This window comes from Croceivirga lutea (assembly GCF_014235875.1).
GTDB classification, from domain to species: domain Bacteria; phylum Bacteroidota; class Bacteroidia; order Flavobacteriales; family Flavobacteriaceae; genus Croceivirga; species Croceivirga lutea.
The window spans coordinates 1-115,343 of record NZ_JACJUK010000010.1 but is presented as its reverse complement, the minus strand read 5'-3'; the positions used below and the strand labels follow the sequence as shown (position 1 = coordinate 115,343).

Below are 115,343 nucleotides of genomic sequence, written 5' to 3'. Positions count from 1 at the left end.
ACGACTTTACAGATGTTATGAAAAAAGTTGTAGTTGGACTTTCTGGTGGTGTTGATTCTAGTGTGGCAGCTTATTTATTGTTGCAACAAGGTTATGAGGTTATTGGTCTTTTTATGAAAAATTGGCATGATGATTCTGTAACCATATCAGATGAATGTCCTTGGTTAGAAGATAGTAATGATGCGCTTTTAGTGGCTGAGAAATTAGGGATACCTTTTCAAACTGTTGATTTAAGTAAGCAATACAAAGAGCGTATTGTGGACTATATGTTTAATGAATATGAAAAAGGTAGAACTCCCAATCCTGATGTACTTTGCAATAGAGAAATAAAGTTTGATGTTTTTCTTAAAATAGCAATGGATTTAGGGGCAGACTATGTGGCTACGGGGCATTATTGCAGAAAAGGAATACTAGAAAATGCTGACGGAACTAAAACGTATCAATTACTGGCAGGAGTAGACGGTAATAAAGACCAGTCTTATTTTTTATGTCAAGTTTCACAAGAACAGCTTTCAAAAGCACTTTTTCCAGTTGGAGAACTCACCAAACCAGAGGTGCGAAAAATTGCTGCAGAACAAAATTTAATTACTGCCGAGAAAAGAGATTCTCAAGGCCTTTGTTTTATTGGTAAAGTTCGATTACCTGATTTTTTACAGCAAAAATTGAAACCTAAAAAGGGCGTTATTGTAGAAGTTGATAGTGATATTGCTCAATATCAAAATCAATCAAATTCTTATGATACAAAACTAGAAGAACTGGTTAATAACGCTGAAAAACCACACTATTCTTTAACAGATGGTAAGGTGGTTGGTGAGCATCAAGGTGCTCATTATTTTACAATAGGCCAACGTAAAGGTTTAGATGTTGGTGGAACTAAAGAACCTTTATTTGTTATTGAAACTAATGTTGATGAGAATATAATATACACAGGTCAAGGTAAAAACCATCCTGGATTATACAGAAAAACCTTGTTTGTAAATGATGATGAATTACATTGGATACGCACAGATTTAACCTTGGCAATTGATGAGCATATGCAGGTAATGGCGCGTATTCGGTATCGTCAACCTTTACAAAAAGCCACGCTATACAAAGTGTCTGGCGGGCTCTTTGTTGATTTTGAAGAAAAGCAGTCTGCAATTGCTGAAGGTCAATTTGTTGCCTGGTATAATGGTGATGAACTTTTGGGTTCTGGAGTAATTTCATAATATGACAACTAAGATTCAAGAACTTTTCAATATTAAATACCCTATTATTCAGGGAGGAATGATTTGGGCTAGCGGTTGGCGTTTAGCAGCTGCAGTATCTAATGCTGGAGGATTAGGCCTAATAGGGGCCGCAAGCATGTATCCAGAGGTGCTTAGAGAACATATTCAAAAATGTAAAAAAGCCACAGACAAACCTTTTGGTGTTAATGTACCTATGCTTTATCCTGATTTAGAAGAAATCATGAAGATTATTGTGGATGAAGGAGTAAAGATTGTATTCACTTCTGCGGGTAATCCAAAAGTATGGACACCTTATTTTAAAAAACATGGTATCACTGTAGTACATGTAGTAAGCAGTTTAAAATTTGCTTTAAAGGCACAAAATGCAGGAGTAGATGCAGTTGTTGCAGAAGGTTTTGAAGCTGGCGGACATAACGGTAGAGATGAAACCACAACCATGGTTCTTATTCCTTTAGTAAAAGAAAATATTCAAATACCCTTAATAGCTGCTGGTGGTATTGCCAACGGAAAACAAATGCTTGCAGCCATGGTATTAGGTGCAGACGGCGTTCAAGTGGGTAGTAGATTTGTTGCCACACCAGAGGCTTCATCACATTTATTATTTAAAGAAGCAGTATTGAATGCTAATGAAGGTGACACCCATCTTACGTTAAAAGAATTAGCTCCAGTTAGACTGCTAAAAAATAAGTTTTATACTGATGTTCAAGCGGCTTATGAGAAATGTGCTACGGTAGACGAGTTAAAAAAACTATTAGGGCGGGCACGTGCAAAAAGAGGAATGTTTGAGGGTGATATGGATGAAGGTGAATTAGAAATAGGTCAGGTTTCGGCTATGATTTCTGAAATTAAGCCTGCTGCAGCTGTTGTCTCAGAACTTATGGAGGAGTTTGAATCGTCAAAGGCAGTATTGAAATAGCTATAATTTTAAAACAAAATACCTGTTTTAATCGTTAGGTAATTGAAAGTGATTTTAATTTAGATAGATTGAAAAGATTTTTACCTCATATTTTTTTTCTACTAGTTGGTATTGTTTATGGGCAAACCAACAGATATACATTTTCACCTAGAGATGTAGAATTACATTCCGTTGCAGGTAATCTAGCTGCTGCAACTGGTAGTGAACTACTTTGTGAGTTTACAGGTAACCAAAGATTATATAGAATTTTAGGAGCAATAGGGGGTAGTGCAATTGCAGGATTAGGTAAAGAAGTTTTTGATAGCCGTGATGGGGGTACAGGTTGGAGTAATAATGATGTACTTACAACTGTCATAGGTGGGTTAAGTTTTACCGTAAATATTGAGTTATTTAATGCTGCTCACACAAAAAAAAGACCAAAACAGGAAGGTACTGCTTTGGTCGTTTTAGATGAAAATATGTATTCGTTTAGAAATTTATCTAATCAAGAATTACCAGCTTTGTCTTCTTTAGCCATTCCTGATTTATGGGATTAAGCCCCTTCTTTAGTTTTTAGACTACTTAAAAATTGAATTAAATCTCTAAGCTCTCTTTTAGTTATCATTTTACCCATAGGAGGCATACCAGATGGCATATTAGTTCTGTTCTGTATTCTAGAATGCGCAACTTTTAACGGTTCCGCTTCATTTGTTCTTAGAATCAATTCTTTGGCATTTTCTTCGATTAAAAGTCCATTTACCTCTTGCCCGTTGGTTAGTGTTAGTTTTACACTGCCGTAGCCAGGTGCTAAACGTTTAGATGGTTCTATTAGCGACTCTAAAATTTGTTCTCGGGTAAGTACATTTCCAATATTATCCATAGGTGGACCAACTTTACCGCCAGAACCTTTTAGTGCATGGCAACGCACACACTGAGCGGTGGAATTACTCACAAAAACTGATTGCCCTGCCCACCAGTTACCACCGTAAAGGGTTTCAGTATAACTCTCTGTTCCGTAGCCTTTGGCTTTTAATAGAGCTAATTTAGTGTTTAAAGCCTCTCCGCCATGTTGTTCGGCAGCTTCTATTAAATCGAGCATGGCCGCATCATTAACTTGCCCTCTGGCAGCTTTTGATAAAATACTACCCAATACTACTTCTGAATTTTCTTTTGGCATTTCGGCTAATACCGCCAAAATAGCTTGTTGTTCATTAGCACCACCTTTTTCAAAAATTGGATTTACTACTCCAGGTAAATCTTCTTTAGCAATATCTAATTCACTTAATAATCCAATAGCGGTTCTTCTAACTTGTTCATTTTTATCTGCCATGCCCGTTTTCATAACTTTAGCAAGATTTGGGTAGGCTAAGCTGCCCAAGGCTTTAAGCGCTTCAGATTTTGCACCAGAAGCTGTGTTGGCGTTTAGTATTTGAACTAATCTTGCCTCATGACCTTTTAATTGTAAAGCAGCCAACAGTTTAATAGCCCCTTCTAATACGTTAGAATCTTCTTCATTTAATAGCTCCTCAATATCAGCATTCACCATTTGCTGCACTGGTTCAATAGCTCTTTCAACTGCTCCGCGATATCTACCGTCAACGCGGTCCATTAAGGATGGTGCCATCCAGGTACTTAATGCGGCTAAAGCTTCTCCTCTTAAAACTGAAGGATTGTTGGTGTTTTTTGCAAAAGTGATTAACCCTTTCATTTGGTCTTCACCACCAACCCGTAAGGCAGCATTAATAGCTCTTCGGAGAATTGGTTCAGATTTAAATTTTGTAGTATTTAAGATGCTAGCAAGAGCTGGTAAGGCCTTTTCTATTGACGTATCATCATTTATTGCTCTAGCAGCGTCAGCAACAATTAATTCATCAGCATCATTTAAAAAGAGTGCTACCTTTTCACTTTTTAATCTTCTTAATGTGAGAACCGCAGCTATTCGTAAAGAACGATTATCAGCATTTGCCAATGCCATCAATGGCGCTTCTTTTCCTATTCTAGATAATGCTAAAACCGCTGCATGTCTTATGTATAAATCGTTATCCGCGTTTTGAGCAATTACATCTAAAAGTGGTTGAATTGCTTTTTCACTTTTTATTCTACCTAAGGCCTGTGCTGCAAAAAACTGAATTCTTGGCTCTTCTGATTTTAAGAGGGAAATCATTGTTTTTTCACCTACAGCGTTGCGAACGTCACCAAGAACTTTTAAACTTTGGGCTACGATTTCTTTGTCACTATCATTTAATAAATCAACCAAAACATCTGCCTTAGAATTAGCTTTAGCAGCAATTTGACCAATACCCCAAATAGCATGAATTCTTGGAATTGGGTTACGTTGATTTTTAGCCACTTCTTTAAGTTTGCGATACCCCCAAAAGGTGCTCTTGGCAAGTTCAAATTGTGCTTTTTGTCGTACACGCATATCTGGGTAAGACAAAAGTGAAATTAACTCATCATTATTTAAATCTTCAAAATTAGACTGTAGCCACTTTTTGGTTTCCTCACGCTCCGAACTTAAATCATTCTCAGCTTCGGTAACGTCTATTTTCCAAACTCTACCGGCATTTTTAGGTCCCCAGCCTGTTAACCAATCAGTTGCGTAAAGTGCACCATCTGGACCAAATTGCATACCCGTAGGTAAAATACCACTGACTAAATCTTCTTCTGAATTTAACTCAAAAGATGCCCCTTTTGGTTTTAAGTCAAAAGACCAGATATGAGATATAGAAGGGTCACCAACAAATTCTACTAAAAAGAATTTGTTGGTAAATCTTGAGCCTAAGGCTGTACCGGGATTAAATAACATTCCCGTTGGGCCATTATGGTAATTCATTATAGGCGGAATTATATGACTTGCTTGGCCTTGCCATCTTGGTATGTAGAGTTTCTCATCCATCCAAACATTATAGCCATTGTTTAAAGGGTCTGTGTATTTACCGTATTGCCAATTTGAACGCCATCCAGCATCTGAACCTTCAACTATATGTACTAAGCGTTCACTTTCACCTTGATGGTCACCATCATTATCAGATGAAATTAAATTACCGTAGGTGTCAAAAACAAACTCATGTGTGTTTCGTAATCCACTTGCGTAAACTTCAAAATCAGAACCATCTGGATTGCAACGAACAATAACGCCTTCGTTGGGGTAGGGGTAATTATTTCCGGCGTTATCTGTAATGTTAGCACCGATATCTCCAATACCCCAATATAGTTTGCCATCTGGACCCATTATTGCCCCAGACATGCCATGGCCGCCAAAACCAATGTGAACGCCAAACCCTGTTGCTAGAGATTTTTTAGTTTCAAAAACCTCATCACCATTCGTATCTTTTAATTGCCACATATCTGGTGCTATACCCACATACAAGTTCTCGCCATCAATTAATATAGCGTTAGCAACATCTGAAACTTCGGTATTAAAATCTTGGACCACTCGCGTTGCCTTTTCTGCGAGGCCGTCACCATCTTTATCTTCTAGTTTCCATACTTCATCTTTTTCTACCGCTAAATCTTTCCAATCATGACTGCCATCTTCATTTAAATCGGCTAACCAAGAATTTTCATCACTTAATTCTGGTGCAAATGTTTCATGTAGAAAAGCTCTACGTTCTTCAACATCTGTAAAACTTATAGAACTGGTCATCCAATGACGATAACCTCTAATATCAAACTCTGAATTTTTTGGCCGTACAGCCCTAGTAAAGTATAAATTTCCTTGGGCATCCATATCCATGGCAATAGGGTCTGGAGCTAAAGTATCTGGTGCCCATAGGTCTAATTTTAAACCTTCAGCAATTTTAATACTGCCAATGTTTTGGGCTTCAGTTACTTTTTGTTGCAAATACGCTTCGTCTAAATTTACCACCAGAGGAGTTTCTAATGGTTTTTCAGGATTTGATGAGCAAGAAGTGAGCACACCAAATAGTACGCTCAAAATAATGAGCAACGGTTTTTTAAGCATGATGGATTAGTTTGTCTTCAGTTACAAACAAGAAGATAAAAAAATTATAACAACCCGCGTGCTTTTATTTCGAGATACTTGTTAATTGTATTTATGGTAAGCTCTTCTGGTTTGGTAAGAATTGTTTGTATACCATATTGTTGTAACTCTTTCTGCATTACTCTTTTCTCTAAAATAAATTTTTCTGCAATGGTTTTATGATAGATACTTTGCAGGTCTTCTGCATTTTCTGTAACCAAAGTTTCTAATTCTGTATTTTCAAAAAAGATGACAACCAAAACGTGTTGTTTGGCCAACGCTAATAAATACGGTAGTTGCCGTTTTAAGGCAGATGGGTGTTCAAAATTGGTGTAGAGTAATAGTAGGCTTCTGTGATTAATTTTACGTTTGGCGTGTGCGTAAAGTTGCCCAAAATCGGCATCACTAAAATCTGTATCAATATTGTAGAGCGTTTCTAAAATGGTATTTAGATGGGTTAGTTTTTGAACGGCAGGAACAAAATTTGCTACTTTTTTTGAAAAAGTAAGCATACCTGTTTTATCATTTCGTTTTAAAGCTACATTAGAAAAAGCTAGCGTGGAATTTATAGCATAATCTAGTAATTTAAGACCATTAAAGGGCATTTTCATTACCCTTCCAATATCTATGATAGAATATATGGGTTGTGATTTTTCATCTTGATATTGGTTTACCATTAACTGGTTTTTCTTTGCGGTTGCTTTCCAGTTTATTGTTCTAAAATCATCACCAACTACATACTCTTTTATTTGTTCAAATTCTTGCGTATGACCAATACGCCTTATTTTTTTTAGCCCTAATTCGGTCAATTTGTTGCTTATGGCTAAAAAGTCGTACTGTTGCATTTGAATAATACTGGGGTAAACAGGAACCATAGTATCTTTTTCAAATTTGTATCTGCGCTTAACAAATTGTAAAGGGCTAGATGCGTAAACATTTAGGTTCCCAAACACATACTCACCCCGTTCTACAGGTCTTACAGCATATTCAAAAACGTGTTCTTGATTTCTTAAAACTTTGGCTTTATGGTAAAAATCTCTTTTTTGAAATTGTTCTGGTAGTTCATCTATCAGCTCAATTTCTGTCTTAAATGGATATTTAGATTTAAAAAGAATACGTAGTGTATTATAGTCACTATTAGATAATTTTTGAGGTAAATCTCTAGTTGCTGAAATTGCGTTTTTATACCGATATAAAAAGTATATATCTAAGAAAAATAAAGTCAGTAATACAAAAGTTAAAATCCAGCAAAACGGATACAACCATTTTAACCAGTACGAAAGCACGAAGCCACTTGCCAATATGGCAATGTACCAGAAAAAACGATTGTGTATGTAAAGCGACTTTAAAAATTGCATTAACGTGGTATTTCTACTGATTCTACTATCATTGCTATTACAGTTTCAGTGGTCATACCTTCCATCTCTCTTTCTGGAGTGAGAATTATTCTATGATTTAAGATTGGTGTTAACGCCTTTTTTACATCTTCTGGTATTACAAAATCTCTACCGCTAATTGCTGCAAAAGCCTTAGCTGCTTGTAAGGTTGCAATAGAAGCTCTAGGCGAAGCACCTAAATATAAATGCGGATGATTTCTTGTTTTGGCAATAATTTCAGCTATGTACTTAACAATTTTTTCTTCAACCAAAACATCATGAACATTGTTTTTAAACTCTTGTAATTTTTTTGGTTGCAAAATAGCTTTGATGAGTTCTTGTGGTTTAGTAGCCTTACGGTCGTGGTGAGATTGTATAATCAGAACTTCTTCTTCAACACTTGGGTAGCCTACTTTTATTTTAAATAAAAAACGGTCTAGTTGTGCTTCAGGCAATGCATAGGTGCCTTCTTGTTCAATTGGGTTCTGCGTGGCTAAAACCATAAATGGTGCAGCCATTTTATAGGTATGCCCGTCAATGGTTGCTTGGCGTTCTTCCATAGTTTCAAAAAGTGCTGCTTGGGTTTTTGCTGGCGCTCTGTTTATCTCGTCAATCAAAATAATATTGGAGAAAATAGGCCCTTTTTTAAACTCAAAATCAGAATCTTTTACATTGAAAATAGAAGTTCCTAAAATATCACTTGGCATTAAATCTGGTGTAAACTGTATGCGACTAAAGTTTGTTTTAAGTGTTTTTGCAAAGAGTTTTGCAGTTATAGTTTTAGCAATTCCGGGAACACCTTCAATTAAAACATGACCATCAACTAATAGCGAAACAATTAATAGTTCTACAAAATTTTGTTGCCCAATAATCACCTTAGCAAGTTCACTTTTTAGTTGTTCAACAGCTTCATTTAGTTCCTGTAAGGGTATGCGGCTATCAAAGTTTAAATCATTGTTTTCCATTTACTTTGTCTTTAAAATTTTGAATTTTTTTATCGAGTTGTTCCAATTGATTATTGGTAACATGTGTGGTTTTTTGAATGCTTTCAAAGGTTTTAAATAAACCCTTTATCTGGTCTACGTTATGGTTAGTTCTAGCAGCTAAATTTTCATAAAAAGTTTCATCAATAATTTCTGTAGACAGGTAAAACTTAGTACGTATGTAATCTAGAAAATATTGAATTTTATGCTTGGCGATATCTCCTTGTCGATTGTTCTCAAAATACATATCGGCAATGGTTTTGGTAAACGTTAGTGTTTGATTTTTTAAAGGCTGAACCACTTTAATAGCTCTTTGTTTACGTTTGCCTTCAAAAACGATGTACACTAAAACACCTATTAAAACTATGTAATACGCCCATTTTAGTTCTTTGGTATTTAAAAATAAATACATAGGTGAGGTATGAAAGGTTTTACCAGATTTGTAGTGGTTGTCTATAAATACCGTTCCCGAATTTTTTGCATAGGCCAACACCCCAGAAGTAAGGTGCCTATTGTCATCTTTCAACATAAAATAGTTAGTAAAGGCTTTAGGAAAGGTAGATAAAGTGATTTTTCCTGAACCAAATTCTTGTTGAATAATATTGATGCTTTTTTCTTTAATTTTAGTACTGTCGTTTGTTACAGAAACTTCACCTAGTACCACTGTTTTTAAGGTATCTATAGATGAAAAAGTAGTTGCATAATAGTCTTTCTCAAAAGTAACTGGCTTTATTTCTAGTGAAGAATTTACCAACTTATGTGTAAACTTAGGATTTATGGAATAGGGGTCGTAGGTAGATGAGGTTTGTAGGTTTAACGTATCTAAAAACTTATAATCGAAGTATTCTGAAGCTATAAATAAGTGATTACCATTTTCTACCCATTGTAACAATTCATTAGTATCTGTTTCAGAGAAACTTACTTCTTCATTAATAAAAATATAGGTGCCTTTGGCATCTGAGTTATTAGATAAATACTCATAAGGAGTTTTGTAAACTTGGGTAATCTCTTTAAAGTATTTTGAACTTAAATCATTAAAAACTTTTGTGCCATAAGGTATTTTGTGGGTAGATACATAAGATGGAAACCAATTTATATTTTTTGGTTTGTTACTTTCAAAAACAACTAAAAGTCCCAACGCAAGAATGCCGATTATTAGATATGCTTTACCCTTTTTAAACATCTGTTCTTATAGCGTTTTTAAGTTTGTCAAAATTGGATTTTGCACTTTTATATGCAGCTTCATCTATAGTAAATTCACCATACCAGATATAATCATATAATAAGGTTACCTTTTTAAATTGAGGGAGTAAGTTGCTTTTGGCTAATTCAATAATGTAATCATCATTAGTTTTTTGAAGTTGCCAATCTATCAATTCTCTTTCAGTTAGCAATTTTAGCAAGAAAAGGTAGTAATAACGAATTGCCAATCTATAATTTTTGTCGTCAAAAGCTTGCTTTATTAGACTCTGAATATCTTCAGTTTTAATAAGTCTTTCTTCTTCTGATAGTGAAACTAAATTCTGGTTTTCTTTAGAAAAAATGATGTTTTTAGTACTAGCATTAATAAAAAACCGAATTAATAAATAAAGAAGTAATGCTAATAGTAAATAAGGAACTATTTCTAGAAACCCTGATAAATAGCTCGGGGCATTATACTCACCAAATACAAATTCAAAAAAGCTTCGTAAAATATTGTAAAGCCAGTTTTTAATTCCTTCCCACCATGAATTATCTATTTTTTCAACTTCATAATCAAACTTATCGTCCGCAAAATAAGCTGCCAAGTCATCTTTAGTAATTTCAACAGGAGAAACCAAGCTAGAATCATACTGTATTCTAGTGGAATCTTGTTGCGCGTTACTAGAAAATACTAGAGTTAGGAAAAGAATTATAAACGGTAATCTTAGCATTTAATCTTCTTGTGTATTGCCTATATTTTGTATTCGTTCCATTGTACCGGTAAAGTTTTTCTTTTCGTTTAGATTAAAGAAAATTAATGCAGATGCTACCACAGTTACGGTTTGTAGTGTAAACTGAACTAAATAAGAAATTAGGTTAAATAAAATATAGATAGGGTCAAATATATTACCCATGCTTTCAGCATCCATCTCTCCAGAAAATATACCCATTTTGGCATACATGTAAATTATGCCTGGTAGCTGTACTATGTAACCAATTACTGCTGTAATAATACCTATTACAAAAAGAGTTGCGAAGGTAATCCACCAATTATCTTTTATTAAGGTAAACGCGTAAGAAAAAGAGTCGCTCACACTTTTGTTCATAAACACCATTATGCTAAAAGCTAGCATTAAAGGTGGATACAAATAAATACCCGGAATTATACAAAACATAAAACCAACAACTATAGCTAACCCCACTAAAATGGCCAAACCCACAAAACGCCAGAAGTTCTTGTACGATTCTTTTTTTATTAAGTCAAAGTCAATTTTACCTTGATTATCGGTGTAAGATTTTACATAGTATAAAATTGAAGCTTGTAATAAAGCAACTGTTGCAATGGCTGTAACAAAAAGACCTAGAGCAGCAATAATAATTAGGATAGGGCTAGCACCAAAAGCATCAACATTACTGTTAACACTATACAATGCACTGTTAAATGCTCCATTAAAGGAATACAAGTAAAACGCCATGCAGATTAAAAAAGCAAATAAAAACGGACCAACTATTTTTAAAATTGTTCCAAAAAATGGTTTGAACTCAAATTTTATAAAGTTGAATGTATCTGTTAAAATATCACTTAACTCTCGTTGTTTTTTAAATTCAATGAATGGTTTCTGTTGCATTGATTTTCTTTTTATTTAGTTTGATTGGGTAAATAATGTAATAGTAAATTATCAGGCTTAAAGAACTTAAAATAATTAATATTGCGAGCCAGTCTGGCATCTCAGTATGTCTAGTTACAAAACCCTCTAAAAAGCCTGCTATTATAAAAAATGGTATAGTGCTAATTACTATTTTTAATCCGTTTTTTACTCCTCTTTTAAAAGCTTCGAGTCGAGAATAGGTTCCAGGAAAAAACATACCATTGGCCATTACTAAACCAGCACAGCCAGCAATAATAATAACTGAGATTTCTATAGTACCATGAATCCAAATTGTTCTGGCAGACTCCCAAAGCAATCCCTTTTCATAAAAAAAGTATTGAAAACTTCCGAGCATAATGCCATTGCTCATTAAGATATAAAGTGTTCCAACGCCAAGTAAAATGCCGTAAGCAAAGGCCATTAGCGCAACTCTTATGTTATTTATGGTAATACCTAAAAACATATTCATTTCGCCCATTTGTTTATAGACAGCCATAGGATCACCATTTTCAATATTTTCTAAAGTCATATTTACATAGCTATCACCTAAAATAGACCTTACAAAATCGCCTTCATTTGCTGCCGAAAAAGCGCCAACACAGCAGAAGAAAGTAAAAACTAAGAAAGCAATCAAAAGCTCTCTATGATGTTGTGCAAAAAGTAATGGGAATTCAGTTTTCCAAAAACTTACAATACGATTCTTGGATTCGCGTTTGGTCTTATATATTTTTTGATGTGCTTGAGCGGCAATAGCATTTAAATACAATTGTGTATTGCTATTAGGATAGAATGTTTTAGCGTAGCTTAGATGGTCTGTAATTTCAATGTAAAGGTCAGAAAGATGGTCTGGAGAAAGTTCTCTTTTGCTATTAAGAGCCTCTTCAAAGGCAATCCATTTGTCTTTATTTTGCTTTACGAATGCTGCTTCTCGCATTAAATTTGTGCCTTTATTTGTAAAGAAACCAAAAAATGAACCAATTTCAAATAGAAACTGCCCAAAACGTAGCCATTGCCCAAAACAGTTCTAATTTGGGTGAACGTATGCTCGCGTACATTATAGATAGTATAGTTATTACCATTTACATTATACTGGTTTTTTTGCTTTTGATTTCTTTGGAAGTTGATTTTAATGATGCTTGGGCTTTGTATTTAGTGTTAACGCTTCCTGCTTTTTTGTATTATGTTTTATTCGAAACTTTTACTGATGGAAAAACTATTGGAAAAGGTTTAATGAATTTAAGAGTAGTGAAATTAGATGGTTCCAAACCAAATTTTGGTAACTATTTTGTGCGCTGGATTCTACGCATTGTAGATGTTTCTTTAACCTCTGGTGCTGCTGCAGTTTTGACCATACTAATTAGAGGTAATGGTCAACGTATTGGAGATGTTGCCGCAGGTACAACTGTAATTAGCGAACGTAAACGGGTTTCACTAAAAGATACGCTACTTAAAGAACTACCTACTGATTATCAACCACAATTTCCGCAGGTAACAGTTTTTAAAGATGCTGAAATACAAACTATTAAAGAGTTGTTTGAAAAATCTAAACGAAATGGTAATCACAATGTGATTCTTGAACTAGATAAACGCTTAAAAGAAGTTATGGATGTAACCACTACATTGCATCCCGTAGAATTTGTAGACATTGTTATAAAAGACTACAATTACTACACCCAAAAAGCGTAAGCATGTTTTTTCAAGTCATAGATATTTTAGGTACCATTGCTTTTGCTATTTCTGGGGTACTCATTGCCATGGAAAAAAAACTAGACCTGTTTGGTGTTTTTATTATTGCTTTTGTGACTTCAATTGGTGGTGGTACTTTACGTGATTTGCTTATTGGTAACAATCCAGTGGGGTGGATGCAGGATCTAACCTACATAATAGTTATTTCATCTTCGGTAGTATTTGCTATTCTATTTGTAAAATACCTCAAATACCTAAGAAAATCGTTGTTTTTATTTGATACCATTGGTATTGGGTTGTATACTGTTGTTGGTATTGAAAAAGGAATGCAGGCAGAATTAATGCCAGTTATCTGTATTGCTTTAGGAACAATGACGGCCAGTTTTGGAGGGGTAATTAGAGATATTTTATGTAATGAAATACCGGTAATCTTTAGAAAAGAAATTTATGCTACTGCATGTATCTTGGGGGGAATGTCTTTCTACCTGTTTGATTTACTCCCCATTGTTGATGCCTATGCTAATATTGGAGCTATTTTGGTGGTAATTATCGTGCGTTTATTAGCAGTTAAGTATAACATTACCTTGCCTAGCTTGTATACAAACCAAGAAAAATCTTAAAAAGCCTCTGCTTTTAGAATGTAAATATTCTTTACGGGCCATTCTCCGGTATCAATGGGAGATTGATTTATTTTATCAACTACATCCATACCTTCAATAACTCTACCAAATGGAGTATAACCACTATCTAAGTGATACGAACCTGGGTTGGTTACTACAATAAAAAACTCAAACGGAGAGGCTAACTTATGCGGGTTGTCTCGTTCGCTACTTGGCATAGATATAGTGCCTCTATGGTGTTTATGTCCTTTTTTAGTGTCTGGTGGCAACAGATATCTGCCTATATTACCCCGTTTTCTTGCTGTTTCTACATCATCAGAGTTACCCCCTTGTATGATAAAGTTGGGTACTACTCTGTGGAATTGAGTATTGTTGAAATACCCTTTTTTGGTAAGATAAATAAAGTTAGCTCTATGATAGGGTACATTGTTATATAATTCAACTGTAAAACTGCCTAGGCTTGTGGTTAATTTAACCTTGTTTTCTTTTAAATCTTTTTCATAGGCTCTGAAAAAATCTAATGCATTTTCATCTGTTAATTCAAAAGTATCTTTTTCTATTTCCTCAATTTCAGAAGTAATCGATGAATCTTTTAGAGCAACTTGTTCTTTAATTTTTGTTGTATTGTTTTTTTGAGTTTTGTGATTCTGGTTGCAGGCACTCACAAAAATTAATAGTATACTTGTGAAAATTGCTAGGAATATATTTCGCATGAATTATATTGATTTTTATAATCGAATTTCAAAAATAAAAAATCTGCCTTTGCCTGGTTCTAAAGCTCACTTTTTAATGGAACCGCCAGAGCGAAGAAAATACCAAGACCTTAGAAAAATAGAAGAACGCAACCCTAGAAGAGCTGGGGTAATGGCATTATTTTATCCTAAAGCTGATGAAACCCATTTGCTATTTATTCTTAGAAAATCTTATAAAGGTGTACATTCTAATCAAATAGCATTTCCTGGAGGTAAAGAGGAAAAGGTAGATAATAGCATGTTAGAAACTGCACTTAGAGAAACTGAGGAAGAAGTTGGGGTACCTGTTCATAAGGTTGAAGTTGTTAAAGAATTATCTAAATTATACATACCGCCAAGCAATTTTTGGGTTCAACCCTATTTAGGCCTATATACAGAGATTGAGCCTTTTCAAAAACAAGAGAGTGAAGTAGAAGATATTCTTGAAATACCTATGCGTTATGTTTTAAACGAAGACAACTTAACATCATTAAAACTAAACACCTCTTACGCTCAAGGTGTTGAGGTTCCAGCGTTTAACTTTGAAGGGCGTGTGGTTTGGGGTGCTACAGCTATGATGTTGAACGAAATCAAATTACTTTTAAAACAGGTGCTGTAGCTGTTTTTGTAAATTTGCTAATTAAATTAAACTATGGGGTTATTTAAAAAAAATCCTTTCGGACATAATCTTTTTTTAAAGAAATGGCTCATTAGAATAATGGGCCTAATTACACATTCTAGATACAAGCAGTTTAATAAACTTGCTATAGAGGGTTCAGATATAATTAGAGATTTGCCAGATACTAATGTATTATTTGTTAGTAATCATCAAACCTATTTTGCTGATGTGGTTGCCATGTTTCATGTGTTTAACGCAGCTTTAAGTGGAAGAGATGATAATATCAAAAATGTATTCTACTTGTGGAATCCAAAACTGAATATTTACTACGTTGCCGCTAAAGAAACCATGAAAAAAAGTGTGCTTACTAAATTACTAGCATACGCTGGTTCTATTAGTATTGAACGTACTTGGCGTTCTGAGGGTAAAGATGTGCAACGACAAGTAAAAATGAGTGATATAACTAATATTGGAACCGCTTTAGATGATGGTTGGGTTATTACTTTTCCTCAGGGCACTACTACCCCTTGGAAACCATTACGTAAAGGAACCGCACATATTATTAAAAGATACAAACCAATAGTTGTACCAGTTGTAATTGATGGGTTTAGACGTTCTTTTGATAAAAAAGGATTGTACATAAAGAAGAAAGGTATTTTGCAATCAATGCAAATAAAAGAACCTTTGAATATTGACTACGATAACGAAACTGTGGAGCAGATAATTGAAAAATTAGAATACGCTATCGAGCAGCATCCTTCTTTTTTAAGAGTAATACCTGAGGAACAAATTGCTGCATACGAAGCTGACCACCAAAAAAGACGCTATAGTTATAAAGGTGAATAAGTTATACTTCTAATTTTTTAAGCTCTTTGTAGTTCTGTTTTAATCGTTTTAAAAGAATACCATATAGCAAACGATAAAACAACCAAAGTATACCACAGGTTACACCTATTAACGCTAAGAATACTAAGGCTGACATAAGATAGATTAACCATGGCTGATTAGCCCCTTCAGCTTTAGTTGCCAAGTCTGATAACTCTGGTTCTATAATCACCATATCTACAAAAAATAGCAATAACGCTACTATAAATAGACCAATACTAAACCACACATAGGTTTTTACGGTTTTATGCACTTTTAAAATATTCTCCATCAACTTTTTCGAAGAATCTGTAGCGTTAATCTTTTTAAAATTGATATAGAATTTAATGATGAAGAATATCATTATGGCATAAGAAACAATCTCTAAACCAAGGTCTATCTGATTTAAGTATTTTGATTGGTCAAATACATCATCACTACTTTGTGGAATTCTATTTAAAGCAAACCAAAAAACAAACTCTGCAATACTTATGTAGAAAATCCACTTCACAAAAGAGGAAGATTTTTTCCAAATCATTTTGTAGATATCTTCATAAGAAAGCTTGGGAAGCTCTTGCTCCTTCTTTTGCCAATCTTTCTTTAATAGTTCTAATTCGTCCATCATAACACTTACGGATTTATAATGGTTCTTAGTTTCTTTTTTACTCTGTTCATCTTTACACGTGCATTAACTTCAGTAATACCTAAGGTTTCAGCTATTTCTGAATAGTCTTTATCCTCTAGGTATAAAAAGATGAGTGCTTTATCAATATCACCCAGTTGCTTTACAGCATCATACATTAATTTGAGTTGGCGTTCTTGGGTGTCGTCATAATCATCGGCTTTTATTTTAAAATTTACCGATTCATAATCCTGGGTCTTTACCCGTTTTTTTGATTTTCGATATAGGGTAATTGCAGTATTTAGTGCAACCCTATACATCCAAGTACTTAGTTTTGAATCTCCCCTGAATTTTGGGTAGGCTTTCCAGAGCTGAATTGTAATTTCTTGAAACAAATCATTGTGTGAATCTCTGTCATTGGTATATAGCCTACACACCTTGTGAACAATATTCTGATTGTTCTCGAGTTCTGTCACAAATTTATGCTCAAGCTCTTTTTTCACTAAGTTTTGGTCGATTACAATAGATTAGTAAGCAATAGTAGAAAAATGTTACAAACTAACTTTATTTATTTTCTGTAATCTAAAGCTGGAGCTCTGTTACCAAGTAAAGGTTCGTAGGTAAAGTCTGCCCCTCTACGTTCTTCAAATTCTTTTTTAGCCCGTTGTATGAGCTCTTCATTAGTGTATAAATCTATTACAGAAGCTGTTATAGTCTTTGCCGCTAACAACATGCCTTTGTGACCAATTGATGTGCCACCAGCCGCTACAGCTTGCCAACTATGAGCAGGAGTGCCAGGTACCCAAGTCGCGGTACTAAAACCAACTGTGGGCACAACAAAGCTAACATCACCAACATCTGTTGAACCATAAGCTCTGGCTGTTTCTTTATAGGGTTGTACCTCTAGGGCTATTTGCTCATTTAAAGATTTTTGCCCTAGACTAGTAGCAATTTTTTCTCCAAAGCTTTTTTCTTCATCAGTATAAGTAAATCCGCCTATTTCAGCTAAATTATCATGGACAAGTTTTTGTAAAACTAAGTTTGGTAATAATTCGTGCACCCCATTTACAATTTCATATTCCATAGTGGTTCCAGTTCCTAAGGCAGCACCTTCTCCTGCTTTTACTATTCGGTTAAAAACATCTCTAACCACATCTCGTCTATTATGACGAGCGTAATAATAAACTTCGGCAAAATCGGGAACTACATTCGGGGCTTTACCGCCATCAGTGATAACATAATGTATTCTAGTTTCTTGTAATACGTGTTCACGCATCATATTAACCATTGCATTCATGGCTTCAACACCATCTAAAGCAGAGCGTCCCATATGAGGTGCTCCTGCTGCATGTGCAGAAACGCCGTGAAATCTAAACTTACCAGAAATATTGGCTAAAGCCGCAGCAGCACTAGCTGCATTTTGAGAACCTGGGTGCCAGTGTACTACCACATCAACATCATTAAATAGGCCTTCTCTAGACATGTAAACCTTTGCACCACCACCTTCTTCTGCCGGGCAACCATAAAAGCGTATGGTTCCTTTTTGCCCAGTTTTTTTCATCCAATTTTTTACGGCTATTGCTGCCGCTGACGATGCTGTGCCAAATAGATGATGGCCACAAGCATGGCCTGCCACTCCGCCTGCAGACTCTTTTTCTGGAACTGCTTTTTGAGAAAGACCTGGTAAAGCATCGAATTCTCCGAGTATCCCAATTATTGGATATCCAGAACCGTATTCTGCAATAAATGCAGTAGGAATGTCAGCCACATCAGAAGTAATTTTAAAACCTTCATCTTTAAGCGTTTTCTGCAATAATGCACTACTTTTTTCTTCTTGATAACCCATTTCGGCTAAATTCCAGATTTTGTCAGCGATGGTTGTGTATTTTTCTTTTTGGTTATCAATAGATTTTAAGGCATCAGATTTTGAATTCTGCGCAAATGTTGCTGTTATCAAAAAAAGGCCTAAAAGTAGTGGTAGAATAACTTTTTTCATCATCATTAGTTAGATTTCGTAAGGCCTAAAAATACTAAAATAGAAGGTTTCAACGGCTTTCTTTTTTTAAATTTGCGTTTTCTTTCTATATGAATATTCCACAATCAAGTTACCCTAGAGTTGTTATTATAGGTGGTGGGTTTGCAGGTATTGCGCTAGCCAAAAAATTAAGTAGAAAAGAGTTTCAAGTAGTTTTATTGGATAAGCACAATTATCACACTTTTCAACCCCTACTTTATCAAGTATCTACTGGTGGCTTGGAGCCAGATTCAATTGCATACCCCATTAGAAAGGTACTACAAGGATATTCTAATTTTCATTTTAGACTTGCAGAAGTCGCTAAGGTTGATACTGATAATAATCTAGTCGAAACTAATATTGGAACCTTAAAATTTAATTATTTGGTAGTGGCTGTGGGGTCAGAAACAAATTTTTTCGGGAATACAAATCTTGAAGAAAATTGTATGGCAATGAAGTCTATACCACAATCTTTAAATCTCAGAAGTTTAATTCTTGAAAATTTTGAACAAGCACTGCTTACAGATGACTACCATGAGAGAGAGGCTTTAATGAACTTTGTAATAGTAGGTGGTGGACCAACTGGGGTTGAGTTAGCAGGAGCTTTAGCTGAGATTAAAAAAGGAATTTTACCTAAAGATTATCCAGATTTAGATACTAGGGTAGCGCAAATAAACTTAGTTCAGGGTGGTGAAAGAATTTTACCAGCAATGAGTGAGAAAGCTTCTAAAAAGGCGGAAGACTTTCTAGAAAATTTAGGAGTTCATGTTTGGAAAGGGATGCGAGTTCAAAACTATGATGGTAAAGTTGCCACTACCAATACAGACATTGAATTTAAAACCCAGACACTTATTTGGGCGGCAGGCGTAAAGGCTGTAAGATTAAATGGGTTAGATGCTAAAGATGTGTTGTGTAGAGGTGAACGTTTAAAAGTAAATGAGTTTCATCAAGTAAATGGTTTTGAAAACATATTTGCTATCGGTGACGTAGCTCAAATGGAGTCTGAAGAATGGCCTAAAGGTCATCCTATGATGGCACAACCGGCATTGCAACAAGGAAGTAATTTAGGCGATAATTTGGTAAGACTTTCTGAGGGCAAATCTTTAAAGCCATTTCAATATAAAGACAAAGGTAGTATGGCTACCATTGGCAGAAATAAAGCCGTTGCCGACTTACCTAGTTTTAAATTTCAAGGCGTTTTTGCATGGTTTGTATGGATGTTTGTACACCTTTATTTTTTAATTGGTTTTAGAAATAGGGTAGTGGTTTTTATCAATTGGGTATACAATTATATTAAGTTCGATAGAGAGGCCAGATTAATTATTAGGCCGTTTAAAAAAACCTATCAAACAGACTAAATTTCTTGTTTACCTCTTGGATGAAAGTCTTTCAGAACCTTGGTGAGATGTGAACGGTCAACATGTACATAAACTTCTGTGGTTGTTATACTTTCATGACCTAACATTTGTTGAATAGCTCTTAAATCTGCGCCTCCTTCTAACAAATGAGTAGCAAATGAATGCCTAAAAGTGTGCGGACCAATCTTTTTATTCAAACCAATTTTTTCTGCAAGTCTCTTTATAATTTCAAAAATCATTGCTCTTGTCAACCCTTTACCATTTCTATTCAAAAACAAAATATCTTCGCTCCCAGAGGCAATTTTTTGGTGATTTCTAATATGCTTGTGATATAGGTTAATGTATTTTTTGGTGAGATTTCCAATGGGTACTAGCCTATGTTTATTTCCTTTTCCTGAAACTTTAATAAAATCTTCTTCAAAATATAAATCAGATAATCGTAAATTAATGAGTTCAGAAACTCTTAGACCACATCCATACAATGTTTCTAAGATAGCCCTATTTCGCTCTCCTTGTGGATGAGATAAGTCTATGGCAGAAATAAGTTGATTAATTTCTTTTTCTGAAAGCGTATCTGGTAGCTTTCTGCCAATTTTTGGGGTTTCTAATAAATCTGTTGGATTGTCTTTTCTATAATCTTCAAAAACCAAATAATTAAAAAAGCCTTTTAAACCTGAAATTATTCTTGCTTGTGTTCGAGGTTTTACCTCGGTGGCAATTTCATAAACAAATTGCTGAATTTCTGAAAGGTCTATGGTAATTGGTGTTGCTGTACTTTTTTTATCTTCTAAAAAGTCTAGCAGCTTTTTTAAATCAAATAAGTAGTTTTTTATGGTGTTTTCTGATAAACCGCGTTCAATCTTTAAATAGTTACTATAATCTTTTACAGCTGCATTCCATTTCATGCTACAAAAATACATTTCAAATTAACTCAGGTAAAACCATACCCAATTTGCCAATACAACTTTAATTTAAAACCAACGTTAGATAAGCATAATTAACAAACCAATTAACAATGAAAAAACTAGTTTTTGCCCTATTCTTTTTAAGTTTTTATTGCCTAAGTGCTCAATATGTGGACCGTTCTTTTTTCAAAGCTGGTTTTCATGGAGCCATTCCCGTAGGTGAAACAGCAGATATTGCAAGTTTTAGTTTAGGAGTAGATTTATTTCAACACTGGGGGGTGTCTAAAGAGATTGATTTAGGTATTGCAACTGGCTTTACCAATGCCTTTTTAAAAGATGAAATAGAAATAAATGGTATCACCTTTGAAACAGATTTTGATAATGTTCAATTTTTACCTGTAGCTGGTTTAGTTCGAATCTACCCTACAAGTAGTTTCAATTTAGGTGCCGATGTAGGTTATGCCATTGGAATAAATGAAGGCAATGATGGAGGGTTTTATTACCGCCCCTGTTTAAGTCTAAAAATAAATAGTAACACAGAATTGCATTTTTCTTACACTGGTGTTTCTCAGGATGGTAGCACTTGGTCTACTGTTACTGGTGGTATTGCCTTTTTATTTTAACTAATTATTTTGTATTAAGGTTACACTAATTTTACTATGTGTTCACTTAGCTCGAGTTTACATTCATATATTTGAGTAATAAAACACAAAAACACATTAAAATGAAAAAATTAGTTGTAACCTTTATTGCGCTTTTTGCATTTGCGTTTGCTGTTAATGCACAGTCAAATTACACCGCAGCTGTTGGTCTTGGATTAGACCTTGGTGACGGATTTACATTTGTAGGACCAAGTGGTAAATATTTTTTTAACGAAAACAATGCCGCTCAATTTGATTTAGGTTTTGAAGATAGCGTAACTTCTTTAACCTTTTTATACTCCTACCATGGCCAATTTAGTGGTGCTGAAGGTTTACAATGGTTTGCAGGTGCTGGACCAAGCATTTGGTTAATTAAAGATTTTGATAGTCAAATATTGTTAAGACCGCATGCAGGACTAGACTATAAGATTGCGGATGTGCCTCTTGCATTTTCTGCTAGCTGGAGACCAGGTATAGGTTTAAGTAGCGGTTTTGAAGGTGACCGATTTGAAGCTGGTATTTTTGCACTAGGGTTTAGATACGCTTTTGATTAATTAATAACACATCCTAAAAAAAATTAAAAACGGCCTTTGAGCCGTTTTTTTTGTTTGGCATGTAGTTTGTTATATGATAATTACATTTATTTATCTTTAACGAAACACTAAACACATTGATTATGAGAAATTTACTTGTTCTTATTTTATTGCTAACCGGCTTGCAACTAGCTGCGCAAGGCAATGTTAAATTTGGTATTACTGGCGGATTACTTAACGCAGATGCTGACGTAAACCTTTCTGTAGGAGATATTATTGATATTGCCTCTATTGATGCCATAAATAATACTGGTTTTTATATTGGAGTTATTTCTGATATTGAAGTTGCCGATAGTTTTCATGTACAACCAGAGTTAACTTATGGTAGTGCCGGTGACCTTTCTTTTGTCTATTTACCAATTATGGCTAAATATTATTTGATTCCTAATAAACTAAATGTTCAATTAGGACCTCAATTTAATTTTTCATCCAATTTAGATGATATTAAAAATACCATTCAAGATATAGAAGGAGTGTTAGGAAGCAATACTAATATTGATGATGTGTTAAATACCATTGGGGTAGAAATTGGTTTTGGAGCAGGTTTTGACATTACTGAAAATGTATCTGTACAGGCTAGGTATGCACTAGAAATTACAGACCGTTATTCTGGCCCGTTAAATAATTCTTTAGATATTAAAGGTGCAACCCTTAATGTAGGTTTAGCCTATTTCTTTTAGAAATTTATGCTAAAAAATAAGATTAGGATTGTTTGAACATACATACTTTATATTAGTTAGCGGTTGTTAGAAGTCTTTTAAGAATTCTTTTCAATGACTATTCTTATAGCTTTAAAATATGATTATTTTTGAGCTATGAAGCTAATCATCATCAACGGTCCTAATCTTAATCTTTTGGGTAAGCGCGAACCAGAAATCTACGGTTCTCAAACTTTTGAAGACTATTTTTCTTCGTTACAGTTTAAATTTAAAGATATTCAATTAGAATATTTGCAATCTAATATTGAAGGCGAGCTCATCGATAAAATTCAAGAAGTTGGGTTTGATTATGATGGTATAATTTTAAATGCTGCTGCATACACCCATACTTCTGTAGGTATAGGTGATGCTATTAAAGCTGTTACCACGCCAGTAATTGAGGTGCATATTTCAAATACATTTTCAAGAGAAGATTTTAGACATCAATCTTACATTTCACCAGTAGCAAAGGGTGTTATTTTGGGCTTTGGATTACAGAGCTATGACCTTGCCATAGAAAGCTTTAGAAAACTTTAAGATTCTTAATACATCCAATACTTGTTAAGTTTTCGTATCAATTAGATAAACCCCATTTGATATGAAAACGAAACCTTTAATGCTGCTAGCTTTTACGCTAGCAATTGCCTTGGCTTGCCAAACGGAAGACGCCGAAGTTAGTAACTCTGATGATGATTCTAGTGCTGAAGAAGAACTAGTATTAGTAAATGCCTTTGAAAATTTATCTTTTACACAACCTTTAGATTTACAGTCACCTAATGATGATACCAATCGTATTTTTGTGGTTGAAAAACAGGGCGCTATAAAAGTTTTTCTTAATGAAAACAATGTATCTGAAACAAGTACATTTTTAGACCTTAGTGGAAACCTTGTTACCGATAGCGAACAAGGATTATTGGGTTTAGCTTTTCATCCAAATTATGCGGTTAACGGATATTTTTATGTGTATTATAATCCAACAAATTCTATTTCAAGAATATCTCGTTTTACAGCTTCTTCAGCTGCTAATGTAGCAGATGTTGACAGTGAAGTTGTGATTTTAGAAATACCGCAAACGGCTACCAATCATAACGGAGGTCAGTTAGTTTTTGGTGCTGACGGATATTTATATATTTCTTCAGGAGATGGCGGAGGTAATGCTGCTGACGCTCAAAACCTATCAAATTTGTTAGGTACAATTCTTAGAATTGATGTCGATAATACCTCTAACGGATTTAATTACTCCATTCCTGGTGATAATCCTTTTACAAACAATACCGAAGTTAGAAATGAAATTTTTGCCTATGGTCTTCGAAATCCATGGCGAATGAGTTTTGATACGCAAACCAATGCACTGTGGACAGGTGATGTTGGGCAAAATGCCATTGAAGAAATTGATATCATAGTCTCAGGCGGAAATTACGGTTGGAATACCCTCGAAGGTTCTTCTTGTTATTCTGGTGATTGTAGTGATATTTCTGATTTTATAGCACCCGTTTTTGAATATAATCAAAGTAATGGTGACCGTTCAATCACAGGTGGTTTTGTATACAGAGGAACTACAATACCAGCCCTACAAGGTAAATATGTTTATGGTGATTTTGTGAGCGGAAGAGTGTGGATGATGAATTTAGATGGAACTTCTAACGAACTTATTGAAGACACGGGTTACAATATTGCGGCCTTTGGAACTGATTTAAACCAGGAACTTTACCTACTTGACTTAAGCGGTGGCATCTATAAGTTTACGCAATCCCAAGCAAACTAATTAGAACCGCTTAAATACTTTTTATCTGCATAAAAAGTTCCGAAGGGGAGTAGGGAAGCTATGAATAAAATCAAGAACTTCTTTACTCCCCATTTTTTTTCAAACATCAGAACTAATAATAAAAGTATGTAGAGTATAAATAGTACGCCATGAGCATAACCAACCCATTTATTGGGTTGCCCAATACCTGCCCAATACTTTAAGGGTATAGTAAATGCAAATAAGGCTAAGTAAGAAATACCTTCTAAAATTGCGGTAACTCTAAATACTTTGAACATAATGTTATAAGTGAATTACTTCATCATATGCCGCTGCAACTGCTTCCATTACAGCTTCACTCATAGTTGGGTGAGGGTGAACCGCTTTTAAAACTTCATGGCCAGTAGTTTCTAGCTTGCGCGCTACAACCGCCTCGGCAATCATATCTGTTACACCAGCACCTATCATATGGCAACCTAGCCATTCTCCATATTTAGCGTCGAAAATTACTTTTACAAATCCTTCAGAATTGCCAGATGCTTTTGCTTTACCACTTGCAGAGAATGGAAATTTACCCACTTTAATATCGTAACCTGCTTCTTTAGCTTGTTTCTCTGTTAAACCAACTGAGGCAATTTCTGGAGTACAATAGGTACAACCAGGAATATTACCATAGTCTAAGGGTTCAACGTGCAAACCTTTTATTTTTTCAACACATAAAATACCTTCAGCAGAAGCTACATGTGCTAAGGCAGGCCCCGCAGTTATATCTCCGATAGCATAATATCCTGGAATGTTAGTTTGGTAATAATCGTTAACTAAAATTTTATCGCGGTCTGTAGCAATACCTACATCTTCTAAACCAATGTTTTCGATGTTAGTCTTTATCCCAACAGCAGAAAGAACAATATCCGCTTCTAAAACTTCTTCTCCTTTTGCAGTTTTTACGGTAGCTTTTACGCCATCACCAGAAGTGTCTACTTTGGTAACTTCTGCTGAGGTTTTAATTTTAATTCCATTCTTTTTAAAACTTCTTTCTAATTGCTTAGAAACCTCTTCATCTTCTACAGGAACAATATTTGGTAAGTACTCTACAACGGTAACTTCTGTACCCATAGAATTGTAGAAGTAAGCAAACTCAATACCTATAGCACCACTACCAACAACAATCATTTTCTTAGGTTGCTTTTCAAGAGTCATAGCCTTTCGATAACCTATAACCTTTTTACCATCTTGGGGTAAGCTTGGTAACTCTCTACTGCGCGCACCGGTTGCAATTACAATGTGGTCAGCAGTATACTCTGCGGGATCACCGTGTTCACCTTTTACAACTACTTTTTTACCAGGTTGTACTTTACCATACCCATTTAGAACTTCAATTTTATTTTTTTTCATCAGAAATTGAACTCCTTTACTCATGCTTTCTGCAACACCTCTACTGCGCTTTACTACAGCATCAAAATCATGCTCCACTTTTTTAGCAGAAAGACCATAATCTTCTGCGTGTTTTAAATATTCAAAAACTTGAGCAGATTTTAAAAGTGCTTTGGTTGGTATACAGCCCCAGTTCAAACAAACTCCACCTAAGCTTTCTTTTTCAACTATAGCTGTTTTAAAACCTAACTGGGCTGCGCGAATTGCAGTTACATATCCACCAGGGCCACTGCCTAAAACAATCATATCAAAATGACTCATATTTCTGAATTTATTGGGTTATAACGCTTGTAATTTTCAAGCGGTGCAAATTTAGTGAACTCCAGCTAGTTTTTTTAATGAAAATGTTAATATGTGTTAGATCAACCGCCGATAAAAATGGGACCTAACATTTCATAGTAATTATGTAAAATATAGTCGTATTTCTATGATTAAAACACCACCAATATTTTTAGTATGAAATTTTACTCTTGTTCGGGATTAAAATCTAGGCTTAATGAGTTTATGCAATACCGTTGACCAGTAGTCTCTCTAGGTCCGTCATCAAATACATGCCCTAAATGACTTCCGCAATTGGCACATAGTGTTTCTGTGCGCATCATCCCATGAGAAGTATCTCTTATATATTCAATAGCACCAGGTATAGCTTGATCAAAAGAAGGCCAACCACATCCACTTTCAAATTTATTACCACTTTCAAATAATTGTGCGTTACAGGCTTTACAGTGATAAGCACCTTTTTTAAAATGTAAATTATATTCTCCTGTAAATGGTCTTTCTGTACCTTTTTGTCTTAAGACATAATAGGAGTCTGGAGAAAGTGTTTCTCTCCATTCTTGCTCTGATTTGTTTACACTATATTTTTTCATTTGCTGTCTGGAATAAAATCTAATGCTGCGCCATTTATACAATGTCTTTCGCCTGTTGGCTCAGGACCGTCTTTAAAAACATGCCCCAAATGCCCGCCACAAGTGGCACAATGCTCTTCTGTTCTGGCATAACCAATTTTATAATCAGTATCAAAAGCAACATTGCCTTCAATCTCTTGATAAAAACTTGGCCAACCTGTACCAGATTTAAATTTTGTATCACTCTTAAATACTGGGTTACCACAACCAGCACATACGTAAGTACCTTTTTCTTTGTTTTCTAATAAATCACTAGTGAACGCATATTCTGTTCCCGCTCTGCGCAATACATAATATTCCATATCATCTAGTTCAGCTCTCCATTCAGCATCAGATTTTTCAACCTTGTAAGCTATTTCTTTTACTTCTTTTTTCTTTTCTGTGTGCTGCTCTTGTGAATTGCCTTTACAGGCAACAACTAAAAGCATCATTAGTATTGCAATGTTTTTTACCATTAATTTTCTTTTTCTATTAGACGTAATAATCTTGGTTTCCTTTCAATAAAAAAACCCATCTCTAAAAATAAGAAATGGGTTGTTGGTATTTAGTTTACGAATTCTTAAAAAGAAGGCATTTTTTGAATATCGTTGATATTTAATTCAAGATTAGTCATTACATCATCTAAATTGGTTAAGTCAATTGTAGTGTCTTGAGCAAATTCTGCAGGTACAACTACAATTCTAAATACTTGGTCAACGGTGTCTCCAGGAAGTAATTCGGTAAGGTCAAAATCTGACTCTAAAAATATATTTACATCTAAAAATGTATGGTCATAATTATATTGTAAAAGCCCTTGGTCTAAAATTCTTGTTTGGGGTAGTAATCTCCATACATCTATTGGGTCTCCCCCATTAGCATCATCAACTTGGTCCCATAACAAATACACCAAAACGGCATCTGACTCAAATACTTCAACACTACTTGGAAACTCATAAAATATAGAGTAGTCGTTACTTTCTTCAAATGTTCCCTGAATTTCTAAAACGGTTCCTAAGATGTTTACCCCATCTTGGCCATTGACACCGTCAAAACCTGGAGGGCCAGGAGGGCCAGCCGGACCTTCACAAGAAAATAATACTAGCGATACTACTGCTGCAAAAAGTATTTTTAAGTCTTTCATAATATGGATTTTTATTGAATAGATTTGTTTTTTAAGTTTTAAAACAAAAAGCATTCCAAAAATTATGGATTCATAAAAATTAATTCTTAATAGGTATCTAACCTTTAGATAAGTTATCTTGCAATTAACTAATCTCAAAACATGGGTAACGTAATTTCGCATAGCTTTTTTACAGAATTTGATATTGATTTATTTAAAGGTGGTAAGCACTTTAGATTGTACAATAAATTAGGCTCTCATATTACTGAGGTAGATGGGCAAAAAGGAGTTTATTTTGCCGTTTGGGCACCATCTGCCAAATCAGTTTCAGTAATCGGTGATTTTAATAATTGGAAAGAAGGTGAACATCAACTAAATGTGCGGTGGGATTCAAGTGGAATTTGGGAAGGTTTTATACCCAACTTAGGTAAGGGTGAACATTACAAATACAAGATTACCTCTAACAATAATTCTATTAAAACCGAGAAAGCCGACCCTTTTGCAAGACTTTGTGAGCAGCCCCCTAAAACAGCTTCAATTGTATGGGATGCTCCTTACAATTGGAAAGATACTAACTGGATGAACACCAGAGAAAACCACAATGGTTTAGACAAACCCTACTCGGTTTATGAGGTTCATTTGGCTTCTTGGAAAAAGAAAAATGGTTGGGAAAGTCTTTCCTATCTTGAGTATGCTGATGAATTGGTAAGTTACGTTAAAGAAATGGGTTTTACTCATGTTGAGTTTATGCCCGTAATGGAATATCCTTATGACCCATCTTGGGGGTATCAACTAACAGGCTATTTTGCACCTACGTCAAGGTTCGGAAAACCAGAAGAATTTAAACATTTAGTTGACAGATTTCATCAAGAAGGTATTGGTGTAATCTTAGATTGGGTTCCTTCTCATTTTCCTGAAGATGCTCATGGTTTAGGCTTTTTTGATGGTTCTCATTTGTATGAACATCCAGATAGACGAAAAGGGTATCATCCTGATTGGAAAAGCCTAATTTTTAATTATGGTAGAAATGAGGTTAGGGCATTTTTAATTAGCAATGCTATTTTTTGGTTAGAACAATTTCACGTAGATGGTCTAAGAGTAGATGCCGTAGCTTCTATGCTTTACTTAGATTATTCTAGAGAAGATGGAGAATGGGAGCCAAATATGTATGGTAATAATGAAAATTTAGAAGCCTTATCTTTTTTAAGAGAATTAAATACAGAAATCTATGCAAGTTTTACAGGTGTACAAACCATTGCAGAAGAATCTACAGCATTTAACGGGGTTTCTAAGCCAGTACATTTTGGTGGTTTAGGATTTGGAATGAAATGGATGATGGGTTGGATGCATGATACCCTAGAATATTTTAAAAAAGAACCTATTCATAGAAGTCATCATCAAGGAGACATTTCTTTTAGTTTAACCTATGCTTTTACTGAGAATTTTATGTTACCATTTTCCCATGATGAGGTAGTCTATGGTAAAAAATCATTGGTGTATAGAATGCCAGGAGATGAGTGGCAGCGATTTGCAAATTTAAGATTGCTTTATGGCTATATGTTTACCCATCCAGGAACAAACTTGCTGTTTATGGGAGGTGAATTTGGCCAAACTTCTGAATGGAATTTTCAAGAAAGTCTAGAGTGGCATTTGTTAGATTATGACTTTCATAAAGGCGTACAAGCTGTTATTAAAGACCTCAATAAGCTTTACAAACAAGAACCAGCATTGTTTGAAAAGCAGTTTAGTCCTGATGGTTTCGAATGGATTGAATGGAATGACCATGCTAATTCAGTTTTAACCTACATCAGAAAAGGTAATGATGCTAAAAACGACTTAATTATAGCTTGTAATTTTACACCAATCGAAAGAAAAAATTATAGAGTAGGGGTGCCAAAATCTAAAGATTTGAAACTAGTTTTTAATAGCGATGATAAAAAATATGCAGGTAGGGGCACTGCCAAAAAGCAGGTAACAGTTCAAAAAATTAAAGCGCATGGTCGAGAACAATCTATTCAATTAAATTTACCACCATTAGGAGTTGTAATTTATAAATAAGAAAACAACCTTTATTACGTTAACTTTTGATGTTTGTCTAATCAATTAAACACTAACCCATATCTAGATGATAACCAATACAGAAATTGATAAAAAGGGAAATCAGTACCCAAATAGAATAGTTGAATATAAAGAAGACGGAGACAAATTTTATTTTACTACTCAAAATGGAGTAATCTTAGAAGTTACTGTTCTTAGAGGCAGCGCTTTTAGATTTAGATACGCTACAGAATATGTTTTTGAAGATGATTTTTCTTATGCTATTGATGACGATGTAAGTCTTGGGTACAACAAATTAGAATTTGTAGATGAAGTACCAGAGTATCTTATTAGAACATCCAAGCTTCAAGTGGCTATTAATAAAGACAATTTAAAAGTTAGAATTGAAGATTTAGACGGACTTGTTTTAAATGAGGATGAGTCTGGTTTTCATTGGGAAGAAAATTATGACTACGGTGGTAACATCGTTAAAATGAGTAAAATTACACAGCCCGGTGAAAACTATTATGGTATGGGTGATAAGGCTTCTCATATCAACCTCAAGGGTAAAAAAGTTTCTAATTGGGTAACAGACTCTTACGCTTATGGTAAAGACCAAGAGCCTTTGTACAAGTCTATTCCTTTTTACGTAGGTCTTCATAATAATGTAGCCTATGGTATTTTCTTTGATAATTCTTTTGGCTCGTATTTTGATTTTGCAAGAGAAAGACGCACTACCACAAGTTTTTGGGCAGACGGGGGAGAAATGAATTATTATTTCTTCTATGGTCCTAAGATGGAAGATGTTGTAGAAGCCTATACAGATTTAACAGGCAAACCAGAGCTTCCTCCAATGTGGGCTTTGGGTTTTCATCAGTCTAAATGGAGTTACTATCCAGAAAAACAAGTTAAAAAGATTACTTCAACATTTAGAAAACTTCAAATTCCCTGTGATGCTATTTATTTAGATATCGATTATATGGAAGGGTTTAGATGTTTTACTTGGGATAATCGCAAATTTCCTAACCCAAAGAAAATGGTAGAGGAATTAGCTCAAGATGGTTTTAAAACCGTAACCATGATTGACCCAGGAATTAAAATTGATAAAGATTATTGGGTTTATCAACAAGCAATGGATAACGATTTCTTTTGTAAAAGAGCTGATGGACCTCATTTTAAAGGTAAAGTTTGGCCTGGAGAGTGCAAATTTCCTGACTTTACCAATCCTGAAGTAAGAGAATGGTGGGCTGGGTTATATAAAGAAATGATTGCTGAGGTAGGCGTACATGGTGTATGGAATGATATGAATGAACCAGCAATTATGGAAGTTCCTACCAAAACAGCAAATTTAGATGTTCGTCATGATTATGATGGTCATCCGTGTAGCCATAGAAAAGCACACAATGTCTACGGTATGCAAATGGTAAGAGCAACCTTTGATGGTTTAAAAAAATATACTTTTCCTAAAAGGCCTTTTGTATTAACTAGAGCAGCCTATTCAGGAACACAACGATACTGTGCCACATGGACAGGGGATAATGTAGCCACTTGGGAACATCTTTGGATTGCCAACGTACAAATGCAACGTATGGCAATGAGTGGTTATTCTTTTGTTGGTTCAGATATTGGTGGATTTGCAGAACAACCAAACGGAGAATTATTTGCACGTTGGGTTCAAATGGCAATTTTTCATCCTTTCTGTAGAGTTCATTCTAGTGGAGATCATGGTAATCAAGAACCATGGTCGTTTGGAGACGAGATAACTAATATTGTTAGAAAGTATATAGAACTACGTTATGAGTTGTTACCCTATTTGTATACCTCGTTTTATAAGTATGTAAATGAAGGACAACCTATACTTAAGTCTTTAGTATATGTTGACCAAGAGGATGTGCAAACACATTTTAGAACAGACGAATTTATTTTCGGAAATCAAATACTAGTGTGTCCGGTTCAAGAGCCAAATGCAAAAGGCAGAAGAATGTATTTGCCTCACGGTAATTGGTATAATTTTTATACCGATGAATTATCTGAAGGTGGTGCAGAAAAATGGGTCGAAGCAGATATTGATAAAATACCAATGTTTATAAAGGCTGGCGCTATGATTCCAAAATATCCAGTGCAACAATATGTTGGTGAAAAAAAGATAGAACAACTTGTTGTTGATGTATACTTTACTGAAGGTACAGAAACCTCAGAAGTTTATGAAGACCATCAAGACGGGTATGATTACAAAAAAGGACGTTTTAGTTTAAGAAAGTTTAGATTAAAAGGTAAGAGTAATGAGCTAATTATACAGCAATACAAAGATGGTTCGTATATTACACCTTATGAAACCATTAAACTAAGATTCCATGGTTTACCATTTAAAATTGGCATTATCGAATTAGATAATGAGAAAGTTAATTATGATCAGGTAAATTATCATGGTAACGGTGAAATTGAAATTAGTAAAGATTTTACTGAGATTCACCTTATTGGAATTTAATTAGTGACCAATTGGTAAATTTGGTTTCCAATTACTAAGAATTTGTTCTTGCGTATGTAGTCGAAAGAACGTTTTAAATACCTATAAAAATGAAAAAAGTACTATTAACCATCACAGTGTTTCTTTCTGTAGTTGCTTGTAAAACCAACCCATTTACTGGTAAAAGCACCTTTAACATGTTTCCTAATAGTCAAATTTTCCCAATGGCATTTGCGGAATATGACCAATTTTTAACTGATAATAAAGTAGTTACAGGTACTAGTGAGGCGCAAATGATAACTAATGTTGGGCAAAAAATTGCATCTGCTGCTGAACGTTGGTTAAATGCGAATGGTTACCCAGGCTATCTAAAAGATTACAAATGGGAATATAATTTGGTTCAAGATGAAACCGTAAATGCATGGTGTATGCCAGGAGGTAAAATTGTTTTTTACACCGGTATTTTACCAATTTGCCAAGACGAAACTGGTATAGCTGTTGTTATGGGGCATGAGGTTGCTCACGCTTTAGCAGACCATGGTGCACAACGAATGAGTGCTGGTATGGCGCAACAAATTGGTGCTGTTGCAGGTAACGTAGCCATTAAAAATGAACAATGGTTAAACGTTTTTAATCAATCTTATGGTGTGGTATCTTCAGTAGGTGTGATGCTGCCATTTAACAGAAGTCATGAAACTGAAGCAGATAGAATTGGTTTACAAATAATGGCCATTGCTGGTTATAATCCTGATGAAGCTGCTGAACTATGGAAAAGAATGAAAGCTCGTGGCGGTCAAGCACCACCAGAATTTTTAAGCACACACCCTTCTAATGATACTAGAATTAACAATTTAACGGCATGGGCACCCGCAGCAAAACAAGAAGCTGCAAAATTTGGTGTAACCACCTTTAAATAATTTAAGCAAATAAAAATTTTAAGAAAAGCCATCTTATTCAGATGGCTTTTCTATTTTTAGCAAATGTCAAAGGCAGTTTTAGCTAAAGGTGAACCCAAGTTGTTGAACGCTTGGGCCTTTTATGATTGGGCAACTTCGGTATACAACCTAACCGTTTCAAGTGCTGTTTTTCCTTTATTCTTAGGTACCTTATTTAGAATTTCTGAGGTCGAAACTGTTGAGGTTTTTGGTAGAAACATAGAAAGGGTACCCTTAATAGGTTATGTAACCTCCATTTCATTTGTAATTATAGCATTAATTACACCTTTAATTTCTGGGGTTGCAGATTATTTGGGTAATAAAAAAGTGTTCCTCAGATTTTTTACTTACTTAGGCGCATTTGGCTGTATAGGTCTCTATTGGTTCTCTTTAGAACATATCTATTGGGGTTTGTTTAGTTATATGTGCGGTTTAATTGGGGCATGGGTTAGTTTTGCAGTATACAATTCATACTTACCAGATATTGCTTATCCTGAACAACAAGATAAGTTAAGTGCTAAGGGTTTTTCTATGGGCTATGTGGGTAGTGTTCTTCTGCTCATATTTAACTTAATTATGGTGCTTTTTCCACATTACTTTGGCTTAGAAGATTCTGAAGGTATGCCTGCGGCTGTAAAGGGTATGAAGATTTCCTTTGCAACTGTAGGAGTATGGTGGATAGCTTTTAGTCAGTATTCTTTTTACCATCTACCTAAAGGCTACAAAAGAGAAGGTAAAAGAAGAAATATAATTCTCAACGGTTTTAGAGAACTAAAAATGGTTTGGAATCAGTTACAAGAATTACTAACTCTTAAAAGGTATTTAAGAGCATTTTTTGTTTATGGTATGGCAGTGCAAACCATAATGCTTATTGCAGCTTACTTTGGCGAAAAAGAAATAGAGTGGGGAACAGATGAAAACCGGCAAGTTGGATTAATTTCTAGTATTCTTTTAATACAATTGGTAGCCATACTGGGTGCCTATGGTATGGCTTGGGCAGCTAAAAAATTTGGAAATATTAAAACACTTGTTGTTGTTAATGTTTTTTGGATTCTATTATGTATCTATGCCTTTACCATGGTCACTCCCATAGATTTTTATATAGGTGCCACTATGGTAGGTTTGGTTATGGGTGGTATACAAGCATTGTCTAGATCTACGTATTCAAAATACCTACCAGAAACTACAGACACTACTTCTTTCTTTAGTTTTTATGATGTCACTGAAAAAATCGGAATTATAATAGGAACCTTTGTTTTTGGCTATATTTCTGAATTTGAAGGAGGCACAAGAAATGCAGCTTTGTTTTTTACACTTTTCTTTCTTTTTGGTGCATTACTTTTAACAAAAGTGAACAAGGTAAAAGATTGATTATGCGAAATATAGCGAATTCACTTACAAAAAGTGATATCGTTTTTAACATTTTGGAGTTTAATCGATTTTTAACAAGATCATAACGATTGTTTTCACTTTTCCATAGGCCAAATGCTTCTTTTGTAGGCTAATTGGCCTAACTATGAGAAAACACTACAATTCTATATTCGCTTTTGTCTTATTGGTATCTGCAGTAATATCAATGTCTGCAGTATCTTATTTTGCGGGATCAGGACTTTCTAATGCCGAACCGGTTGGGGCATTTTTAAATGGTAATTTTCCTGATGTAAGTGCTTCATCAAATCCTTATAAAGAAGTATTTCCCAACATTACCTTTGATTCGCCTTTAACATTTACTCCGGTTCCAAATTCTGATATTTTAATCGTTGGTCAACGTAATGGAGAAATTTACTGGTTCGAAAACGAAAATAGTGCCACAAAGAATTTGTTAGTTGATATGTCTAATGAAGTTGGCGTTACATGGGATGGTGGCTTCTTAGGTCTAGCTATTCATCCACAATTTGGACAAGCTGGTAAAAATTACTTCTATTTATATTATACCACCAAAGATGCTCAAGGAAGAGATTATCCTAACGGTTTTATAACTGGGTTCGGGTGTGATAAGGAAGATTATTGGGGAAATTTCTTAATCTTAAAACGTATTGAAGTTAACCCAACAACGTTTACTAAAGTAGCCAATAGCGACCTTGAAATGATAAAGATGCGCATGTTTAGTTCTACGCACCGTGGTGGAGGCATAGCATTCGGTAATGATGGTTACTTATATATACCAACAGGCGACCAATCTGCTTATAATAAGCCGCAAAATTCAACCACCAATTTAGATGGTGGAGTACTGCGAATAGATGTGGACCAAAACCCTAACACAAGTCATCCTCCAACTAGAACATTACCAACAGGGGGGCGTTTTGCAGATGAGGTATCTGGCGTTGGTTATTATATACCAGATGATAATCCTTTTTTAACTGCAAGCGGTAGCAATTTTGAAGAATATTATACAATTGGGCATAGAAACCCACATCGTATGACAGTGGATAGACTTACAGGAACCTTTTATATTGGTGAGATAGGGGAGTCAACTCATGAAGAAATTAATGTAATCGAAAAGGGTAAAAACTATGGCTGGCCTGTATACGAGGGATATCAATTTAGAGGAACCTGTACTACAATGCAAGACGGCATGCCTCATCAAGGTCCATTAGTTGCCTTTCCTAGAAGCCAAGCAAATGCTCTCATTGGCGGTTATGTGTATAGGGGAGCAGCAATGCCAGATTTTTATGGAAAATATATTTGTGCTGATTATGGTACAGGTGAAGAAATTTGGGCTGTAGATATCAATACTGGTGAATATGAATTAATTACTCAATTTTCACCTACTAATATTATCTCTTTTGGTGAAGATAATAATGGCGAATTGTACTTACTAAGCCAAGGTAATAATGTAAAAATGTACAAGCTTGTACAGAATGGTGAGCTAGAAGGTACTGTTCCAGAATTATTATCAGAAACCGGTGCATTTAAAAATTTAGAAACTCTTGAACCTAATGATGGCGTTTTACCATACGATTTAATTGAGCCATTTTGGTCAGATGGAGCTGAAAAGAAAAGGTGGTTGGTTATTCCTAATGATGGTACCCACAACACACCCGCTGAGCAGATTTCATTTTCTGAGAATGGCGATTGGCAGTTTCCTACTGGTTCTGTCTTAATTAAGCATTTTGAACTTCCTGTTGATGAAAATAATCCGTCAGAGACGAAACGATTGGAAACAAGATTTTCAGTAAAAACAACAGAAGGCTCCTTTTATTATAAAACCTATAAATGGAATGCAGCTGGCACAGATGCGGTGTTATTGGAACAAGGTTTAGAAGAAGATATTCAAGTTCGATTACAAGATGGAACGGTTACCAACCAAACTTGGGTGTATCCTTCAAGTCAAGATTGTATTTCTTGTCATAACCCTGCTACGGGAGGTACTTTAGGTACAAGAACAAGATATCTGAATTCTGAAATAACATACGATAAAACAGGATTGACGGCGAATCAATTAGTAACATTAAGTCATTTGGGTATTTTAGATGAAGCTATTAACGATGCACAAGCAGCTCAATTTCAGACTTATAAAGCTTTAGAAGATGAAACGGCAAGTTTAGATGAAAGAGCACGTTCTTATATGGATTTAAATTGTGCGTATTGTCATAGACCTGGAGGTACAGGAGATAGAGCTCAGTTTGATTTGCGCCTATTTAATACGTTGCAACAAACGGGTTTATTAAGTTCTGGCACTAATACGCCCATAGGAATTCCTGGGGAGCGAATTTTAGTTCCAGGAAATGCGGACCAATCTATTCTTTATCATAGAACTGCCTCTACAGACCCGTCTATAATGATGCCTCCTATAGCAAAAAAGAAGGTAGACGATAAGGCTGTAGCTTTGTTAGAAGCATGGATAAATCAGTTAGATCCAGATTTAGAAGTACCAACTATAGAAGAGGCTAGATATGCCTTAATAAATGTTGGAAGCGGACTTTATGTGGATGTTGCCGGTGCTTCTCAAGCCGATCGTGCTGACATTATACAATGGAATCCAAACGGTGGAGCAAATCAAGAATATTATCTAGAATCTGTTGGTACTGGAGTTTACAGTTTCAGAGCATTACACAGTACTAAATATTTTGATGTTGAGTCGCAAGGCCAAACGCCTGGAACAAACCTTATCCAATATCAAGGTAACGGTACAATTGCTCAACAATTCACTTTAGAATATGTTGAAGAAGACCAGTGGTTAATTAAAAGTGTTGCTAACAATCTTTATTTAGGAATTGAAAACAATAGCGTTGATTTAGGTGCAAGTGTAAAAACCTATATAAATGATGGTAGTAATTTCTTTAAATGGAGATTAGTAAATCTTGATAGAAATCCCGTAACAGGTATCACAACCTCTTTATCAGAAGTTAGTTTAGTTGAAGGGGAAACTGTTACCGTTACAGCAACAGTGCAGCCAACAAATGCTACTGAACAAGGCATTGTATGGACTTCTAATGATGAGGCAATTGCAACAGTTGATAATCAAGGAACAATTACCGCTGTTTCTTCAGGCAGTACGGTATTGACTGCAACATCTATTGATGGTGATTTTACTGCAGAAGTTGCTGTAATTGTAGAAAGTAATTTCGATTGTTCTATAATTGAAACTGAATATCAGATTAACAATGGTCAATATATTACTGATGTAAGTTCTATCCAGATTAATGAGGGTAGTCGATTGGTGTTAAGTATAATTCCAAATCAATATCAATTTTCAATAAGTGGTCCTAATGGAAATGAAAAGGAACTAAGTTTACAAGACTTGGTAATAGAACAGATAACGTTACAAGATGCCGGAGTTTATACTATTGAAACGGAACAAGGTTGCTTGCTAGAAGTTAATGTTGAAGTTGCTGCTGTAGATTGTACAAATCTAGGTTTAGAGACTGAATATCAATTAAATCAGACGGGGCCTTACATTACAGGAGATGCAAACGTTTCTATTTTAGAAGGAGAAACTATTACTTTGAGTATTATACCTAATGCTGTTAGGTTCAGTGTTACAGGCCCTAATGATATTTTTAAGGAACTTAATTTCCAAGATTTAACCTTGTCAAATGTTACTTCTGCACAGTCTGGGATATATATATTTACCACAGATAGTGGTTGTGAAACAGAACTATTGTTAAACGTGGTTCCAGAACCTACAGCAGTAACAGGCGTAACATTAGCTGCTGAAAATTTAACTTTAACAGAAGGTGACACAACCCAATTAGTAGCAACTGTAAGTCCTACTGATGCTAGTGATAGTTCAGTATCTTGGGAGAGCAGTGATACTTCAATAATTACTGTTGATGAAAACGGTAATGTTATAGCAGTTTCTGAAGGAAATGCAACAGTTACTGTAACTACAACAGACGGAGGTTTTAAAGCTACCGCTTCAGTCGTGGTTGAGCCAATTGTTATTCCTGTAACAGGTATAACATTATCAGAAGATGAGATTACTTTAATAGCTGGTGAAACCGCCCAAATTATTGCAACTGTTAGTCCTTTAGATGCAAGTAATCGCACTGTATCCTGGGAAAGTAGTGATGAATTCGTAGCTACCGTTGATGCTAATGGTGCTATTACTGCAGTTGCTGAAGGTAGTGCCATTATAATTGCCACAACAAATGACGGCGGATTTATAGCCAATGCCAATGTAATCGTAGAGCCTATAACTATACCGGTAACTGGCATAACAATAAATCCAACTTCATCTAATCTTACGATAGGTGAATCAATACAACTGATAGCAACAGTAAATCCTAATGATGCCTCAAATACAACTGTAAATTGGACAGTTAGTGATCCGAGTGTGGTTTCTATTGATAATTCAGGCTTGGTAAATGCTTTAGCAGAAGGTATTGCCCGTATAACGGTTTCTACTGAGGATGGCGGTTTTTCGGCAACCTCTACAATAACAGTAACAGCACCAACTAGTCAAGATTTACCTTGGATTGAAGATTTTACTAACTTACAAAATGGGTCTACGGTTGATACAGGTGAAACCGCATGGTCAACAACAGGTAACTTTTCTGTTCTAAATGAACAATTGCGTTATCAAGTAGATTATACTACTGAGAATCCAGCAACTTTTGAAACTCAAGAAATCAATATTTCTGGTTATTCAGATGTAAGTATTTCGTTTACTGTTACCGATGAAAATTTAAATTCAAAAGAAGAAGTTGATTATTTAAGAGCATACTATAGATTAGATGGAGGTACTCGTGTATTGCTTGCAGAATTCATTGATGATATTGATTTAGAAAACTTTACCATCAGTGGAATTCAAGGTTCTTCTTTAGTTGTGGAATTTGAAGCTAAATCTTCAGCAGATAATGAGATTTTTATTGTTGATGATTTAAGAGTTGAAGAAACCAATACGAGCACAATTCCTGTGACAGGTGTAAGTTTAAATACCAGTGAGGTTAATCTAGTGCCAAACGCTACCTATACTTTAATTTCTACAATAACCCCTGTTAATGCAACAGATAAAACGGTTACTTGGCTCTCAAGCAACCCATCAATTGCTAGTGTAGATGCTGACGGTAAGATAATTGCCCTTAATCCTGGTAATGCAACGGTTACTGTAACAACGGTTGATGGTAATTATTCAGCTTCAGCAAATGTATTGGTAAGCGCAGTTCCAAATCAAGAACTACCATGGATAGAAACATTTAATGATTTGGTTAACGGAAGTAAACTAGATAATGGTGAAACTGCATGGATTGTAGACGGAAGTATTCAGGTTACTAACGGACAACTTAGATATCAAACAGATTACTCTTCTAATGACCCAGCAACCTTTACAACTGAACAGATAAATATAGCTGGTAACGCTAATGTTTCCATTTCGTTTATCATTGACGACGAAGATTTGGGAGCCAAAGAAGAAGTTGATTTCTTAAGAGCGTATTATACGGTTGATAATGGAGAACGTGTTTTAATTGGCGAATTTATTGATGATATAGAACGACAACTAATTACCGTTGAAGGTATAGAAGGAGATAATCTCGTAATTGAGTTTGAAGTTTGGTGCTCTGCAGATAATGAAATATTTGTGGTAGACGATTTAAAAGTTGAAGCCAATAATCCTTCAGAAATTTTGGTTACCGGTGTGAGCTTAAATCCACAAAAAGTTAATCTCACAGCAAATCAAACATTTCAATTAGCTGCTATAGTTTCACCCTCAAATGCAACAAATACAACAGTAAGTTGGTCATCAAGTGATGATAGCGTTGCAACAGTTAATTCTAATGGATTAGTTACCGCAAATGCTGTAGGTAACGCAATTATTACAGTTACTACAATCGATGGTGGTTATACGGCAATTTCTGAGATAGAAGTTGGAGAAGAGTATATACCGGTTAGAGGAGTTAGCTTAGATGTAACTGAAGGTGAGGTTCCAGTTGGTTTTTCAGGTACTGTTACGGCTACTATAAATCCAGAAAATGCAACAGATAAATCAGTTGTATGGAGCAGTAGTGATGAAAGTGTAGGGGTTGTTGACCAAAACGGAAATGTAACTGCCGTTGGTCCTGGAACAGTCATTATTACGGTTACCACAAATGATGGAGGTTATACTGCACAACTAACAGGTTTTGTGTCTAGAAGTGGAGCAACATCCACATTTAAAATATCTTTTGATGAATTAGAAAAATTAGGAAAATCAATTTCTGCATTAACAATTGCTCCTAATCCGGTGGAACAAGACTCAAATATGCAACTTCATTTTGCATCTTTTGTAAGTTCAAATGCCGAAATAAATATTTACGACTACTCTGGTAAGATAGTTCTAACAGTTTCAAGACCAGTGAATAAAGGTCAAAATAGTACTGAGGTAGCTATAAGACAACTAGCTTCGGGCAATTACTTTGTTTCTGTGCGGGTTGAAGATGAAATTTTAGTACAGAAGGTTTTAATTAAATAAATTCATAAAAAATCCCCAGTTGAAAAACTGGGGATTTCTTGTTTATTGATTGATGAAGGTATCCGAATAATCGGATGTTTAAATTCTATCTTAATAGCTAGAAATATCGCCAGACCCAGAACTTTTTGATTCAATCTTACTCGGGTTTCCTTTGTAAGTAATATCTCCTGAACCAGAAACTCTAGCACGCAGCATTTCATTTGCTGTTACTTTTAAATCTGCTGAACCAGAAACTTTTGCTTCTACATTATCAGCTTCTAAATCATATGCTTTAACATCACCAGAACCCGCAACAGCTACTTCGAAATTTTTTGTGCTGCCTTCTAAATTCATATCTCCAGAACCAGAAATAGATGCCTTAACGTTGGTAGCTTCTAATTCTAGTGTAACATCACCAGAACCTGCTATTGAAGCCTTAAAACTATCTGTTTTTAATACAGTTTTTGATACAACATCACCAGAACCAGATAAGCTGACACCACTAATTTCTTCAACTGGTACAGTTATTAATATTCCAGACTTCCAATTAGAGGATTTAAGATTTACTCCTTTTTCAGTTTTAATAACTAGGCGACCATCTTTAACCTCTGTTTTTATGTATTCTAAAAGATTTTCTTCTCCTTTAATTGTTAATTGCCCTTCAGCACCGCTTACCAGTTCAACATCGAACCAACCAGCTGAGCTTACTTCATCATAGCTACCTACATTACGTTCAATGGTTACTACATTACCATTACCTTGTATTCTTTTGCCCCATTGAGCTGATACACTTAGGCTCAATAGTGCTAAACTTAGGGTCAAAACTTTTTTCATGATTTGTTGTTTTTGATTGTTATTAATTTTCATAGAATGTTATTCCACCGTATTCACTGTTAATTGAAACTCTGTTGCCAGAATTTGATTTACCACGATAACCTTTGTAATATTTCTCGTGAGATTTTTCTTTGCTAATATTTATTTCAAACTCATCTTTTCCACTTACCCCTGCATATTCTGTTGAAATTTCAAAATCGAAATAATAGCTAGGAGCATAACCAAATTTAATTCCAGTATAATCAGACCTAATGTCTACATTACCATTAGTCATTTCTGATATTTTAATGGAACCGTAGTCTGATGTTATGCTTACGTTGCCATCTACTTTGCCTAATTTAATTCCAATGTAATCTCCAACTCCTTTTACATTTTTAACCTTATCTACTTCTAAAGACCCGTAATCAGATGAATACTGTAAGTTACCCATTTCTTTAATTACACTGTTCGTGTAGTCTGCGTTGATAACCAAATTACCTGCTTTTTCTATTGTAAAACTAGAGTAGTCAGCCATAATTTCAGCACTATTGATGTATTCGAAAGAGCTTCTAGAGGTATAATCAAAACGCAGTTCGTTATTTCGGCCTCGTAATTCACCTATTTCCATTTTACCATAATCACAGTTTATTTTGGCATGACCATCTATTCTATTTAAAAAGATATTACCATAATCATTATTTAAATGAACACTGTTTTTTACGGGTAATTTTATTGTGTAATTAACCTGAACATTTACATTATTACGTTTGCCCCAGTTCCAACCCCAACTTTTGCTTCTATCGCCAAAACGGGTAATTGCAGAAACTAATGAAGCACTGTTTTCAAAATCTACATCTATTTCTCTCAGACGCTCTTTTACCTTTTCTTCATTGTTGCCGTTTGTTTTAATGTGAACTTCTATTACTACTCTGTTTTCATTCCATGAAGTAATATTTAGATTGCCATAACTGTTTTTTACTTTAAAAAGGGCATCAGCGTTTACATCAAATTCTTTTTTAATGGTCTTTTCTTTTGTGTATTTACCACCCCACCTACCATCTAAAGGTTTGGCTTGCAATCTCGTAGTGGTAACGAGAAAGGTTAATAATAGTATGCTATATTGTAAAATTCTCATCATTCTGTAGATTTATGTTTTTAATATCTTCAATACTGGCTAAAACCTCTTTCAACAAATCAATTCTTGTTTGAAAGTTAATTATCATGGCGTTTAATATAATTTCAGAATTACCGCCATTTACCAGGTCTAATTCTAATTGTTTATAATCGTTTTCTAACTGTTTTAACTGTCCTAGTGTATCTTCAACTAACTTTGCGTTAGCTGGAGTTTTTTCCTCTTCTAATTTTCGAACTTGTTCTTCTACTAAGCTAGCAAAGTAAAATTCTGTGTTAGATATTTCAGGGGAAATTTCAACTACCCGTTCCTCAATACTATCTTGTTGGTTAAGACTAAATAGTCCAATACCAACCAAAAGCACAATTGAAGCTGCAATTGAGAGCGGTTTCCACCAATTTTTCTTTCTTTTTAAGGTTACTACACCATTTTGGCGTTCTATTTTTTCTAAGAATCTTTTTTGGTGTCCCTTGTTTGGGCTTTCAAAATCAAAATCTCCTGATAACCGCTCAAATAATTTTTCTAATTCATCTTTTTCTTTCATAACAATTAAGCGTTTAATGTCATTTTACTTCTCAAACTTTCCTTTGCTCTAGAAATCATGGTTCTGCAATTAGCATAACTAATATTCATAATTTCACTAACCTCTTCGTAATCATAGCCTTCAACCAAATGTAAGGTCAAAGAAACTCTGTAATTGTCTTTTAAACTGTTCATGGTCTCCATCACTTTTTGAGCCTTTAGTTCTGTATAACCATTGTTCTCTGAAACAACTGCATCATTATCTTCGACCTTGTATAACATTTCATCTAGACCAACGGCCATATTCTTTTGTTGTTTTCGGTAATGGTAGATACTGTTGTTTACCACAATTCTTTTTAACCATGCTCCGAAGGTTACTTCACCCTTAAATGTGTGCAATTTGGTGAACGCGTTCAAAAACGACTCTTGCATTACATCTTCAGCTTCAGCGGTGTGCTTTACTATTCTATACGCAGTATTGTACATGGCCTTGTAATACCTATTGTATATTTCTAATTGTGCACCTTGTTTACCTTCTTTACACCATTCTAGCAATTGGTCAGTATGTTCTTTTTTGTGGCTCAAAAAGATGATTGATTTGTTATAGAGATGAGAGCTCTTTTAAATTGTTACAGTTTTTTCAAAAAAAATTCAATTGTATTGGCATAACAATTGCAAACTAATACCGAAAAGTAGTTGATTTTGCACACAAACCAACCGAAGACTAATGTTTTAGCAGATTATTCGAAGTTGAAAGTAGTCGGTTTTACAAGTTTTGGTGTGACAAATTGACCGAATGTGAAGATATGAAAGATATAAAGTTTACTGATTTTGACAGTTTGTCTCTACAAGGTATAGATGAAGACGCAGAATTAATACCCCTATTAACACCGGAAGATGAAGAGGAAATGAATAATGAAGTGTTGCCAGAAACCCTTCCTATTTTACCTCTTAGAAATACAGTTTTGTTTCCTGGTGTGGTAATACCCATTACCGCAGGCAGAGATAAATCTATTAATTTAATTAAGGAAGCTAATAAAGGAGGTAAAGTAATTGGTGTGGTTTCTCAAAAAGATGAAACCGTTGAAAATCCGGGGGTTAGTGATATTAATACCTTAGGAACCGTTGCTAGAATTTTACGAGTTCTTAAAATGCCAGATGGTAATACTACGGTGATTATACAAGGTAAAAAACGCTTCGAAATTGCTGAGGTAATTACTGAAGAACCTTATATGACGGCAACTATAAGAGAAGCAAATGAAAAAAGACCTGACCCAGAAAGCAAAGAGTTCTTAGCTATAATTGAGTCTATTAAAGAATTGGCTTTTAGAATAATTAGAGATAATCCGAGTATACCAAGTGAAGCTTCTTTTGCCATTAAGAACATTCAAAGCAATAGCTTTTTAATCAACTTTGTCTCCTCTAATTTGAATTTAGAGGTTAAAGAAAAACAAAAGTTACTTGAGATTGCTGACTTACAAGAGCGTGCACTTACAACCTTAAAATACATGAATGTTGAACTTCAAAAATTGGAGTTGAAGAATGATATTCAATCAAAGGTTCGTAGTGATATGGACCAGCAACAACGTGAGTATTTTTTACATCAACAAATGAAAACTATTCAAGAAGAACTGGGTGGTATTTCTTATGAAGAAGAAGTTGATGAAATGGCAGAAAAGGCCAAAAAGAAAAAGTGGAGCAAAAAGGTAAATGAGCATTTTGATAAGGAGTTGGCAAAAATGCAACGCATGAATCCTCAAGTAGCTGAGTATTCTATTCAACGCAATTACCTAGACTTGTTTCTTGATTTACCTTGGAACGAATTTTCTAAAGATAAATTCGATTTAAAAAGGGCTCAAAAGATATTAGACAGAGACCACTATGGTCTAGAAGATGTTAAGCGAAGAATTATTGAATACCTAGCGGTTCTTAAACTAAGAAATGATATGAAATCTCCTATTCTTTGTCTTTATGGTCCTCCAGGAGTTGGTAAAACATCATTAGGTAAATCTGTAGCAGAGGCCTTGGGTAGAGAATATGTACGTATGTCTTTAGGTGGCCTTAGAGACGAGGCAGAAATTAGAGGCCATAGAAAAACATATATAGGGGCTATGCCTGGTAGGGTAATTCAGAGTATTAAAAAAGCTGGTACATCTAACCCTGTTTTTATCTTAGACGAAATTGATAAGTTGGCAAGCAGCCATCAAGGAGACCCTTCTTCTGCCATGTTAGAAGTATTAGACCCAGAACAAAACAGTGAGTTTTATGATAACTTCTTAGAAATGGGGTATGACCTTTCTAAAGTAATGTTTATTGCTACAGCAAATAATCTAAATACCATTCAACCAGCATTGAGAGACCGAATGGAGATTATTAACGTTACGGGGTACACTATTGAAGAAAAGGTTGAAATTGCTAAAAAACATTTGCTTCCAAAGCAACTAAAAGAACATGGTTTAACAGCTAACGATTTAAAGATAGGTAAACCACAATTAGAAAAAATTGTTGAAGGTTATACAAGAGAGTCAGGAGTTCGTTCTTTAGAAAAACAACTTGCTAAAATGGTGCGTTACGCAGCCAAAAATATAGCAATAGAAGAACCTTACGATATTAAGGTTTCTAATGAAATTATTGAAAAAGTATTAGGACCAGCTAGGCTAGAAAGAGATAAGTATGAGAATAATGATGTTGCTGGTGTAGTTACTGGTTTAGCATGGACAAGTGTAGGTGGTGATATTTTATTTATAGAATCTATACTTTCTAAAGGTAAAGGTGCATTAAATATCACAGGTAATTTGGGTAAGGTGATGAAAGAATCTGCTACCATTGCCATGGAATATATAAAATCTAATGCGGAGTCTTTTGGAATTTCACCTGAAGTTTTTGATAAGTACAATGTACATATTCATGTTCCTGAAGGTGCTACACCCAAAGATGGGCCAAGTGCAGGAATAACTATGTTAACCTCTCTGGTTTCTTTATTTACACAACGTAAGGTAAAAAAGAGTTTAGCCATGACTGGTGAAATTACCTTACGTGGTAAGGTGCTTCCCGTTGGTGGTATTAAAGAAAAAATTCTTGCTGCTAAAAGAGCTCGTATTAAAGAGATTATACTTTGTGAAGAAAACAGAAGAGACATTCAAGAAATAAAGCAAGAATATTTAAAAGGGCTTACTTTTCATTATGTTACAGATATGAGTGAAGTAATTGCCATAGCCATTACAAAGCAAAAAGTTAAAAACGCTAAAACGCTTTAGAGAACTTTTTGGATACTTTTGGGACAATGAAAAAAATTACTATTGCTCTAGACGGTTTTTCTTCAACAGGTAAAAGTACTGTTGCTAAGAAGTTAGCCAAACATTTAGGATACGTTTATGTGGATACAGGTGCCATGTATAGAGCAGTAACCCTATACGCCTTAGAAAAGGGTTATGTAGGAAACTCTGAAAGTAATTTCGATGCTCTAGTTGACGATTTGCCCAAATTAAAATTAGCCTTTAAAGTAAATGAGATATCTAATAACTCTGAGATTCATTTAAATGGAGAAAATGTTGAAGGTCAAATAAGAAACTTAACAGTTTCTGGTCAGGTAAGTAAGGTTGCAGCAATACCAGAAGTTCGTAAAAAGCTTGTTGAGCAACAACAACAAATGGGATTAGAGAAAGGTATTGTAATGGATGGTAGAGATATAGGTACTGTTGTTTTTCCCAATGCTGAACTTAAAATTTTTATGACAGCTTCTGCAGAACAACGTGCTCAACGTAGGTACAAAGAGTTGTTAGATAGGGGAGAAGAAATATCTTATGAAGCAGTATTAAAAAATGTAAAAGAAAGAGATTACATAGATTCTAACAGAGCAGCTTCACCATTGCGAAAAGCAGATGATGCTATTGCGTTTGATAATAGTGATTTAAGTTTTAACGAGCAATTTGAGTTGATTTTAGCAAAAGTTAAAGAGAAACTTCAAGCATAAAAAAAGCGCTCAATTGAGCGCTTTTTTATTAACCTTTACTATCAGTCAATTATAAGTTAGGAATAACCAATTCTTGGTCTGGATGAATAACATCTGGATTACTTAAAATACTAGTGTTAGCCTCGAATATTTTAGTGTACTTCATAGGGTCTCCATAGTAATGCTTAGCAATTAAGCTTAAAGATTCTCCGCTTTTAACAGTATGTCTGTGGTATACAGAATCATCAGTAACACTAATGTTTGCTTTGATGTCAGATGGGCTGTCACCTCCTATTTCTTTGATTTTATCCCAAAGTACGTTTTTTTCATACTGGGTGTTGGCCTCACCTTTAATTTTTAAAACGCCAGCTTCTTCTGAAACATCGCCGTTTTTAATATTTAATTTCTCTCCTAGGTCAAGTACTGGTTGATATTTTGCTTTTACGCTCATTGTTATTTAAGATTAATTGTTATTACACTTCTATGACACAAGATAGATATTAAAGTCACATTTTAGATTAATTATTCATTAATTATTGACACTTACTGTTTTAAATTCTTTAGGAGTTTGTTTATCAGACAATTAATTGTACTTTTGCACTCCTTTTTTGGCGTATACAAGAGCGAAAAAGGAAATTCAAAAAAGATAATCACTTCTGTACCAGCGTCTAACTCTTGTGAAAGTGCAGAATACAAATTTAAATCAGCAAATGGCTGAAGAAAAAAAAGCTGCAGATGTAGTTGAAGAAACTACACAAGCTACTACAGAAACCGTAGAAACGGTTAAAGAAGAGACTCCAAAACAAGACCCAAAAGAATTTTTAGAAAATTTTGATTGGGAAAAGTATGAAGAGGGTATTGAAAAAGTTGACGATACTAAATTAAACGAGTTTGAGAAACTTGTTGCAGAAAACTTTGTTGATACAGCTGATGAAGAGGTAGTTACTGGTAAAGTTGTACATATGACTGACCGTGAAGCTATCATCGATATTAATGCAAAATCTGAAGGGGTTATCTCTTTAAACGAATTTCGTTACAACCCAGATTTAAAAGTTGGTGATGAAGTAGAGGTGTTAATCGATATTCGTGAAGACAAAACCGGACAATTAGTTCTTTCTCACAGAAAGGCACGTACTATCATGGCATGGGATCGTGTAAACGAAGCTCATGATAAGGAAGAAATCGTAACAGGTTTTGTTAAATGCAGAACTAAAGGTGGTATGATTGTAGACGTATTTGGTATTGAAGCATTCTTGCCTGGTTCTCAAATAGATGTTAAGCCAATTAGAGATTACGATCAATATGTAGGTAAAACAATGGAATTTAAAGTGGTTAAAATTAATCACGAATTTAAAAACGTTGTTGTATCTCATAAAGCACTTATTGAGGCTGATATTGAAGAACAGAAAAAAGAAATTATTGGTCAATTAGAAAAAGGTCAAGTATTAGAAGGTGTTGTTAAGAACGTAACTTCTTACGGTGTATTTATTGACCTTGGTGGTGTTGATGGATTAATTCATATCACTGACCTTTCTTGGAGTAGAATTAATCACCCTAATGAAGTTGTTGAATTAGACCAAAAATTAAATGTGGTAATTCTTGATTTTGACGATAACAAATCAAGAATCCAATTAGGTCTTAAACAATTAGAAAAGCACCCATGGGATGCTTTAGGTGATGAGATAAGTGTTGGTGATAAAGTAAAAGGTAAAGTAGTTGTAATCGCAGATTACGGTGCATTTATTGAAGTTGCAGAAGGAGTTGAAGGTTTAATTCACGTTTCTGAAATGTCTTGGTCAACACACTTACGTTCCGCACAAGATTTCGTAAAAGTAGGTGATGAAGTTGAAGCTCAAGTTTTAACTTTAGATAGAGACGAACGCAAAATGTCTTTAGGAATGAAGCAATTGCGTCCTGATCCATGGACAGATATTACTACTAAATATCCTGTAGGTTCTCGCCACAAGGGTATTGTTAGAAACTTTACCAACTTTGGTGTGTTTGTTGAGTTAGAAGAAGGTATTGATGGATTGATTTACATTTCTGACCTTTCTTGGACTAAGAAAATAAAACACCCATCAGAGTTCGTAAATGTTGGTGATACTTTAGAAGTTGAAGTATTAGAACTAGATGTTGAAGGTAGAAAATTAAGTCTTGGTCACAAGCAAACTACTGAAAACCCATGGGATAAGTACGAAGCTGAGTTTGCCGAAGGTACTATCCATAAAGCTGCAGTTACAGACATCGTTGATAAAGGTGCTACTGTAGTATTTAATGATGATGTTACCGGTTTTGTTCCTTCTCGTCATATGGAGAAAGAAGATGGTAATAAAATTAAGAAGGGTGAAGAGGTTGAATTTAGAATCATTGAATTTAACAAAGACTTCAAGAGAGTTGTAGCAAGCCACACTGCTATCTTTAGAGAGCAAGAGGTTAAAAATGTTAAAGCAGCTCAGAAGAGACAAGCTACACAAGCGGAAGAAAATGCACCAACTTTAGGTGATGCTAATTCACAGCTACAAGCGCTAAAAGAGAAAATGGAAGCTGACGCTAAAAAGAAATAATAATTTCTTTTTTAATACATCAAAAGCCTCTTGTGAAAACAAGAGGCTTTTTCTTTGTGGTTAGTTTATAACTAAATCCTTATTTTTGTGACTCTAACGATTTTTGGATACCTGAATGAGCCAAAAAATACTTCTATCGGCAAAAGAAATCCACATTATTTTACATCGTTTAGCTTGTCAATTGCTAGAAAACCACTTAGATTTTTCAAATTCTGTTCTTATTGGTATTCAACCTAGAGGCATATTTCTTGCTGAACGTTTGTCTAAAATTCTGAAGGATGATTATAAAATTAAAAACATTAATCTTGGTTCTTTAGACATTACGTTCTATAGAGACGATTTTAGGCGAAGTGAAAAAATACTAAGTGCCAATAAAACTAAAATTGATTTTTTGGTCGAAGATAAAAATGTTGTTTTCGTAGATGATGTATTATACACAGGTCGCAGTATTAGAGCGGCTTTAACTGCAGTACAATCATTCGGAAGACCTCAAAATATTGAGTTGCTAACACTAATTGATAGAAGGTTCAGTAGACACTTACCTATTCAACCTAATTATCGAGGTAGACAGGTAGATGCCATCAATGACGAAAAAGTTAAAGTGATGTGGGCAGAAAATGATGGTGAAGACGCAGTGTATTTAATAAATAGGTAAAATGGCAGAATTAAGTACAAAACACCTTTTAGGAATTAAATACATTACCAAGCAGGATATTGACCTAATTTTTAAAACTGCTGATAACTTTAAAGAAGTTATTAATAGACCTATAAAAAAGGTTCCCACCCTTAGAGACATTACTATAGCTAATATCTTTTTTGAAAATAGTACTAGAACTAAGCTTTCTTTTGAACTAGCAGAAAAAAGACTTTCTGCTGATGTAGTTAACTTTTCTGCCGGACAATCTTCAGTTAAAAAAGGGGAAACATTGATAGATACCGTGAACAACATTTTATCTATGAAAGTTGATATGGTGGTAATGAGACACCCCAATCCCGGTGCAGGTATCTTTTTATCTAAACATGTAAACGCGGCAATCATCAATGCTGGTGATGGTGCACATGAGCATCCCACGCAGGCTCTTTTAGATTCCTATTCTATAAGAGAAAAACTAGGCGAAGTAAAAGGAAAAAATGTAGTAATTGTTGGAGATATTTTACATTCAAGAGTTGCTCTGTCCAATATTTTTGCATTAAAGCTACAAGGAGCAAATGTCAAAGTATGCGGCCCTCAGACACTAATTCCAAAACATATAGCGTCTTTAGGAGTTGAGGTAGAACTAGATTTAAGAAAAGCGTTAGAATGGTGTGATGTGGCAAATATGTTGAGAGTTCAAAATGAACGTATGGATGTTAGTTATTTTCCAACAACTAGAGAGTACGCACAACAATACGGGTTAACAAAAAATATTCTAGATAGTCTAGATAAAGAAATAGTTGTGATGCATCCCGGTCCCATAAATAGAGGTGTAGAGATAACTAGTGATGTGGCAGATTCAAAACAATCTATTATTTTAGGCCAGGTAGAAAACGGGGTTGCCATTAGAATGGCGGTTATTTACCTACTAGCTTCCAAACTGTAAGCATATGATTTTTGATAAAGACGGTAATACCACCATAATTTTTCAAGAGAAGGCCTCAATAACTGCCTTCATTAAAAGGGTACATGACTCTTATGAGAACATTAAAGACGATAATATAATTCTTAACTTATTTTCGTTCACCGAGTTAACAAAAAACGATGTTTTAGAGTTTTTAGAACTTTCTAATAAACATAGAGCTTCAAACAAATCTTTTGTAATTGTAACAGATAAAGTTTCTTATGATGAGGTTCCAGAAGAAATAAATTTGGTGCCAACATTACAAGAGGCAAAAGATATTGTTGAGATGGAAGAAATAGAAAGAGACTTGGGCATATGAAACTAACCATATTAGGTTGTTATTCTGCTACACCAAGGACATTTACAAATCCTACATCTCAAGTATTAGAAATAAAAAATCATGTTTTCTTAATTGATTGTGGTGAAGGAACCCAAGTTCAATTACGAAAAAATAAAATTAAGTTTTCTAGAATAAATCACGTTTTTATATCTCACTTACACGGTGACCATTTTTTTGGTTTACCAGGTTTAGTTTCTACATTTAGACTCTTAGGAAGAGATAAAGAATTACATATCTATGGGCCTAAAGGCATAAAAGAAGCTGTGACCTTGCTTCTTAAATTAGGAGACTCATGGACAAATTATCCACTTTTTTTTCATGAATTGGTTTCTAAAGAATCAGAATTGGTTTTTGAAGATGAAAAGGTTGAAGTTTATACAATACCTCTTAATCACAGAGTCTACACTAATGGTTTTCTTTTTAAAGAAAAATTGGCGCCTAGAAATTTAAACATAGAAGCGGTAGCTAAATTTAAAATAGACAAAAGTCAATTTAATAACATTAAAGCGGGTAAAGATGTAAAGCTAGAAAACGGGACTAGTGTAAAAAATGCACTCCTTACGTTCGACCCGCCAAAGCCAAAAAGCTATGCGTTTTGTAGTGATACTATGTATGAAGAAAGTATAATTCCGTTAATAAAAGATGTTGACTTGCTTTATCATGAATCTACCTTTTTAGAAACTGAAAAACACCTCACTAAAAAAACCAAACATTCTACAGCTTTAGAAGCAGCTACTATTGCAAAAAAAGCCAATGTATCTCAATTAATACTCGGGCATTACTCTACACGTTATAAAAGCATAGAATTATTTAAACAAGAAGCATTACATGCTTTTTCTAATGTTGAACTTTCTGATGATGGAAAAGTTTTTGAAGTGTAAATAAACCGTTTCAGTTTTAGAATCTGCATTCTTTTAGTGATCTTTGAAGTATGCAGAAAGATTTAGGAAATTACAGAAAATCATACGAAAAAAGTGAGCTAAATAAAGCTACTATTTCTGATAATCCTTTAGAAGTATTTCAAAAATGGTTTCATGAGGTTGAGGCTTCTGATGGTGTTGATGAACCTAACGCAATGACAGTTTCTACTATTGGGTTAGACGGTTTTCCAAAGAGCAGAGTGGTCTTGTTAAAAAAGCTTACCTATGAGGGTTTTATTTTTTACACAAACTACGAAAGTGAAAAGGGTAGAGCAATACAAGAAAATCCAAATGTTTGTATTTCTTTTTTTTGGCCAAATCTAGAAAGACAAGTAATAATAAAAGGAGAGGCAGAAAAAATCGCCGAAAATCTTTCTGATGGATATTTTGAATCTAGACCTAGGGGTAGTCAATTAGGTGCACTAGTTTCGGAGCAAAGTCAACCCGTTGCTTCAAGAGAAGTTTTAGAAACAAGACTTAAGATTCTAGAAAATAAGTTTGATGGAAAAGAAATTGAACGTCCTAAATTTTGGGGTGGTTTTCTTGTAAAGCCAGTTTCGATTGAGTTCTGGCAGGGTAGACCTAACAGATTGCATGATAGAATCTTATTCACCCTTACTCCAGAGTTAGATTGGGCCAAACAACGTTTACAACCTTAAAATTTATTAAGTGAAAACATTAATTTTTATAAGACACGGTAAATCTTCTTGGGATTATGATGTTGATGATAAAGATAGACCGTTAAAAGAAAGAGGTATCACAGATGCACATTTAATAGGTAGTGAGCTTTCTACTTTTAATTTAACTATAGATTACGCATACTCTAGCCCTGCCAATAGAGCCTTGCACACAGCTATGATTGTAATGAGAAATCTTGAATTTAATTTTGAACATTTTAAAGTATCAAATCAGTTATATGACTTCTCTGGTCAAAGTGTACTTAATTTTTGTAAAAATCTGCATGAAGATTTAAATACTGTTTTATTATTTGGTCACAATTATGCATTTACTTCACTTGTAAATAATCTAGGGGATAAGTATATTGAGAACTTGCCAACAGCTGGTATGGCACAACTTAATTTTGAAGTAAATTCTTGGTCAGAAATAACGTCGGGAAAAACACAAAAATTACGCATTCCTAAAACATTACGATAATTATGTCTAAACCTCAAAACGAGTACATTAATAGAGAAATAAGTTGGTTACATTTTAACGATCGCGTGCTTCAAGAGAGTGCTGACCCTAATGTGCCATTGATAGAAAGAATTCGTTTTATAGGTATATTCAGTAATAATCTTGATGAATTTTTTAAGGTTAGATATGCTACCGTTAAAAGAATTGTAGATGCTGGTAAAAGCGGTAAAAGTGTTTTAGGGGGTGAAACAGCTAAAGAATTATTAGAAGAAATTACTAAAAATGCTATTCAATTACAGGCAAAGAGTGGTCGAATTTTAGAAGGAATTTTTAAAGAACTCGCTACAGAGCAAATTTATATTCTTGATGAAACTCAATTAAATAGAGATCAAGAAGAATTTGTAATCGACTATTTTAATAGAAAAGTTAACCCTGAACTTATTGTTGTTATTCTTAATAATATAGCAGAGTTTCCTACCCTTAAAGATACTGCTGCATATTTAGCGGTAAGAATGATTTTAAAGGATCCTAAAGATATACCCATAGAACAATTAGGTATACAATATGCACTAATTGAAATACCTAGGCATCTACCAAGATTTTTGGTGCTACCAGAAAAAGATGGTGAAAACTTCATTATCATGGTTGATGATGTAATTAGATTTTGTCTGGAGAGAATTTTTACCATGTTCGATTGTGCTGAAATTTCTGCGCACATGATTAAAATAACGCGTGATGCGGAGTTAGATATAGATAATGACTTAAGCAAAAGTTTTATTGAGAAAATATCTAGCAGTGTAGAGCATAGAAAAATAAGTGACCCTGTTCGTTTTGTCTACGATAAACGTATTAAAATTGATACGCTTCGTTTTCTAAAAAATAAAATGAATATAGAAGAGACAGATAGCGTAATTCCTGGAGGCAGATATCATAACAGAAGAGATTATATGGGCTTTCCAAGTTTAGGAAGAGCAGATTTACAATATAAAAAAATACAACCACTACCGGTAAAAGGTGTGCGTTTAGAAGGAAGTCTTTTAGAGCAAATAGCAGCTAAAGATTTTATGATTTATACGCCATATCAGACCTATTCTTACGTAATTCGATTTTTAAGAGAAGCAGCTTTAGACCCAAAAGTAAAAGCCATTAAACTTACTATTTATAGGTTAGCTAACAATTCTCAAGTGGCGGCAGCACTTATTAATGCTGCAAGAAATGGTAAAGAAGTAACTGTTCAAATAGAGTTGCAAGCAAGGTTTGATGAGCAGGCAAATATTGTTTACGCTAACCAATTTCAAGAAGAAGGAATCAAACTAATATTTGGTATTCCAGGTCTTAAAGTTCATACCAAAATTTGTTTTATTGATAGAGAAGAAGGTAGGGCGTTAAAAAGATATGGTTTTATAAGTACAGGTAATTTCAATGAATCTACGGCAAAGATCTACACAGATTATACGTTGTTTACTGCACATGAGGGTATTTTAAAAGAAGTAAATAAAGTTTTCACCTTTTTTGAAGTGCCTTACAAGATTAATAAATACAAGCATTTAATTGTATCTCCTCATTATACACAAAATGTATTTACTAAACTTATAGATAACGAAATTGCAAATGCTTTAGTTGGTAAAGAAGCCTTTATAAGAATTAAAATGAACAGTTTTACCTCTTATAAAATGGTAGATAAACTTTATGAAGCCAGTAGAGCAGGTGTAAAAGTTCAATTAATAATACGCGGTATTTGCTGTCTAATACCTGGTGTAAAAGGAATGAGCGAAAATATTGAAGCAATTAGCATTGTAGACAAATTCTTAGAACATCCACGAGTTTTTATTTTTGCAAATGAAGGAGATACTAAGGTTTATATTTCTTCTGCAGATTGGATGACCCGTAATATTGACTACAGAGTTGAAGTAGGTTGTCCAATTTATGATGAAGATGTAAAACAAGAGCTGCTAGATACCTTTGAATTATCTTGGAAAGATAATGAAAAGGCAAGGGTCTTTTCTGCCAAGCATGATAATGCTTATAGAAACAATAATAACCCTAAATTACGTTCGCAATTTGCTATTTACGATTACTATAAAAAGAAATTAGAAAGCTAGCCATGCATAGTTTCTTTTTTACCTAGTTTTTTCATGATTTCAGCCTCGTAATTTAATAAATCTTGCCATTTTTTATCCACTTCTTCTCTGTTGCCATACTTTCTAGCAAATTGGAGAAACATGGTATAATGGTTGGCTTCACTAACCATAAGTTTTCTATAAAACTCACATAAATCTGGGTCAGACATTTCTTCTGATAACAATCTAAAACGTTCACAACTCCTTGCTTCAATCAATGCGGCATATAATAATTTATGAACCAAATGTGTAGTTCGGCTACCTCCCTTTGGAAAAAACTTCATCAATTCTAGAACGTATTCATCTTTTCGTTCTCTACCTAAGGTCCAACCTCTTTCTAAGATTTTTTCATGAACCATGTTAAAATGTCCCATTTCTTCTCTAGAAAGTGCTACCATTTCTTTCACCAATTCTGATTTCTCAGGAAATCCAATAATTAAAGAAATTGCGGTGCTTGCTGCTTTTTGTTCACAGTAAGCATGGTCTGTTAATATTTCTTCTACATTTTTCTCTACAATATTTACCCATCTTGGGTCTGTTGGTAACTTTAATCCTAACATAAAAATTATATTAACCTTTAATTGGCATAAAGATAGGGAGCTAAGGTTAAAAAATAAATTGAGGTACCTATCTTTGTTAGACATTCTAAAGAAAAATTTATAGATGTTTTCAAATCTATTTAGTGCAATAGAAACCTTACTGAGTAAAAACTTAATTGCTGAAGAATACAGATGGTTACAACAAGCAATTTCAGCTATTACTGAAGAAAAAACAGCACGAAAATTATATTTAAATTATAGTTTAAGCGGTGCTAAAATTCAAAAAGGTAAATTGGTAGATTTCACTGGAGCTAATGAGCAATTGCAAGACTACCTTAGTAAACAGCAGGCAAATACGGTAGAGTTAGCTCGAATTTATATGTTGTTGGCCGCTTTAGAAAGTGATGGTTCTTTTAAAGATGCGGTTAAGAATTTAATTCAGATTGCTGACAAATCTGAACTCGAAACTTTTCTTAAGTATTTAACGTTTTTACCTAACCCAAAGTATTATCAATTTGCTGCGGTTGAAGCGTTACGAACTAACATTAGTACGGTTTTTGAGGCTATAACTAAATACAATCCATATCCTGCTGCATTTTTCACAGACCAACAATGGAATCAAATGTACTTAAAGGCTGCTTTTATGCAGCTAGATTTAAGTACAATAGAAAAAATAGATGAACGTGCCAATGCCGATTTAGCACGGATAATTTCAGATTATGCCCATGAAAGATGGGCTGCTTCTAGAGAAATAGACCCGTATTTTTGGAGACCTATTTCAAATTTTATTGATGATAATTTAGCCGTAGATATTAAACGATTGTTCGAGAGTACTAATCGCTACGAAAATTATGCCGCGGCATTGGTTTGTTACTATTCAAAATTGCCAATTGCCAAAGAATTACTTACTAATTATCCAACTCTTAAAGTTCAAATTGAAGAAGGTACCTTAACTTGGAAAACCCTAAAAACCAGATAATGGAAGAAAATTTAAAATTTATAGACCCACACGTTCATATGTCAGCACGTACTACTGATGATTATGAAGCAATGGCTGCCGCAGGTGTGGTGGCTGTAATTGAGCCTTCTTTTTGGTTGGGTCAACCAAGAACTCAAGTTGGCTCTTTTCAAGATTATTTTAGTAGCCTTGTGGGATGGGAGCCTTTTAGAGCAAGTCAATTCGGCATTAAGCATTACTGTACAATTGGTCTTAACTCCAAAGAAGCCAATAATGAAGCTTTGGCAGAACAGGTAATGGATTTATTGCCTTTATACTTGCATAAAGAAAATGTCGTAGCCATTGGTGAAATTGGTTACGATGACCAAACTAAAGAAGAAGACAAGTTTTTTCGTCAACAATTAGAACTGGCCAAAGAATTTAATATGATGGTTCAGGTTCATACCCCACACAGAGATAAAAAAGCTGGTACTATAAAAAGTATGGAGGTTTGTTTGGAGCACGGGTTAGACCCAGGTATGGTTGTTATTGATCACAACAATGAGGAAACGGTTCAAGATGTTTTGGATAGAGGATTTATAGCAGCATTTACTATTTACCCTAAAACTAAAATGGGTAACCAAAGAATGGTTGAAGTAGTTCGCAAATTTGGTAGTACTAATATTATAGTGGATAGCTCGGCTGATTGGGGAGTTAGTGACCCACTAGCGGTGCCAAAAACAGCAGGTTTAATGTTAAGAAATGGCATTTCTAAAGAAGATGTACACAAAACCTGTTATCAGAATGCCTATGACTTTTTTGGACGTTCGGGTAAAATGAAAGATGAACATTGGTTAAATCCGGAAGCTATTGACCAAAGAAAGTTATTTAATGATAATAGTGTTTTAAGAGGTCAACAACCAAAAGTTGAAAACGATAAAATTGTTTAATGAATCCTGTTGTAAAAGGATATTTAAGACTTTGTCGCCCTCCTAATTTACCTACTGCAGCAGCTGATGTTTTAGCAGGTTTAGCTATTGCGGGTTATTACACAAGAAATATGCCTATTTATGGCAATGATTTCTTATTAATTTTTGCATCTGTTTTTCTTTATGCGGGCGGAGTGGTATTAAATGATGTTTTTGATGCTAAGTTAGATGCTGTAGAAAGACCAGAAAGACCTATTCCGAGTGGATTAATACCCTTACAAAACGCAAGAATATTTGGTTTTGCTTTGCTAGCCTTAGGTATACTTTTGGCTACATTAGTGAGTATGTTAAGTATGGTGGTTGCGTTATGTTTAGCATGTAGTATACTGGCTTATGATGCATATTCTAAGAATTTTTCTTTTTTGGGTCCCTTTAATATGGGCTTATGCAGGGCTTTAAATTTACTACTGGGTATAACGGTATTTCAAAGCTTTACAGGTGTAGCTTATACAGTAATTCCTTTACTATTTATTTTTGCGGTTACCTTGGTAAGTAGGGGTGAAGTTCATGGCAATAACAAGAAAAATATTGTAACAGCGGCTATTTTATATAGTTTGGTAATTGTTATAATAATTGTTTTGCATAAGGCCTATGGTGTAGGTTCTTTTGTTTATTTAATAATGTTGTTAGGCTTTGCTTTCATGGTTTTTAAACCGCTTAGAAAGGCGTATCTTAATAATGTTCCAAAAAACATAATGAAAGCGGTAAAGGCCGGGGTGCTATCTATAGTTTTAATAGATGCCGCAATAGCTGTAGCCCATTCTAATTGGCAGATAGGTATGCTAATTGTGCTATTTTTACCGTTATCAATACTATTGGCACGTTTATTTGCTGTTACCTAATTCATAACATGAAGAATTTACCTCCTATAAAACAAGATTTTGAAGTAAAGTTTACCTACAATCTACATTTTACTTCGAACATGTTTTCTTCAACCAATTTATTGTTGAAATCAATATTTGAAACTTATAAAAATACCGCTGTAAAATGTTTAGTGGTTATAGATGATGGGGTAGCGAATTCGCATCCAAATTTAGAGAATACCATTAATGCCTACTGTAATCATCACTCAAAACAAATAGCGTTACAAAAAATAGTTGTATTGCCAGGAGGTGAAAAAGCTAAAGTTGATAAAGATTCTGTAAATAAGGTTTTAGAGGCAATAGATAACTATAACATTTGTAGGCACTCTTTTGTAATTGTTATTGGTGGTGGTGCTCTAATAGATATGGTTGGTTTTGCAGCCGCCACTGCGCATAGAGGAGTAAAATTAATACGAATTCCAACCACGGTACTCTCTCAAAATGATGCCGCAGTTGGAGTTAAAAATGGAGTGAATTATTTTGGAAAAAAGAATTTCTTAGGAAGTTTTGCAACTCCTTATGCCATCATTAATGACTTTGATTTTCTGCAAACTTTAGAACAAAGAGATTGGATTGCAGGTATTGCCGAGGCCATTAAGGTTGCCCTAATAAAAGATGCTGATTTTTTTGACTTCTTAGAAGCCAATGCACTTCAAATGGCTGACAGGCAAATGGAACCCATGGCTCAACAAATTTATCGTTGTGCAGAATTGCATATGAATCATATTGCTAAAGGTGGTGATCCTTTCGAAAGTGGTTCTTCAAGACCTTTAGATTTTGGTCATTGGGCAGCTCATAAGCTAGAACAAATGACCAATTATAAGTTACGACATGGAGAAGCAGTAGCAATGGGTATAGCCTTAGATGTTACCTATGCTTTCTTATTGGGATTAATTTCAGAATCTATCTTAAATAGAATTTTAAATGTTCTTAGTCAAATAGGTTTTAATTTACAATTACCAATTACATCAAATACTGAAATTGAAGAACTAATTACAGGCATAGAAGAATTTAGAGAACACCTAGGTGGTCAATTAACCATAACACTTATTAATGCTATTGGTAGTAAATATGATGTAAACGAAATTGATATTTCTTTAATGAAAAAAGCTATTAAAATAAGACAACAAGCATTAGTTATTTCATAGACAACATGCAATTAAAAAATACTTTTCATTTATCATATTGTTCTAATATTCACCCAGGTGAGAATTGGGAGGTTACTTTTAATAGCTTAAAAGAAAATCTTTTAAAAATAAAATCAGAGCTTGTAGGTAATGAGAAGTTTGGTATTGGTTTGCGTTTATCAAATAAAGCTAGCGAAGAATTAAACGTTGGTAACAATCTAGAACAGTTTAAAAGATGGTTAGACCAAAATAATTGCTACGTTTTTACCATGAACGGTTTTCCTTACGGTAATTTTCATGGAGAACGAGTAAAAGACAATGTGCATGCTCCAGATTGGACCACAGAAGAGCGATTAGTATATACAGAAAGATTATTTAAACAATTAGCATTTTTAATGCCAGAAGGTATAGATGCTGGTATTTCAACATCACCAATATCCTATAAATATTGGCATGAATCTTTAACTGATGTTTTTGTGAAAGGTGCCCAAAACATGGTTACCATAGCACTATTGCTCTATAAAATTGAAGAAGAAACGGGTAAATATTTACATCTAGATATTGAACCAGAACCAGATGGGTTGTTAGAAAACACTGCAGAAGTTATTCTATTATTTCAAGATTACTTAGTTACTATTGGTAAAAAAGCGTTTGCTGAAATTGGTGTTGAAACCAGTAAAGCTGAAGCTTTATTAAAGCGATACATTACCGTTTGTTATGACGTTTGTCATTTTTCCTTAGCGTTTGAAGAGCCTACATTTACATTTCAAGAGTTTGAAAAACATAGTATTAAGGTGGGTAAAATTCAAATAAGTGCAGCCCTGAAAATAAAATCTAAGGGTGATAATGATGCTGTATGGAATGCGTTGGCAAAATTCAATGAACCTACGTATTTACATCAGGTAACCGAACTAAAAAATGGTAAAGTTAATACCTATGCAGATTTACCTGTTATTTTAGAAAGTAAAAAGCCTTTTGAAGAAATGAGAGCTCATTTTCATGTTCCAATTTTCTTAGAAAGTTTTGGCCTTTTGAATTCAACTCAAGACCATATCATCAAGACTTTTGAATACATAAAAGCAAATAGTAATCTAACCAATCATTTAGAAGTTGAAACCTATACTTGGGATGTGTTACCAGAAGATTTAAAAGCGCCACTTGTTAATTCTGTAGTTAGAGAATTAAATTGGGTGAAAGACAATTTATAATGAAAAAAACGGCTGTAATTAATGTTGTTGGTTTAACCAAAAGACTTATAGGTGAACATACGCCGTTTATAGCTTCGTTTTTAGAAAATGGTTCATTTAGTTATGTGAATCCAGTAATACCCGCAGTTACCTGCACAGCTCAGAGTACATATTTAACTGGTAAATTACCTTCAGAACATGGTATTGTTGGTAATGGATGGTATTTTAAGGATGAATGCGAAGTTAAGTTCTGGAGACAATCTAATAAATTGGTCGAAGCTCCAAAACTATGGGAAAAATTAAAAGCTCAAAACCCTGAGTTTACTTGTGCTAATATGTTTTGGTGGTATAATATGTACTCTAAAGTTGATTATAGTGTAACTCCAAGGCCCAACTATTTAGCAGATGGTAGAAAAATACCAGATTGTTATTCGCATCCAGCTTCATTACGAGATGAATTGCAAAATGAACTTGGAACTTTTCCTTTGTTTCAGTTTTGGGGTCCTAAGACCTCTATTAAATCCAGTAGATGGATTGCCGATGCGGCTATAAAAACAGATAAAAAATATAAGCCTACCTTAAATTTAATTTACTTACCACATCTCGATTATAATATACAACGGCACGGATTAAATTTGGATATTATTAAAACGGATTTAAAAGAGATTGATGACGAGGTAAAAAAGCTAGTAACCTATTTTAAATCGCAGAATGCTGAAATAGTATTGTTATCAGAGTATGGTATTACGAATGTTAGTAGACCAATTCACTTAAATAGAATTTTCAGAGAAAATAATCTTTTAGCTATTAGAATTGAGCGCGGACTAGAACTTTTAGATGCAGGTGCTAGCAAAGTATTCGCAGTAGCAGACCATCAAATTGCACATATTTATCTTAACGATTCTACCTTAAAAAATAAAGTTATTAGTCTATTAGAGCAAACTAAAGGTGTTGAAAAAATTTTGAGTGGAGAGGAATTAACCGGGTACGGATTGCAACACGATAGAAGCGGTGATATTATAGTTTTAGCAGACAAAGATTCTTGGTTTACTTATTATTTTTGGTTAGATGATGCTAAAGCCCCTGACTATGCTAGAATGGTAGATATTCACAAGAAACCAGGCTATGACCCAGTAGAAATGCTGACAGACCCAAATGATAGGTTGGTAACGCTTAAAGTAATTTGGAAGTTATTAAAAAAGAAACTAGGGTTCAGAACTGTTTTAAATATAATACCGTTAAAAGCTGAATTGGTGAAAGGCGCTCATGGCAGAAGACCAGAAGATATTGAAGATTGGCCAGTTGTAATTTCATCAAATAAAAACGCATTACAGCTCAATGAAATAAATGCCACTGACGTTTATACGGTATTAGAAAAGCACGTAACCAATAACTAAATATATCATGTTAACTAAAGTTTTAGGAGGAATTTTTACGCTCTTGTTCATTTATGCCGCCGTGGTACAATTTAATGATCCTGATTCATGGTTGTGGATAGGGCTTTATATCTTGGCCGCGATTGCGTCTGTGTTATTTATGTTGAAAAAACTATCTAAAGTTTTTTCATTGATTTTAGCTCTATTATTTGCAGTATTGGCCATTATGCACTGGCCACCAGAGTTTGAAGGTGTTGCTTTACAAGATGGTATGAAAACTTTGAATATTGAATTGGCTAGAGAATCTTTAGGTATGGGAATTGCCTGCGTAGTTATGGTAATTTATTCGCTTTTAGTGAAAAGAAATTAAATTAGAAATCTAAATCAAACTCTTTTCGTAGTAAATCTAAGGCAGGGTTTTTTTCTCTTAATTTTTCATATTTCTCCTCTGGAGTAAAGGCAAATTTTTTGGCCGTTGCCTCATTAACAGAAATTTTAAGTTCAATGGTGTAGTTCTGTAAATTTGACCTTAAGAATTCTAGTAACGGTCCTTGTTCCCGTTCTATTTCTTTCTTCATGGTATCATTAGGCAATTCTATCCAGATAACCGTTTCTTGTTTTAACCTAGGTACATCAGCATGAAGATTACTTGCCATAATCTTTTTGCCCTGCTGGTCTAATTTATCAACATATACATTCCAATATTTTTGCATTTCTGCCTCAGTAAACTTCTCTTTTGGCAAATCGTCTTTTGAAACTATTGGAGAAACTCTTGCCTGATGTTCTTTTTTGGTTTTTAAACTAGAAATAGATAGCCCAGAAACTCTTTTGGCTCGGTTTTCAATAACAGGTTTCTCTAGAACCGTTTTACTAGGTTTAGGTTCTGTTACCTTCTCAGATGCCGCATTACCCGTATTAGTAGAGTTAACTACTGTTGCTTCTTGTTGTGGCGTAGCAACCTCTGTGACTGAATAGTTTTTAGGAGCTGCAACGTAATCCTGTATTCTAAAATGTGAAGCTGGAATTATTTTATCAAGCTTTTTTTTTTCTGTTTCAAAAGTTAATGATGCCAACTTCATCAAAGTAAGTTCAACTAATAAACGCTGATTCTTACTAATTTTATAGTTTAAATCACAATCATTGGCTAAGTCTAGCGCTTTAATCAAAAACTCGTTAGAGGTTTTTTGAGCCTGCGAGCTGTATTTTGCTTTTGCATCTTCACTTACTTCCATAAGGGCTATGGTTTGTGGATGTTGGGCAACCAATAAATCTCTAAAATGCGATGCAAGTCCGACTATAAAATGATGACCATCAAAGCCAAGAGTCAGTGCTTTATTAAATAACACTAACAATTCTGGAATCTTATTTTCTAGAATTAGGTCGGTAGTTTCAAAATAGGTCTCATAATCCAAGACATTTAAGTTCTCAGCTACCGCTTTACGAGTAAGCTCTTTACCAGAAAAACTAACAACTCTATCAAATATAGACAGGGCATCTCTCATGGCACCATCAGCTTTTTGTGCAATTATGTGCAACGCATCGTCATCAGCTTGTATACCCTGTTCTTCAGCAATAAATTTTAAATATTCAACAGCATCTTTTACCGTAATTCTTTTAAAATCAAAAATTTGACATCTAGATAGAATAGTTGGTATAATCTTATGCTTTTCTGTAGTAGCTAAAATAAAAATAGCGTGTTTAGGGGGTTCTTCTAATGTTTTTAGAAACGCATTAAATGCAGATTGCGAGAGCATATGAACCTCATCAATAATATATACTTTATACTTACCTACCTGTGGTGGTATACGCACCTGCTCTATTAAATTTCTAATATCATCTACAGAGTTATTTGAAGCTGCATCTAATTCAAAAATGTTGAAGGCAAAATCTTCATCTTCTCGCTCTGTACCGTCCTGATTTATTTTCTTAGCAAGAATACGCGCACAAGTTGTTTTACCAACACCACGTGGTCCACAAAAAAGTAATGCTTGTGCTAAATGATTGTTAGCAATAGCATTTTCAAGAGTGTTTGTTATAGCCTGTTGGCCAACAACATCTTTAAATGTTTGTGGTCTATATTTTCTAGCAGAAACAATAAATGGTTCCAAGACGATGTTTTTTTGAGCCAATAACAAATATAAAAATAGCTATGCCTACACCCTAAATTGCAGGCTACTTACATAAAATAGTTATTAACAATTAACGTAAATTTGCATCGCAGGTCTCCTTATCGCTCCAAATTTTATTTGGGGAGGAAAGTCTGGACACCATAGTGCGGCGTAGCGGGTAACACCCGTCATCTCGTTTACTCGGGAGCGGACAAGTGCAACAGAAAGCAAGTACAGTTAGGCTGTAGTGAAATCAGGTAAACTCTATGCGGTGAAACGCCACGTAAACCAGTGTTTGAGGGCTGCACGCTCGAGCTGGAGGGTAGGCGGATTGAGATTTTAAGTAATTAAAGTCCTAGATAAATGATAAGGTGCCGTGTTAAAACGGTAAACAGAATCCGGCTTATGGCCTGCTTTTTTTGGTTTGAAATATTTCTAATTCTGAAAAAAACTAAAAACGCTACTACCGTATTTACGTTGTTCTTTAAAATTGGGTAAATCAGACAAGTTGGTTTGAGGAGAATGTTCTATAATTAACAACCCATCTTCTTGTAAAAGTGTATTGGTAAATACTAATGCCGGTATTTGCTGAAATTTTTCTAAATCTAAATTATAGGGTGGGTCAGCAAAAATTACATCAAATTTTTCTACGGTTCGTTTTAAATATTGAAAAACGTCTGATTTAATAATATCAATATTAAAATCTAACTCTTCATTAATTTTTGAAATATATTTTATACAACCCGCATGGGAATCAACTGCGGTAATTGAGTTTGCCCCTCTAGAAGCAAATTCAAAACTAATATTGCCGGTTCCAGCAAATAGGTCTAATACTTTAATATCTTCAATATAGAATTGATTATTCAATATATTAAACAGACTTTCTTTAGCCATGTCTGTAGTTGGTCTAACAGGTAATTTTTTAGGGGCAATTAGCCTTTTACCGCGATATCTACCAGAAATAATCCGCATTAAAATGTATTAAGAAGCGCAAATTCAAATGAGCCATCTACAGGTAATTCAAAATGGTGGCTTTTATGTAGCGTATTTATAATTTCTATATGTTCAAAATAGTCTTTTGCATAAAGATAGTTGGGGTTGTTCTCACTAATATCCCCTAAAATTTTAATAGTAACATTTTCTTGAGAAATACCTAGTTGTTCAAAGGTGAAAAGAAGGTAATATAGAAAATCTTCTTTGGTGGTAAAATCAAATTTATTATACAGCTCAAATTTCTTTTGAGATGTTACCATGAGTTCCATTTCTTTACTAGAAACGTTTACTATACAATTGTTTTCTAGGTTAATAGCGTTGGGTAGAAAGCGTTTTAAAAAAACAGTGGTATTGTGTGTAGCTTCAAATTCTCCGAATAGCTGCTCAATGTATTTGTTTATATTTTGAAATGGAACATAAACATTAATGATATCATGATTGTTTATTTCATCATAAACTACATCATCAGTAGCCGAAATTTTTGAATTAAATTTTAAATAATTAGCTAACTCTTCTTTGCTAAATAATGCTTTTGGAACAAGACTGAACTGCTTATTCTGGTGTACTAAGCATACTTTAGAGAAGTTTTGTCCAATAATTCTATGTTCTTCAAAGAGACTTTTTAATTCTTTGAGAATTAAATAAGGGGTTTGTTCTGATTTATATGAAATACGTTTATGGTCAACAATTCTATTATTGACTGTGTCTAAAACGCAAAAAGAAAGTCCATTCAAGTTAACTTGAATGGACAATTTTTTATAGGATTCCATTTGAATCCGAGATTTAATTAGTTATCGCTTTTTCTATCGTAAATAGGTGGCCAGTTACCGTTAGTGCTAACTTCTTCTAAAGAACCAACTTTAACGTATTCACCGTTCACCTCTTCCACGCTATTTCTAGTATTCTCTTGTTTTCTGAGGTCTGCAGGTTGATCAAATAGAACAACATCTTTTTTCACTTTAACCTCATAAACAGGAGCTTTATATCCATTTTTGTCAAGGATATCGGCTTTAATTTCAAATGTTTCACCGTTTTGCGCAAATGGAACTTCCATCATTGTTTTGTAACGGTCATCATTTTTAAATAAAGAATCTTTTACCTTAACTGTACCTAAAGTATCTATTACCACCGTATCTACTGGTAAATCAATTTGGTATTCTCTACTATAACGTGTGAATGAACTATCACGTTGTGTAGTAATGATATAATCGCCAGTGTCCACAAATTTGATTAGACTATTAAAGTTGTTGGCGTATTTGTTGTTAACAGACTTGTATGCTTCTTGAGCATCTCTAATGTCTTTTAGTTTGTTGATAACAGATTGAAATCTTTCTTGACGTACCTTTTTGAATTCAATTGGTCCGTTTACAGATTTGTAAATCATATACCCAAAAAATATGCTAAGTCCCCAAAGCACTATTTGTAAAATGGTCTTCATTTTCTAAAGCGTTAATTAGTAATAGTGGTTACCGAACAAATCTACAATTTTTTTTTAATGGCAAAAGTATTTCACCAATTTTCTACGCGTATATTTGAAGCTGATGCCAAGGTATGAATACTAGCGAGTTTTTAGTTCTTTTAAAGGAGAAGTTTCCACATAACCCTACTGAAATACAAGAGGTTGCTCTAAGAAATTTAGCCAATTTTCTACTTTCTAAAGAAAAAAATGACGTTTTTCTTTTAAAAGGCTTTGCCGGAACAGGAAAAACCACAATAATTGGAACTATCACTAAATATTTATGGCACATAAAAATGAAATATGTGCTAATGGCTCCTACTGGTAGGGCAGCAAAAGTTATGTCTAGTTATAGTGGTAAACAGGCTTTTACAATTCATCGTAAAATATATTTTCCAAAAAAACAATCAAATGGGGCTATGAAATTTGTTTTAGCTCCTAACAAACATAGAGATACCATTTTTGTGGTTGATGAGGCTTCTATGGTTCCAGATGCGCCCGCAGATTCAAAATTATTTGAAAATGGCTCTCTTTTAGATGATTTAATGTTTTTTGTGTATTCTGGCCATCGTTGTAAGTTGTTGTTAATTGGTGACACAGCACAGTTACCACCAGTTAAATTAGATTTAAGTCCGGCATTAGATGCAAGTAGGTTAGAATTAAATTATAACAAAAATGTGCATACTATTGAGTTAGATGAGGTAACTAGACAAACTACAGAATCATCAATTTTATTTAATGCTACCAATATAAGAGAACAACTAGCTTCTCATTTTTATGAAGAATTCAAGTTTGATTTAAATGCTGGTAAAGATGTGGTACGATTGCAAGAGGGAAATGAAATACAAGAAGCTATAGATACCGCCTACAATACCGTTGGTAGAGAAGATACCGCCTTAATTGTGAGGTCAAACAAAAGGGCTAATCTTTACAATCAAAACATAAGAGAACGCATACTTTTTTTAGAAAACGAAATTGCTGTTGGTGATTACATGATGGTAGTTAAGAACAATTACTTTTGGTTAAAAGCAAATTCTGAAGCTGGTTTTATAGCTAATGGCGATATCATTGAAATTCTAGAACTATTCAATATTATTGAACTATACGGCTTTAAATTTGCCGAAGTAAAGGTCAGAATGGTTGATTATCCTAATCAAAAACCGTTTGAGACTGCACTTATTTTAGACACTATAATGGCTGAAACGCCATCTCTTTCTTACGAAGATGGCAATAAACTTTACCAAGAAGTTGCTCAAGATTATGCTCATGAAAAGTCTAATTACAAACGTTTTTTGGGGGTAAAAAACAACAAATATTTTAATGCATTACAGGTTAAATTTTCTTATGCTATTACTTGTCATAAGTCTCAAGGCGGACAATGGGATACGGTTTTTGTTGAACAGCCCTATCTACCAAACGGTATTGATAGAGATTATTTAAGATGGTTGTATACAGCGGTAACTAGAGCTAAAAATAAATTGTACTTAATTGGCTTTAAAGACGATTTTTTTCTTGAACAGTAAAAACTTACTTTAGTAAAAATCAATAAAAGTGACACAAGAAACCATTATTAGTTTATTTCTAGGTGTTGGTCTGGCAGCGTCAGCAGGCTTTAGAGTTTTTTTGCCATTATTCGCTTTAAGTTTGGCCAATTATTTTGGAATATGGGAGCTCAATGATAGTTGGGCTTGGATAGGAAGTATACCCGCAGTGCTAACCCTTGGAATAGCAACAGTGGCTGAGATTTTCGCATATTTTATTCCCTGGGTGGATAATGCGTTGGATAGTATAGCCATACCTCTTGCTGGTATAGCAGGCACAGCTGTTATGGTATCAACAGTAGCAGATTTAGACCCTGTTATTACATGGTCTTTGGCAATAATTGCAGGTGGCGGTACAGCTGCTGCAATAAAAGGAGCAAATGCAACAGGTAGGCTAACTTCTACTGCAACAACAGGAGGATTAGCAAATCCAGTTGTTTCAACCGTAGAAACAGGTACTGCTGTTGTAGTGAGTACTGCTTCAATTTTTGCGCCATTTTTAGGGGCAATTTTAGTCGTAATAATATTAATTGTGATTTTTCGAATCTATAGAAAAATTAGACCTAAAAGAAGTTAGATTTTGAAGATAATTTCAATGATTCCGGCAAGGTATCAGGCATCAAGATTTCCTGCAAAGTTGATGCAAGACCTTCAAGGTAAACCCGTTATTGTTAGAACTTACGAAGCGGTTTTGGCAACTAAGTTATTTGATGACGTATACATTGTTACAGATAGTGAAGTTATTCAAAAAGCAATAGAAGAAATAGGGGGTAAGGTTATTAGAAGCAAGCAAGAACACCAAAGTGGCAGTGATAGAATTGCAGAGGCTGTAATTGATATGGATGTTGATATTGTAATTAATGTACAAGGAGATGAACCCTTTATTGAAAAAGATAGTTTAATAAAGGTTATTGATGTTTTTCATAAAGACAAATCAAAAGAAATTGATTTAGCATCCTTAATGACTCCTATAACTGATTGGGATGAAATAAAAAATCCTAATACGGTTAAGGTAATCGTTGATAACAATAATTTTGCACTGTATTTTTCTAGATCGCCAATACCATACCCAAGAGATGAAAATGTAGATGCTACGTATTACAAACACAAAGGTATTTATGCTTTTAGAAAACGCGCTTTAGTCGATTTTCAAAAACTACCTATGTTACCTCTAGAAGCAAAAGAAAAAATTGAAGCAATAAGATTTTTAGAGTATGGTAGAAAATTAAAAATGGTAGAAACAGAAGTTAGTGGAATAGAAATTGATACACCAGAAGACTTAGAACGCGCAATTAAAGCATGGAAGTAAATTTTGAAAATATAACAACTATTGGTTTTGATGCAGACGATACCTTATGGGTGAATGAAACTTATTTTCGAGATACTGAAGAAAAGTTTGCCGAGCTGTTAGAGAGTTATGAAACTAAAAACAAAATAGACCAAGAGCTTTTTAAAATGGAAATGAAAAACCTGGAACTATATGGTTACGGTATCAAAGGTTTTGTGCTTTCTATGATTGAATCAGCCCTAGATTTATCTAATAATAAAATTTCACAGTCTACAATTACTGAAATTCTAAAACTGGGCAAAAAAATGATTGATCACCCAGTGGAATTGTTAGAGGGTGTAGAAGAAACCTTAAGTCAATTACAAAATAGATTTCGGTTAATTGTGATGACAAAAGGAGATTTACTAGATCAAGAACGTAAATTAGAACGTTCGGGGTTGTCAAAATACTTCCATCATGTAGAAGTATTGAGCGATAAAAAAGAACACAATTATAAAGCTTTGCTAGACCATCTAAATATTAATGTGAATGAATTTTTAATGATAGGTAATTCGTTAAAGTCAGACGTTTTACCTATCTTAAATATTGGAGCAAAAGCTATACATATTCCTTTTCATACAACATGGGCCCATGAAATGGTGTCAAATGATGAGATTGACCAAAACGGTCACCTTAAACTAAATGAAATAAAGGAAATACTTAAGTATTTGAATTAATGAATATAAGCGAATTGAATAAACAAAAGGTTCAACATACAACTCTTACAAGTTTTAAAAATTTCCCGATGGTACCTAGAGTAGTTTTCGGTAGAGGTTGCTTTAATCAACTTTCCGAAATTTTAATGCCAAAAAGAAAAAGTACTGAGGCTCCATTTATTTTTTTAGTAGATGATTTCTTTGAAGGAACCGATTTAATTAAAAGAATTCCAGCAACTTTTAATGATAAAATAATCTTTATATCAGCAGAGGAAGAACCTAAAACTGAACAGGTAGATTCACTGGTTTCTAAAATAAAAGAGGACTATTTAGAGTTACCTTCTGGTATTGTAGGTATTGGTGGTGGAACTTTGTTAGATTTAGCTAAAGCAGTTTCATTGTTGGCCACAAATAAAGGTAAAGCAGAAGATTACCAAGGATGGGATTTAATTAAAAGACCTGCATTATACCACGTAGGCATCCCTACTATAAGTGGTACAGGTGCTGAGGTTTCTAGAACTGCGGTACTTCTAGGCCCAGAAAAAAAGTTAGGATTAAATTCTGACTTTACCACTTTTGACCAAGTAGTTTTGGACCCAGATTTGGTACGTACGGTTCCTAAAGACCAGTGGTTTTATACAGGAATGGACTGTTATATTCATTGTGTAGAGTCGCTACAAGGAACGTATTTAAACGCTTTTAGCCAGAGTTATGGTGAGAAAGCCTTTGATTTGTGTAAAGAGGTATTTCTTGAAGATATTCCGTTAGAAGAATCAGAAGATAAATTGGTGATGGCATCTTGGCATGGTGGTATGAGTATTGCCTACTCTCAAGTTGGAGTAGCCCATGCTATGAGTTATGGGTTATCATATGTGTTAGGTACCAAACACGGCATAGGCAACTGTATAGTGTTTAATCAACTAGAAGAGTACTATCCAGAAGGAGTTCGTTTGTTTAAGCAAATGAAACAAAAACATGGTATTGAGTTACCAACTGGATTATGTAAAGATTTACCACAATCAGATTTAGAAACCATGGCACAAATTTCCTTATCATTAGAACCACTTTGGGAAAATGCGCTTGGTAAAAACTGGCGAGAACTAGTAAATCAAGAAAAACTTATTTCAATTTACAAGAAACTTTAATTTGAGATTCTTAGCCAAATTCATCTATTTTAAACTTATGGGTTGGAAATTCGTTGGAGAATTTCCAGATGTTAAACAATGTGTGATTGTTGTAATTCCTCATACCCACTGGTTAGATTTTACTCTTGGGGTTTTAGTTCGTAAAATAGTTGGTAAAAAAATGCATTACGTAGGTAAGAAAAGTCTCTTTAAGCCACCATTTGGTTGGTTTTTTAAATGGATGGGCGGAACACCAGTAGACCGTTCTAAAAACCAGAATATGGTAGATGCCATAGTTGAAATATTTAATAAAAAAGAGGTTTTTAGGTTTGCAATGGCACCAGAAGGTACCCGGAAAAAAGTAGAGACTTTAAAATCAGGATTTTATTATATAGCTCAAAATGCAAAAGTACCTTTAGTGTTAGTAGCATTTGATTTTGGCCATAAACAAGTAAAATTTTCTGAACCCTTTTTTACTACTGGGGACTATGAGAAAGATATGGTAGAAATTAAGCTGTTTTTTGAAAATGTAATAGGTAAAGTTCCTAAATATAGTTTTTAAACACGCTAAGATTTTTTGAATCTAAAACTTACACTAGGAAAAATCCCCACTATTTTTAAGGTTTTTACTTAAATATCTTTAACAAAAACAATAGTCAATTTAACAAGCGGTTAAATTTTACCGTGCATTTCATCTATTAATCGAATATTTATAACTGTTCCTCGATAGTTAAGCCCCTTTAGACTAAAATTTGAGTTAAATTCATACCTATTCTTAGAAAGAAATAATCAACCATTTTTTTTAAAGAAATTACAAATTTCCCCCTTTTATAGAAGTTGTTTTCTAATACGAGCCCCACTTCGTATGCAACTTAAGTTTCCTTTTTGCTAATATAATTAGGCATTAATGGGAGAACGTTTGTTATATCAATATTTTAGAAAACTAATTGCGTATTATTCGCCTAGTTTTTATTCTTCTTTTTACATATTCTCTTATAAATTAAGGTCTTTACTTTGGGTATTGACACTATCAATTTTTTCAATTAAATCTTTTAACTAATCATCAAATTATGAGAAAACTATTACTCTTTTTTCTAGTGTTTGTATTTACTTCATTTACTAAAGAAATATACGCACAACAAATTGGACAAAGGCTGGATGGGATTACCGTTGTATGTCCTGCAGGTACTGAGGATATGAATTCACGTTCGCCATTACTTGCCAATGCTGCAATTAGGATGAATGTGGTAGCTCCAACTTCTGAAATTATTTTAGAATTTGGACCAGAGGCATCTGCTAACCCTGAAGTTCAAGCGGCTTTTCGTTTTGCTGCGGACATTATTGAACGTGAGCTGGTTGCAAATATTCCAATAGTTATTTTTGCGGAGTACGCTGATTTGGGTCCTGGAGTACTTGCCAGTGCTGGTCCTGAGGCACTTTATAGCCTCACTCCAATAAATAGAATTTATCCTGTGTCGTTGGCCAATCAGTTAGTGGGTGAAGATATAGAACCTGGTGTTCAAGATATTAATGTTAACATTGGCAATGGATTTAATTTTTATTTTGGTACTGATGGTAATACCCCACCGGGCCAATATGACTTTGTAACTATTGCGTTACATGAAATGTGCCATGGTTTAGGTTTCTCAACCTTTTCTCAAGTAGATGGTGCAGGTATAGGAAATAATGCCATAGGTGTTGGAGCAAATCCTTTACGTTATGATGATTTTTTAGAAAATGGGGCAGGTACAAATGTGCAACTTATACCCGCACCTTCTGAAGCTTTAGGCGATTTTTATACAAGTAATGATTTGTTTTTCAACGGACCTATAACAACAGGTAATTTTGGTGGTAATAGACCTCAAATTTATGCGCCAAATCCTTACCAAGGTGGTTCTAGTATTTCTCATTGGAATGAAGCTAGTTTTCCTGCAGGGGACCCAAATTCATTAATGTCACCACAAGTTGGAACCGCCGAGTCTCAACATGATTTAGGTGATATTACTAGAGGTTTATTTGCTGATTTGGGTTGGACATTAAATCCTAATTCTGGCACTCCAATACCACCTACCGCAATTTGTCAAGATATAACAGTTCAGTTAGATGCTAGCGGTAATGCTACTATTTTACCTAGCGACGTTGATAACGGTTCTGTTGATGCTATTGGCAATTCAGTAACTTTAAGTTTAGATATTGAAACGTTTACCTGTAATGATGTAGGCCCTAATACCGTAACCTTAACTGTTACTGATGTTGATGGCTTAAGTGCTACATGTACTGCAAATGTAACTGTAGAAGATAATATAGCACCTACAGCGGTATGTCAAGATATTACAATTACCCTAGATGAAACTGGTAATGCTACTATATTAAATTCTGATGTTGATGGTGGGTCTACAGATAATTGTGGTATTGCATCGTTAAGCATAGATAAATCTAGTTTTACCATAGCCGATTTAGGTGCTAATACGGTAACGCTTACGGTTACTGACGATAATGACAATTCTTCAACTTGTGAAGCAATTGTAACTGTTGAGCAGGAAGTTGTAGAACTCCCGAATATAGTAATTAATGAAATTGATGTTGATACGGAAGGAACCGATGCAGCGGAATTTATTGAATTGTATGATGGGGGTACAGGCAATACTTCTCTTGATGGATTATTACTAGTTTTATTTAATGGAGACGCAACGGATAATGCATCCTATAAAACTATCGATTTAACAGGATTATCTACAAATGCAAATGGTTTCTTCATTGTGGGAAGTTCATCTGTTCCAAATGTTGATTTGGCAGAATTCACCACTAATGGAATTCAAAATGGAGCGGATGCAATTGCGTTATATTTTACAGAATCTAGTAACTTTCCAAATGGTACAGCACCAACAATAAGTAACCTTGTTGATGCAATAGTATATGATACTAATGATGATGATGACGCTGATTTACTTGCAGCATTAGGTCAATCTGTACAATTTAATGAAGATGAGAATTCTAATAAAGATTTTGAATCATTAAGCAGAGTTGAAGACTTTTCAGGAGATTTTGTAGCTCAAGAACCAACTCCTGGTGAATTAAATATTATTTCAACGTGCGAAGTTGAAATAATAACTCAACCAGAAGATTTACAACTTTGTGTTGGTGAAAATGGTGGAAGCTTATCAGTAAGTGCTTCCGGAACAGGTTCTTTGAGTTATCAATGGCAAGTATCAACTGATGGTACAAATTTCAATGATTGGGCTAATGGAGGTGCCACTGGGCAAAATCCAACTTTAAATTTTGGAAGTCCTGGACTGATAGCCAATGGTAATAAATATAGAGTTATAGTTACCTCAGATAATAATACTTCTGAAGATGATTTAGATGATTGTACCGTTACGAGTAATGTGGTAACACTTACTGTTAATCCATTGCCTGAGGTAACATTCACTGCACCAGCTAATATGGCAATAGATGCAGGAGTACAAACAGGACTTGGAGGCGGTTCTCCTGCTCAAGGTTCAGCTACAGGAGATGTTGGTGTTTATAGTGGTCCAGGAGTTACTGATGATGGCAATGGAATGACCTACAGTTTCGACCCAGCAGCTGCTGGTCTAGGAGTACATACTATTACGTACACCTATACAAATGAAAATGGTTGTGCAGATGAAGCTAGTGATGAAGTCGAAGTATTTAATGCAGCACCTAAAACTGGTTCAATAACCGTTATTGTTGACAATGAACCAGATAGTCCTTTAGATATTAATTATACAATTTCAGGTTTAACGCCTAGTGCATTTACATTAGATGATGATACAGATGATACCCTATTAAATGGTATTGTGTTTTCTGATGTTCCAGCAGGTAGTTATACCTTAACTCAATTAGCGAATCAAGGCTTTTTCCCGGTACGTGTAGATTGGTTAGAAAATGAACCTGCAAACTCTACTGTAGACGCTACAACTTTGCCGGATATAATTTTTAATATTAATCTAGAAGCAGGTGAAGAATTAATTGTATTGTTTACTAATGCTGTGGATGATGCACCTCCAATTGTAGAATGTCCAGATGATATTGTTGTGAGTAATGACGCTGGAGTCTGTGGGGCAATTGTAGATTTTGAAGTAAATGCTGAGGATGTATTTGATGATAATCCATTTGATACCGAGCCACCAGTAATGGAAGGCAATATGCAAAGTGTGATATTAACAACAGAGGATAGGGTTATAGCAAGTATAACTTACAGTCAAGACCCAGGTACACTATTCCCAGTAGGTACTACAACTGTAACAGCAACTGTTGTTGATGGAGCAGGAAATACGGTAACATGTAGTTTTGATGTTACTGTTAATGATACCGAAGCACCAATAGCTTTGTGTAAAGACACTACTGTAGTCTTAGATGAAAGCGGATTGGCTTCAATTACTCCTGCAGATATAGATGGTGGTAGCACAGATAATTGTGAAATAGCTTCTTTAAGCATTGATAAAACTGATTTCACTTCAGCTGATGTAGGTGCTAATACGGTAACACTTACAGTTACAGATGTTAATGGTAACACGGCAACTTGTGAGGCTGTAGTAACAGTAGAACAAGGAGGGCCAATAGAATGTACAGATTATCTGCCAAATGAAGACCCAGCAATAAGTTTGCCAACAGGCTATTTAAGCGCTGGTGCAGATGAAGTTAACGGTACAACTGTAAATACATTTAACAGTCCGTGTGCTATTGAAGTAGTAAATTTTGACCCGAACCAACCATGGGCTCGTTATGTAATACCAATTAATTTGGCTGATTATGGTATTAATCCGGGAGATAGACTATTTATTGCTGTAGATGGTAATGATGGTTCAGGTAATGCACGTTTTGAAATAAATCAAAACAATTCGCCTAACACAGCTTTAGGATTTTCAAATTTCACAAGTTCTTGGTCACATTATGAGACAACGGTTGTTGTTCCTGAAGGTATTTCTTCCTTAGACTTATGGTTTCATAATAGCTATCCAGTATTTGGAGGTGATTCTTTATCCGCAGAATTAAATGGCGGTTCTTACACCTCTTACTTCGACAACCTAGTGGTAATTAATTTAGATGCAGAGCAAGGTGGTAATATTACCCCAATAGCCAATGCAGGTCCAGACCAAACTGTTGTTGGTTATGAAGATGAACAAATCTTAAATCAAAACTTGGTAGTTGCAAATGTACAATTAGATGGTAGTGCGAGTTCAGACCCTGATGGTACTATTGTGAGCTATGAGTGGTCTGAAAATGGTGCGGTTTTAGCAATGGGAGAAATGCCATCTGTTATTTTAGATGAAGGAATTCACACTATAATGTTAACTGTTACAGATGATGAAGGCGCTATAGCTACAGATGAAGTCATCATAACTGTAACCACCGGAGAGGAACCAGAATTGTGTGTTAATTATTTGCCTAATGAAAATGAAGCTATGATTTTACCCCAAGGAGGTTTAACAGCAGGTGCAGATGCAGTTGTCGGTACCGATATAAACACGAATAATAGTCCTTGTGCTATAGAGGTAATCAACAACGATTCTGGCCAACCATGGAGTAGGTACGTTATCAACATTAGTTTATCAGAATACGGTATAAACCCTGGAGATAGGTTATTAATTGGAGTAGATGGTAATAATGGTTCGGGTAATGCACGCTTTGAGATTAACCAAGATAATAGACCAAACACTTCTTTAGGGTATTCTAATTTTGGTGATGGATGGAGCAGATATGAAACTACCATAACCGTACCAGAAGGTATTAATTCAATTGATTTATGGTTTCATAGTAACTATACTTCTAGCGCTCCTGGAACCGCATATTATGATAATTTAATTGTTCAGACTCTAGATGATGAACCATTAGATAATATAATGCCAGTAGCTTCTGCAGGTACCGATCAACAAGTTGTAGATGTAGATGACAATGGCGCTGAGGATGTTGTTTTAGATGGTAGCGGAAGTTTCGACCCAGACGGTAGTATTGTTAGCTACTCTTGGACAGAGAACGGTACTGAAGTTGCAACGGGAGAATCACCAACAATAAGTCTTGCAGTGGGTACGCACATGCTTACGCTAACAGTTACCGATAATGAAGGTGCTACAGCTACAGATGAGGTTGTAGTAACAGTAGAGGCTTACGTTGTTCCTGGTAATTGTAATGATTATTTAGAAAATGATAATGTAGCCATGGAGTTACCTACTGGTGGCTTAACAGCCGGTGCAGATGCAGTTGTAGGTACTGATATAAACACAAATAACAGTTCGTGTGCTGTTGAAGTTACCAATACTGATGCTGGCCAACCATGGAGTAGATACTTTATTAGCATTAATTTATCAGAATACGGTATAAATGCTGGAGATAGGTTATTCATTGGAGTAGACGGAAATAATGGTACCGGTAATGCGCGTTTTGAAATCAACCAAAATAATAGGCCAAATACAGCCTTGGGCTATTCTAATTTTGGTGATGGATGGAGCAGGTATGAAACTACCATCGTAGTTCCTTCAGGCTTAACAACCATAGACCTTTGGTTCCACAGCAATTATACGCTAAATACTTCTGGTACCGCTTATTATGACAACTTAGAGGTTGTAAATCTTGATACTGAGGTTCCTTTATTGAGAGCTGATGTCAACAACATGTTTGTATCCCCAAACCCAGCTAGTATTAGCTCAAATGTATCTTTTGAGAAACCAGAAGATATCAAAGAGATTTTACTATTTGATATGTCTGGTAGAATGATACAACGTTTTGATGCCTCTGAGATAAGAAGAGGCGACCATTTTGAAATGAATATTTATGCAATACCAGTGGGTACTTACATAGTACGTTCAAAAACTTTAGATGGTATGGAATATAGTTCTCAAATGGTGATAGAAAGATAGTATTTAGAATAACCAGACTTAATAGTTACCAAATTAAAGCCGTCAGAAATGACGGCTTTTTTCATTTCTAGCAAATGAATTATAAAAAACATCGATAAAAGCACACTTTTAAACGTCCAAATGTTAGTTTTGCGCCGTAAATAGAGAAACACTAACTAACATTACCCATTATGCTTTTTACAAACAAGGCCCCCCGAATTGTTTTTTCAAGTTTACTTTTCTTTAATTTTCTTTTTTTTAGTTTTTCTGCTTTAGGTCAGATTTCGTACGAACAAGCGTATGAGAATTTAGCATTCCGATTTCCGGTAGAAATTCAATTTCCAGATGACGATTTAAATAATGTGTACGTTGTAGAACAAGGTGGAATTATAAAATCTTTTTCCAATACTGAAGATTTAACTTCAAACAGTGTTACCAATTTTCTAGATATTTCTAATAAGGTTAGTTTTAGCGTTGGTCAAGAAATTGGCTTACTTGGCTTGGCCTTTCATCCAGATTTTAAAAACAATCAATTGTTTTATGTCTACTACACGGTTTATGGTAGCAATGGTCGAATAAATATGGTGCTGGAACGCTATACAAAGCAATCTGGCAGTAATATCGCAGATAGTAATAGTGCCACCGAGATTTTTAGATTTGAAAAAAATCAAAATAATTCCAATCACAACGGTGGTAAAATAGCTTTTGGGCCAGATGGCTATTTATATATTTCTATTGGAGACGGCGGCGGTGGCGGAGACCCTAATAAGAATGCTCAAAATCTTAATAATGTTTTCGGTAGTATTTTAAGAATTGATGTTGATTTAGATGGTAATAACCCTATTGAGTCTAATCCAGCTTCACCAAATGGTAGATACGAAATTCCTAATGATAATCCACTTTTAAATAAAGACGGACTAGACGAAATCTATGCTTGGGGAATTAGAAATACCTGGAAATTTTCTTTTGATAATCAAAATAGATTATGGGGTGCTGATGTTGGACAGAATAATTTTGAGGAAATTAATTTAATCTCTCGTGGACAAAATTATGGATGGAATAAGTTTGAAGCAGAATCTCAGCCAAGTTATGGTACTGCAACAACATTAGCGTCACCAACTGATGTAAAACCAATCTATTATTACGACCACGCTAATGGTGATGTTTCTATAACAGGAGGCTATTTTTATGATTCTTCAGGCGCTATTCAAAACTCCAAAATGCTCAACAAGTACATTTATGGAGACTATGTTTCTGGTAGAGTTTGGGCTTTGGAATATGACTTTACAAACAATGTTGTAGAAAGTGAACTATTGTTTAGAACAAATGGTCAATTTATTTCAAGTTTTGGTTTAGATACTAATGGTGACATGTATTTCTCTGACTATGGTGAATCTGTAAAAATTTATAAAATTGTAGATACGGAAACTCCTACTGACACCGGCAAAACCGCACAAGTGCTAGATGGCGCATGGAATCAAATTTCAAGCAGTGTAAATGGCGTGGTTGAAGCTATTGCAATAGACAATGAAGGCAACTATTACATTGGTGGTAACTTTTCTAATGCAGGAAGTATCACTGCGAATAATATTGCTAAATATAATGCTGTTACCGGATGGGAAGCATTGGGTCAGGGCGTTAATGGTCAAGTAAATACAATTACCCTTTTAGAAGATGAAGTAATAGTTGGTGGAGAATTTAGCACTGCTGGCGGAACTACCGCTAATAGTATTGCAAAATGGTCTGGTAATGCGTGGCAAAATTATGGAGAAGGTACTAATGGTGCAGTGCTTACTACTGTAGTAGGTGATGATAAGACGATTTATGTTGGTGGAACTTTTTCTAGTGTAGGTAATATAAACGCAAATAACATCGCTTTAATTCAAGATAATAATTGGAAAGCCTTAATAGATGCTCAAACAGCAGGAAACGGAACAAATAACGAAGTAAGAAGTATTGCATTAGATAAGAATAGCAATGTTTACCTAGGTGGTAATTTTGATAGTGCCGGAAATAAAAATACATCAAGAATAGCCATGTGGAACGGCTCAAGTTTTAGTGCATTAGGTGACGGAACAAGTGGTTTTGTACAAGCAATTGAAGTTACTGAGGCTTATATTTATGCAGGAGGTAATTTTTCATTAGCAGGAAATAAAACCGTTAATAGGCTTGCCCGTTGGAACAGAAGTTCTTCTTCTTGGGAATCTGTAGATGAAGGTCTTAACGGTAATGTAAACTCCATAACTACCTATAAAAACGGACTCTTAATCGGGGGTAATTTTACAAATGCATCAGGTTTTCTTGTGGATAATATTGCTTACTACGATTTTAATAACTGGTATTCGTTAGGTAATGCTACCTTGAAAGGAGTAGATGCGCCGGTTAGAAAATTGGTATACAATGCTTTAAATGACGAAATTTTGGTTGGGGGAACTTTTAAAAACGCTGGTTCAATTTCTTCTAATGGTATCAGTGTTTTTAAACAACCAAAAGATTTGGAAATTACATGCCCTTCAACAATAAGCCTAGCGGTTGAAAACGATTCTTGCGAGCAACTTATTAAAATTGTTGAACCAGAAGTAACTGGTGATTTAACTGAGAATATTAAGATTTCCGGAACTCGGAGTGACGGACTAGACTTGACTGAAGCATTTAAGGTTGGAGAAACTACTATAGAATGGGTTATTACAAGAGATGATGCCATTATTAAAGAATGTATTCAACTAATTGAATTAATAGATGAAACATTGCCAACTGCGGTTTGCAAAGACATTACATTTTTGTTAGCAAATGAAAATGAAGTAATTCAGGTGAGTCCTTTAGATTTGGATAATGGCTCCACAGATAATTGCGGTGTAGCGAGTATAGAAATAAATCCTTCAAGTTTTAGTTTTAAAGATTTAGGTCAGAATGAAGTAGAATTTATTGTAACAGATGTAAATGGTAACAAGAATAACTGTTTAGCAACGGTTACTATAGATTTTGAAAGTGACGATTTACCAACTGAATGTGGGGCATTACCTACTGGTTGGAATAACGAAGATATAGGTGATGTTGCTGCCGTAGGTTCTGCATGCTATGTACCAGCAACAGGAAGTTACCAAATTGAGGCTTCGGGTTATGATATTTGGGAAACTAACGATGAGTTTCATTTTGTATATCAAACCTTGTCAGGTAACGGTGAAATAGTAGCTAGGGTTACCAATTTAGAAAATACTAATGCCTGGGCAAAAGCAGGGGTTATGATGCGTAATAGTAATGCCTCTGGTTCAGAATTTATATTGATGTCTCTTTCTCCTAATCCTAGAAATAGCGGTATTTCATACACTTTACAAGACCGTCCTGAGTTTGAATCTAATTTAACACCTGGAGCAAACAATATTGGGCCAGTTCCTGTAGAAAACTATCCACATTTTCTGCGTTTAGTAAGAGAAGGCAACCAATTTTCGGGCTACGCTTCTACAACAAATGGTGATTGGGTTTTAGTGGGCTCTAAAGAAATAGGAATGAACGAAGAGATTCTAATTGGTTTAGCAGTTACTTCTCATAATGATGGTGTTTTAACTTCAGCAACATTCGATAATGTATTTGTGTCAACACCTACCGTAGAAAATAGTCTTCCATTTGCAATAGCAAATGAAGATATACTTCTCATTGATGAAGATAATTCTGAAGCTGAAGAAGTTACATTAGATGCTAGTAATAGTTACGACCTAGATGGTGAAATTGTTTCGTATCAATGGTTAATAAATGATACTATAGTTGCAAATGGTATTAACCCTACAATAGAACTAGAGGTTGGAGAGTACCTAATTAATTTATTGATTACTGACAACGATGGTGGAACCGCATCTGATGAAGTATTGGTAACTATTGAAGAGGGGCCTCAAAACTTAGTTCCCATTGCTAATGCCGGTGAAAATCAAATACTAATTGATTTTGATGAAAATGGTTTAGAAACAGTAACCCTAGATGGAAGCGGAAGTTTTGACCCTGATGGTGAAATAGTAAACTATGAATGGTCATTAAATGAAAACGTATTAGCGGAAAACATCTCGCCTACAATAGAATTAGAAGTAGGTGTTTACGTAATATCGCTAACGGTAACAGATGAATTTGGAGATCAAGATTCTGCTCAGGTGAATATAGAAGTACAGGCGCCAATTATAGTTGAGGATTGTACTAATTATTTGCAAAACGAAAATCCTGCTTTTGTGCTACCAGAAGGTATTTTAAATGCTGGAGCAGATATAGTTGAAGGTACAAATGAGATTACCAACAATAGCCCCTGTGCTTTAGTTGTTTCAAATTTTGATGAAGGTCAGCGCTGGAGTAAATATCATATAGCAATACGATTAGCTGATTACAATTTATCAGCAGGCGATAGGTTATTTATAGGAATAGATGGTAACGATGGAACAGGTAATGCCCGCTTTGAAATAAATATTGATAATAGGCCTAACACTTCTTTAGGAGCTGCAAATTTTAATGCTACTTGGAGCCGATATGAAACCGAAATAATTATCCCTGAAGGAATTGCAAGTATCGATTTATGGCTCCATAGTAATTATACATTCACAACTCCAGGTTCAGCTTATTACGATAACTTAGAGGTGTATAAAATTGAAGAAAATTTGGTGCCTTTACAGGCTAATGTAAACAAAATGTTAGTTTCTCCGAACCCAGCTCAAGTTACTTCCAATGTATCTTTTGAAAAGCCAGAAGAGGTTTCAGAAATTCTAATTTTTGATATGTCTGGTAGAATGATTAAAAAATATAATGCCGCAAACATTAAACAAGGAGAGGAGTTTAAAATGGAAGTTAATGAGATTCCTGCGGGAACTTATATAATACGCTCTAAAACAATTGATGGTGCTAGGTTCTCATCTCAAATGGTCATTGAACGTTAGAAAAAACAAAAAACTTATCCTATAAAAAAATCCCCATTTTTAATGGGGATTTTTAATTTATATATACACTTATTGAAGTTATTCTTTCATTGTATGATATACGTTCTGAACATCATCATCTTCTTCAATTTTTTCTAGAAGCTTTTCTACATCGGCAACTTGCTCTTCATTTAATTCTTTAGTTACTTGTGGTATACGTTCAAAACCAGACGAAAGAATTTCAATTTCTCTTGACTCTAATTCTTTTTGTAAATCTCCAAAACTTTCAAAAGGCGCATAAATTAATATGCCATCTTCATCAACAAATACCTCTTCAGCTCCAAAATCTATTAACTCTAACTCTAATTCTTCTGGGTCTAAACCTTCCCCATTAATTCTGAAATTACAGGTATGGTCAAACATAAATTCAACAGAACCAGAAGTGCCTAAACTACCGTTACACTTGTTAAAATAACTTCTAATATTAGCTACTGTTCTAGTGTTGTTATCTGTAGCTGTTTCAATTAAAATTGCAATGCCATGTGGAGCATAGCCTTCAAAAAGCACCTCTTTATAATCACCTTGGCTTTTATCAGAAGCTCTTTTGATAGCACGCTCAATGTTATCTTTTGGCATGTTAACTGCCTTGGCATTTTGAATTACAGCCCTAAGTCTAGAATTGGAATCAGGGTCTGGTCCACCTTCTTTAACTGCCATTACAATGTCTTTGCCAATTCTTGTGAAGGCTTTGGACATGGCTGCCCAACGTTTCATTTTACGTGCTTTTCTAAACTCAAAAGCTCTTCCCATACTAAGGTTTTTTCTTAATTCTCAATAAACGCAAATTTAATAAAAGGCCTACTAGATAAACAAATTGCTTAATACCTAGTGTTTATTTTTTCTATGGCATGGGCTAAATCAATATCTTTTTGTGTTACCCCGCCTGCATCATGGGTGTTTAATTTTATAACTAAGGTGTTGTAAACGTTTGTCCAATCAGGATGATGGCTCTGAGCTTCCGCTTCAAAAGCAATTCTCGTCATTACGGCGAAAGCTGTTTTAAAATCTGCATAGGTGAATGTTTTTTCAATGCATTCATCATTATACTCCCAATTAGAAAGTTGTATTAATTGGGTTTTAATTTCTTCTGTACTTAATTTTTTTAAACTCATTATCTATATTCTGGATTTTCAAAGGACCATCTTGAACCGGTATCCCAGTCTGCTCTAGAATTACCGTAAGCATTATAACCTTTATTTTTTTTTAGCAGTGCCGCAAGATGCAGTAGGTTATACGTCATAAATGTCGTGTTTCTGTTCGTAAAATCATTGTTTTTAGCATTAGATTCTTCATCTAAATAACTTGGCCCTGGACCAATTTCTCCAATCCATCCACTATCTGCTTGGGGCGGAATAGAATATCCAATATGTTGTAAGGCATATAAAATGCCCATGGCACAATGTTTTACACCGTCTTCATTACCTGTTATAATAGTTCCACCAACTTTACCGTAGAATAGATATTGCCCCTTTTCATTCTGTTTACCAGACATAGCGTAAAGCCGTTCAATAAGTTGGGAACAGACAGAAGAACGTTCGCCTAACCAAATAGGAGTTCCAATTAATAATATGTCTGCAGCAATTATTTTTTCAAATAGTTTGGGCCAATCATCAATGTCTTCACCATGTTCTGTCATATCTGGGTATACCCCAAAAGCTATATTATGGTCAACAGCACGTATATTTTCAATGTGTACCCCTTCTTTTTTTAATATATTTTGAGATACCTCAAAGAGACCTTGGGTATTACTTGTTTTGGGTGATTTCTTTAAAGTACAGTTAACGTATATCGCAGAAAGATTACTAAAATCAGGCTTACTTTTCATTTTATTCTTTTTTATAAAATTACTTTAAACCTAGGGGCGTATTTGGTGGTATACTTTGATCTTTAACTCAATCAATAGCTAAATGGTGTTCTATTATTTCTTGATAAGTTATGGTTAAGTTTTTTGGAAGTAGGTGGTCTTTAGGTAATACCGCTAAATAACGGTCTTCGTTTGTTGTATAAACCTTCTTAAAAACAGGATTAAAAGGACCTAGTTGTTTAATGACTTCGGCAATGAACTCTTCATGATGAACCAAATCTGAACTACCTAGGTGAAAAATTCCTGTTTTGTTTTGATTAATTAAATAATGTATTTGTTGTGTTAGCCTGTCATCATTGGTAACGTTCATTATTAAGTTTGGAAAAACTTCTACAGGTTCTTTATTTATTAAAAGTTGTTTAATCTCTTTAATTCTGGGAGAGGTATTACCAAAAACCATGGGCACCCTTAAAATACCAATCTTATTTTTTGGCATTCTCATCATCATATTTTCAATCCTAATCTTTAAACGACCAAATACGCTTAACGATAGGGTTTTATCATACTCATAGGAAGGATACTTACTGTAAGCATCAAAAACATTAGCTGAAGAAAGAAAATAGAGTTTACATGTATGTATGGCTACGTATTCTAAAATATGTTGATGTGCTTGAATTTGTGAAGCAAAATCTCCTCGTAGTGCAGAAATGATGTAATCTGGTTTTACGTTTTCTAAGATTTGAAATACATCGTCTTCCTGTATATCATACTGAAAAAACCGTTGGTTTTCTCTGTACGAAATGTTGGTAAAAAAAGTGCCGTAGGTATCAAAATAGTTGGTTAATTCTTTGAATAAGGCATTTCCGATAAATCCGCTTGCTCCTAGAATTAAAATTTTTTTACTTTTTTTATCCAAATCTGGTATGCTCTACTTTTTATAAAAAGGAAGTTTTACTATCGTTGCCGGTACGTGTTTTTTACGAATAGCAATTTGTATAGTCTCTCCAGCTTTTGAGTTTTCTTTTACCACATAACCCAACCCAATACCTTTGCCTAAAGAAGGTGACATGGTTCCAGAGGTTACCTTTCCAATAACGGTACCATTGGTATGTAAAATTTCGTAGTCCTTTCTTGGTATAGCTTTTTCGTTCATTTCAAAAGCAACGAGCTTTCTACTTACTCCTTCTTCTTTTTGTTTTGCTAACTGGTTCGCATTGACAAAGTCTTTGGTAAATTTTGTTATCCAACCTAGACCAGCTTCTAGCGGTGAGGTAGTATCATCAATATCATTACCATATAAACAGTATCCCATTTCTAAACGTAAAGTGTCTCTGGCGGCTAATCCTATTGGTTTAATTCCAAAAGATTTTCCTGCTTCAAAAACTTTGTTCCAGATTTGTTCAACTTCACTGTTCTTGCAATAAATTTCAAAACCTCCAGAACCTGTATAACCCGTTGCTGAAATAATAACATGCTCAATACCTGCAAAATCTGCAACAACAAAATTGTAGAAGGCAATGGAAGCTAAATCACAACTAGATAAAGTTTGCATGGCTTCAACTGCTTTAGGGCCTTGAATAGCCAATAAAGAATAATCATCTGAAAGGTCTTTCATATTGGCCCCAAACTCTTTATTGTATGTTGAAATATGATTCCAATCTTTTTCAATATTAGAAGCGTTTACTACCAACAAATAGGTTTCTTCTTTAACTCGGTAAACAATTAAATCATCTACAATGCCACCCGTTTCATTTGGTAAACAACTGTATTGAGCTTTACCAACTGTTAGTTTAGAAACATCATTAGAGGTTACTTTTTGAAGTAGGGGAAGGGCATTTGGACCTTCAACTAAAAATTCGCCCATATGAGATACATCAAAAACACCTACACCTTTGCGTACTGTTTCATGTTCGGCGTTCACACCTTCATAGGATACCGGCATATTAAATCCGGCAAAAGGAACCATTTTTGCACCTAAAGCTTCGTGTAATTGTGTTAAAGCAGTATTCTTCATATTCAAATTTTATGGATGCAAAAATATTGAAATAAGTAGGCATTTTTGGTATTTCTATGCCAATACTTAAGAACTATGAAGAAACGTTAACTAAATAGTCTTTGAGTTGTTGGTAACTAGCAATCTGATAGGCAACCTTTTGCTTGTTCATTACCTTTTTTATTTGAAAAGGAATTTCAGGAGTCAAATTCATGGTTTCTTTTACGACAGGTAAAAATTTTACGGGGTGCGCAGTTTCTAAAAATATGCCGTAACTATTAGGATGTTGTTCTTGGAATTTTTTAACACCTAAATAACCAACTGCACCGTGCGGGTCAGTTAAGTATCCGGTTTGTGAATACACTTGCTTCATAGCTTCTTTTGTTTGTTTATCTGTAAAAGCATATGAACTAAGATTTTTTTGAAGTTCAGCTAGGTTATTGTTATATATTTTTTGAATTCGAATAAAATTACTTGGGTCTCCAACATCCATAGCATTAGAAATAGTGGCTACAGATGGTTTTGGCTCATATGTTCCACTTTTCATATAATTTGGTACTACATCATTAACATTGGTGGCAGCAATGAAGTTCTTAACTGGCATACCTAATTTTTGAGCTACCATGCCTGCACAAATATTTCCAAAATTACCCGAGGGTACTGAAAAAACAATTTCTTTACCTTTTAATTTAGCTTGTTTATATGCAATTAAAAAATAAAAACATTGGGGCAACCAGCGGGCTACATTAATGCTGTTGGCGGAAGTTAACTTGCTTTTCGAAGTTATTTCTGTATCTAAAAAAGCCGTTTTCACCATATTTTGGCAATCATCAAAAGTTCCTTCTACCTCAAAGGCCGTTATGTTTTTACCTAAAGTAGTTAATTGCTTTTCTTGAATATTGCTAACCTTGCCTGAAGGATAAAGGATAACAACACTTACCCCTTCAACACCTAAAAACCCATTAGCAACTGCACCACCGGTATCACCAGATGTAGCAACAAGAACGGTTATATTGGTTTTATTACCTTCAGAAAAATATCCTAGGCAATTAGCCATAAAACGTGCACCAACATCTTTAAAGGCCATGGTTGGACCATGAAATAATTCTAAAGTGGCTATATTCTCTGTAAGTTCGACTATCGGAAATTCAAAGTCTAGAACATTTTTTAAAATAGATAACAGCCGGTCTTTTGGAATTTCATCACCAACAAATTGTTGAATTGCCTCATAAGCTATTTCTACATTAGAAAGATTTTCTATTTTTTCAAAAAACGAAGGGGGTAAAGCATTAATGTTTGCAGGAAAATACAAACCCCTATCTGGTGCTATTCCGTTTATAACCGCTTCTCTAAAACTCGCTGTATTGTCAGCATTGTTTAAACTGTAGTACTTCATGATATTTTTTTACACCCTTGCGTGTTAATTTTTGAAACGTGAACCTCAAAATCAATTCCTATTTTTTTGTAAACTTCTTTCATAGATTTACCTACTTCTAAAGCTGTTTCTTCACCTTTAGATAAGGCAAATATAGAAGGGCCTGAACCTGATATTCCGCTACCTAAAGCACCACCTGCTTGGGCTGCTTTTTTAACATCGTTAAACCCTGGAATTAAAATTGAGCGTATAGGTTCAACAATGTGGTCTTGCAGTGACCTGCTAATTAAATCGTAATCTTCAGTAAATAAACCGGTTATTAATCCTCCTAAATTACCCCACTGTTTTATACCGTCTTGCAAAGAAATAGATGTTTTTAAGACTTTTCTTGAATCTGCTGTTTTCACTTCTATTTGTGGATGAATAACGGTAGCAAATAATTCTTTTGGTGTATGTACGGCTACAACATCTAATGGGTCATAACTTCTTACCAAGGTAAAACCTCCAAATAGGGCAGGGGCTACATTATCTGCATGTGCAACAAGGCTTGCTAATTTTTCGCCTTGCATAGCAAATGCCACCAGTTCTAATTCTGAAAAAGGATTTCCTAAAAGTTGATTCATTCCCCAAACAGCACCAGCTGAACTAGCTGCACTACTGCCAATACCACTACCGGGTTTTATTATTTTATCAATTTCAATCTCAAAACCACCATTGTAGTCTGCTTGAGCTAATAATGCAAAGCCAGCCACACCAGCCACATTTTTTTCTGCATCTAAGGGTAAATTTTGACCTAAAATTTTAGTAATTCTTATACCCTTCTCTTTGGTTTTACGAATAACCATTTCATCACCAACTGAATCTAAGGCTAGCCCCAGAACATCAAAACCGCACGAAACGTTTGCTATTGTTGCCGGACAAAAAACTTTTATCTCTTCCATCTTAAAAATTTCCTGCTCTTATGATATCTGCAAAAATACCTGATGCGGTAACGTCTGCACCTGCACCTGCACCTTTAATAATTAATGGTTGGTTTTGATATCTATCAGTATAGAATAAAACAATATTGTCACTTCCTTCCAAACTATAAAAATCATGTCCTACAGGTATTTCTTGTAAACCTACTTTGGCGTTGCCATTCTCAAATTGTGCTACATATTTAAGTTTGCAATTTTTATCTGCTGCATTTTTATATAGCTGTTGAAACCGATTTTCGTAAGTAATCAATGTCTTAAAAAAGTCTTCATTAGAAGAGGTATCTAATGATTCTTGTGGTAGAAAAGAATCATTTTCAATTTCTTCAATTGCAATCTTGTAACCACTCTCACGTGCTAAAATCAAGATTTTTCTCATGACATCTATACCGCTTAAATCAATCTTTGGGTCTGGTTCTGTATAGCCATCCTCTTGGGCTTTTTTAACAATGTCATGAAAGGTATTAGTATTATTAAAATTATTAAATACAAAGTTTAAACTACCAGATAAAACCGCTTGTATTTTATGAACTCTATCACCAGATGCAATTAGATATTTTAACGTGTCTAAAATAGGTAAGCCTGCACCAACATTAGTTTCAAATAAAAATGGTGCGTTATATTTTTTTGATAACTCCTTTAACTTTTGGTAATACGCAATGTTTGATGAACAAGCAATTTTATTACAGGTAACCACCGCAATACTATTACCTAAAAAATTGTGGTAATGCTCGGCAACGGTGGCATTAGCAGTGTTATCAACAAAAATGCTATTTCTGAAGTTTAATTCTTTTATCTTTTCAGTGAACCTTTCTAGGTTTGTTGACTCTCCATTTTCTAAAGTTTCTTTCCAATTTTTTAAGGATATACCGTTTTCATCAAAAACCATTTTTTTTGAATTAGAGAGCCCAATTACTCTCAAATTCATTTTATGCTCTTCTTTTAAATATTGTTTTTGTTGTTCTAATTGTGCTAATAGTTTTGCACCAACATTACCTACACCTACTATAAATAAATTGACTTGTTTTGTGATTTCTTCAAAGAAGATTTCATGTAAAGAGTTCAGTGCCTTTTTAACATCATTTTCATGAATTACTGCAGAAATATTTCGTTCAGAAGCCCCTTGTGCAATGGCTCTAATATTAACGTTGTTTTTACCTAAAGTGCTAAACATTTTTCCACTAAGGCCTTGATGGCTTTTCATGTTTTCACCAACTAATGCTATTATGGAAAGATTCTCTTCAACAATAATTGGTTTTAACTTTTTGGTTGCAATTTCATATTCAAAAGTTTCGTTTAAAACCTTTTTTGCAATAGGAGCCTCTTTAGCATTAATACCAATACATATCGAATGTTCAGATGAAGCTTGTGTTATTAAAACCACACTAATGTTAGCTGTAGAAAGGGTTTCAAAAAAACGTTTAGATACCCCAGGTATTCCAATCATACTTGGACCTTCTAATGATAATAAGGCAATACCTCCAATATGACTTATACCTCTTACTGCTTTTTCTGAACCATTAGCGTTTTTAGTTATTAATGTGCCCTCATCTTCTGGGGCAAAGGTGTTTTTAATAAGAATAGGAATTTCTTTTGCTAAAACGGGTTGCACAGTTGGAGGATAAAGTACTTTGGCACCAAAATGCGATAGCTCCATTGCCTCTTCATAAGAAATTTTTTCTACACATTTGGCTTGTTTTACTAGCTTTGGATTTGCCGTGAACATTCCGCTAACATCTGTCCAAATTTGCAATTCTTTTGCATCTACAGCTGCGGCAATAATTGCTGCGGTGTAATCAGAGCCTCCTCTACCTAAGGTTGTGTTTTTTCCAGATTTAGATGACGCAATAAAACCAGGAACAATGGTAATCTGTTGAGGGCAATTTAAAAAATAGGACTGACAAGTTTTATTAGTACGCTCAAAATCTACTGTAGCTTTACCAAAGTTATCGTCAGTAGTTATTAGCGCTCTTCCACTTTTGAAATCAGCATCTAAATCACTAGATTTTAAATATTCTGCAATAATGTATGATGATAAAATTTCACCATAGCTTACTACGTTATCAGACAATCTTGGCGTAATTTCTCCAATTAAAAAAGCCCCTTCTATAAGGGTCTCTAATTTATTAAGTTCACTTTTTACCCAACTTAATACTCCACTTTGTTTGGTTATGGGTATTAATTCTTTTACGGTATCTAAGTGGCGACTTTCAATTTCTTTTAAACTCTCTTTATAAATCAAATCTTTGTTTGCTGCACGTTCTAAAGCTTTTAACAACGTGTCTGTTACTCCACCTAAAGCAGAAACTACCACTGCAATTTTATCTCGACTTTCAGATTTAATTATTGCTCTTACAAGAGCTATATTTTTTGCGTTGGCTACAGATGTGCCACCAAATTTTAAAACTTTCATTTATTGGCTTTTAGGAATATAAAAAATTATGCGCGCGGATATATAATATGACTATAACCCCAAAGGGGTTGTAGTAAAAGTGGTAGTATTTTTTAGCGTTGTTTGCATAATCTTTAAAAGAGATGGGTTAAAAGTAGTATTTTCGAACCCCTTGAACAACCCACAATACTAATTTTTCAATAATCGTTAATTATCTAACGAATTTTTTAAAGAATGAAAATTTTTACTGGCGAACAGATTTATTTGGCTGATAAATTCACAATTGAAAATCAGCAAATTTCTAGTGATGAACTTATGGAAAGAGCTGCATCTCAACTATTTCAATGGTTAGATGCAAATCTTAAAGGAGCTAATCTAAAAATCCATCTCTTTTGCGGAATTGGTAATAACGGAGGAGACGGTATTGCCTTGGCTAGATATTTATTAGAACACAATTATGATATTGCTGTTTATGTTGTTAATTATAGTGAAAAACGTTCAAAAGATTTTTTAATAAATCTAGATAGACTTAAAGAGCGAAAATGTTGGCCAGTTGTTCTAAACTCAGACTCTGTATTACCTGAGATTTCACCAAACGACTTTATAGTGGATGCTATTTTTGGTATTGGATTAAATAGAAATCCAGATGTTTGGGTGAAAAATTTAATTACCCATATCAATTCTTCAAAAGCTTACATATTAGCTGTGGATATTCCATCTGGTATGTTTGCCGATAAGGCTACAGAAGATTTTTCGGCAGTTATTAAAGCTAACTATGTATTAAGTTTTCAGTTACCTAAGTTGGTGTTTTTTCTTCCAGAAACAGGTCCATTTATAACACAATGGCAGTTATTGGATATTGGTTTAGACCAAGGGTTTATTCAACACCAAGAAACTGACTTTGAGTTAATAAGTAAGTATGAAGTATTGCCCATGTATAGGCCACGCAATAAATTTTCTCATAAAGGCGATTATGGTCATGCTTTGGTTATTGGAGGTTCTTATGGTAAAATAGGAGCAGTTCAATTGGGTGCTAAAGCATGTTTGAAAATTGGAGCCGGCTTGGTTACCGCTTTAGTGCCAAATTGTGGATACCTTCCATTACAGTCTGCCTTACCTGAAGTTATGGTGAGAACTAGCGGTGAAGAACAACTCATTGCTATTGAAGAAACCAGTCTATTTACTGTGATTGTAGCAGGTATGGGCTTAGGTACCCATGACAAAACTAAGAAAACATTCAAGGCTTTTTTAAAGAACAATAAAAGACCATTAGTTTTAGATGCTGATGCTATAAATATTCTTGCATCAGAAAATGAATTGCAAGATTTAATTACTCCAGGCACAGTATTAACACCACATCCTGGTGAGTTAAAACGATTGATAGGTAATTGGAAAGATGATTTTGAAAAATTAGCTTTAGCTAAAGAGTTCTCTAAAAAACATGATGTTATTGTGGTGCTCAAAGGAGCGCATACTATTACAATTTATCAAGATAAAGGCTTTGTAAATACTACAGGTAATCCAGGTTTAGCAACCGCCGGAAGCGGTGATGTTTTGGCCGGTATTATTGGTGGTTTAATTGCCCAAGGGTACAATCCATTAAATGCATCAATTTTTGGAGTTTTTCTGCACGGATTTGCTGCAGATATTGCTGCCTCTAAAATGGGTTATGAAGCAGTAATTGCCTCAACCTTAATTGAACATTTACCAGAAGCTTTTATGAAATTGTTTACTGAGCCAGAACAACCCAGAGAAGAATAAGTTATTTTTTGTTTCTCGGAAGAACTTTGTTTTTAATCCAAGCAACAGCATTTTGATATTCAATAAAAAACTCCATATTTTTTTTATAGAATAATTTTTCAATTTTGAAATTGTGCATATCAATTTCTTTTTTAGAAACAATTGCTAATGCCTTAAGGTTATCTAAACCTCTTAGATAATTATAAATGGTAGGGTCTATGGCATAAGAGTTAGACCTAAGACTTATATAGCCGAATTTTTTTCCTCTAAAATGAATTTCAGATATACCTATAAGTTGATAAGCTCTTTCTAAAGTTAAAGTAATACCCTCATTAAAATTTGATACCATATAATTATCAAATACTTGAACCGTACCAAATTCAAGGCAGTATTCTTTAACAATTATCTTCTGCTTGCCCAACTCCAATTTCATTTCTCAATATTATAGTGTTAAGCGAAAGTACTTTGGGCTAATGCGTTGATAAAAAAATTTAGATTAACAGCGTTTAATAGCGATAAAGGTGACAATTGTTAGGTTTAAATCTTTTATGCATAAAAAAAGCCTCACAATGGAGGCTTTTAAAAACTTATGATATATGTTAATAATTTTATGACTTTGAAGATTCTTCAACCTTTTCTATTCTAATTGTTAATTCATCTTTCTTCTCATCTAAATCCATGAAAATACTATCCCCTTCATTTAGGTTTGAATTCACGATTTCTTCAGCAAGAGCATCCTCAATATATTTCTGAATGGCCCTCTTTAAAGGTCTTGCTCCATATTGTTTATCAAAACCTTTATCGGCAATATAATCTCTAGCTTTATCAGAAAGATTTAAAACGTAACCAATATCCTTAATACGTGCAAAAAGCTTCTCTAATTCAATATTGATAATTTTATGAATGTCTTCTCTTTCAAGCGCATTAAACACAATTACATCATCAATTCTATTTAAAAATTCAGGAGCAAATGCTTTTTTCAAGGCATTTTCGATAACACTTTTCTGGTGACTATCTGCTTGAGCTTTCTTTGATGCAGTTCCAAAACCAACACCTTGTCCAAAGTCTTTAAGCTGTCTTGCACCTATATTAGAAGTCATTATAATAATGGTATTCCTAAAATCAATTTTACGACCTAAACTATCTGTTAAGAAACCATCATCTAAAACTTGAAGCAACATATTAAACACATCTGGATGCGCTTTTTCAACCTCGTCTAATAATATTACAGCATAAGGTTTCCTTCTTACTTTCTCAGTTAATTGTCCTCCCTCTTCATAACCAACGTATCCTGGGGGTGCTCCAACTAAACGAGAAATGGCAAATTTTTCCATATACTCGCTCATGTCAATACGAATTAGAGCATCTTCAGAATCAAATAATTCTTTAGCTAAGACTTTTGCCAATTGCGTTTTACCAACCCCAGTTTGTCCTAAGAAGATAAACGACCCAATAGGCTTATTAGGGTCTTTTAAACCAGCTCTATTTCGCTGTATGGCTTTAGCAACCTTCTTTACAGCTTCGTCTTGACCAATTACATTGTCTTTAATCAATTTTGGTAATTCAGCCAACTTGTTGCTTTCTGTTTGTGCAATTCTATTAACTGGAATACCGCTCATCATAGAAACTACATCAGCAACATTTTCATCAGTTACCGTAACTCTATTTAATTTGCTTTCTTCTTCCCACATTTCTTGGGCAGAAGCTAGCTCTTTTTCTAAACGTTTTTCATCGTCACGCAGTTTAGCAGCTTCTTCATATTTCTGCTTCTTAACTACACTATTCTTTAGTTCACGAACATCTTCTAATTGTTGTTCCAATTCTAGAATTTGCTTTGGAACATCCATATTAACTATATGAACTCTTGAACCGGCTTCATCTAGAGCATCAATGGCTTTGTCTGGTAAAAATCTATCCGTCATATAACGGTTTGTAAGTTTTACACAAGAAACAATTGCCTCATCTGTATACGTTACATTATGGTGATCTTCATACTTACCCTTAATATTCATCAAAATTTCAATGGTCTCTTCAACAGTAGTTGGTTCAACCATTACTTTTTGAAAACGTCTTTCTAACGCTCCATCTTTTTCGATATACTGTCTATATTCATCTAGGGTTGTAGCCCCTACACATTGTATTTCTCCTCTAGCTAATGCTGGTTTAAACATATTAGAAGCATCTAAACTTCCAGTTGCCCCTCCTGCACCAACGATGGTATGAATCTCATCTATAAAAAGAATAATGTCATCATTCTTCTCAAGTTCATTCATAACCGCTTTCATACGCTCTTCAAATTGGCCACGGTATTTTGTACCAGCCACAAGTGAAGCCAAGTCAAGGGTTACAACCCTTTTGTTGTATAAAATTCGGCTTACTTTTTTAGTAATTATACGTAATGCCAAACCTTCAGCAATTGCACTTTTACCCACACCCGGCTCTCCAATTAAAAGAGGATTATTCTTTTTTCTTCTACTTAAAATTTGAGATACACGCTCAATTTCTTTTTCACGCCCAACTACAGGATCTAATTTATTTTCTTCTGCTAGCTTGGTTAAGTCTCTACCAAAGTTATCTAGAACAGGAGTTTTAGATTTTTTGTTTGTTTTTTGAGCACCAGAGGAACCAAAAGTATTTTCTTTAGAATCATCTGATTCTTCAGGTTCATTAGCAAAAGATTCTGAACGTGGAGAGTCTATATAATCATCTTCGCTTGTTATCATAGACTTAAATTGTTCCTTTACATTGTCATAATCAACCTTAAGTTTATGTAATAACTTGGTTGTTGGGTCATTTTCATTTCTTAAGATGCAAAGTAAAAGGTGCGCCGTATTGATAGAGGAACTTTGAAATAACTTAGCTTCTAAAAACGTAGTCTTTAATGCACGTTCTGCTTGTCTTGTTAAATGTAAATTCTTTTTGTCTTTTTGTATTGCAGTTGTATTTGGATTTGCCGGACTCAAAATCTCAACCTTCCTTCTTAAATAATCCAAATCAACATCAAGAGCGTCAAGAATATTAATCGCTTTACCATTTCCATCACGTAATAAACCTAGCATTAAATGCTCAGTACCAATGAAGTCATGGCCCAGTCTTAAGGCCTCTTCCTTACTGTAAGCGATAACATCTTTTACTCTTGGTGAAAAATTATCATCCATAAATATTCCTTTCAGCAACTAAAATTAATAAAAGTATACGTGTTTTAACCAAATACCGTACCCCTTTTCGACAAAGTCTGAATTATTCACGGAAAAAGGAAGTATTCTTTTGATTTTAACGAATTTATATGCTAAAAATTTCACAAATTGATGTTGATAAATATTTTAATAAACTCTTTGGTAAAATTCTGCGAAGTATCCATTTTCCGTATATTGCCATGATATTTTAATTAGAAAATTGAGATAAGTATTCAGTATGGCTGAAGGAGAAAAATTAATACCCATCAACATTGATGATGAAATGAAGTCGGCTTACATTGATTATTCAATGTCGGTCATTGTGTCACGTGCACTGCCAGATGTTCGTGATGGACTAAAACCTGTTCATAGACGTGTACTTTACGGTATGCACGAACTAGGTGTGAGGTCAACAAGCGCACACAAAAAATCTGCAAGAATTGTTGGTGAGGTACTTGGTAAATATCACCCACATGGTGATACATCGGTATATGATACCATGGTAAGAATGGCTCAAGAATGGAGTCTTAGATATATGTTGATTGATGGTCAGGGTAACTTTGGTTCTGTTGACGGAGATAGCCCTGCAGCAATGCGTTATACTGAAGCACGTATGCGTAAAATTGCTGACGAAATGTTAGCCGATATCGATAAAGATACGGTAGACCATCAATTAAATTTTGATGACTCGCTTGAAGAACCAACGGTTTTACCTGCACGTGTGCCTAATTTATTAGTAAATGGCGCTTCTGGTATTGCTGTAGGTATGGCTACTAATATGCCTCCTCATAATTTATCAGAGGTCGTAGACGGTACCATTGCTTATATAGACAATAATGATATAGAGATAGATGAGTTAATAACTCACGTTAAAGCACCAGATTTTCCAACAGGTGGTATCATTTATGGATATGATGGGGTTAAAGAAGCTTTTCATACCGGTAGAGGTCGTGTAGTAATGCGCGCCAAAGCTACAATTGAAGAGGTTCAAGGCAAAGAGTGTATCATCGTAACTGAAATTCCTTATCAAGTTAATAAGGCCGACATGATTAAGAAAACGGCTGATTTGGTTAACGATAAAAAAATTGAAGGTATTTCTTCTATTAGAGATGAATCTGATAGAAAAGGTATGCGCATTGTTTACATTCTTAAAAGAGACGCAATTCCAAATATTGTATTGAACATGCTGTACAAATACACAGCACTTCAATCATCTTTTAGTGTTAACAATATTGCACTTGTTAACGGCAGACCACAGCTCTTAAACTTAAAACAGATTATAAAATACTATGTAGAACATAGACACGAAGTTGTTGTACGTAGAACAAAATACGAGCTTAAAAAGGCCGAAGACCGTGCTCATATTCTCGAAGGATTAATAATTGCTTCTGATAATATAGATGAAGTAATTGCTATTATTAGAGGCTCATCTAATGTTGATGAAGCTCGAGAAAAATTGATGGAGCGCTTTAAGCTCACAGAGATTCAAGCTAAAGCTATTGTTGAGATGAGGTTAAGACAATTAACCGGTCTTGAACAAGATAAATTAAGAGCAGAGCACGAAGAACTTTTAAAAACTATTGAAGATTTAAAAGATATTCTTGCTAACGAAGAGCGTAGAATGCAAATTATCAAAGACGAACTTACTGAGATTAAAGAAAAGTACGGTGATGAAAGACGTTCTGAGATAAACTTTGCAGGTGGTGATTTGAGTATTGAAGATATGATTCCAGATGAGCAAGTAGTACTTACTATTTCTCATGCTGGTTATGTAAAAAGAACACCACTTACAGAATACAAAACACAAAACAGAGGAGGGGTAGGACAAAAAGCCTCTTCAACAAGAAACGAAGATTTCTTAGAGCATCTTTTTGTAGGAACTAACCACCAATACATGTTGTTCTTTACACAAAAAGGTAAATGTTTCTGGATGCGGGTTTATGAAATTCCAGAGGGTAGTCGAACTTCAAAAGGTAGGGCTATTCAAAATCTTATAAATATTGAACAAGACGATAAGGTTAAAGCCTTTATCTGTACTCAAGATTTAAAAGATGAAGAGTATGTTAATAGTCACTATGTAATAATGGCGACTAAAAAAGGTACCGTTAAGAAAACTTCTTTAGAACAGTATTCACGTCCTAGACAAAATGGTATTAATGCCATTACAATTAAAGATGGTGATGAGCTATTAGAAGCTAAACTTACAACAGGTACTAGTCAGATTTTCTTAGGACTAAAATCTGGTAAGGCCATTAGATTTGAAGAAGGTAAAACCAGACCTATGGGTAGAAACGCATCTGGTGTGCGTGGAATTACGCTTGCGCATGATAATGACGAGGTTGTTGGTATGGTTTCTGTTCACAATTTTGAAGATGATATTCTTGTTGTGTCAGAAAATGGTTATGGTAAAAGATCTAAAATAGATGATTATCGCGTAACTAATAGAGGCGGTAAAGGTGTTAAAACCATTACGGTAACTGATAAGACAGGAGAACTGGTGGCCATCAAAAATGTAACCGATTCTGATGACTTAATGATTATCAATAAATCTGGTATTGCTATTCGTATGAGTGTTGAAGATTTAAGAGTAATGGGTAGAGCAACACAGGGTGTTAAGCTTATTAATCTAAAAGATAAAGATTCAATTGCTGCAGTAGCTAAGGTTATGAAAGATGAAGATGCCGTTGATGATACAGATTTGCTTGATATTGAGGTAAATGAATAAAGTGGCACGGCTATTGCTTAACCCTAACCGAAATAAATAAAAAACAAAAACATAATCTAAATTCTTTTAAAATTTAAAAATGAAAACTCGAATTTTAATAATGGTGGCCATAGCATTCTCAATGACTGCTTTTGCACAGAAAAACGAAATTAAAGCCGCAGAAAAAGCTTTAAAAAGTGGTGACGCCGCCTCTGCAAAAACTGCATTACAAGGCGCTGCGTCTTTAATTGAAAGCGCTGATGCCAAAATTAAGGCTCAGTATTACTACAACTTAGCAGAAGCTAATTCAAAACTTTCTGAATTTGACGCTGCAGTTGACGCTTATAATAAGGTTATTGCTATAGAAGAAGCAAGCGGAAAGGCTAAGTACAGTTCAGATGTAAAAATGAAAAAAGACCAGCTTGCTGCTGATTTAGTGAATGCTGCAGTTGATGATAATAACAATCAAAACTTTGCTAGCGGAGCTGAAAAATTGTACATGGCTTACAAACTTCGACCACAAGATACTATCTATTTGTATTACGCTGCTAGTAGTGCCGTAAATGGTAAAGCTTATACTAAAGCTTTGGAACATTATAATGAGTTAAAAGAACTTAATTATGATGGTAGTGATGTAAAATTTACTGCGGTTAACGTAGAGACTGGTGAAGAAGAAGAGATGGATAAAACCACTCGTGACCTTTACGTTAAAGCTGGTACCCACAAAGACCCAAAAGAAGTTAAAACACCTTCAAAAAGACCAGAAATCATCAAGAACATTGCTTTGATTTATCAACAAGAAGGTGATAATGAAAAAGCTTTGGCTGCATATGATGATGCTATTGCTACTAACCCTGATGATGTTAATCTAGTTTTAAACAAAGCAAACCTTTACTACACTATTGGTGATAAAGTAAAATTCAAAGAATTGATGGCTCAAGCATCTGCTATGGCGCCAGATAATGCTGACTTACATTATAATATTGGAGTTATTGAAATGGAGCAAGGTAACTTAGAAGCTGCTAGAGCATCTTATGAGAAAGCTCTTTCAATTGACCCTGATTATATCAATGCTACTCTAAACTTGTCAACTTCTTATGTGAATGAGGGTAACGCGCTAATAGATGAAATGAATGAATTAGCAATGTCTAGTAAAAGGGCTGATATTGCTAAATATGATGAGTTAAAAGTTCAAAAAGATGAGTTGTTCAAAAAAGGAGCTACCATTCTTGAAGACGCCCTAAAGTCAAAGCCAGACGATGTTAGTATTCTTTCTCAATTAAGAAATATCTACGGTGCATTAGGTGATAATGAGAACTTTATGAGAATTAAAAAACTAATGGGTGAGTAATCTATCCCATCACTTTAAAAAAACCTGCCAATTGGCAGGTTTTTTTTATTCTATTATTTTCTTAATTACACGTAACTTATGAGAATACATGCGTTCTTCAGTATTAAATATTCCAGTATGATCAATACGGTCTATTCTAACTTTTTCGTGAACGTGTATGATATAGTTATTTTGGAGTAACATACCAACATGGTCAATTACACCATCTTTATCATCAAAAAAGGCTAAATCTCCAGGTTCACTTTCCTCTATAAAACTTAATGGATAACCTTGTGTTGCTTGCTGTTCAATTGTTCTGAAAAGCATAATACCATGCATTTTATAGATCATTTGAGTAAAACCACTAGGGTCAATGCCAAAAGGAGTTTTTCCACCTAATACAAATGGGCTATTTAAATAGAGTATAGCTGTGTCAACTAAACTATTTCTAAGTGATTTTTTTATAAGATGTTGTTGGCCTTCAAATAGATGTTGAAAAATTTCACAGAACCCAATATTAGCACCTAACGGAATAGCAATTAATTCTTCGCTTTCGTCACTTACATAGGACACTAAATCACCATTAAAACATATATTTTTATTTTCAATAATACTGGCGTATTCATCTTCTGTTAAAACTCTAAATTGATTGTTTAAAACCCAACCTTCAAACTTATCATTTAAAGTTTCTACTCTACTCCAAAATTTACGTGATTCTTTAATCTTAAAACAATCGCCGTATAAAAGTTGCGATTGCATAGCAGACAAATTATCAGCGTTTTCCCTAACAGGAACAGCACTTAGATGACAAATTCCAAATTGCATTAATAGGCTTACTTTTAATTAGCCTCTACAACTATTGCAGATGCTCCACCACCTCCATTACAAATTGCAGCAGCTCCAGTTTTTGCACTTTGTTGTTTTAAAACATGTAAAAGTGTAACTAGTATACGTGCTCCAGAACAACCTAATGGATGCCCCAACGATACCGCTCCACCATTCACATTCACATTATTATCTGTAAGGCCTAATAATTTCATGTTAGCTAAGCCTACCACAGAAAAAGCTTCATTAAATTCAAAGAAATCTACTTGGTCTATTGCTAGATTGGCTTTGGCTAAGGCTTTTGGTAATGCTTTTGCAGGAGCTGTAGTAAACCATTTGGGTTCTTGGGCAGCATCTGCATAACTCAAAATCTTAGCTAAAGGTGTTATGTTTAATTCTTCTGCTTTGGCTGCACTCATTAAAACTAAAGCTGCAGCACCGTCATTTATGGTAGAGGCGTTAGCTGCAGTAACAGTACCTTCTTTCGTAAAAGCTGGGCGTAAATTTGGAATCTTTTCTAGTTTAACGTTTTTAAATTCTTCGTCTTCACTAATAACCAAGGGTTCCCCTCTACGCTGTGGAACAGCTACTGGTACAACCTCATCTTTAAATTTACCCTGTGCCCAAGCCTCTGCTGAACGTTTGTAAGATTGAATAGCGAACTCATCTTGGTCTTCTCTAGAAAAATTATGTTCAGTGGCACAAAGGTCAGCACAAACACCCATCGCATTTTGGTCATAAGCGTCTACTAAACCATCTTTCTGCATACCATCAATAAGCTGCGTAGGACCAAATTTATGTCCATTTCTCATATGAACATAATGTGGTATTAAACTCATGTTTTCCATGCCTCCAGCTACAACAATTGAACTATCGCCGAGCGCAATAGATTGGGCAGCCTGCATTACAGATTTCATTCCAGACGCACATACTTTATTAATGGTAGTACACGGAACTGTATCTGGAATTCCTGCACCTAAAGCAGCTTGTCTGGCAGGTGCTTGTCCAGTACCAGCTTGAACTACGTTACCCATTAAAACTTCATCAACCATTTCGGGTTTAACACCAGCTTTATCTAGAGCTCCTTTTATAGCTACACTACCTAATTTAGTGGCTTCTACTGAAGATAGACTACCTAAAAAGCTTCCTATTGGAGTTCGAACCGCAGAAACAATTACAACTTCATTCATAAAATAAAATCTTTAATACTTGCGAAAATACTAATTATTAACGGCATCTTGTAGACACAAAACTTAGGGTAAAGGCAATATTTTCTATTTTTGGAATTCTACACAAAGCTAATGTCAAACCAACTTGATAATTTTTACAAGAACCAATCCAATTATTATAAGTACTTCTTATATGTGCTTTCAGTAGCGCTAATTGTTTACTTATTTCCTAAAGGAAGCAAATTTAAATACGAGTTTCAGAAGGGTAGGTCTTGGCAGTATGAGAATTTAATGGCACCATTTGACTTTGCAATTTCTAAATCTGCTGAAGAGGTTGAGTTAGAAAAATCTCAGCTAAGGGAAGAAAAGTTGCCGTATTACCAATACAAGCAAGATGTAGTACAAACCGTAAAAAACGAGTTCATATCTACACTAAATAATTCAGAGCAATACAATAGTTTAAGTAATGCAGAAAGGACTAGTTTAATTGAAAAAGGAACACAACTGCTAGCTACTTTATATGACCAGGGTGTAGTAGAAAATCAGATTACAAAATCTAGATTAAAATTAGTAAAACTAAACACGGCTGAAGAAATTTCTGGAACTAATATTTTTACCATTTCTGAAGCAAAATCTCTTTTAAATAAAGAGTTGTCTGAATCCTCAATACCTTTTGCAACAGAGCTTTTAGATACTTTAGAGCTGGTAATTGTACCTAATGTTTACTACGACCAAGAACTTACTGAAAACGAATTGAATGGTGCTTTAGCTCAAGTGTCTACAACCAGAGGACAAGTTAGAAGTGGCGATTTAATTATTGGTAGAGGAGAGGTAGTAGAAGGTTTAAAACTCAAAAAATTAAACTCGCTAAAAAGCCAATTTGAATCTGATTTGTGGCAGGGCAATAATACCTATTTCATTGTTTTTGGTTACACTTTATTGGTAGCCTTAGTATTAATAATGCTATTTCTATTTTTAAAGAGATACCGACAAGAAATTTTTGAAGATAACAATAAGGTAACCTTCATATTTGTGAACATTTTATTGATGGTTTTCATTACTACCTTAGTTGTTAAAACAGATGATAATTATGTGTATGCTGTACCACTCTGTATTTTACCGTTAATTCTAAAAAACTTTTTTGACGCACGCTTAGGTCTTTTTGCGCATGTACTTACGGTGCTTATCTTAGGATTTATTGTACCTAACAGTTTTGAATTTATTTTATTACAAATAATTGCTGGTATAGTAACTATTTTAACCATTTCTGAAGCCCACAAAAGAGCTAATTTATTTATTTCTGTTTCTCAGATTACAGCGATTTATATTTTAGGTTATTTTGCATTTTACATTATAAACGAAGGAGGAGTAACTAATATAAAATGGCAAAATTTCGCCTATTTTATGCTTAACGGGTTATTACTGCTAGCTTCTTTTCCTTTAATATATATTTATGAAAAGCTTTTTGGTCTTGTTTCAGACGTTTCTCTTTTAGAATTATCGGATACCAACTCTAAACTTTTAAAGGAATTGTCTGATAAAGCCCCAGGTACATTTCATCATTCGTTACAAGTAGCTAATCTTGCTGAAGCAGCTGCAAATCAGATTGGGGCCAACGGTATGTTGGTTCGTGTAGGAGCATTATATCATGACATTGGTAAAATGTTTAATCCAACTTATTTTACAGAAAACCAAATCACTAATATTAATCCACACGATGATTTACCACCAAAGGAAAGTGCTAAAATCATTATAGATCATGTTATTAAAGGTATAGAACTAGCTCGAAAAAATAATGTTCCAGATCGCGTAATCGACTTTTTACGAACACATCACGGAACATCTTTGGTGTATTATTTCTACAAAAAACAAAAAGATTTAGTTGGAGATGAGGTCAATGAAGAAGAGTTTAGATATCCTGGTCCTCCACCATTTTCTAGAGAAACGGCCATTTTAATGATGGCTGACGCAGTAGAAGCGGCTTCAAAAAGTTTAACATCGCCTAACAGTCAAATTATAGATGATTTTGTGGAAAAGATTGTAAAATCTCAAATGGATGCTGATCAGTTTCTCAACGCTAATATTACCCTTAAAGAGATTGAAGCCGTTAAAAAGGTATTAAAGCAAAAACTCATCAATATCTATCACCTAAGAGTTGAATATCCTGAGTAATCTGTTAAAAATTTGATAAGCAGATAGTTGTAAAAAATATAATAAACTAACTTTAGTTGCTTTAAAAGTATTACTATTATATTTAAAAGTTTTGCTATGAAAAAGAGTATGCTTCTATCTGTTTTGTTTTTTATTCTAATTATTGATTATACCAATTCTCAAGATTTTGGTCCAAAACCAATTAAACCATTTTCAGATTTTGATTATGAAAATGATTTGCAGATTAGTGCTAGAGATTCTCTTCAAAATTGGCAAGAAAAAGTCTTTTTACATGTAAATGATACAGATTTTAAACCCAAAGATGTTATTCTTTTCAAGGCTAATATTGCTACAGGTCCAGAAGCTTTAAAATATTCAGTAAGTAATGTCTTAAAAGTTGAAATTTTGAAGGAAAATGGACAATTGCTTACTAGCCAATATCACAAAATAGTAAACGGTAGTGCTTCAGGTGAGATACTAATACCAAAAAAAGTAATCGAAGGTCGCCACTATTTAAGAGCATATACCCGTTGGATGTTAAATTATGGCGAGCACTATCTACCAACCATGGCTATTAACATAGCAATAGATAAATTTAAGGATGTTAATATTTCTAATGAAATTTTGATTTCCCCTGAAGGTGACAATTTTATAGTAGATGTAGAAAATAGGGGAATTGTAAGTTCTTCAGGTATTCAAGATTTAAGTGGTAAGATTATTGATGAAACAGGTAATAAAATAACCGAAGTTCTCAGTTATGATGCTGGCTTAGCTAGCTTTACCTTTATCCCCAAAAAAGAAAAAAGCTATTATTTGAAATTGAATAATGGAAATCAATTAGCATTACCTAAAGCAGTGCCATTTGGTCTTGTGTTGCAAGTAAACACTATTAAAGAAGATAAAATTTCAATTCAAGTTCTGGCTAAGCAAGTACAAGAAAATCAAGAATTTTATTTAATTGCTAAAAAACAAACTAGAACTTATTTTAAACAGAGTTTTAACATAGCTGATGAAAAAGCGATGGTAATTGAAGTTAATAAAAATGTATTACCCTCTGGATTACTTACACTTCAAATAACAGATAATTATAATCAAATTTGGGCAGAACGGTCAGTTTATTTAGAAAAGAACGAGGTTAACATAAGCGTAAATGAACTAAAACGTAGTTCAGAAAACAATAATACAACTATTACCTACGAACTCAATCTCGAAGATGATAAGTCAAATCCAGTAACAACGGATGTGTCTTTGGTAGTTAATGATGTTACTCAAAAAAATACCGTACGAAAACTTAATCAAAGACAACAGAATTATTTAACTGATTTGCGATTACTTGCAGACAAAACTCAAGCTTTATACAAAACGCAAGAAGTAATAACTATACCAGACCAAATTAGTTATTCTTTTCAAAATGGATTAGACTTTTATGGGCAAGCCTATAATTTAGAAAATGAATTGTTAAGTAATAAAATCCTACAAGTTGCCATTGATAATGGTAATCAGTTGAAAATTTTTGAAGCTAAAACAAATGAAAATGGCCTTTTTACTGTTGAAGGTATAGATTTAGAAGGGGAGTTGACACTAACATTTAGAACCCCAGGAGACGATACTAAAGAAAAGCTAGTAAAGGTAATACCATATAATTTTGAGATTCCTGAACTGGTTATTAATGACCAACTCAAGAAAGTTGTAAAAAATAAAAAAGTAAAAAGTACTAAAGCTTTAGTTCCTCAATTTAAGATGTCCGCATTCGACGCTAATGATAAACCCAATAATTTGGTGGAATTAGACGAGGTAGTTCTGGTTGAACAACAAAAATTAGCTAATACCTCTCCTTCCGTGTATGGTATTGAACCAGATAATGTTGTTTACCAAGACCCAGAAAGACCAAAAACATTACCTCAATTATTTCTAGGAGTTCCTGGAGTTTATGTGACAGGTCTGGGGGATTTAAACCCTACATTATCTTTACCAGCTAAAGCTTTTGCAGGTCCTATTTTATGGGTTATTGATGGTTTTCCTTTAAATCAATCAGGTGTAGGTGTCGGAGCTATTTCAGTTGCTAATGGCAATAATCAAGGCGTTACATTCGGCCAGAATAGAAGTGGTTTGGCTCAGGTAATGGATATAGTACCGTATATTGATGTAGAGCGCATTGAATTTTTATTTGGCCCTAATGCGGCTATTTATGGAACCAGGGGAGCTGGTGGTGTAATTCTTATCTATACCAAAAATGGAGCCTATTCAAAAGACTTTATTGATAGAAAAGACGCTCAGTTAACTATGGAAGGTTTTCAACCAAGGATTTCTTTTTCAAACAATAGCTTTTCTCAAAACTCTTTAAAGAATTCATCAACACTTTTCTGGAATCCTAAATTACTAACAGATGAGAATGGTAAAACTGCTTTTGAAGTGGTTATTCCAGACGGGGTTGAAACTATAGAGATTGATGCTAAAGTATTCACTTCTAATGGTAAAAGGGGTGAATTAGAAACTTCAGTAAAAATTTCTTCAAAATAATTATAAAAAATAGTTGTGTCTTAGTTTTTGAAACTATATTTTTGCATCCGCATTTTTAGAGACGTTCTTGTAAAAAACATTGGAGAGGTGCCGGAGTGGTAACGGAGCAGATTGCTAATCTGTCGGCGGGTAACTGTCGCCTGGGTTCGAGTCCCAGTCTCTCCGCTTTTTTTCCATAAAGATATAACCTTCGGGGTGTAGCGTAGCCCGGTTATCGCGCCTGCTTTGGGAGCAGGAGGTCGCAGGTTCGAATCCTGCCACCCCGACGAACCACTATGTAGTGGTAATTAAAGCACTGTTAACTATTTGATTAACAGTGCTTTTTATTTTTAATGCATTCATCTGATATCAGATAAAACTATATTTCTGGTGTAGAGTTCGGTGAATGAATCAATACTTACTTTACGCATAATTTTGATAGACTTTGAAGCTATCTAGGTCAATTTGCAAAACCTATTTATTTCAAACTTAAATCTATGTAACATGCGTAATAGCAATACCTTTAAGCTACTAATATTTACCAGAGCCCATACAAATGACTCAACGAGGTTAACAATTTATGCCCGTATTACTGTAAATGGAAAGCGAGCAGAAATTAGTTTAAAGCGATATACCACGGTGAATGATTGGGATGATAAACTCGGAAGAATTAAAGGAAATACCCAAAAAGCTAAGTTGTTAAATAGTTATTTAGATGAGGTTTACGCATCCATTATGGACGCTCATAAAGTATTGTTGAGAGAAGATGTAACAATAACGGCACAAGCAATCAAAGCTCGTTATTTAGGGCAAGACGAAGGACACAAGACATTATTAGACATTGTTAAATATCATAATACCACACAGCATCTATTGCTGAAACCAGGTACTATGAAAAACTATCATTCGACCGAAAGATATATTCATAAATTCTTAAATGAACAATTGAACCTGCCCGACATTCAACTTAAAAGATTGAATTATCGCTTTATTTCTGACTTTGAACACTACCTACGGAGCTATACTCCAAAAGTCCCCAGAAAGACATGTTCTAATAATGGAACTATGAAACATTTAGAACGATTGATGAAGATGTTAAATCTAGCGGTTAAGTTAGAATGGGTTGCTCAAGACCCATTTAAAAACTACAAACTTAGATTTGAAAAAACTGAACGGAGTTATTTAACAAAAAGAGAGTTATCGTTAATTGAAGAAACCACATTTAATGGTACTGGTTATGAACGCGTAAAAGATGTATTTCTTTTTTCCTGTTATACAGGTCTATCCTACATTGATGTTAAACAATTAACAACAGAACAAATACATATTGGAATCGATGGCAACTTATGGATTTATACAAAGAGAGAAAAAACAAATGAGACGGTTAAAATTCCGCTACTAACAAAAGCGAAGGCAATTCTAGAGAAGTATAGTGAAGAATCCGAAAAAGTGTTAGAGGAAAGTGCACTTCCAGTATACAGTAATCAAAAAATGAATCAATATCTAAAAGTAATAACCAAAGCTTGTGGAATTAGAAAGCGAGTTACCTTTCACACGGCAAGACATACGTTTGCCACCACTATAACCCTTTCTAATGGTGTACCTATAGAAACGGTATCTAAAATGTTAGGTCATTCAAAGTTGACAACCACTCAAATTTATGCCAGAGTATTAGAACAAAAGGTAGGTGAGGATATGCAAATGTTGATGGCAAAATTGGAGAGCCAAGAAAAATAAGAAGTTAAAGTCCCCAAATCTTACCGCAACTTTTGCGCAAGGTCCCTGTGGAGTTTCTTTAGCATTTCGGGAAGAAAGGCGTAAAAAAGAAAATCCATAGGGCGCAACAAACCTACTTTATAATTCAAACTTTTCTGGTCTTTTTATTTGTTGCTTCGCAACGGTTTAGGAAGAGCAAGAGGATAACAGGCTGCGCCATGTTATGTTTTTTATTTATTTGATTTTCAGCGTTTTAAATCTTCTTAAAAGAAGGTGTGAATCGTGTTTTTACTAAAAAACAATCTAAACAACTGATTATCAATTTAAAAATTATTAAAACATGGATAAAGAGTACTTAAAAGAACGTTTTGTAACACTAAGATTAAAAGAACCCGTTGCTGAAGAATTTAGAAGATTTGCGAAAAAAGAAGGGCAATCGCAATCTGTTACCTTACAAGAAATGCTAGATTTTTTTAAAAGAAATCAGATAAACCCAAAAGATGAAGTAACCACAGATTTAAAGAAGTTAGAAACAAAACTTTTAAAACGAATCAACGCAGTAATGTCAATTATAAGAGATATTGAAAAAACACAAACCTTACCCACGTTAATTATTGTAAAATCATTTTTAGAAGGCATTTCAAAAGAAGAAACTCCCTCATTAATTGAAAAAGATTCTCAGCCACTAAGCTTAGAGGAAGAGTTGGAACAACTTAATAGTTTAAACAAAGACCTTCCGCGCACTTCATAGGATTTGTTTGGTAAGTTTTGGGACCTGTTGCTCGAAACTTAATTATAATCTCTAACCTGTAGCCTTTATTCAGGACGGGTCAAAATTACTGGCAACGGTTTCAGGTATGAAACGTAGGACATTTCGCAGCTGCGTACTTGTCCAGCGAGACAAAACTTGCTAAGAACCCGAAACTTCAAGAAAGCATTGTCCGCCCTATGTTTTATACCCAATGTTGTGCTTTCGTTATTTTTATTTTAATATAAGCTCTATTAGTTTATCAATGTTGCTTTCGTCTTGTATTTTATTTGCAATTTTCTCCGCATTCCTTTTGTAATTTTCATTATTTAATAATTCTAGAAGTAGTGGTTCGAAATTACTTTTATTGAATTTTTTTATTGACATTCCTTTTTGACCTGCTTTTAATTTGTAGATTATGGTATTCCAATAGAATTGGTCAATGAAGTGCGGAATGATTAAACTAGCACATCCGTATTTTAAAGCTAGATGTGTAGTTCCTGAACCTCCATGATGAATAACGGCGTACATTTTGGGTAAAACCCAATCGTAAGGAATGTTACTTACAAAATAAATATGGTCTGGGTATTTTTCGGGTTCGACCAAACCACCCCAGGAAGTATTGATTATTGCAGGTGTTTTATGCTTGGATAAAGCATTAAGTATTGCTTTGGTTTTTTGAATAGGGTTTGTATTTGAAATACTACCAAAAGTGATAAAAACTATCTTATCATTATTTTCAATAAATTCTTCCAGACTTTTATCTGCCTTCCAACTTGTAGACTTTTTCCGTTCGAAATATCCTACAACATTTGCGTTCTGTTTCCAGCCCTTTGGCTGTGGAAAGAGAGTAGGCGAGATAGTATAAAATGATTTAGTCTTATTAAGCAATCTTTTACGAATCCGTAGAGGATTTATTGTTTTCCCCATTAACTCCTTGTGATACTTTTTTGTAATAGAATAAGTAGCCAAAGACAATACTAAACTTTGAAATGAATAGCTTAGTCTATTTAAGAATCGACCATGATTACCGCCACCTGCAAAGCCAATGATTGAGTGATGATCAACTTTATGAAGAAAACACGGGAAAGGGTGTACAAAAATTCCTCTACCAGGGTTTTTAAATTCCCAAATCATTGGGTAGACGCATTTCTGATTGTAAAACACATAATCAGGTAGTTCTTTGTCCAAAATTGTTTTTTGTTCCAAAGTAACTTCCTTGTTAATCCTAATTGACCTTTTAGCCAAGACGAGAAGCGTATTTAATCTTTTGAAAATTGAACCGCTTCTGCTCGTTATTACTTTTGATTGATCACCAATGAGTAAAACCTCAATAAATTCTTTAGTAAAACCATAAAATTTATCATTGCCTACTAGTTCTCTAAACTGTTCTGGAAAGGCATGAACAACTTCCCATTTTTTTTCTTTAAGTATTTCTCCTAAAGCCAAAAATGGTTCAATGTCTCCACGACTACCTAATGAAAAGAATACGGCTTTCATACATTCAATTTACTGTTCTTAGTTTTGTTTTATTTTATCAATGTGTTGTGCTACGCGTTTTGTTTCTTGCAATAAGAAAACACAGGATTGAAGAAACTAGCGTCAAGGAGCCTCCAAGTACTAGTTCAACTGCGCTTTGTGCAAATAAATTCCCAATGGTATTCAACATAAAGAAGGCTGAAAAACTCCATATGAGTATGTCGATGACCTTATTTTTTTCTTCTTTTTTCAGAAGTCTGTACTTAGCGGACAAAATGATGAGTATGAAGGTATTTAGGAGTATAGAGAAAGCTTCAAATGCTTTCATTTCTTCAACAGAATCTAGTTGTCCGGCCCAAACTTTATCATAGGGAATCTGCTCCAGAAAGATCAAGCAATGAAATATCAAGACCATCCCTAGGATGAAAAACATTATTATAATGGCAGTTCTTTTACTCATGTTTTTGTTCTCTATCGGATGCTTTTTGAAATGCTATTTACCAGCTTGACCTAATCTATCAACTCTCTTGAGCCATTTTACTCTAAAGGCTTCTTTAGATAGTCTGATTGGACCTATGGTTGTAATTCTTACTTTTTTTACACCAATAAACTGTAGTGTCCCTTTTTTCATGGCATTATGACTTGGACATTTATTAATTAACCGATAATACCATGGGGGTTGATCCAAGGTACATATCAACCGAGCTGTTTTACCTGTAAAGTGTTTATTCCACCACAAAGATTCTTTCCGTTTGCTAAAAGCGTAACCCGGAAGAAGTACTCTGTCTAAAAAGCCTTTCATAATTGCCGGTACTGAACCCCACCAAACAGGATATACCCAAACTAAATGGTCTGCCCATTTCATTATTTCCTGACTCTTTAGTAAATCAGGTTCAAGTTCGGTTCGTTTTCTGTAACCATGTTGAAGGTTAGGATTAAAAGCTAAATCTGGTAGTACGATTTCTTGAATTTCAGCACCTGATGCCTGTGCGCCTTTTTTGTAGGCATCCGCCAATGCGTAACTATAGCTTTCTTTATCTGGATGACCTATAATAAGTGCTATTCGTTTGTTCATTTATATGCTATTTAAAAATTCTAATAGAGTTAAAGCCCCAATTGATAATAATACTATCCAACCAGGATGTTTTCCTTTTGTCCCAATAAAAACGAGAAAGGAAGAGCAGAACATTGTAATAGTTATCGTGATAGTTATGAATTGCATAAAATCAGCACTTAATTCGGTTTGTTTCATTGTTATTTTTAGAAGTAAAGCACCTATACACCAACCAAAAAATGAAGCTAAATGCCAAGTAGCCCAAATAATTCTAAGGTGTCGTTCTTTTAAGTCGGATGTGATAATTGTAGGTGCTATTTTCTTATGCCCTTTCTTTTTTCTAAAAATTAATACTTCACCAAGTATTGAGTGCATTAATCCTAATATAAAACATAAAAGACCTGCAACCCATAGATATTGGTTCATAAAAAATAATTAAATATTTTGTTTTTTAATAGATGATTTACGTAGACCTATTAAGAGTAGAAAACCAATAGGCATTAATAATATCCATTGGAATGCATTAACATTATAAATGTAACTGGTAATTATAAATGGAATTCCTGATAAAATATAAAGAAAAGCAATAGATTTAAGTTGTTCTTTTACTTGATTACTGCCTTTTAAAAATCCGACTTTCAAGATGATGTAAGAAGTAAAAAATAAAAGGATCGTTACAATGTGCCAAGCTGCGGTTAATTCACTCTTTTGTTGAATACTAATATTGCTATCTAAAAGCGGATTAACCAATTCTATTTGTCCACCTATCGTATGAAGAATAGCACCTAAAAGATTTATGATACCTGCTATTTTTATGTATATTATTTTCATTTTTAAACTTTGAATTAGAAATATTTTTTGATTTTATGTAAAAATGGGTGTGTAAGTTTATCTTCTTTAAAAAACTTATAAAGGATAATACAGGTCGGAATAGTTAAATAGAATGAGCAAATTAAGAATGTTGCAAGTCCACAAGCAATTGCCAAAATTTGAGCAAAAAGTTCTCCAAGACTTTCTTGCTGTGTTATAAAATAGTTGCTTACACCTAACGAATATTCATAGAAACGAATTGAGGTTTCGTAAAGCAACCAAGCAGGGTAAAACCATTTTCTAATAGGTTCCCACCAAGTTCCAAAAACTGATTTTTGTTGACTGTTTAAATCTTCCATTTTTAAATCTTTTTACAAAGGTCATTTTAATGGGAGTCATATCATTTGATATAAATCAAATTCGAACTTTAGGGTTACGAATTCGACTTAATGTTTCAAGCGTAATGCCTAAATAGGAAGCAATATGGGTTAATGGTATACGTTGTGTAATGTCTGGGTAAATACTTATTAAGTTCTGATATCTTTCTTCTGCTTTAGCAAATTGAATAGTATGCAACCTTTCACAAAGTCCTAACATAGTTTCTGTAACTACTTTACTAATAAATCGCTCAAAATCATGAAAATTGTTTGAAAGTAAGTCTACTGTTTCTTTTGTAAACTCAAGAACTGTAGAATCTTCAACAAACTCTACATAATGCGGACTAGGTTGATTACTAAAAAAACTAACTACAGATGCCATAAATTGGTTTTCAAAGGTAAACCAGTCAGAAATGTCTTTTCCATCTTTCAAATAATAAGCCCTTGCACAACCTTCAATAATTAAATAAGCTTTTTTAGAATGTTGCCCTTCCCGAACAACAACATCACCTTTTTTGAAGTTGCCAATGTTTGAATTTCTAATGAAATCTTGCTGACATTCATTGCATAGTGGGGAATACGTTTTCCCAATTTCGTGTAAGATCTTTTCAATTTCCATAATGAAGCACAACGGCAGTCTGTCCCAAAACTGCCTTTAGATTTAGTTTAAAATTAGCTTATTAGTTTCAGACTACCGAAGCTTGGAAAAAGGAAGGGGAAATTTTGTTTTGCCCCAAAATACCCCTAATGGATTTA

Annotated in this window: 95 protein-coding genes, 2 tRNA genes and 1 other RNA gene; 53 read left to right on the top strand and 45 right to left on the bottom strand. The window is 34.4% G+C overall.

Annotation, left to right across the window (positions count from 1 at the left end):
- Positions 1-17 precede the first annotated feature (17 nt).
- From mnmA to H5V42_RS14465, 3 genes are all read left to right on the top strand, one after another.
- On the top strand, positions 18-1,208 hold the full coding sequence (gene mnmA, locus H5V42_RS14475; RefSeq protein ID WP_185783893.1) for a tRNA 2-thiouridine(34) synthase MnmA: 1,191 nt from the start codon (positions 18-20) through the stop codon (positions 1,206-1,208).
- 1 nt (position 1,209) lies between these two features.
- On the top strand, positions 1,210-2,145 hold the full coding sequence (locus H5V42_RS14470) for an NAD(P)H-dependent flavin oxidoreductase (RefSeq protein ID WP_185783892.1): 936 nt from the start codon (positions 1,210-1,212) through the stop codon (positions 2,143-2,145).
- A gap of 68 nt (positions 2,146-2,213) precedes the next feature.
- Complete coding sequence (locus H5V42_RS14465) at positions 2,214-2,681, top strand: hypothetical protein (RefSeq protein ID WP_185783891.1); 468 nt, start codon at positions 2,214-2,216, stop codon at positions 2,679-2,681.
- On the opposite strand, the gene H5V42_RS14460 is transcribed toward H5V42_RS14465, so the two are convergent.
- The 7 genes from H5V42_RS14460 to H5V42_RS14430 are packed head-to-tail and all read right to left on the bottom strand — an operon-like array spanning position 2,678 to position 12,230.
- On the bottom strand, positions 2,678-6,088 hold the full coding sequence (locus H5V42_RS14460; protein WP_185783890.1) for a DUF7133 domain-containing protein: 3,411 nt from the start codon (positions 6,086-6,088) through the stop codon (positions 2,678-2,680). The two genes, H5V42_RS14465 and H5V42_RS14460, sit on opposite strands and share 4 nt — an antisense overlap.
- A 44-nt stretch (positions 6,089-6,132) precedes the next feature.
- Complete coding sequence (locus tag H5V42_RS14455) at positions 6,133-7,464, bottom strand: DUF58 domain-containing protein (RefSeq protein ID WP_185783889.1); 1,332 nt, start codon at positions 7,462-7,464, stop codon at positions 6,133-6,135.
- Positions 7,464-8,447, bottom strand: a complete 984-nt coding sequence (locus H5V42_RS14450; RefSeq protein WP_185783888.1) for an AAA family ATPase — start codon at positions 8,445-8,447, stop codon at positions 7,464-7,466. The genes H5V42_RS14455 and H5V42_RS14450 overlap by 1 nt, the downstream gene beginning before the upstream one ends.
- Entirely contained in the window at positions 8,434-9,648 is a 1,215-nt protein-coding gene (locus H5V42_RS14445; protein WP_185783887.1) for a DUF4350 domain-containing protein, read from the bottom strand. The genes H5V42_RS14450 and H5V42_RS14445 overlap by 14 nt, the downstream gene beginning before the upstream one ends.
- Entirely contained in the window at positions 9,641-10,378 is a 738-nt protein-coding gene (locus tag H5V42_RS14440; protein WP_185783886.1) for a DUF4129 domain-containing protein, read from the bottom strand. The genes H5V42_RS14445 and H5V42_RS14440 overlap by 8 nt, the downstream gene beginning before the upstream one ends.
- The gene (locus H5V42_RS14435) at positions 10,379-11,275 is read right to left on the bottom strand and encodes a hypothetical protein (protein WP_185783885.1); all 897 of its coding nucleotides are present in this window, start codon (positions 11,273-11,275) and stop codon (positions 10,379-10,381) included.
- A complete protein-coding gene (locus H5V42_RS14430) occupies positions 11,253-12,230 on the bottom strand; it encodes a stage II sporulation protein M (protein WP_185783884.1) in 978 nt (325 codons plus the stop codon). Before H5V42_RS14430 ends, H5V42_RS14435 begins: the two co-directional genes overlap by 23 nt.
- Positions 12,231-12,265: 35 nt before the next feature.
- Between H5V42_RS14430 and H5V42_RS14425 the strand changes: the two genes are divergently transcribed.
- Positions 12,266-12,982, top strand: coding sequence for an RDD family protein (locus H5V42_RS14425; protein WP_185783883.1), 717 nt, complete (start codon positions 12,266-12,268; stop codon positions 12,980-12,982).
- Positions 12,983-12,984: 2 nt separating this feature from the next.
- A complete protein-coding gene (locus H5V42_RS14420) occupies positions 12,985-13,602 on the top strand; it encodes a trimeric intracellular cation channel family protein (RefSeq protein WP_185783882.1) in 618 nt (205 codons plus the stop codon).
- Here H5V42_RS14420 and H5V42_RS14415 read toward each other — a convergent pair.
- A complete protein-coding gene (locus tag H5V42_RS14415; protein WP_185783881.1) occupies positions 13,599-14,315 on the bottom strand; it encodes a peptidylprolyl isomerase in 717 nt (238 codons plus the stop codon). The two genes, H5V42_RS14420 and H5V42_RS14415, sit on opposite strands and share 4 nt — an antisense overlap.
- Between H5V42_RS14415 and H5V42_RS14410 the strand changes: the two genes are divergently transcribed.
- On the top strand, positions 14,314-14,952 hold the full coding sequence (locus H5V42_RS14410) for an NUDIX hydrolase (RefSeq protein WP_185783880.1): 639 nt from the start codon (positions 14,314-14,316) through the stop codon (positions 14,950-14,952). The genes H5V42_RS14415 and H5V42_RS14410 overlap by 2 nt on opposite strands.
- Positions 14,953-14,985: 33 nt before the next feature.
- Positions 14,986-15,798, top strand: coding sequence for a lysophospholipid acyltransferase family protein (locus tag H5V42_RS14405; protein WP_185783879.1), 813 nt, complete (start codon positions 14,986-14,988; stop codon positions 15,796-15,798).
- A gap of 1 nt (position 15,799) precedes the next feature.
- Here H5V42_RS14405 and H5V42_RS14400 read toward each other — a convergent pair whose 3' ends face one another.
- The 3 genes from H5V42_RS14400 to H5V42_RS14390 form a co-directional block, all read right to left on the bottom strand.
- The gene (locus tag H5V42_RS14400) at positions 15,800-16,438 is read right to left on the bottom strand and encodes a hypothetical protein (protein ID WP_390809452.1); all 639 of its coding nucleotides are present in this window, start codon (positions 16,436-16,438) and stop codon (positions 15,800-15,802) included.
- 8 nt (positions 16,439-16,446) lie between these two features.
- Positions 16,447-16,941 (bottom strand): RNA polymerase sigma factor, encoded by a 495-nt coding sequence (locus H5V42_RS14395; RefSeq protein WP_185783877.1) that lies wholly within the window; start codon positions 16,939-16,941, stop codon positions 16,447-16,449.
- A 65-nt stretch (positions 16,942-17,006) separates the two neighbouring features.
- A complete protein-coding gene (locus H5V42_RS14390; protein ID WP_185783898.1) occupies positions 17,007-18,434 on the bottom strand; it encodes an amidohydrolase in 1,428 nt (475 codons plus the stop codon).
- Positions 18,435-18,523: 89 nt separating this feature from the next.
- On the opposite strand from H5V42_RS14390, the gene H5V42_RS14385 reads away from it, so the two are divergent.
- Positions 18,524-19,810 carry an NAD(P)/FAD-dependent oxidoreductase gene (locus H5V42_RS14385; RefSeq protein ID WP_185783876.1) on the top strand — a complete coding sequence of 429 codons (1,287 nt, stop codon included), beginning with the start codon at positions 18,524-18,526 and terminating at the stop codon, positions 19,808-19,810.
- On the opposite strand, the gene xerD is transcribed toward H5V42_RS14385, so the two are convergent.
- Complete coding sequence (gene xerD / locus H5V42_RS14380; protein ID WP_185783875.1) at positions 19,807-20,715, bottom strand: site-specific tyrosine recombinase XerD; 909 nt, start codon at positions 20,713-20,715, stop codon at positions 19,807-19,809. The genes H5V42_RS14385 and xerD overlap by 4 nt on opposite strands.
- 110 nt (positions 20,716-20,825) lie before the next feature.
- Here xerD and H5V42_RS14375 point away from each other — a divergent pair, with 110 nt between their 5' ends.
- The 5 genes from H5V42_RS14375 (at position 20,826) to H5V42_RS14355 (ending at position 24,412) form a co-directional block, all read left to right on the top strand.
- Entirely contained in the window at positions 20,826-21,338 is a 513-nt protein-coding gene (locus H5V42_RS14375) for a hypothetical protein (protein WP_185783874.1), read from the top strand.
- 101 nt (positions 21,339-21,439) lie between these two features.
- Complete coding sequence (locus H5V42_RS14370) at positions 21,440-21,910, top strand: hypothetical protein (RefSeq protein WP_185783873.1); 471 nt, start codon at positions 21,440-21,442, stop codon at positions 21,908-21,910.
- Between the two features lie 122 nt (positions 21,911-22,032).
- On the top strand, positions 22,033-22,629 hold the full coding sequence (locus tag H5V42_RS14365; protein WP_185783872.1) for an outer membrane beta-barrel protein: 597 nt from the start codon (positions 22,033-22,035) through the stop codon (positions 22,627-22,629).
- 135 nt (positions 22,630-22,764) lie between these two features.
- Positions 22,765-23,184, top strand: coding sequence for a type II 3-dehydroquinate dehydratase (aroQ, locus tag H5V42_RS14360; RefSeq protein ID WP_185783871.1), 420 nt, complete (start codon positions 22,765-22,767; stop codon positions 23,182-23,184).
- Positions 23,185-23,245: 61 nt separating this feature from the next.
- Positions 23,246-24,412, top strand: coding sequence for a PQQ-dependent sugar dehydrogenase (locus H5V42_RS14355; RefSeq protein WP_185783870.1), 1,167 nt, complete (start codon positions 23,246-23,248; stop codon positions 24,410-24,412).
- On the opposite strand, the gene H5V42_RS14350 is transcribed toward H5V42_RS14355, so the two are convergent.
- The 5 genes from H5V42_RS14350 to H5V42_RS14330 all read right to left on the bottom strand — a co-directional run bounded on the left by H5V42_RS14350 (position 24,409) and on the right by H5V42_RS14330 (position 27,853).
- Positions 24,409-24,690, bottom strand: a complete 282-nt coding sequence (locus tag H5V42_RS14350) for a DUF3817 domain-containing protein (RefSeq protein WP_185783869.1) — start codon at positions 24,688-24,690, stop codon at positions 24,409-24,411. The genes H5V42_RS14355 and H5V42_RS14350 overlap by 4 nt on opposite strands.
- A 4-nt stretch (positions 24,691-24,694) precedes the next feature.
- On the bottom strand, positions 24,695-26,086 hold the full coding sequence (gene lpdA, locus H5V42_RS14345) for a dihydrolipoyl dehydrogenase (protein ID WP_185783868.1): 1,392 nt from the start codon (positions 26,084-26,086) through the stop codon (positions 24,695-24,697).
- A 203-nt stretch (positions 26,087-26,289) separates the two neighbouring features.
- Positions 26,290-26,694 (bottom strand): peptide-methionine (R)-S-oxide reductase MsrB, encoded by a 405-nt coding sequence (gene msrB, locus H5V42_RS14340; protein ID WP_185783867.1) that lies wholly within the window; start codon positions 26,692-26,694, stop codon positions 26,290-26,292.
- Positions 26,691-27,188: a peptide-methionine (R)-S-oxide reductase MsrB gene (gene msrB / locus H5V42_RS14335; protein WP_185783866.1), complete on the bottom strand. Its 498-nt coding sequence runs from the start codon at positions 27,186-27,188 to the stop codon at positions 26,691-26,693. Before msrB (H5V42_RS14335) ends, msrB (H5V42_RS14340) begins: the two co-directional genes overlap by 4 nt.
- A gap of 104 nt (positions 27,189-27,292) precedes the next feature.
- Positions 27,293-27,853 carry a collagen-like protein gene (locus tag H5V42_RS14330; protein WP_185783865.1) on the bottom strand — a complete coding sequence of 187 codons (561 nt, stop codon included), beginning with the start codon at positions 27,851-27,853 and terminating at the stop codon, positions 27,293-27,295.
- A 141-nt stretch (positions 27,854-27,994) separates the two neighbouring features.
- Here H5V42_RS14330 and glgB point away from each other — a divergent pair, with 141 nt between their 5' ends.
- The 5 genes from glgB to H5V42_RS14305 all read left to right on the top strand — a co-directional run bounded on the left by glgB (position 27,995) and on the right by H5V42_RS14305 (position 41,165).
- Positions 27,995-29,890 (top strand): 1,4-alpha-glucan branching protein GlgB, encoded by a 1,896-nt coding sequence (gene glgB, locus H5V42_RS14325; protein ID WP_185783864.1) that lies wholly within the window; start codon positions 27,995-27,997, stop codon positions 29,888-29,890.
- Positions 29,891-29,957: 67 nt separating this feature from the next.
- Positions 29,958-32,357 (top strand): glycoside hydrolase family 31 protein, encoded by a 2,400-nt coding sequence (locus H5V42_RS14320; protein WP_185783863.1) that lies wholly within the window; start codon positions 29,958-29,960, stop codon positions 32,355-32,357.
- A gap of 89 nt (positions 32,358-32,446) precedes the next feature.
- Complete coding sequence (locus H5V42_RS14315; RefSeq protein ID WP_185783862.1) at positions 32,447-33,253, top strand: M48 family metallopeptidase; 807 nt, start codon at positions 32,447-32,449, stop codon at positions 33,251-33,253.
- A 63-nt stretch (positions 33,254-33,316) separates the two neighbouring features.
- The gene (locus H5V42_RS14310) at positions 33,317-34,642 is read left to right on the top strand and encodes an MFS transporter (protein ID WP_185783861.1); all 1,326 of its coding nucleotides are present in this window, start codon (positions 33,317-33,319) and stop codon (positions 34,640-34,642) included.
- A gap of 145 nt (positions 34,643-34,787) precedes the next feature.
- Entirely contained in the window at positions 34,788-41,165 is a 6,378-nt protein-coding gene (locus H5V42_RS14305) for an Ig-like domain-containing protein (RefSeq protein ID WP_185783860.1), read from the top strand.
- Positions 41,166-41,255: 90 nt separating this feature from the next.
- On the opposite strand, the gene H5V42_RS14300 is transcribed toward H5V42_RS14305, so the two are convergent.
- From H5V42_RS14300 to H5V42_RS14285, 4 genes are read right to left on the bottom strand one after another with little or no spacing between them, the layout of a single operon-like run.
- Positions 41,256-41,978, bottom strand: a complete 723-nt coding sequence (locus H5V42_RS14300) for a head GIN domain-containing protein (RefSeq protein WP_185783859.1) — start codon at positions 41,976-41,978, stop codon at positions 41,256-41,258.
- Between the two features lie 22 nt (positions 41,979-42,000).
- Complete coding sequence (locus H5V42_RS14295) at positions 42,001-43,095, bottom strand: hypothetical protein (RefSeq protein ID WP_390809438.1); 1,095 nt, start codon at positions 43,093-43,095, stop codon at positions 42,001-42,003.
- Positions 43,073-43,633 (bottom strand): hypothetical protein, encoded by a 561-nt coding sequence (locus H5V42_RS14290; RefSeq protein WP_185783858.1) that lies wholly within the window; start codon positions 43,631-43,633, stop codon positions 43,073-43,075. The genes H5V42_RS14295 and H5V42_RS14290 overlap by 23 nt, the downstream gene beginning before the upstream one ends.
- Positions 43,634-43,638: 5 nt before the next feature.
- On the bottom strand, positions 43,639-44,196 hold the full coding sequence (locus tag H5V42_RS14285; RefSeq protein ID WP_185783857.1) for an RNA polymerase sigma factor: 558 nt from the start codon (positions 44,194-44,196) through the stop codon (positions 43,639-43,641).
- Positions 44,197-44,417: 221 nt separating this feature from the next.
- Between H5V42_RS14285 and lon the strand changes: the two genes are divergently transcribed.
- On the top strand, positions 44,418-46,868 hold the full coding sequence (gene lon / locus H5V42_RS14280) for an endopeptidase La (protein WP_185783856.1): 2,451 nt from the start codon (positions 44,418-44,420) through the stop codon (positions 46,866-46,868).
- 26 nt (positions 46,869-46,894) lie between these two features.
- Positions 46,895-47,584, top strand: a complete 690-nt coding sequence (gene cmk / locus H5V42_RS14275) for a (d)CMP kinase (protein ID WP_185783855.1) — start codon at positions 46,895-46,897, stop codon at positions 47,582-47,584.
- A gap of 49 nt (positions 47,585-47,633) precedes the next feature.
- On the opposite strand, the gene H5V42_RS14270 is transcribed toward cmk, so the two are convergent.
- Positions 47,634-48,014, bottom strand: coding sequence for a LysM peptidoglycan-binding domain-containing protein (locus H5V42_RS14270; RefSeq protein ID WP_185783854.1), 381 nt, complete (start codon positions 48,012-48,014; stop codon positions 47,634-47,636).
- 259 nt (positions 48,015-48,273) lie between these two features.
- Here H5V42_RS14270 and rpsA point away from each other — a divergent pair, with 259 nt between their 5' ends.
- The 8 genes from rpsA (at position 48,274) to ppk1 (ending at position 56,221) form a co-directional block, all read left to right on the top strand.
- Positions 48,274-50,127 carry a 30S ribosomal protein S1 gene (gene rpsA, locus H5V42_RS14265; RefSeq protein WP_185783896.1) on the top strand — a complete coding sequence of 618 codons (1,854 nt, stop codon included), beginning with the start codon at positions 48,274-48,276 and terminating at the stop codon, positions 50,125-50,127.
- A gap of 115 nt (positions 50,128-50,242) precedes the next feature.
- Positions 50,243-50,782: a bifunctional pyr operon transcriptional regulator/uracil phosphoribosyltransferase PyrR gene (gene pyrR, locus H5V42_RS14260; protein WP_185783853.1), complete on the top strand. Its 540-nt coding sequence runs from the start codon at positions 50,243-50,245 to the stop codon at positions 50,780-50,782.
- A 1-nt stretch (position 50,783) separates the two neighbouring features.
- On the top strand, positions 50,784-51,707 hold the full coding sequence (locus H5V42_RS14255) for an aspartate carbamoyltransferase catalytic subunit (RefSeq protein ID WP_185783852.1): 924 nt from the start codon (positions 50,784-50,786) through the stop codon (positions 51,705-51,707).
- A 4-nt stretch (positions 51,708-51,711) separates the two neighbouring features.
- On the top strand, positions 51,712-52,044 hold the full coding sequence (locus H5V42_RS14250; RefSeq protein WP_185783851.1) for a ribonuclease Z: 333 nt from the start codon (positions 51,712-51,714) through the stop codon (positions 52,042-52,044).
- Complete coding sequence (locus tag H5V42_RS14245) at positions 52,041-52,946, top strand: ribonuclease Z (protein ID WP_185783850.1); 906 nt, start codon at positions 52,041-52,043, stop codon at positions 52,944-52,946. Before H5V42_RS14250 ends, H5V42_RS14245 begins: the two co-directional genes overlap by 4 nt.
- A 50-nt stretch (positions 52,947-52,996) precedes the next feature.
- The gene (gene pdxH, locus H5V42_RS14240; protein ID WP_185783849.1) at positions 52,997-53,644 is read left to right on the top strand and encodes a pyridoxamine 5'-phosphate oxidase; all 648 of its coding nucleotides are present in this window, start codon (positions 52,997-52,999) and stop codon (positions 53,642-53,644) included.
- Positions 53,645-53,654: 10 nt separating this feature from the next.
- Positions 53,655-54,140 (top strand): SixA phosphatase family protein, encoded by a 486-nt coding sequence (locus tag H5V42_RS14235; RefSeq protein ID WP_185783848.1) that lies wholly within the window; start codon positions 53,655-53,657, stop codon positions 54,138-54,140.
- A 2-nt stretch (positions 54,141-54,142) separates the two neighbouring features.
- The gene (gene ppk1 / locus H5V42_RS14230; protein WP_185783847.1) at positions 54,143-56,221 is read left to right on the top strand and encodes a polyphosphate kinase 1; all 2,079 of its coding nucleotides are present in this window, start codon (positions 54,143-54,145) and stop codon (positions 56,219-56,221) included.
- Here ppk1 and miaE read toward each other — a convergent pair.
- Entirely contained in the window at positions 56,218-56,799 is a 582-nt protein-coding gene (gene miaE, locus H5V42_RS14225; RefSeq protein WP_185783846.1) for a tRNA-(ms[2]io[6]A)-hydroxylase, read from the bottom strand. The genes ppk1 and miaE overlap by 4 nt on opposite strands.
- 103 nt (positions 56,800-56,902) lie before the next feature.
- Here miaE and H5V42_RS14220 point away from each other — a divergent pair, with 103 nt between their 5' ends.
- Genes H5V42_RS14220 through H5V42_RS14190 form a run of 7 tightly spaced genes read left to right on the top strand, consistent with a single transcriptional unit; the run spans position 56,903 to position 63,627 of the window.
- Entirely contained in the window at positions 56,903-57,757 is an 855-nt protein-coding gene (locus H5V42_RS14220) for an EboA domain-containing protein (RefSeq protein WP_185783845.1), read from the top strand.
- Positions 57,757-58,665: a TatD family hydrolase gene (locus H5V42_RS14215; protein WP_185783844.1), complete on the top strand. Its 909-nt coding sequence runs from the start codon at positions 57,757-57,759 to the stop codon at positions 58,663-58,665. The genes H5V42_RS14220 and H5V42_RS14215 overlap by 1 nt, the downstream gene beginning before the upstream one ends.
- Entirely contained in the window at positions 58,665-59,546 is an 882-nt protein-coding gene (eboC, locus tag H5V42_RS14210; protein WP_185783843.1) for a UbiA-like protein EboC, read from the top strand. The genes H5V42_RS14215 and eboC overlap by 1 nt, the downstream gene beginning before the upstream one ends.
- Positions 59,547-59,554: 8 nt before the next feature.
- A complete protein-coding gene (locus tag H5V42_RS14205; RefSeq protein ID WP_185783842.1) occupies positions 59,555-60,715 on the top strand; it encodes a 3-dehydroquinate synthase in 1,161 nt (386 codons plus the stop codon).
- 5 nt (positions 60,716-60,720) lie between these two features.
- Positions 60,721-61,902, top strand: coding sequence for a metabolite traffic protein EboE (eboE, locus tag H5V42_RS14200; RefSeq protein WP_185783841.1), 1,182 nt, complete (start codon positions 60,721-60,723; stop codon positions 61,900-61,902).
- Complete coding sequence (locus tag H5V42_RS14195) at positions 61,902-63,278, top strand: alkaline phosphatase family protein (RefSeq protein ID WP_185783840.1); 1,377 nt, start codon at positions 61,902-61,904, stop codon at positions 63,276-63,278. The genes eboE and H5V42_RS14195 overlap by 1 nt, the downstream gene beginning before the upstream one ends.
- A gap of 7 nt (positions 63,279-63,285) precedes the next feature.
- Positions 63,286-63,627: a transmembrane 220 family protein gene (locus tag H5V42_RS14190; RefSeq protein WP_185783839.1), complete on the top strand. Its 342-nt coding sequence runs from the start codon at positions 63,286-63,288 to the stop codon at positions 63,625-63,627.
- A gap of 1 nt (position 63,628) precedes the next feature.
- Here H5V42_RS14190 and H5V42_RS14185 read toward each other — a convergent pair whose 3' ends face one another.
- A complete protein-coding gene (locus tag H5V42_RS14185; protein WP_185783838.1) occupies positions 63,629-65,365 on the bottom strand; it encodes a DNA polymerase III subunit gamma/tau in 1,737 nt (578 codons plus the stop codon).
- Positions 65,366-65,471: 106 nt separating this feature from the next.
- On the opposite strand from H5V42_RS14185, the gene rnpB reads away from it, so the two are divergent.
- Positions 65,472-65,786: RNase P RNA component class A (rnpB, locus tag H5V42_RS14180), an RNA gene on the top strand.
- 14 nt (positions 65,787-65,800) lie between these two features.
- Here the strand turns inward: rnpB and rsmD are convergent.
- From rsmD to H5V42_RS14165, 3 genes are read right to left on the bottom strand one after another with little or no spacing between them, the layout of a single operon-like run.
- Entirely contained in the window at positions 65,801-66,337 is a 537-nt protein-coding gene (gene rsmD, locus H5V42_RS14175) for a 16S rRNA (guanine(966)-N(2))-methyltransferase RsmD (RefSeq protein ID WP_185783837.1), read from the bottom strand.
- The gene (locus H5V42_RS14170; RefSeq protein WP_185783836.1) at positions 66,337-67,128 is read right to left on the bottom strand and encodes a DUF3822 family protein; all 792 of its coding nucleotides are present in this window, start codon (positions 67,126-67,128) and stop codon (positions 66,337-66,339) included. Before H5V42_RS14170 ends, rsmD begins: the two co-directional genes overlap by 1 nt.
- 17 nt (positions 67,129-67,145) lie before the next feature.
- Positions 67,146-67,796, bottom strand: coding sequence for a hypothetical protein (locus tag H5V42_RS14165; RefSeq protein ID WP_185783835.1), 651 nt, complete (start codon positions 67,794-67,796; stop codon positions 67,146-67,148).
- 113 nt (positions 67,797-67,909) lie between these two features.
- Here H5V42_RS14165 and H5V42_RS14160 point away from each other — a divergent pair, with 113 nt between their 5' ends.
- The 8 genes from H5V42_RS14160 (at position 67,910) to H5V42_RS14125 (ending at position 84,232) form a co-directional block, all read left to right on the top strand.
- Complete coding sequence (locus H5V42_RS14160; RefSeq protein WP_185783834.1) at positions 67,910-69,337, top strand: ATP-dependent DNA helicase; 1,428 nt, start codon at positions 67,910-67,912, stop codon at positions 69,335-69,337.
- A gap of 28 nt (positions 69,338-69,365) precedes the next feature.
- A complete protein-coding gene (locus tag H5V42_RS14155; protein ID WP_185783833.1) occupies positions 69,366-69,932 on the top strand; it encodes a DUF4126 domain-containing protein in 567 nt (188 codons plus the stop codon).
- A gap of 18 nt (positions 69,933-69,950) precedes the next feature.
- The gene (gene kdsB / locus H5V42_RS14150; protein WP_185783895.1) at positions 69,951-70,664 is read left to right on the top strand and encodes a 3-deoxy-manno-octulosonate cytidylyltransferase; all 714 of its coding nucleotides are present in this window, start codon (positions 69,951-69,953) and stop codon (positions 70,662-70,664) included.
- A complete protein-coding gene (locus tag H5V42_RS14145) occupies positions 70,655-71,359 on the top strand; it encodes an HAD family hydrolase (RefSeq protein ID WP_185783832.1) in 705 nt (234 codons plus the stop codon). Before kdsB ends, H5V42_RS14145 begins: the two co-directional genes overlap by 10 nt.
- Before the next feature lie 68 nt (positions 71,360-71,427).
- A complete protein-coding gene (locus H5V42_RS14140; protein ID WP_185783831.1) occupies positions 71,428-72,483 on the top strand; it encodes an iron-containing alcohol dehydrogenase family protein in 1,056 nt (351 codons plus the stop codon).
- A gap of 37 nt (positions 72,484-72,520) precedes the next feature.
- Positions 72,521-73,024, top strand: coding sequence for a 1-acyl-sn-glycerol-3-phosphate acyltransferase (locus H5V42_RS14135; protein WP_229665707.1), 504 nt, complete (start codon positions 72,521-72,523; stop codon positions 73,022-73,024).
- Positions 73,025-73,532: 508 nt separating this feature from the next.
- Entirely contained in the window at positions 73,533-79,343 is a 5,811-nt protein-coding gene (locus H5V42_RS14130; RefSeq protein WP_185783829.1) for a PKD domain-containing protein, read from the top strand.
- Positions 79,344-79,513: 170 nt separating this feature from the next.
- A complete protein-coding gene (locus tag H5V42_RS14125; protein ID WP_185783828.1) occupies positions 79,514-84,232 on the top strand; it encodes a PQQ-dependent sugar dehydrogenase in 4,719 nt (1,572 codons plus the stop codon).
- Positions 84,233-84,310: 78 nt separating this feature from the next.
- On the opposite strand, the gene H5V42_RS14120 is transcribed toward H5V42_RS14125, so the two are convergent.
- The 8 genes from H5V42_RS14120 to thrA all read right to left on the bottom strand — a co-directional run bounded on the left by H5V42_RS14120 (position 84,311) and on the right by thrA (position 92,830).
- Positions 84,311-85,021, bottom strand: coding sequence for a YebC/PmpR family DNA-binding transcriptional regulator (locus tag H5V42_RS14120; protein ID WP_185783827.1), 711 nt, complete (start codon positions 85,019-85,021; stop codon positions 84,311-84,313).
- A gap of 68 nt (positions 85,022-85,089) precedes the next feature.
- Positions 85,090-85,383 carry a 4a-hydroxytetrahydrobiopterin dehydratase gene (locus H5V42_RS14115; RefSeq protein WP_185783826.1) on the bottom strand — a complete coding sequence of 98 codons (294 nt, stop codon included), beginning with the start codon at positions 85,381-85,383 and terminating at the stop codon, positions 85,090-85,092.
- The gene (locus H5V42_RS14110; protein WP_185783825.1) at positions 85,383-86,096 is read right to left on the bottom strand and encodes a flavodoxin family protein; all 714 of its coding nucleotides are present in this window, start codon (positions 86,094-86,096) and stop codon (positions 85,383-85,385) included. The genes H5V42_RS14115 and H5V42_RS14110 overlap by 1 nt, the downstream gene beginning before the upstream one ends.
- Before the next feature lie 67 nt (positions 86,097-86,163).
- The gene (locus H5V42_RS14105) at positions 86,164-86,991 is read right to left on the bottom strand and encodes a sugar nucleotide-binding protein (RefSeq protein ID WP_185783824.1); all 828 of its coding nucleotides are present in this window, start codon (positions 86,989-86,991) and stop codon (positions 86,164-86,166) included.
- 12 nt (positions 86,992-87,003) lie between these two features.
- Positions 87,004-88,089, bottom strand: a complete 1,086-nt coding sequence (gcvT, locus tag H5V42_RS14100; protein ID WP_185783823.1) for a glycine cleavage system aminomethyltransferase GcvT — start codon at positions 88,087-88,089, stop codon at positions 87,004-87,006.
- Between the two features lie 73 nt (positions 88,090-88,162).
- Complete coding sequence (gene thrC, locus H5V42_RS14095; protein WP_185783822.1) at positions 88,163-89,464, bottom strand: threonine synthase; 1,302 nt, start codon at positions 89,462-89,464, stop codon at positions 88,163-88,165.
- Positions 89,461-90,384, bottom strand: a complete 924-nt coding sequence (locus tag H5V42_RS14090) for a homoserine kinase (RefSeq protein WP_185783821.1) — start codon at positions 90,382-90,384, stop codon at positions 89,461-89,463. Before H5V42_RS14090 ends, thrC begins: the two co-directional genes overlap by 4 nt.
- Before the next feature lies 1 nt (position 90,385).
- Positions 90,386-92,830: a bifunctional aspartate kinase/homoserine dehydrogenase I gene (thrA, locus tag H5V42_RS14085; RefSeq protein WP_185783820.1), complete on the bottom strand. Its 2,445-nt coding sequence runs from the start codon at positions 92,828-92,830 to the stop codon at positions 90,386-90,388.
- A 213-nt stretch (positions 92,831-93,043) separates the two neighbouring features.
- Here thrA and H5V42_RS14080 point away from each other — a divergent pair, with 213 nt between their 5' ends.
- Positions 93,044-94,570 (top strand): NAD(P)H-hydrate dehydratase, encoded by a 1,527-nt coding sequence (locus tag H5V42_RS14080; RefSeq protein WP_185783819.1) that lies wholly within the window; start codon positions 93,044-93,046, stop codon positions 94,568-94,570.
- Between the two features lies 1 nt (position 94,571).
- Here H5V42_RS14080 and H5V42_RS14075 read toward each other — a convergent pair whose 3' ends face one another.
- Both H5V42_RS14075 and H5V42_RS14070 read right to left on the bottom strand, forming a co-directional pair.
- Positions 94,572-94,982, bottom strand: coding sequence for an STAS/SEC14 domain-containing protein (locus H5V42_RS14075; protein ID WP_185783818.1), 411 nt, complete (start codon positions 94,980-94,982; stop codon positions 94,572-94,574).
- Between the two features lie 175 nt (positions 94,983-95,157).
- Positions 95,158-97,707 carry an ATP-dependent Clp protease ATP-binding subunit gene (locus tag H5V42_RS14070; RefSeq protein ID WP_185783817.1) on the bottom strand — a complete coding sequence of 850 codons (2,550 nt, stop codon included), beginning with the start codon at positions 97,705-97,707 and terminating at the stop codon, positions 95,158-95,160.
- Positions 97,708-97,963: 256 nt separating this feature from the next.
- Here H5V42_RS14070 and gyrA point away from each other — a divergent pair, with 256 nt between their 5' ends.
- Entirely contained in the window at positions 97,964-100,450 is a 2,487-nt protein-coding gene (gyrA, locus tag H5V42_RS14065) for a DNA gyrase subunit A (RefSeq protein WP_185783816.1), read from the top strand.
- A gap of 79 nt (positions 100,451-100,529) precedes the next feature.
- On the top strand, positions 100,530-101,780 hold the full coding sequence (locus tag H5V42_RS14060; protein ID WP_185783815.1) for a tetratricopeptide repeat protein: 1,251 nt from the start codon (positions 100,530-100,532) through the stop codon (positions 101,778-101,780).
- 45 nt (positions 101,781-101,825) lie between these two features.
- Here the strand turns inward: H5V42_RS14060 and H5V42_RS14055 are convergent, their stop codons facing one another.
- Together H5V42_RS14055 and H5V42_RS14050 are read right to left on the bottom strand one after the other, a co-directional pair.
- Positions 101,826-102,584 (bottom strand): C40 family peptidase, encoded by a 759-nt coding sequence (locus H5V42_RS14055; RefSeq protein WP_185783814.1) that lies wholly within the window; start codon positions 102,582-102,584, stop codon positions 101,826-101,828.
- Positions 102,585-102,598: 14 nt separating this feature from the next.
- On the bottom strand, positions 102,599-103,774 hold the full coding sequence (locus tag H5V42_RS14050) for an acetyl-CoA C-acyltransferase (protein WP_185783813.1): 1,176 nt from the start codon (positions 103,772-103,774) through the stop codon (positions 102,599-102,601).
- 111 nt (positions 103,775-103,885) lie between these two features.
- On the opposite strand from H5V42_RS14050, the gene H5V42_RS14045 reads away from it, so the two are divergent.
- From H5V42_RS14045 to H5V42_RS14020, 6 genes are all read left to right on the top strand, one after another.
- On the top strand, positions 103,886-105,925 hold the full coding sequence (locus tag H5V42_RS14045; RefSeq protein WP_185783812.1) for an HD family phosphohydrolase: 2,040 nt from the start codon (positions 103,886-103,888) through the stop codon (positions 105,923-105,925).
- 96 nt (positions 105,926-106,021) lie between these two features.
- Positions 106,022-108,424 carry a TonB-dependent receptor gene (locus H5V42_RS14040; protein ID WP_185783811.1) on the top strand — a complete coding sequence of 801 codons (2,403 nt, stop codon included), beginning with the start codon at positions 106,022-106,024 and terminating at the stop codon, positions 108,422-108,424.
- Between the two features lie 81 nt (positions 108,425-108,505).
- Positions 108,506-108,589: transfer RNA gene (locus tag H5V42_RS14035), tRNA-Ser, on the top strand.
- Between the two features lie 26 nt (positions 108,590-108,615).
- A tRNA-Pro gene (locus tag H5V42_RS14030) sits at positions 108,616-108,690 on the top strand.
- A gap of 217 nt (positions 108,691-108,907) precedes the next feature.
- Entirely contained in the window at positions 108,908-110,140 is a 1,233-nt protein-coding gene (locus tag H5V42_RS14025) for a site-specific integrase (protein ID WP_185783810.1), read from the top strand.
- Between the two features lie 319 nt (positions 110,141-110,459).
- Positions 110,460-110,870, top strand: coding sequence for a BfmA/BtgA family mobilization protein (locus tag H5V42_RS14020; protein ID WP_185783809.1), 411 nt, complete (start codon positions 110,460-110,462; stop codon positions 110,868-110,870).
- Between the two features lie 231 nt (positions 110,871-111,101).
- Here the strand turns inward: H5V42_RS14020 and H5V42_RS14015 are convergent, their stop codons facing one another.
- The 6 genes from H5V42_RS14015 to H5V42_RS13990 all read right to left on the bottom strand — a co-directional run bounded on the left by H5V42_RS14015 (position 111,102) and on the right by H5V42_RS13990 (position 115,206).
- Positions 111,102-112,367 (bottom strand): glycosyltransferase, encoded by a 1,266-nt coding sequence (locus H5V42_RS14015; RefSeq protein ID WP_185783808.1) that lies wholly within the window; start codon positions 112,365-112,367, stop codon positions 111,102-111,104.
- A 472-nt stretch (positions 112,368-112,839) separates the two neighbouring features.
- On the bottom strand, positions 112,840-113,421 hold the full coding sequence (locus H5V42_RS14010) for an NAD(P)H-dependent oxidoreductase (RefSeq protein WP_185783807.1): 582 nt from the start codon (positions 113,419-113,421) through the stop codon (positions 112,840-112,842).
- A complete protein-coding gene (locus H5V42_RS14005) occupies positions 113,422-113,826 on the bottom strand; it encodes a hypothetical protein (RefSeq protein WP_185783806.1) in 405 nt (134 codons plus the stop codon).
- Positions 113,827-113,835: 9 nt separating this feature from the next.
- Positions 113,836-114,231, bottom strand: a complete 396-nt coding sequence (locus H5V42_RS14000) for a hypothetical protein (RefSeq protein ID WP_185783805.1) — start codon at positions 114,229-114,231, stop codon at positions 113,836-113,838.
- A 14-nt stretch (positions 114,232-114,245) separates the two neighbouring features.
- Positions 114,246-114,569, bottom strand: coding sequence for a hypothetical protein (locus tag H5V42_RS13995; RefSeq protein WP_185783804.1), 324 nt, complete (start codon positions 114,567-114,569; stop codon positions 114,246-114,248).
- A 55-nt stretch (positions 114,570-114,624) separates the two neighbouring features.
- Complete coding sequence (locus H5V42_RS13990) at positions 114,625-115,206, bottom strand: Crp/Fnr family transcriptional regulator (RefSeq protein WP_185783803.1); 582 nt, start codon at positions 115,204-115,206, stop codon at positions 114,625-114,627.
- Positions 115,207-115,343: the final 137 nt, after the last annotated feature.

Excerpts from the sequence above, each read along its gene's own strand:
- H5V42_RS14020 (WP_185783809.1), top strand. The coding sequence starts at position 110,460 with ATGGATAAAGAGTACTTAAAAGAACGTTTTGTAACACTAAGATTAAAA.
- H5V42_RS14430 (WP_185783884.1), bottom strand. The coding sequence starts at position 12,230 with ATGCGAGAAGCAGCATTCGTAAAGCAAAATAAAGACAAATGGATTGCC.
- msrB (WP_185783867.1), bottom strand. The coding sequence starts at position 26,694 with ATGAAAAAATATAGTGTAAACAAATCAGAGCAAGAATGGAGAGAAACA.
- H5V42_RS14400 (WP_390809452.1), bottom strand. The coding sequence starts at position 16,438 with ATGGACGAATTAGAACTATTAAAGAAAGATTGGCAAAAGAAGGAGCAA.
- H5V42_RS14050 (WP_185783813.1), bottom strand. The coding sequence starts at position 103,774 with ATGAATGAAGTTGTAATTGTTTCTGCGGTTCGAACTCCAATAGGAAGC.
- H5V42_RS13995 (WP_185783804.1), bottom strand. The coding sequence starts at position 114,569 with ATGGAAGATTTAAACAGTCAACAAAAATCAGTTTTTGGAACTTGGTGG.
- H5V42_RS14315 (WP_185783862.1), top strand. The coding sequence starts at position 32,447 with ATGAAAAAAGTACTATTAACCATCACAGTGTTTCTTTCTGTAGTTGCT.
- H5V42_RS14080 (WP_185783819.1), top strand. The coding sequence starts at position 93,044 with ATGAAAATTTTTACTGGCGAACAGATTTATTTGGCTGATAAATTCACA.
- H5V42_RS14245 (WP_185783850.1), top strand. The coding sequence starts at position 52,041 with ATGAAACTAACCATATTAGGTTGTTATTCTGCTACACCAAGGACATTT.
- thrC (WP_185783822.1), bottom strand. The coding sequence starts at position 89,464 with ATGAAGTACTACAGTTTAAACAATGCTGACAATACAGCGAGTTTTAGA.
- msrB (WP_185783866.1), bottom strand. The coding sequence starts at position 27,188 with ATGGTAAAAAACATTGCAATACTAATGATGCTTTTAGTTGTTGCCTGT.
- H5V42_RS14350 (WP_185783869.1), bottom strand. The coding sequence starts at position 24,690 with ATGTTCAAAGTATTTAGAGTTACCGCAATTTTAGAAGGTATTTCTTAC.
- H5V42_RS14250 (WP_185783851.1), top strand. The coding sequence starts at position 51,712 with ATGATTTTTGATAAAGACGGTAATACCACCATAATTTTTCAAGAGAAG.
- H5V42_RS14270 (WP_185783854.1), bottom strand. The coding sequence starts at position 48,014 with ATGAGCGTAAAAGCAAAATATCAACCAGTACTTGACCTAGGAGAGAAA.
- H5V42_RS14060 (WP_185783815.1), top strand. The coding sequence starts at position 100,530 with ATGAAAACTCGAATTTTAATAATGGTGGCCATAGCATTCTCAATGACT.
- H5V42_RS14300 (WP_185783859.1), bottom strand. The coding sequence starts at position 41,978 with ATGAAAAAAGTTTTGACCCTAAGTTTAGCACTATTGAGCCTAAGTGTA.
- H5V42_RS14015 (WP_185783808.1), bottom strand. The coding sequence starts at position 112,367 with ATGAAAGCCGTATTCTTTTCATTAGGTAGTCGTGGAGACATTGAACCA.
- H5V42_RS14110 (WP_185783825.1), bottom strand. The coding sequence starts at position 86,096 with ATGAAAAGTAAGCCTGATTTTAGTAATCTTTCTGCGATATACGTTAAC.
- H5V42_RS14140 (WP_185783831.1), top strand. The coding sequence starts at position 71,428 with ATGGTACCTAGAGTAGTTTTCGGTAGAGGTTGCTTTAATCAACTTTCC.
- H5V42_RS14460 (WP_185783890.1), bottom strand. The coding sequence starts at position 6,088 with ATGCTTAAAAAACCGTTGCTCATTATTTTGAGCGTACTATTTGGTGTG.
- eboE (WP_185783841.1), top strand. The coding sequence starts at position 60,721 with ATGCAATTAAAAAATACTTTTCATTTATCATATTGTTCTAATATTCAC.
- xerD (WP_185783875.1), bottom strand. The coding sequence starts at position 20,715 with ATGAAATGGAATGCAGCTGTAAAAGATTATAGTAACTATTTAAAGATT.
- H5V42_RS14310 (WP_185783861.1), top strand. The coding sequence starts at position 33,317 with ATGTCAAAGGCAGTTTTAGCTAAAGGTGAACCCAAGTTGTTGAACGCT.
- H5V42_RS14160 (WP_185783834.1), top strand. The coding sequence starts at position 67,910 with ATGAATACTAGCGAGTTTTTAGTTCTTTTAAAGGAGAAGTTTCCACAT.
- H5V42_RS14305 (WP_185783860.1), top strand. The coding sequence starts at position 34,788 with ATGAGAAAACACTACAATTCTATATTCGCTTTTGTCTTATTGGTATCT.
- H5V42_RS14045 (WP_185783812.1), top strand. The coding sequence starts at position 103,886 with ATGTCAAACCAACTTGATAATTTTTACAAGAACCAATCCAATTATTAT.
- H5V42_RS14370 (WP_185783873.1), top strand. The coding sequence starts at position 21,440 with ATGAAAAAATTAGTTGTAACCTTTATTGCGCTTTTTGCATTTGCGTTT.
- H5V42_RS14415 (WP_185783881.1), bottom strand. The coding sequence starts at position 14,315 with ATGCGAAATATATTCCTAGCAATTTTCACAAGTATACTATTAATTTTT.
- H5V42_RS14170 (WP_185783836.1), bottom strand. The coding sequence starts at position 67,128 with ATGGAATCCTATAAAAAATTGTCCATTCAAGTTAACTTGAATGGACTT.
- H5V42_RS14135 (WP_229665707.1), top strand. The coding sequence starts at position 72,521 with ATGGGTTGGAAATTCGTTGGAGAATTTCCAGATGTTAAACAATGTGTG.
- H5V42_RS14005 (WP_185783806.1), bottom strand. The coding sequence starts at position 113,826 with ATGAACCAATATCTATGGGTTGCAGGTCTTTTATGTTTTATATTAGGA.
- H5V42_RS14410 (WP_185783880.1), top strand. The coding sequence starts at position 14,314 with ATGAATTATATTGATTTTTATAATCGAATTTCAAAAATAAAAAATCTG.
- H5V42_RS14330 (WP_185783865.1), bottom strand. The coding sequence starts at position 27,853 with ATGAAAGACTTAAAAATACTTTTTGCAGCAGTAGTATCGCTAGTATTA.
- H5V42_RS14165 (WP_185783835.1), bottom strand. The coding sequence starts at position 67,796 with ATGAAGACCATTTTACAAATAGTGCTTTGGGGACTTAGCATATTTTTT.
- lon (WP_185783856.1), top strand. The coding sequence starts at position 44,418 with ATGAAAGATATAAAGTTTACTGATTTTGACAGTTTGTCTCTACAAGGT.
- H5V42_RS14470 (WP_185783892.1), top strand. The coding sequence starts at position 1,210 with ATGACAACTAAGATTCAAGAACTTTTCAATATTAAATACCCTATTATT.
- H5V42_RS14070 (WP_185783817.1), bottom strand. The coding sequence starts at position 97,707 with ATGGATGATAATTTTTCACCAAGAGTAAAAGATGTTATCGCTTACAGT.
- H5V42_RS14295 (WP_390809438.1), bottom strand. The coding sequence starts at position 43,095 with ATGATGAGAATTTTACAATATAGCATACTATTATTAACCTTTCTCGTT.
- H5V42_RS14145 (WP_185783832.1), top strand. The coding sequence starts at position 70,655 with ATGGAAGTAAATTTTGAAAATATAACAACTATTGGTTTTGATGCAGAC.
- kdsB (WP_185783895.1), top strand. The coding sequence starts at position 69,951 with ATGATTCCGGCAAGGTATCAGGCATCAAGATTTCCTGCAAAGTTGATG.
- H5V42_RS14090 (WP_185783821.1), bottom strand. The coding sequence starts at position 90,384 with ATGGAAGAGATAAAAGTTTTTTGTCCGGCAACAATAGCAAACGTTTCG.
- H5V42_RS14450 (WP_185783888.1), bottom strand. The coding sequence starts at position 8,447 with ATGGAAAACAATGATTTAAACTTTGATAGCCGCATACCCTTACAGGAA.
- aroQ (WP_185783871.1), top strand. The coding sequence starts at position 22,765 with ATGAAGCTAATCATCATCAACGGTCCTAATCTTAATCTTTTGGGTAAG.
- gcvT (WP_185783823.1), bottom strand. The coding sequence starts at position 88,089 with ATGAAGAATACTGCTTTAACACAATTACACGAAGCTTTAGGTGCAAAA.
- miaE (WP_185783846.1), bottom strand. The coding sequence starts at position 56,799 with ATGTTAGGATTAAAGTTACCAACAGACCCAAGATGGGTAAATATTGTA.
- H5V42_RS14120 (WP_185783827.1), bottom strand. The coding sequence starts at position 85,021 with ATGGGAAGAGCTTTTGAGTTTAGAAAAGCACGTAAAATGAAACGTTGG.
- ppk1 (WP_185783847.1), top strand. The coding sequence starts at position 54,143 with ATGTCTAAACCTCAAAACGAGTACATTAATAGAGAAATAAGTTGGTTA.
- H5V42_RS14130 (WP_185783829.1), top strand. The coding sequence starts at position 73,533 with ATGAGAAAACTATTACTCTTTTTTCTAGTGTTTGTATTTACTTCATTT.
- H5V42_RS14205 (WP_185783842.1), top strand. The coding sequence starts at position 59,555 with ATGAAGAATTTACCTCCTATAAAACAAGATTTTGAAGTAAAGTTTACC.
- H5V42_RS14055 (WP_185783814.1), bottom strand. The coding sequence starts at position 102,584 with ATGCAATTTGGAATTTGTCATCTAAGTGCTGTTCCTGTTAGGGAAAAC.
- H5V42_RS14040 (WP_185783811.1), top strand. The coding sequence starts at position 106,022 with ATGAAAAAGAGTATGCTTCTATCTGTTTTGTTTTTTATTCTAATTATT.
- H5V42_RS14290 (WP_185783858.1), bottom strand. The coding sequence starts at position 43,633 with ATGAAAGAAAAAGATGAATTAGAAAAATTATTTGAGCGGTTATCAGGA.
- H5V42_RS14420 (WP_185783882.1), top strand. The coding sequence starts at position 12,985 with ATGTTTTTTCAAGTCATAGATATTTTAGGTACCATTGCTTTTGCTATT.
- H5V42_RS14000 (WP_185783805.1), bottom strand. The coding sequence starts at position 114,231 with ATGAAAATAATATACATAAAAATAGCAGGTATCATAAATCTTTTAGGT.
- H5V42_RS13990 (WP_185783803.1), bottom strand. The coding sequence starts at position 115,206 with ATGGAAATTGAAAAGATCTTACACGAAATTGGGAAAACGTATTCCCCA.
- pyrR (WP_185783853.1), top strand. The coding sequence starts at position 50,243 with ATGAGCCAAAAAATACTTCTATCGGCAAAAGAAATCCACATTATTTTA.
- gyrA (WP_185783816.1), top strand. The coding sequence starts at position 97,964 with ATGGCTGAAGGAGAAAAATTAATACCCATCAACATTGATGATGAAATG.
- H5V42_RS14195 (WP_185783840.1), top strand. The coding sequence starts at position 61,902 with ATGAAAAAAACGGCTGTAATTAATGTTGTTGGTTTAACCAAAAGACTT.
- eboC (WP_185783843.1), top strand. The coding sequence starts at position 58,665 with ATGAATCCTGTTGTAAAAGGATATTTAAGACTTTGTCGCCCTCCTAAT.
- thrA (WP_185783820.1), bottom strand. The coding sequence starts at position 92,830 with ATGAAAGTTTTAAAATTTGGTGGCACATCTGTAGCCAACGCAAAAAAT.
- H5V42_RS14375 (WP_185783874.1), top strand. The coding sequence starts at position 20,826 with ATGAAAAAACTAGTTTTTGCCCTATTCTTTTTAAGTTTTTATTGCCTA.
- H5V42_RS14390 (WP_185783898.1), bottom strand. The coding sequence starts at position 18,434 with ATGAAAAAAGTTATTCTACCACTACTTTTAGGCCTTTTTTTGATAACA.
- cmk (WP_185783855.1), top strand. The coding sequence starts at position 46,895 with ATGAAAAAAATTACTATTGCTCTAGACGGTTTTTCTTCAACAGGTAAA.
- H5V42_RS14365 (WP_185783872.1), top strand. The coding sequence starts at position 22,033 with ATGAGAAATTTACTTGTTCTTATTTTATTGCTAACCGGCTTGCAACTA.
- H5V42_RS14220 (WP_185783845.1), top strand. The coding sequence starts at position 56,903 with ATGTTTTCAAATCTATTTAGTGCAATAGAAACCTTACTGAGTAAAAAC.
- H5V42_RS14075 (WP_185783818.1), bottom strand. The coding sequence starts at position 94,982 with ATGAAATTGGAGTTGGGCAAGCAGAAGATAATTGTTAAAGAATACTGC.
- H5V42_RS14425 (WP_185783883.1), top strand. The coding sequence starts at position 12,266 with ATGAACCAATTTCAAATAGAAACTGCCCAAAACGTAGCCATTGCCCAA.
- H5V42_RS14455 (WP_185783889.1), bottom strand. The coding sequence starts at position 7,464 with ATGCAATTTTTAAAGTCGCTTTACATACACAATCGTTTTTTCTGGTAC.
- H5V42_RS14190 (WP_185783839.1), top strand. The coding sequence starts at position 63,286 with ATGTTAACTAAAGTTTTAGGAGGAATTTTTACGCTCTTGTTCATTTAT.
- H5V42_RS14255 (WP_185783852.1), top strand. The coding sequence starts at position 50,784 with ATGGCAGAATTAAGTACAAAACACCTTTTAGGAATTAAATACATTACC.
- H5V42_RS14115 (WP_185783826.1), bottom strand. The coding sequence starts at position 85,383 with ATGAGTTTAAAAAAATTAAGTACAGAAGAAATTAAAACCCAATTAATA.
- H5V42_RS14440 (WP_185783886.1), bottom strand. The coding sequence starts at position 10,378 with ATGCTAAGATTACCGTTTATAATTCTTTTCCTAACTCTAGTATTTTCT.
- mnmA (WP_185783893.1), top strand. The coding sequence starts at position 18 with ATGAAAAAAGTTGTAGTTGGACTTTCTGGTGGTGTTGATTCTAGTGTG.
- H5V42_RS14320 (WP_185783863.1), top strand. The coding sequence starts at position 29,958 with ATGATAACCAATACAGAAATTGATAAAAAGGGAAATCAGTACCCAAAT.
- H5V42_RS14445 (WP_185783887.1), bottom strand. The coding sequence starts at position 9,648 with ATGTTTAAAAAGGGTAAAGCATATCTAATAATCGGCATTCTTGCGTTG.
- H5V42_RS14355 (WP_185783870.1), top strand. The coding sequence starts at position 23,246 with ATGAAAACGAAACCTTTAATGCTGCTAGCTTTTACGCTAGCAATTGCC.
- H5V42_RS14405 (WP_185783879.1), top strand. The coding sequence starts at position 14,986 with ATGGGGTTATTTAAAAAAAATCCTTTCGGACATAATCTTTTTTTAAAG.
- H5V42_RS14125 (WP_185783828.1), top strand. The coding sequence starts at position 79,514 with ATGCTTTTTACAAACAAGGCCCCCCGAATTGTTTTTTCAAGTTTACTT.
- H5V42_RS14435 (WP_185783885.1), bottom strand. The coding sequence starts at position 11,275 with ATGCAACAGAAACCATTCATTGAATTTAAAAAACAACGAGAGTTAAGT.
- H5V42_RS14385 (WP_185783876.1), top strand. The coding sequence starts at position 18,524 with ATGAATATTCCACAATCAAGTTACCCTAGAGTTGTTATTATAGGTGGT.
- H5V42_RS14010 (WP_185783807.1), bottom strand. The coding sequence starts at position 113,421 with ATGAACAAACGAATAGCACTTATTATAGGTCATCCAGATAAAGAAAGC.
- lpdA (WP_185783868.1), bottom strand. The coding sequence starts at position 26,086 with ATGAGTCATTTTGATATGATTGTTTTAGGCAGTGGCCCTGGTGGATAT.
- rsmD (WP_185783837.1), bottom strand. The coding sequence starts at position 66,337 with ATGCGGATTATTTCTGGTAGATATCGCGGTAAAAGGCTAATTGCCCCT.
- H5V42_RS14215 (WP_185783844.1), top strand. The coding sequence starts at position 57,757 with ATGGAAGAAAATTTAAAATTTATAGACCCACACGTTCATATGTCAGCA.
- pdxH (WP_185783849.1), top strand. The coding sequence starts at position 52,997 with ATGCAGAAAGATTTAGGAAATTACAGAAAATCATACGAAAAAAGTGAG.
- rpsA (WP_185783896.1), top strand. The coding sequence starts at position 48,274 with ATGGCTGAAGAAAAAAAAGCTGCAGATGTAGTTGAAGAAACTACACAA.
- H5V42_RS14025 (WP_185783810.1), top strand. The coding sequence starts at position 108,908 with ATGCGTAATAGCAATACCTTTAAGCTACTAATATTTACCAGAGCCCAT.
- glgB (WP_185783864.1), top strand. The coding sequence starts at position 27,995 with ATGGGTAACGTAATTTCGCATAGCTTTTTTACAGAATTTGATATTGAT.